Origin of the sequence: Salipiger sp. PrR003, from assembly GCF_010500785.1 — a bacterium.
In the GTDB taxonomy this organism is placed as follows: Bacteria; Pseudomonadota; Alphaproteobacteria; order Rhodobacterales; family Rhodobacteraceae; genus Salipiger; species Salipiger pacificus_A.
In genome coordinates, this window is sequence record NZ_JAAGOV010000087.1 from 106,891 (window position 1) to 218,952 (window position 112,062).

Here is a 112,062-nt window from a genome sequence, read left to right on the forward strand (position 1 = left end):
CCGCGTGAGGCGTCTTTCCCCTCCTGAAAAAGCGCGCTACGTAAGTCGCATGCGCTGGAACCTGCCAAATATCCTCACCGCCCTCCGCCTGATCGCCGCACCCGGCGTGGCGGTGATGTTCCTGTACTTCTCGCGGCCGCTCGCCGACTGGTTCGCGCTGCTGCTCTTCGTCGGGGCCGCCGTCACCGACTGGTTCGACGGCTACCTTGCCCGCCTCTGGGGACAGGAAAGCAAGATCGGCGCCATGCTCGATCCCATCGCAGACAAGGCGATGGTGGTGATCGCGCTGATGGTGATCGTCGGCTATTCGTCGATGTCACCCTGGCTGGTGCTGCCCGCCACGATGATTCTCTTCCGCGAGGTGTTCGTCTCGGGGCTGCGCGAGTATCTCGGCGACACCGCGGGCACGCTCAAGGTGACCAAGCTGGCGAAGTGGAAAACCACCTTCCAGATGATCGCCATCGCCACGCTCTTTTCACAGGGCGTCTTCGAGCATTACCTTGCTCTCAGCGTCGAGGCGCTGGACCGGCAGACCGTGGCCCAGGCGCTCGACAGCGGCGGCGCCGATCCGCACGGGCTGCGCTGGCAAGAGACCGGGATGATCTGGACCGGGCACCTTGGCCTGACGCTGCTGTGGATCGCCGCCGCGCTGACACTGATCACCGGCTGGGACTACTTCGTGAAGGCCCTGCCGTTCCTGAAGGACGAGAAGTGATGGATCTGCTCTATTTCGCCTGGGTGCGCGAGCGCATCGGCCTGCCGAAGGAGCGCTACGAGACCGAAGCCGCCACGGTCAACGATCTTATTGAGGAGTTGCGTGGCCGCGAGGAGCGCTATGCCATGGCCTTCTCCGATCTTTCGGCCCTGCGCGTGGCCTTGGACCAGGAACTCTCCGAGTTCGACGCACCGCTTGCCGGCGTGCGCGAAGTCGCCTTTTTCCCGCCGATGACCGGGGGCTGAGACCATGTCGATCCGGGTGGTCGTGCAGGAAGAACCCTTCGACTTCGGTGCCGAGGCCGACACCTTCGCCGCGGGCCGCACCGACATGGGCGCCGTGGTGACCTTTACCGGCGTGGTGCGCGACGTCTCGGGCACGCTTGAGACGATGGAAATCGAGCACTACCCCGGCATGACCCAGATGGCGCTCGAGGCGATCGCCGCCGAGGCCGAGGCACGCTGGGATCTCGGCGAGGTTCTGGTGATCCACCGCTACGGCCGCATGGGTCCGGGCGAGCGCATCATGATGGTCGCCACAGCCTCAAAGCATCGCGGCCATGCCTTCGAGGCCGCCGAGTACCTGATGGACTACCTCAAGTCCCGAGCGCCCTTCTGGAAGAAGGAAAGCGGCAGCGGCGGCACCTCCTGGGTGGCCGCCAAGGACGAGGACGAGGACGCGCTGTCGCGCTGGTGAGCGCCTCTTGCTATGCACCACTGTCCTCTTGTCGCGCTTGAGCCACGGCACGCGTGGTCATATGATATGACCAATTCCCGCCTGTCAGGACCCATTCATGCCCTTCCGCCCCGTGCAGTCCGAGAAACTATCCAGCGCCGTGGTGCGGCAGATCGAAGAGCTGATCCTGCGCGGCATCCTGCGACCGGGCGAGCGCCTTCCTGCCGAGCGCGAGCTGTCGGAACGGCTGGGCGTGTCGCGCCCAAGCCTGCGCGAGGCGGTGGCAGACCTGCAGGACCGCGGCCTCTTGGAGACCCGGGCCGGGGCCGGTATCTTCGTCACCGAGGTACTCGGATCGGCATTTTCCGACGCATTGATCCAGCTCTTTTCCAAACATGACGAAGCTGTGTTTGACTACCTCAGCTTCCGCCGGGACATGGAGGGTCTGGCGGCGGAGCGCGCGGCGCTGCAGGGGACGCCCTCGGATCTGAAGGTCATCGAGGCGCTCTTCGCAAAGATGGAAGCGGCGCATATGAAGCGCAACCCGGCCGAGGAAGCGCGGCTCGACGCCGACTTCCACCTCGCGATCATCGAGGCCAGCCACAACGTCATCATGCTGCACATGATGCGCTCGATGTATCAGCTGCTGCGCGAGGGAGTCTTCTACAACCGCTCGATCATGTTCAAGCAGCGCACCACCCGCGAGGCCCTGCTCGAGCAACACCGCGCCATCAACGCCGCGCTCCAGGCGCGCGACCCGGCGGGCGCAAAGGCGGCGGTGCAGGCGCACCTCGGCTACGTCGAGGCGGCGCTGATCGCCGACCGCAAGGCCGAGCGCGACGAGGACGTGGCCCGGCAGCGCTTCGACCGGGTGACCGGGCGGGGCTGAGGCACGCAAGGTGGCGCTGCCCCTCTTGGCCTGCGGCCAATTCACCCCCCAGCGTATTTTGACAGAGAAGAAGGCCCGGGGACGGAGACCGCTCAACTGATCGGGGTCGGAGCGCCGGTGGCCATGTTGGTGCCGATGTAGGGCTTGTGGCTGCCCTTCCACGCGCCGAAGCCGCCCTCCATATGCGCGACTCGCGCGAGACCGGCAGCGATGGCAGCGCGGGCGACCCGCTCGGAACGCGCGCCCGAACCGCAGTGGAAGACGATCCGCTTCTCGCCCTGCCCCGGCAGCTTCTCGGGCTTGAAGAAGGCCATGGGCATCAGCAGCGCGCCCTCGATGTGCTCGAACATGTATTCCTGCGGCGTGCGCACGTCGATCAGCACGATCTCGTTGCGATCAAAGGCCTCGGCGACCTCGTCGACGGACCACGTCTCCAGCAGGGCGGCGCCCACTTCCTCGGTCTTCATCGTTCGGCTCCTTTCATATATCGAAATTGCGATCTTTTATCACATGTGGGCTCGCCCGCCGCCTTGGCAAGAGCGGCGCGGCACTGCGCCGCCGGGAATGTGAATAGCCGCCCGATTTCCGGCGGCATGCCACACGCGGATCGGCTAGAGTCGGACCATGCTGTTTGCCCTTCCTGACCCCGACAAGCTCTACCGGGCGCTGCTCGACCGCGACCCGTCCTACGATGGCCGGGCCTTTGTCTGCGTCGCCTCGACCGGCATCTTCTGCCGGCTGACCTGCCCGGCGCGCAAACCGCTGCGCGCGAACTGCACCTTCCACGAGACCGTGGGGGAGTGCATCGCCGCCGGTTTCCGCCCGTGCAAGCGTTGCCATCCGCTGAACCCCATGGCCCAGAGCGACCCGGTGATCGCGCGGTTGCTGGACGCGCTGGAGGCGCGCCCCGCCTTCCGCTGGTCCGAGCCGGATCTCGTCGCGATGGGACTCGATCCCTCGACCGTGCGGCGCGCTTTCAAGCGGCAGTTCGGCATGACTTTCCTCGAAATGGCCCGGCAGCGGCGGCTGCGCGAGGGATTCACCGCGCTGGCCTCGGGCGCGCCGGTGATCGAGGCGCAGCTCGATGCGGGCTTCGAGAGCGCCTCAGCCTTCCGCGCGGGATTTGCCCGGGCGCTCGGCGTGGCGCCGGGGGCCTTGAAAGCCGATGCACTCCTGCGGGCGGACTGGATCGCCACGCCGCTCGGCGACATGGTCTCGGTCTGCTCGAAGAGCCACCTGCACCTGCTGGAGTTCATGGACCGCAAGGCGCTGCCACGCGAGCTCGAAAAGCTGCGCAAGGGCGCGGGCGGCGAGATCGGGGTCGGAAGGTTCGCGCCGTCCGATCAGATCCGCGCGGAGCTGGCGCGCTTCTTTGCCGGGGAGAGCGCGCAGTTCGACACGCCGCTGGCGCTGCATGGCTCGGAGTTCACCACCGCGGTCTGGCGCGCCCTGCGCGAGATCCCGGCGGGCGAGACGCGCAGCTACGGCGCTCTGGCGCAGGCGCTGGGGCGGCCCTCTGCGGTGCGGGCGGTGGCGCAGGCCAATGGTGCCAACCAGATCGCGCTGGTAATCCCCTGCCACCGGGTGATCGGTGCGGACGGGTCGCTCACCGGCTACGGCGGCGGGCTCTGGCGCAAGCAGCGGCTCTTGGAAATCGAGCGGGGCCATCTCGGGGGCTGAAGGCTTGCGCGCTGGCGCGGCGCGGCTTACCCCTCTGGCATGCGCATTCTCGAGAATATCATCAGCGACCGCGGCTCGAAATACGCGGTCTCGGGCGGACCTTGCACTTCGGAGCAAGAGGCCAAGGCCTTTCTCAAGGAGCTCAAGCGCAACAAAAGATTCGCCAAGGCAACGCACAACACCTGGGGCCTTCTGACCGACGAGGCGCCGATCAAGAACGACGATGGCGAGAGCGGCGCGGGAATGGTGATCCTGCGGATGCTGGAGCGCGAGGAGGTGCGCAACCACATCATCGTGGTGACCCGCTGGTACGGCGGCAAGCACCTTGGCGGCGACCGCTTCCGCCACGTTCAGGACGCCGTACGCACCTATCTCAAGAGCATGGAATGACAGCTCTGGATCAGCTGTTCGAGCGGCTGGCCCGCTCCAAGTTTCGCAGCCGATTCCGGCTTGGACCGAAGGAACGGGACTATGCCAACGCCAAGGGCCGCGCGGTGATCCTGTCGCATGCGCGGGATTTCATCTCCGAGCGGCTCGCCCCGGCAGAGCCGAGAAACGACGGCAAGCAGACACCCATGCGGGGCCACCCGGTTTTCGTCGCGCAGCACGCCACGGCGACCTGCTGCCGGGGCTGCCTTGCGAAGTGGCACGGGCTGGCGGCGGGGCGCGCTCTGAGCGACGACGAGCAAGCGCAAGTGGTAGCGGTCATCCTCACCTGGATCGACCGGCAGATGGGATATCGGGCATGAGCAAGGGCACACCGGCCACGCAGGCGCTGACGCGCGCCAAGGTGAGGTTCGAGCTGCTGGAGTATGACTACGTCTCCGGGCAGGCGCAGATCGGGCTGCATGCGGCCGAGCAGATCGGCTGGCCGCCGGAACAGGTGCTGAAGACGCTGATGGTCGAGGTCGATGGCAAGCCCTGCTGCGCCGCCATCCCCTCGGGCGCCACGCTGTCGATGAAGCGCGTCGCCAGCGCCTTCGGCGGCAAGTCGGCGCAGATGATGGACCCGGCCAAGGCCGAGCGGCTCACAGGCATGCACACCGGGGGAATCAGCCCCTTCGGTCAGAAGAAGCGCGTGCCCACGGTCTTCGAGGCGGCGGCGATGGCGGCCGAGCAAGTCGTGCTCAACGGCGGCAGGCGCGGATTGATGGTGGTGGTCACCCCACGGGACGCGCTAGAGGTTTCCGGCGGCAGGGCGGCCCCGCTGGCTGCGGACTGACCGCGCTGCGCTGCTTGGCGCTATCCGTTCCAGAATCGCGAAATCCCTGCTAGGTATGGTGGCATGAACACCCACAGCCCCAATATGCGTCCCGTCATCCGGCAGCTCGACGAGGCGGCCATCAACCGCATCGCCGCCGGCGAGGTGGTCGAGCGCCCGGCCTCGGCGGTCAAGGAACTGGTGGAAAACGCCATCGACGCCGGGGCGACTCGCGTCACGGTGGAAATCGCCGACGGCGGCAAGACGCTGATCCGGGTGAGCGACGACGGCTGCGGCATGGGGCCGGACGAGCTGCCGCTGGCGCTGTCGCGCCATGCCACTTCGAAGATCGACGGCTCGGATCTTCTGAACATCCACAGCTTCGGCTTCCGCGGCGAGGCGCTGCCCTCGCTGGGCGCCGTCGGGCGACTGAGCATCCAGAGCCGCGTCGCCGGGCAGGACGGAGCAGAGATCGCAGTCTCGGGCGGGCAGATGGGCGCGGTGAAGCCGGCAGCGCTGAACCCCGGCACCGTGGTCGCCCTGCGCGATCTCTTCTTCGCCACCCCGGCGCGGCTAAAGTTCCTGCGCACCGACCGCGCCGAGATGATGTCGATCTCGGACGTGATGAAGCGGCTCGCCATGGCCGAGCCTTCGGTGGGCTTCACCCTGCGCGACGTCTCGCAGGGCAAGGACCGGGTGAGCTTCCGCGCCGACGCCGTCTCGGGCGATCTCTTTGACGCGCTCCGGGGCCGGCTGGCGCAGGTGCTGGGCGCCGAGTTCACCGACAATGCGCTGGCCATCGACGCCGAGCGTGACGGCTTCCGCCTGACCGGCTACGCGGCTCTGCCGACCTATTCGCGCGGCTCTTCGGTGGCACAGCATCTCTTCGTCAATGGCCGCCCGGTGCAGGACAAGCTGCTCTTCGGCGCGCTGCGCGGGGCCTATGCCGATTACCTCAGCCGCGACCGGCATCCGGCGGTGGCACTGTTTGTCGACTGCGACCCGCATCTCGTCGACGTGAACGTGCACCCGGCCAAATCCGAGGTGCGGTTCCGCGAGCCGGGCATCGTGCGCGGGCTGATCGTCTCAGCCTTGCGCCACGCGCTTGCCGACGCTGGGCACCGCGCCTCGAGCACCGTGGCCGCCGACACGCTGGCGGCCCTGCGCCCCGAGTTTCCGCGGCAGCTCGACACCGGGCAAGTCCCGCTGCACCAGCAACCCTCGCGCGACAGCACCTTCGGCGCCTACGGCGGCGGCGCGCCGCTCGGCGCGGCCCCGGCGGCAGCGCCCCACGCCCGCGTCTACCAGATGGACCGCCCCTCGGCGGGCGCGCGCAGCGCCGCCTATGCCGCGCAGGCGCCCGACCCCAATTTTGTCCCGGCGCCGCCGCGCGTCCCTCCGGCGCAGACGCAGGGCTTCGCCGAGATGCAGGGCAGCTGGTCGGGCCGGGTGGTCGAGGACGCTCCGGTCGAACCGGAGGCCGCACAGCTGCCGCTTGGCGCGGCGCGGGGCCAGGTGCACGAAAACTACATCATCGCGCAGACCGAGACCGGCATCGTGATCGTCGACCAGCACGCGGCGCACGAGCGGCTGGTCTATGAAAAGCTGAAACGCCAGATGGCCGAGCGCGGAGTCGCGGCGCAGGCGCTTCTGATCCCCGAGATCGTCGAGTTGTCGCAGGACGACCTGTCGCGAATCCTCGACATCTCCGACGACCTTGGCCGTATGGGCCTGTCGGTCGAGCCCTTCGGCGGCTCGGCGCTGGCGGTGCGCGAGACCCCGGCAATCCTCGGCGAGGTCAACGCCGAGGCGCTGATCAAGGACATCCTCGACGAGCTCTCGGACTACGGCAGCTCGCAGCTTGTGCAGGAGAAGCTCGAAGCGATCCTGAGCCGCGTCGCCTGCCACGGCTCGATCCGCTCGGGTCGCCGGATGCGCGCCGAGGAAATGAACGCGCTCCTGCGCGAGATGGAGGCGACGCCCCACTCCGGCCAGTGCAACCATGGCCGCCCCACCTACGTGGAGCTGAAGCTTTCGGATATCGAGAGGCTCTTCGGCCGCACATGATCGAGATCGCCGGGCAGACCATCGGCTTCGACGACCCGCGCCTCTGGGCCGCCGCGGGTGCAGCCGTGCTCGCGCTTCTGATGATCCTCGCGATCCGCGCCTCGAACCGCGCCGCAAGGCTCGGCTACCCGCTCAGCCAGCTCTCGCAGCGGGTGCAGGCGCTCTCCGAGGGGCAGGAACGGCTCGCCGGCGGGCTGCACCACGTCTCCGAGGCCCAGGTGAAAAGCCAGAATGCCATGCTGCAGCTAATGGAAAAGCGGTTGGCGCAGGTGCAGCAGAACATGTCCGAGAACCTGCACGGCACCGCGCGCCGCACCGCCCATTCGCTGGGCCAGTTGCAGGAGCGTCTGAAGACCATCGACGAAGCGCAGGAGAACATCACGAGGCTCTCGGGCGACGTGCTGTCGCTGCAGGACATCCTGTCGAACAAGCAGACCCGCGGCGCCTTTGGGGAAATCCAGCTCAACGACATCGTCTCGAAAGCGCTTCCGCCCGACAGCTATAAGATGCAGGCGACGCTTTCGAACGGGCGCCGCGCCGATTGCCTGATCAAGCTGCCCGAGCCTCCGGGCCATATCGTCATCGACGCCAAGTTCCCGCTTGAGGCCTACGAGATGTTGCGCCGCGCCGAGACGCCCGAGGGCAAGCAGCGCGCCTCCCAGGCCTTCCGCATCTCGGTGCGCAAGCACCTTCGCGACATTTCGGACCGCTACATCCTCGACGGCGAGACCGCCGACAGCGCGCTCATGTTCCTGCCCTCCGAAGCGGTCTACGCCGAGTTGCACGCCAGCTTTCCCGAGGTGGTGCGCGAGGGCTTTTCGCTGCGGGTCTGGATTGTCTCGCCGACCACCTGCATGGCGACGCTGAACACCCTGCGCGCGGTGCTCAAGGATGCCCGCATGCGCGAACAGGCCGGGGCGATTCGCCGCGAACTTGGCCTGCTGCACCAGGACATCGAGCGCCTTGAAGGCCGGGTCGAGAACCTTGACCGTCATTTCGGCATGGCCGCTCGGGACCTTTCGGAAATCCGCATCAGCGCCGAGAAAGCGGGCCGACGTGCTCAAAAACTCGACAATTTTGATTTTGAAGATCTGGCGCCCGAGGGGCGTATCGTGCCATTGCCACGGCAGACCTGACTTTTCGACCGACTCGCCAAGGAAAATCGGATGCTTGCCCGCCTGACCGGCCTCGCGCTTGCGGCCCTTCTTGCAGTTCCCGGCCATGCCGCGGGCGACAAGACCGGTGTCGGGGTCAGCAGCATGATCCGCCCAGAGGCGAACTTTGGCCGCGGCGTGTCGATGACCATCTGGTATCCCGCGCAGACCGGCGGCGGCGCCTCGGAACTGGTCGGCCGCAACGCCGTCTTCGAAGGCACCCCCGCGCAGCGCGAGGCCTCGCCGCTTCCTGGAAAGCTGCCTCTGGTTCTTCTCTCGCACGGCGGGCGGCGCTCGTCCGAGCAGAGCGGCGCCTGGCTGGCCGCGCGGCTGGCCGAGGGTGGCTATATTGTCGCCGAGGTGAGCGGCCAGCGCCCGCGCGATCCGGCCACCGCGCTCGGCGAGATCTGGCGCCGCCCGGCGGAGCTGGGGCAGGCGCTCGACCTGCTGCTCAACGATCCCGACTGGCAGATGCGCATCGACGAGACCCGTGTGGCGGTCGCCGGCGTGGCGCTCGGCGGCACCGCGGCGATGATGCTGGCCGGCGGCATGATCGATGAGGGCGCCTATGCGCGCAATTGCTGGACGGCGCATCCCTCGACGGACTGCGAGTGGTTTGCCTCCGGCGGCATCGATCCCGCGAGTGTCGACCCGCAGGCCCTGACCCTGTCCCGACAGGATCCACGGGTGCGCGCGGTCCTGGCCATCGCGCCCGAGTATCTTGCCGAGTTTCGCGCCGCCAGCCTGGCCGAGCGCGGCGCCCAGATGACGATCTTCGGCCTCGACCAACCCGCCCCGGGCGAGGCACGTCTCGCCGCCCAGGCCGGCATCGAGGTGCTGCCGCTGGAGGGCGCCGATCTTTACGATCTCTTCGCCCTCTGCACCCCCGGCGGTGCCAAGCTGCTGGAAGAGGAAGGCGGCGATCCGGCGCTCTGCGGCAGCACCGCCGAGGAACGCAGCGCCGTGCACGAACAGCTCGCCGAGAGCGCGCTCGACGTGCTTGGCCGCGCGCTGCTGCTTCCCTACTGACCTTCCGTTCCCGTCCACGCGCTTCTTGTCGCAGATCAAGGTCGGGGTGTACGCTTCTCGCCATGGTGTGTGGGACGAAAGGAGACACGCCATGGAAGAAATCAGCGTCCGCACGGTTGCCGCCGTGATCCTGATGGCCCGCGAGATTGATCGGGCCGAGGGCGAGTTGCGCGGCTTCATCGACCGCATGAGCGAAGAGGAACAGGCCGCGCTGGTCGCGGTGATGTGGATCGGCCGCGAGGCCTTCGACGCCGACGAATGGGGTGAGGCTTACCGCACCGCCCTCTCGGAAGCCTCCACCCCGACCGCCGACTACCTGATCGGCACGCCGCATCTGGCCGACAACCTCGAGGCCGGGCTGGAGGCGCTCGGCTATGATCCCGAGGACGAAGAGGACGAGCTGCTGAGCCGCGGCAGCTGAGCTCAGCGCAGCGCCCGGCCTTTGACGATCGCCGTATCGCCGAAGCGGGCGCGGATCGCATCCGTCGCCCGCTCCGCCGCCGCGCGCTTGCCGGCGTCCGGGTCCAGCAGATCGCCCCCACGGTCCGCCTGCTCGGAGCTCACAAGCTCGGATATCCCCGCCCCCAAAAGCCGCCATGGGCCCTGCCGCTCCAGCCCGTCGAGCATACCCCGGGCCACGCGGTAGATACGGTCCGCCATCTGCGTGGCATCGCCGAGTGACTGCCGCCGGGTGATCAGCTTGAAGTCCGACCGCTTGACCTTCAGCGTCACCACCCGCCCCGCCAGCGCCTTGGCCTTGGCCCTGTCCGCGACCTTCTCGCACATCCGCCACAGATGCCCGTCGAGCAGGTCGTGATCGCCGGTGTCCTCGTTGAAGGTGGTCTCGTTCGAAATCGACTTGATCGGCGCGTTGCGCATCACCCTCCGCGTGTCCTCACCCCGGGCGAGGTGGTAGAGCCGCTGCCCCATCGAGCCGAAGCGCGCGATCAGATCGCGCTGCTCCCAGCGCAGCAGGTCCTCGAAGATGCGGATTCCTGCGCGCTCCAGCGCCTCCTGCGAAGCCATGCCGACCCCCCAGATCATGCGTACCGACTTCGGGCGCAAAAACTCCGCCGTCTCCACCTTGCCGATCACCGAAAACCCGTGCGGCTTGTCGAGATCCGAGGCGATCTTGGCGAGGAACTTGTTGTGAGAAAGTCCGACAGATCCTGTCACGCCCAGCTCTTCGCGCATGCGCTTTACAAGCCGCGCCATCATTACCGCCGGCGGGTGACCATGCAGCCGAGCGGTGCCGGTGAGATCGAGAAAGGCCTCGTCCAGCGACAGCGGCTCGATGGAGGGGGTCAGCTCCTCCATCAGCGCGCGTATCTGCCGCGAGACCTCGACGTAAAGCTCCATCCGCGGCTTGATGACCACCGCGTCGGGGCAGAGCTTCAGCGCCTGGAACATCGGCATCGCTGAGCGCACGCCGCGAATGCGCGCGACATAACAGGCGGTCGAGACCACCCCGCGCTTGCCGCCTCCGACGATCACAGGCTTGTCGGCCAGTTCGGGATTTTCGCGTTTCTCCACCGTGGCGTAGAAGGCGTCGCAATCCATATGCGCGATCGAAAGGTCCCAAAGCTCGTCATGGCGCACGATCCGCGGGCGTCCGCAGTTCGGGCAGCGCGTTCCGTGTTCGAATTCGGCGAGGCAATCGCGGCAAAGCGCGGGCATGGGTGGCAATTCCGGCAACAGGTGTTACCTCGGCACTATAAGCCTTCCCCAGTAGCAGTGCCATTGCCCGGAGACATGATGGAATTCAGAGGCGCCAAGCTCATCCTCTTTCTCGGCAGCGATCTGCTGATCCTGCGGCGCGACCATACCGAAGGCATCCCTTGGCCCGGCTATCTCGACTTTCCCGGCGGCACACGCGAGCCCGGCGAGACCGGTCTCGAATGCGCTCTGCGTGAGACGGTCGAGGAGGTCGGGCTCGACCTTCCCCCCGGCGCGGTGAGCTGGGAGCAGCTGCACGACGGCCTGTGGTACTACGCGGCACATTTGCCCGCCGAACTCGCCCGCGACGTGGTTTGGGGCGGCGAGGGCGAAGGCTGGATGATGATGCCCCCCGAGGAGTTCATCTCCCGCGAGGATGCCATCCCGCATTTCCGCGCTGTACTGCGCCGCTACATGGAGAGCCACGCCGCCGAGTGACGGCATCAGCCCGCGCGCGGTGCCAAGATGTCAGGCTGCGCGGAACAGCGACAGCCAGCCCGGCCTCGCCCGCTGCAGCGCCACGTCGCGCGGGCGCCGCACCCTCTCCGACGGCAGGGGCGGCGTACGCGCCATCAGAGCGTCATTGCGATCGAGCAGCGCACGGGCGCGCGAGACGAGCACCTGCTCGGCAACGTCGGGCTGGGTGGTCACCGGTGCCTTGAAGCTGCTGGCCACACGGGTGCGCCCGGCGCTTGAATGAAAGGTCACAAGGGCTTCGAATTGTTCCTCGGCGGCGTTGTAGCGCATCTCGCCGATCTGTGTCTGCATCTCGGTCATGGCATGTCTCCTGTTGGGCAAGAAACGCAAACATCCGCCGCGCAGTTCCCCGCCCGGCCCGGCACGGTCCCGTGCAAACCCCGTGAGCGCTGTCTGCGCGTGCGCTTTCCAAGCCCCTTTCCCAGCGGCAGAGGCCGGGGCATAGTCGGCGCAAGGCGCTCTGTTCTGTGCGGAATTTTCGCGGGGACGAGGCGCAGCGGCGCCGGTCATGCGGCGGCCTAGCATGCAGGAAGGAAAAGGGGACGTGCAGTGAGCCTGGACGAGTTGTTGCTGGATCTCATAGGTGGAAATCTCGTGGTGTTATTGCTCGCGGGCTTCCTGGTTCTCTGCGTGCTGCTCGGCGTGCGCATCGTACCGCAATCCGAGAAACACGTGGTCGAGCGTTTCGGCCGACTGCGCGCGGTGCTCGGGCCGGGGATAAACTTCATCGTGCCCTTCCTCGACCGGGTGGCGCACAAGGTCTCGATCCTCGAGCGGCAACTGCCCAATGCCAGCCAGGATGCGATCACCGCCGATAACGTGCTGGTGCAGGTCGAGACCTCGGTCTTCTACCGCATCCTCGAGCCGGAGAAGACCGTCTACCGGATCCGCGACGTTGACGCCGCCATCGCCACCACTGTCGCCGGTATCGTCCGCGCCGAGATCGGCAAAATGGAGCTCGACGAAGTGCAGTCGAACCGAGCGGCGCTGATCTCCACCATCAAGGGCAATGTCGAGGACGCGGTAGACAACTGGGGGATCGAGGTGACGCGGGCCGAGATCCTCGACGTGAACCTCGACCAGCAGACCCGCGATGCCATGCTGCAGCAGCTCAACGCCGAGCGTGCCCGCCGCGCGCAGGTGACCGAGGCCGAGGGCCGCAAGCGCGCCGTCGAGCTGGCCGCCGACGCCGACCTCTACGCCACCGAGCAGGCGGCCAAAGCGCGCCGCGTCTCAGCCGAGGCCGAGGCCTATGCGACGCAGGTGGTGGCCGAGGCCATCGCCAAGAACGGGCTCGAGGCGGCGCAGTACCAGGTGGCCCTAAAGCAGGTCGAGGCATTGGTGGCGCTTGGTGCTGGGGACGGCAAACAGACCATCGTGCTGCCCGCAAATGCGCTCGACGCCTTCGCCGACGCCTTCACCCTGCTCACGGGACGCAAGCCATGATTCAGCTCTGGTGGGTCTGGATGGCGGCCGCCCTGGTCCTGCTGGTCCTCGAGGTGCTCAGCCCGGCCTATGTCTTTCTCGGCTTCGCCATCGGCGCGGGGGTGGTGGGTGTGCTGCTACTTTTCGGCCTTTCCACCGGCTGGCCAATGCTGCTCTTGATCTGCGCCGTGGTCGCCGCCCTCGCCTGGGCGCTGCTGCGGCGCGTCATGGGGGTGCGCAAGGGCCAGACCAAGGTCTGGACCCGCGACATCAACGAGGACTGAGGGGGGCCTCCCCCGCCCCTCACCCCCCACCTTGCTCAGAGCCGGAACAGCCCCAGCGCGTCCATCACCTCGCGCTTGGTCGCCTCGGTGACCTCGCGCGCGGCCTGTGTGCCCTCTGCAATGATCCGGTGCATCTGCGCAGGATCGGCGGCCGCCTCGGCCCGCCGCGCCCGAATCGGTGCCAGCAGCGCCTGCAGAAGGTCCTCGAGCCGCCGCTTCAGCACCGCATCGCCAAGCCCACCCCGGCGGTATTGGTCCTTCAGCGCCGCCACCTCGGCTTTCTCCGAGTCGAAGGCGTCGAGATACGTGAACACCACATTGCCCTCGACTTTGCCGGGGTCCTCCACCCGCAGGTGGCCCGGATCGGTGAACATGGCGCGCACCGCCCGGCTGATCTCGTCCTCCGAAGCGGACAGGGTGATCGCATTGCCGCCCGACTTGCTCATCTTGGCGCGCCCGTCGATACCCGGCAGGCGGCCTGCCTCGGGGATCAGCGCCTCTGCCTCCGGCACCACCTCACGCCCCGCCGCCGCGTTCACCCGGCGGGCGATCTCGTTGCATTGCTCGATCAGCGGCGCCTGGTCCTCGCCCACCGGCACCACGGTGGCCTTGAAGGCGGTGATGTCCGCGGCCTGCGCGGCGGGATAGCAGAGGAACCCGGCGGGAATGTCGCGGCCGAAGCCGCGGGCGCGGATCTCGTCCTTGATCGTCGGGTTGCGCTCGAGCCGGGCGACGGTGACGAAATTGAGGTAGAGCATCGACAGTTCGGCCAGCGCCGGCAGGTGCGACTGCAGGCAAATCGTTGTCTTGGCGGGGTCTATGCCGACGGCTAGATAATCGCAGGCGACTTCGAGCACGTTGCGCCGCACCTTGCCGATGTCATGGGCGTTGTCGGTCAACGCCTGCGTGTCGGCGAGCAACAGGAACTGTCGGTGCGTGTCCTGCAGCGCCAGCCGGTTCTTCAGCGAACCGGCGTAATGGCCGATGTGCAGCGGGCCGGTGGTGCGGTCGCCGGTGAGGATGACCGGCTTGGCCACAGCAGTCATGTCGGTCTCGGGGCGGGTCAGGGTGGTCTGGTCCATGGGGATCTCCTTGTCTGGACAGGAGGTCGCCGCATGGGGAAGTTGATGGGTATTTTCATCAAATAAGGCCGCCCGATGCGGCGGCCTCATTGGAAAACATGATACGTCGGGCCGCCTATGTCAGGCGGGCCACCAGAGAGTCGCAAGGGGCATCGGACGTATCATGTCGTCTGGTTAGCCCCCCGCGGGCCCCGGATCAAGCCCGGATCACCCCCTGTTCGGGCGCTGCGCCTGCGGCGAGGCCAGCTCTGCATTGATCGCCAGCGCCGCAGCGCGCGGCGAGGGCGCGCGCCAGACCGGCCGACCGACGACGATGTGATCGGCGCCCGCGGCAATGGCGCTGGCCGGAGTCGCGATCCGCTTCTGGTCGTCATCGGCGCTGCCCGCCGGGCGGACGCCGGGAGTGACGATGAGCTTTCCCTCGGCCTCGGGCAGCGCGCGGATACGGGCGGCCTCGTTGGGCGATGCGATGATGCCGTCGGCCCCGGCCTCGAAAGCACGGGCCGCGCGCTCCACCACCAGATCATCGATATCGCCGGGCAGGATCAGGCTGGCATCGAGATCGCCACGGTCGAGCGAGGTGAGGATGGTGACCGCAAGGATTTTCAGATCCTTGCCCGCGGCACCCTCCTTTGCGGCGCGCACCACATGCGGGTCGCCATGCACCGTGAGAAAGTCGAGATCGAACTGCGCGATGCCGCGCACCGCGTTCTCGACCGTCTGGCCGATGTCGAAGAACTTCATGTCGAGGAAGATGCGCTTGCCGTGCTCCTGCTTGAGCTCATTGGCCAGCGCCAGCCCGCCGCCCGTCAGCATGCCAAGACCGATCTTGTAGAAGGAGACGGCGTCACCGATCTCCTCGGCAATTCTCAGCCCCTCGAGGGCATTGGGCACGTCAAGGGCAACGATCAGGCGGTCGTCGGACACGGCTGCGGACATGGGGGCGTCTCCTTTTGCGGGATTTCGCCTCTCATGTCCGCGCCGGGCGCTCAGGTCAAGCCTAGGTGCAAAAGCGGTCGAGGGCTTTTGCGCCTTCGTTCGCAGGAAGGTGTCGCCCCCCGCGCGTCATCCGCCCCCGAGCAAGTCGCGGATGACCTGTTGGATGATGTTGTCGCGGCGCTGCCGCTCGGGCTGGCGTTGCGGCTGGGGCTGGGGCTGCGCCACCTGTCGCGGCGGCTCCGGCGCGATGGCGGGCAGTGGCTTGGCCTCGGTGCCCTCGGTGACGCGCAGCATGGTCTCGCGCCAGATTTCCGCCGGCAGACCGCCGCCGGTCACCCCGGTGAGCGGCGAGTTGTCGTCATTCCCCATCCAAACACCGACCACGTAATCGGCGGTGAAGCCGATGAACCAAGCGTCGCGCGCGTCATTCGAGGTGCCGGTCTTTCCCGCAACCTCGCGGTCAGGCAGTTTTGCCCGCCCGCCGGTGCCACCATTGACCACATCCTCCATCATCCAGATCAACTGGCCGGCCGCCTCGGGCTGGATCACCCGCTCGCGGATGCCGCCGCCGGTGCCCATGAGCACTTCGTCGTCGCCCTTCAGCCGTAGGTCGACCAGCCCGTAGGGGGTCACCGCCGAACCGCCGTTGAGGATGCCCGCATAGGCACCGGTCATCTCGAGCAGCGACGCCTCGGAGGTGCCAAGCGCCATGGCCGGCGAGCTGTTCACCTCGGATTTGATGCCGAAGCCCGTGGCCACCTTGGCAACGAGGTCGCGCCCGACGGATTCCGAGATCTTCACCGCCGGGATGTTCAGCGAATGCGCCAGGGCATCGGTCAGCGTGACCTTACCCTTGTAGTTCCTCGAGTAGTTCTGCGGGCACCATTGTCCCGATCCCGGCACGTTCATGCAGAAGGGCTCGTCCACAACGGTATCATAGGGCGAATGGCCCAGCTCGAGCGCCGTGGCGTAGATGAAAGGCTTGAACGCCGATCCGGTTTGGCGCTTGGCCTGTGTCGCCCGGTTGAACACCCCCGACACGCCGGTCTTGCGCCCGCCGACCATGGCGCGGACAGCACCATCCGCAGACATGACGACGATCGCCGCCTGCGCCTTCGAGCCTTCCTTGACCTTGTTGGCGTAGACCTCGTTCATCGCGTCCTCGGCCGCCTTCTGCAGCTTCGGATCAAGCGTGGTGCGGATCACCACGTCTTCCATCGTGTCGCGGGTGAAATATTCCGGCCCGGTCGACATCACCCAGTCGGCGAAATACCCGCCGGTCTTGCTTTGTGCCTCCTCCGAGAGGGTCGCGGGATGCGCCTGCGCCTGCTGCTCTTCGGCGGCGCTAAGGTAGCCCTGGTCGCGCATCAGCCGCAGCACCGTCGCGGCGCGGTTTTGCGAGCGCTCGAGATCGCTGGTCGGCGCCAGGGTCGAGGGCGCGGTCAACAGCCCGGCCAGCATCGCCGACTCCTGCGGGCTGAGCGTGGCCGAATGCTTGCCGAAATAGCGCTCTGCCGCGGCCTCTGCACCGTAGGCACCGCCGCCCATGTAGGCGCGGTTGAGGTAGATCGAGAGGATCTCGTCCTTGGTGTATTTCAGCTCCATCGCCATGGCGTAGAGCGCTTCCTTGCCCTTGCGCGCCAGCGAGGACTCGCGGCAGTCGGCCACGTAGTCGGCCTCGGACTTCCAGACCTTGGGGTCATACTCGACGCCAATGCAGAGCAGCTTGGCGGTCTGCTGGGTGATCGTCGAGCCGCCATGGCCCGAGAGCGGCCCCCGCCCCTCGGCAAGGTTGATACGGACGGCGCTGGCCACACCGCGCGGCGAGACGCCGAAATGGTGGTAGAAGCGCTTGTCCTCGGTGGCAATCACCGCGTTCTTGAGGTGCTTGGACACGCTGGTCGCGGTGACCGCACCGCCAAACTGGTCGCCACGCCAAGCAAAGATGGCGCCATTGCGGTCGATCAGCGTGACCGAACCGCGCGCGCGCCCGTCCAGCAGTTCGGTAACCGGTGGCAGCTTTGTATAGAAATAGCCCACCCCGAGGGCGAGAAGGAGCGCCACCACCGCGGTCACCCGCCACGTGATGCGCCAGACGATGCTCAGCATGAAAGACACGACGCCCAACACGAAGGCGACGAGAAAGTTCCGCTTCTTCGCCGGTCGGCGCGCAGGTTTGCGCGGCGCGGTGCGGCGGCGTCCCTGTGTGCTTCCATGTTTGCCGCCGTGACCGCTGCCATTTCCTGAGCCGCTTCCGCCTCCGGAGACGGGTTTCCCCTGTCCCTTGCTCGTCGGTTTTCGATTGCCCGTTGGGCCACCATTGGGATAGCGGCGATCGGCCACCAGACGGCCTTTGCCGCGCCCTGAATCACTCATTTTGCCCTGCCCGGCCTATCTGCGTTTTGGGGGAGGATAACGGCTTTGCGGCCTGATGTTGACCGAGAAACGGTCACATATTTGTCTTTTTGGATGGCCTAAATTTTAATCAATTAGCGTTTTTCTGCCTGATTTGTGACCTCCATAGGAGGGCATCCGGAGGGGCACAAGGGGCTTTCCCTTCCCATGTCGCGCGGGCAGCGGCTTTCTGCCCATGCACAAACGAGGAGATGCGGTGCGCAGCTGCGAGCCGCACGAACCGAAAGGGACCAAGGTGAAACTGATCATTGCAACGATCAAGCCGTTCAAGCTCGAGGAGGTGCGCGAGGCGCTCACCGCAATCGGCGTGCGCGGCATGATGGTCACGGAAATCAAGGGCTTCGGCTCGCAGTCCGGTCACACGGAAATCTATCGCGGCGCCGAATACGCGGTGAACTTCGTTCCGAAGATCAAACTCGAGATCGTGGTCGCCGGCTCCATGGCCGACCAAGTGGTCGAGACGATCACCAGCACCGCTCAGACCGGCAAGATCGGTGACGGCAAGATTTTCGTGCTCGACGTGCAGCAGGCCGTTCGCGTGCGGACGGGCGAGACCAACGCGGACGCGCTCTGAGAGCTGCGGAACGACAGATAGGGACAAGAAAGACATGAAACTTCTCAAGACGCTGGCTCCGGTCGCCGCGCTGATTGCGCTGCCGAGCCTCGGCCTCGCCCAGGACGAAGGTCCTGTGGCCGGGGTGAATGCCTCGACCGACTCGGTGTTCATCTTCAACTCGCTGCTGTTCCTCATCGGCGGTTTCCTGGTGTTCTGGATGGCTGCGGGCTTTGCGATGCTCGAGGCCGGCCTTGTGCGCTCCAAGAACGTCACCATGCAGCTGATGAAGAACGTCGCGCTCTTCTCCTTCGCCGCGATCTTCTACTACCTGATCGGCTACAACCTGATGTACCCGCTCGGAACCTGGTCGATTGACGGCGTTCTGTCGGGCGTCTGGGGCACCGCGGTTCTCGAAGCCGTGGGCGTGACCGCCGACGCCGCCGACGACTACGGCTACGCCTCGACCGGCTCTGACTTCTTCTTCCAGCTGATGTTCTGCGCCACCACCGCCTCCATCGTTTCGGGCACCCTGGCGGAGCGCATCAAGCTCTGGCCCTTCATGGTCTTCATCGTTGTGCTGACCGCGATCATCTACCCGCTCCAGGCGTCCTGGAAATGGGGCGGCGGCTTCCTCGACGCGGCAGGTTTCCTCGACTTCGCAGGCTCGACCGTCGTGCACTCCGTGGGTGGCTGGGCCGCTCTGGCTGGCGCGCTGCTGCTCGGGCCGCGGATCGGCAAGTACAAGGATGGCCGCGTGACGCCGTTCCCGGGCTCGAACCTGGCGCTCGCAACCCTCGGCACGTTCATCCTCTGGCTCGGCTGGTTCGGCTTCAACGGCGCATCGCAGCTTGCCATGGGCACTGTGGGTGACGTCGCCGACATCAGCCGCATCTTCGCAAACACCAATGCCGCAGCCGCAGGCGGTGCCGTGGCCGCGATGATCCTGACCCAGCTTCTCTACAAGAAGCCCGACCTCACCATGGTGCTGAACGGCGCGCTGGCTGGCCTCGTGTCGATCACCGCAGAGCCGCTGACCCCGACGCTTGGCGCAGCCACGATCATCGGCGCAATCGGCGGTATCCTCGTGGTCTTCGCGGTTCCGTTCCTCGACAAGATCAAGATCGACGACGTGGTCGGCGCCATCCCGGTGCACCTGATCTGTGGCATCTGGGGGACCATCGCGGTGGCCTTCACCAACCCCGATGCCTCCTTCGGCACCCAGATCTACGGCATCGTCGTGGTCGGCATCTTCACCTTCGTGGTGTCGCTGGTCCTGTGGTTCCTCCTCAAGATGATCTTCGGCATCCGCGTATCGGAAGAAGACGAGATCAACGGGCTCGACATGGCCGAACTGGGCATGGAGGCATACCCGGAGTTCTCCAAGGGCTGATTTCCTCCTTCCTATCAGCTTTTGACCAACTGGCCCGGGCGCTTGCGCCCGGGTTTTTTCGTGTCCCGGGGACTGGCGGCGCTGCCGTGGCGTTCCGCCAGCCAAGACCGTCGCACGGCCCGGCCCGGTTGGACGCGCGGCCACCCCTCGGGTATTTCCGCCTGGAAGAACCGAAAAGGCCGGGAGCATGCGCGCTCCCGGCCTTTCCTACGGCATCAAGTGTCCCGGGGCTCAGCCCGGAGGGCAAGGACGCAGCGCCCCCTCTTCCGTGCTCAGCGGGTGCCGGCCTTCATCAGGCCCTGCGCCTTGAGCTCGGCATGCGCCTCGTCCAGCGCCTTCCAGGCGCGCGAGATCATCACGTCGATCTCTTCCTTCGAGATCACCAGCGGCGGCGAGATGATCATCCGGTCGTAGACGTGGCGCATGATCAGGTTGTTGGCAAAGCAGCGCTCGCGGGTGATGTAGCCGGCGGTGCCCGCCTCGGCGGCGAAGGGCGCGCGCGCCGATTTGTCCGGGGTCAGCGCGATCGAGCCCATCATGCCGGCGATCTTCGCCTCGCCGACCAGCGGGTGGTCGGTGAGGCTCTCGAACTTCGCCTTGAGGTAGGGGCCGGTCTCCTCGCGCACCCGCTCGACGATCTTCTCTTCCTCGAGGATGCGCAGGTTCTCCAGCGCCACGGCGCAGGCCACCGGGTGGCCCGAGTAGGTATAGCCGTGGTTGAACTCGGTCTTGGCGATCACGCTCGCGACCTCGTCCGAGAGGATCGAACCGCCGATCGGCTGGTAGCCGGAGCTGAGGCCCTTGGCGATGGTCATGATGTCGGGCTCGATGCCCATGGTCTGCGAGCCGAACCAGTTGCCGGTGCGCCCAAAGCCGCAGATCACCTCGTCGGCGATCAGCAGGATGCCGTATTTCTTCACGATGCGGGTGATTTCCGGCCAGTAGGTCTCGGGCGGGATGATGACGCCGCCAGCGCCCTGGATGGGTTCCGCGATGAAGGCGCCGACGCGGTGCGGGCCGATCTCCTCGATCGCCGCTTCCAGCTGGCGGGCGCGCTCGAGGCCGAACTCCTCGGGAGACATGTCCCCGCCCTCGGCGTACCAATGTGGCTGGTCGATGTGATGGATGCCGGGAATGGGCAGGCCACCCTGCGCGTGCATGCCCTTCATCCCGCCGAGCGAGCCCGAGCCCACCGAGGAGCCGTGGTAGCCGTTCCAGCGGCTGATGATCACGTCGCGCTCGGGCTGGCCTTTCTCGGCCCAGTAGGTGCGCACGAGGCGGATATTGGTGTCATTCGCCTCGGAGCCCGACGATGCGTAGAACACCGTGTTCAGATCGCCCGGCGCCAGCTCGGCGATCTTGGCCGAGAGCTGGATCACCGGCACGTGGGTCGTCATGAAGAAGGTGTTATAATAGGGCAGCTCTTCCATCTGGCGGGCGGCGGCCTGCGCCAGTTCCGTGCGCCCGTAGCCGGCGTTCACGCACCACAGGCCGGCCATGCCGTCGAGGATGCGTTCGCCTTCGCTGTCGGTCAGCCAGCACCCCTCGGCGCGAGTGATGACCCGTGCGCCGCGGCGCGCGAGATCCGAGCCCGTGGTGAAGGGGTGCATGTGATGCGCCGCATCCAGAGCCTGCAGCTCGGAGGTCGGCGAGTTCACGGAGATGAGCGTCATGGCGGACACCTTTCGATTGTTCGGGTCGACTGTTCGGAAAGCTGCCGCCGATAATATGATCAAATTATTCCGCGTCAATCGCCCTCGCGCGATCCGCCCCTCGAATCAGGCCAGTCCCTCGCGGATCTGGGTCATGCCCTGAACCACGTCACCTTCCATTGCGTCAGCCGCCGCCTCGGCATCGCCATGCTGCAGCGCCGTGAGAAGATCCTTGTGACGGTCCGGTAGGTTGCGCGTGCCGAACATGCCGCAGACCACCCGCAGCGAAGGTCCGAAGCGCAGCCAGAGCCCCTCGACCAGTTCGGTCAGGATCGGCGCATCCGCAATGGCGTTGAGTTCGGCGTGGAAGCGGTGATTCTCTTCGAGATAGCCGCGCACGTCGCCGCGCGCGATGGCGTGGTCGAGCCGCGCATCGGTGTCGCGCAGCCGGGCAATGTCCTCGGGGGAACAGCGCTCGGCGGCGCGGCGGGCGAGCTGCGGTTCAAGCGCGACACGGGCCAGCAGGAGTTGCTCCACCGCCTCCGCGTCAAGCACCGGCACCATGATCCGGCGGTTGCCGCGAAAGGCCAGCGCCCCTTCCGAGATCATCCGGCGCAGCGCTTCGCGCACCGGGGTCATCCCCGCGCCGAGCTGTTCGACGAGCCCCTGGATGGTCACCGCCTGCCCCGGCTCCAGTTCGCCGAAGAGCACCATCTCGCGCAGACGCCGGTAAACCTGTTCATGGACCGGGGGGCCCGCGCCTTCTGCCCGAACATTCATCGGTTGCCTTTCATTTGATCACTTCTGCCGCCACGTTATCTTGCACGCTGTTGCGGCTCGTGGAAACATCCGAGATGTTGCCAAGAGATGCAACATTTGATCAAATTCGGGGAACCGGGGCGTCGAAGACCCCGCAACCAACGGGAGCACATGATGAAGACATCTCTTCTCACTTTCACCGCGGGCCTTGCGCTTGCGGCCGCCTCGGCCCAGGCCGAAGAAGTCCGCGTCTACAACTGGTCCGACTACATCGACGAATCGCTGCTCGAGAAATTCGAGCAGGAGACCGGCATCGACCTGATCTACGACGTTTTCGACAGCAACGAGGTCCTCGAGACCAAGATGCTCGCCGGCGGCTCGGGCTATGACGTGGTCGTCCCCACCGGCACCTTCCTGCAGCGGCAGATTGCGGCGGGCTCGTTCCAGAAGCTCGATAAGTCGAAGCTGCCGAACCTCGAGAACATGTGGGACGTGATCTCCGAGCGGACCTCCAAATACGACCCCGGCAACGACTACGCGATCAACTACATGTGGGGCACCACCGGCCTTGGCGTGAACGTGCCCAAGGTGCAGGAAATCCTCGGCGAAGACGCCCCGATCGACAGCTGGGATCTGGTGTTCAAGCCGGAGAACATGGAAAAGCTGGCAGACTGCGGCGTCTACTTCCTCGACGCGCCCTCCGAGATGATCCCGGCCGCGCTGAAGTACATCGGCGAGGAACCGGACAGCCACGATCCTGACGTGATCGCCAAGGCAGAGCCGGTCTACATGGCCATCCGCCCCTACATCCGCAAGTTCCACTCCTCCGAGTACATCAACGCGCTGGCCAACGGCGAGATCTGTGTGGCCGTGGGCTGGTCGGGTGACATCCTGCAGGCGCGCGACCGTGCTGCCGAGGCCGAGAACGGCGTCGAGGTGGCCTATAACGCGCCCAAGGAAGGCGCGCAGATGTGGTTCGACGAAATGGCCATCCCGGTTGACGCACCGAACCCGGACGGCGCTCACAAGTTCCTGAACTTCATCATGGATCCCGAGAACATGGCGGCGGCGTCGAACTACGTCTACTACGCCAACGGCAACAAGGCCTCGCAGGAGTTCCTGGCCGAGGACGTGATCGGCGACCCGGCGATCTACCCGTCGGAAGAAGCGCTGAACAACCTCTTCACCACCACGCCCTATGAGCCGAAGGTGCAGCGCGTGGTCACCCGCCTCTGGACCAAGATCAAGTCCGGCTCCTGAGCCTGACACATCCGGCCCGCCTCTCCCCGAGGGGCGGGCCATTTTCATGACAGGATCCCTCCGTATGGCTCAGACCGCCTTCGAACCCTGGACCGACCCGGACCAGAAACCGATCATCGAGTTTCGCAACGTCACCAAGAAGTTCGGCGACTTCACCGCGATCCACGATCTATCGCTGAACATCTACGAACGCGAGTTCTTCGCCCTTCTTGGCCCGTCGGGCTGCGGCAAGACCACGATGATGCGGATGCTCGCGGGCTTCGAGACGGCCACCTCCGGACACATCTTCCTGTCAGGCAAGGACATCGGCCACGTGCCGCCGAACCAGCGCCCGGTGAACATGATGTTCCAGAGCTACGCGCTCTTCCCGCATCTGTCGGTCTGGGACAACATCGCCTTCGGCCTGCGCCGCGAGAGCAAGGACAAGGCCTTCATCGGCGACCGCGTCGAGGAGATGCTGCGCCTCACCCGCCTCACCAAGTTCGCCAGGCGCAAGCCGCACCAGATTTCCGGTGGCCAGCGCCAGCGCGTCGCGCTGGCCCGCTCGCTCGCCAAGGCGCCGAAGCTGCTGCTGCTCGATGAGCCGCTCGGCGCACTCGACAGGAAACTGCGCGAGCAGACCCAGTTCGAGCTGATGGACATCCAGGAAAAGACCGGCACTACCTTCGTCATCGTCACCCATGACCAGGAAGAGGCGATGACGGTCGCCTCGCGCATCGCGGTGATGGACGAGGGCAACCTCGTGCAGGTCGCCACCCCGGCCGAGATCTACGAGGCGCCGAACTCGGTCTACGTGGCCGACTTCATCGGCGACGTGAACATCATCGAGGGGCGCGCCACCCAGCCCGGCACCAAGACCGGCATCGCCTGGGCCGAGGGTCAGCCGCCGATCCTCGCCACGCCCGCGAAAAGCGTCGAGGCCGGCCAGAGCGTGCATTTCGCCATCCGCCCCGAGAAGGTCACCATCGACGTCGAGAAGCCCGACCGCCCCAACACCTTCCGCGGCAAGGTCATCGACATCGCCTATCTCGGCAACATCTCGACCTACCACGTCGAACTCGCCGGCGGTAAGATGATCAAGGCGCAGATGGTCAATGCCCGCCGCCTCGCCAACCGCCCGATCACCTGGGAAGACGAGGTCTGGGTCGGCTTCACCGACACCGCCGGTGTTGTGCTCGAGGAGTAAGCCATGCGCCGCCTCACCCTCATCGCGATCCCCTACCTGTGGCTCTTGGCGCTGTTCCTGGTGCCCTTCCTGATCGTCCTGAAGATCTCGCTCTCTGACATCGCGCTGGCCCGACCGCCCTACACGCCGCAGCTCGATTTCGCCGCCGGCTGGGAAGGGCTGAAGACCTTCTTCTCCGAGCTCGACTTCGAGAATTTCACCTTCCTGACCACCGACGATCTCTACTGGAAGGCCTACCTCAGCTCGCTGAAGATCGCCGCGATCTCGACCTTTCTGACGCTGCTGGTCGGCTACCCGGTGGCCTACGCCATGGCCCGCGCCCCCGAGGAATGGCGCCCGACCCTGCTGATGCTGGTAATCCTGCCGTTCTGGACCTCCTTCCTGATCCGCGTCTACTCGTGGATGGGAATCCTGTCGAACGAGGGTGTCCTCAATCAGCTGCTGCTGTGGCTCGGGATCATCGACACGCCGCTGCAGATCATGAACACCACCACCGCCGTCTACATCGGCGTGGTCTACACCTACCTGCCCTTCATGATCCTGCCGATCTACTCGGCGCTGGAAAAGCTCGACGGCTCGCTGCTCGAGGCAGCCGAGGATCTCGGCTGCTCGCGCTTCGCGGCCTTCTGGCTGGTCACCTGGCCGCTGTCGCGCAACGGCATCATCGCCGGCTGTTTCCTGGTGTTCATCCCCACCATCGGCGAATTCGTCATCCCCTCGCTGCTTGGCGGGTCCGACACGCTGATGATCGGCAAGGTGCTTTGGGAAGAGTTCTTCTCGAACCGAGACTGGCCGGTGGCGAGCGCCGTGGCCGTGGTGCTGCTGTTGATCCTGATCATCCCGATCATCCTCTTCCAGCGCAACGAACAGAAGCAGCGGGAGGCCGAAGGATGAGCGCCGCCCCCTTCTTCTCTTTCCAAATACGCACCCGCCGCACCGCCGGCCGCACCAAGGGAGGCCGGGCATGAGACGCTTCAGCTGGTTCAACACGGTCTCGCTGACCCTCGGCTTCGCCTTCCTCTACCTGCCGATGGTGCTGCTGGTCTTCTACAGCTTCAACGAAAGCCGTCTCGTCACCGTCTGGGCGGGTTTCTCGACCAAATGGTACGGCGAGCTCCTGCGCGATCAGGCCTTCCTCGACGCCGCGTGGGTGACGCTGAAGGTGGCGGTCTTTTCCTCGACCCTCGCCACGATCCTCGGCACAATGGCCGCCTACGTTCTGGTCCGTGCCGGGCGCTTCCACGGGCGCACGCTGTTCTCGGGGATGATCTACGCGCCTCTGGTGATGCCCGAGGTGATCACCGGCCTCGCGCTGCTGCTGCTCTTCATCGGCATCAATCTCGACCGCGGCGTCTTCACCATCGTGCTGGCGCATACCACCTTCTCCATGTGTTACGTCTCGGTGGTGGTCTCCTCGCGGCTGACCACCTTCGACCGCTCGCTGGAAGAGGCGGCGCTGGATCTCGGCTGCTCGTCCTTCGAGGCCTTCCGGTTGGTCACCCTGCCGATCATCGCACCTGCGGTGATCTCGGGCTGGCTGCTCGCCTTCACCCTGTCGCTCGACGATCTGGTGATCGCCAGCTTCACCACCGGCCCCTCGGCCACGACCCTGCCGATCAAGATCTTCTCGGCGGTGCGCCTCGGCGTCAGCCCGCAGATCAACGCGCTCTCGACGATCATGATTGCCATCGTGACCATCGGGGTCATCACCGCCTCGATCCTGACCAAGCGGGCGGCGGTGGCGCAAAAGCGTGACGAACAGGCGGCCATCCGCGCCGAGTAACCGAAAGACAGCCATGCAACGCATATACGAAGCTGCGGCCTACGGGCCGCAGGGCGCCTGCTTCTGGGCCGACACCGTGCCGCCGATGGACTGGGCCGCGCCGAGCGCTCCGCGCCACGTCGAAGTGGCGGTGATCGGCGGCGGCTTCACCGGGCTTTCCGCCGCGCTGCATCTCGCGCAGGACGGCGTCGAAGTGGCGGTGCTCGAGGCCGACCACCCCGGTTTCGGCGCTTCCGGGCGCAACGGCGGCTTCTGCTGTCTCGGTGGCGCCAAGGCGCCCCATGCGCTGCTGCGAAAGCGGTTCGGCGAGGAGGGCCTGCGCGCCTGGTGCCAGACCGAGCGCGCCGCCATCGACACCGCGGCTGGCCTCATCTCTGCGTACGGCATCGCGGCCGACACCCATTCCGAAGGCGAGACGCTGCTCGCCCATACGCCCCGCGCATGGGCGTCTTTAAAGACCGACGCCGAGACGATGCCCGCGCTCTACGGCGTCACACCCCGGCTCACCCCGCAGGAGGGCTTGGCCGCCGAGGGGCTCGGCGGGCCCTTCTACGGCGCCATGACCACACCGCTCGGCTTCGCGCTGAACCCGCGCAAGTACCACGCCGGCCTCGCCCGCGCCGCCCAGACAAAGGGCGCCACGCTGCACGGGCACAGCCCGGTCACCGCGCTGCGCCGAGAGGGCGGCAAATGGAACCTCAGCACGCCGCAGGCGACGCTCACGGCGGACCGCGTGATTCTCGCCACCAATGGCTACTCGTCCGAGGACCTTCCCGACTGGCTGCGGGGGCGCTACATGCCGGTGCAGTCGAGTGTCATCGTCACCGAGCCGCTCACCGAGATGCAGCGCGCCGCCGCAGGCTGGACCTCGCGCCAGATGGCCTATGACACCCGCCAGCTGCTGCACTATTTCCGCCTGCTGCCCGACAACCGCTTCCTCTTTGGCATGCGCGGCGGGCTTACCGCCACGCCCCGTGCGCAAAGGGCGATCAGCGCGAGGATCCGCCGCGAGTTCCACGCCATGTTCCCCGCCTGGAGGGACGTGACGATCAGCCACGAATGGGCCGGCCTCGTCTGCCTGATGGCGCGGCTTACCCCTTTCGTCGGTGCGGTCCCCGATCACCCGGGGCTTTTCGCCGGCATGGGCTTTCACGGCAACGGCGTCGCCATGGGCAGCCACGCCGGCCTGATGCTGGCCGATCTCGTGCAGGGCAAATCCCCCCGCACCCCCTATCCCGTGGCGCTGCAGACGCCGCCGAGCCGCTTCCCCCTTGGCCGATTCCGCCGCGCCCTGCTCGCCCCCGCCTATCTCGGCGCCGCGCTCTTCGATCTCTGACTCGCTGCGTTTTCTAGGCGGCGCTATTCGCCGGGGGTGGGCGCCGTGCGCGACGCGGGCAGTGCCCTCGCGGCCCCGTCGCTGACAGACCCGCGGCGCCCAACCGCCCAATATTTCATCGGCTGCCCATTTCATACCACCTTCCGCGCGTGCGCCAGCTTTACAACCCCCGCGCCGGCGTGGCCGATAGGAGCCATGTCCTCCGCCTCACTCTCCATCGCCATCGTGGAAACCGACCGGGAACGCGCCCTGCTGATCCAGCAGAGCCTGCGCGAAGCCGGCGAGTTCGACATCCACGTCGTTTCGGAAATCCCCGGCCTTGCCCGGCGCATCCAGCAGCTCAGCCCCGACGTGGTGCTGATCGATCTGGAAAGCCCCTCGCGCGATATGCTCGAGGAGCTGGCGCTCGCCTCCGGCCCGCTCGAGCGCCCGGTCGCGATGTTCGTCGACCGCTCCGGCGACGGGCTCACCGACGCGGCGATCGAGGCGGGGGTTTCGGCCTATGTGGTCGACGGGCTGACGCCGCAGCGGGTGAAGCCGGTGCTTGACGCCGCCATCGCCCGCTTCCGCATGTTCCAGCGGATGCGCACCGAACTGGCCGAGACCAAGCGCGCGCTCGAAGAGCGCAAGGTGATCGACCGCGCCAAGGGCATGCTGATGAAGGCCAGAGGCGTCGGCGAGGACGAGGCCTATGCGCTCTTGCGCAAGGCCGCGATGGACCAGGGCAAGCGTGTCGCCGACGTGGCGCAAGCGCTGGTGACCGCGGCGGGGCTGCTGGGATGAAGACCACCACGCTGTCTGTCGGGTTCATTCCCCTCACCGATTCCGCGCCGCTGATCATCGCGCAGGAGATGGGCTATGCCGCCGAGGAAGGCATCGCCCTCGACCTCAAGCGCGCCCCCTCGTGGTCGAGCCTGCGCGACATGCTCAGTTTCGGGCGGGTGGATGCCGCCCACATGCTCTCGCCGGTGCCGGTGGCGAGCGCGCTGGGTCTTGGCGGCGCCGGTGTGCCGCTCTCGGCGGTTTCGGTGCTCTCGGTCAATGGCAATGTCATCGGCGTCAGCAACGCACTGGCCGAGAAGCTGCGGGCGCAAGGCCACGACTTCGGCTTCGACGACGCCCGCGCCGCGGGCGAGGCGTTGATCGCCGCCACCGACGAAACCTTGCGCATCGGTGTGCCCTTCCCCTTCTCGATGCATGCCGAGTTGCTCTACTACTGGCTTTCCGCCCTTGGCCTGTCGGTGCCCGAGGCGCTGCAGGTGCGCACCGTTCCGCCGCCGCTCATGGCCGATGCTCTGGAGGCGGGCGAGATCGACGCTTTCTGCGTCGGCGAGCCCTGGGGCAGCATCGCGGTAGAAAACGGTGTCGGCGCGCTCTTGCTGCCGGGCACCGCGATCTGGTCCTTCGCCCCGGAAAAGGTACTGGCGATCCGCAGCGACTGGGCCGAGACCGAGCAGTCCTTGCTGAGCCGGCTGATCCGCGCCACCTGGCGCGCCGGCCGCTGGCTCGCGGAGCCCGCCTCGCGCTCGCTCGCCTCCGAGATCCTCAGCCGCCCCGACTATCTCGGCCTGCCCGCCGAGGTGCTCGACCGGGCGCTCACCGGGCGCATGGTCATCTCGGCGCAGGGCGAGGAGCGGCAGGTCCCGCGGATGCTCGAATTCCACGACGGCGCCGCCACCTTCCCCTGGCGCAGCCAGGCCGAATGGATCGGCCGCCAGCTTGCCGCCCGCGCGCGGCTCGACCCCGAGGCCGCGGCTGGGGCCGCCCGAGCCACCTTCCGCTCGGACCTGCATCGCGCCGCGCTGGCCGGAACCAGCGCCGATCTGCCCGGCGCCTCGTCGAAGCTCGAGGGAAGCCTGACTACAAGGCTCCCCGTCGCCTCGGAATCAGGCCGGCTGTTTCTCGGCCCTGACGAATTCTTCGATGGCCGCATTTTTGAGCCGCGCGGAGGCTGATGCCGCGATTTTGCGCATGCAGCAAGGAGGCTGCGCAAAATACCCTGACTCCAGCGCAGGAATAGGGATTTCCCTTTGATCCACGGTCTCCACTGAGGCACACAGAGTCTCACGGTCAGGCAATGGCGCCCGACCCGAAGATTTCTCCCAATGCCTGGGATCCATGAGCAAAGCCGCTCGACCCCGTGACATCCGTCACGGTGAGTCAGCGGCTTTTTGTCTTGGTCCGGGCGCATCCCATTCCGGACCTTCCAACAAGGGACGGAACGAACATGAAGAAACTTCTCATCGCTCTCGCCACCTCCACCGCGCTGATCTCCCCGGCCATGGCCCAGGAGCTGGAAAAGGACGAGCTGACCTTCGGCTTCATCAAGCTGACCGACATGGCGCCGCTCGCGGTAGCCTACGAGCAGGGTTACTTCCTCGACGAGGGGCTCTTTGTCACGCTCGAGGCGCAGGCCAACTGGAAGGTGCTGCTCGACGGGGTGATCGGCGGCACCCTCGATGGCGCCCACATGCTGGCTGGCCAGCCGCTCGCCGCCACCATCGGCTATGGCACCGAGGCGCATATCATCACGCCCTTCTCGATGGACCTGAACGGCAACGGCATCACCGTGTCGAACGAGGTCTGGGAGATGATGAAGCCGAACATCCCGGAAACCGACGCCGGTCTGCCGCAGCACCCGATCAGCGCCGAGGCGCTGGTGCCGGTGGTCGAGAAGTTCAACTCCGAGGGCAAGCCTTTCAACATGGGCATGGTGTTCCCCGTCTCGACCCACAATTACGAGCTGCGCTACTGGCTCGCCGCCGGCGGCTTGAACCCGGGCTTCTATTCCCCGGAGAACATCTCGGGCCAGATCGGCGCCGACGTCATGCTCTCGGTCACCCCGCCGCCGCAGATGCCCGCCACGCTCGAGGCCGGCACCATTTCGGGCTACTGCGTGGGCGAGCCCTGGAACCAGCAGGCGGTGTTCAAGGGCATCGGCGTGCCGGTGATCACCGACTACGAGCTGTGGAAGAACAACCCTGAGAAGGTCTTCGGCATCACCGCCGAGTTCGCCGAGGAAAACCCCAACACCACCAAGGCCGTGGTCAAGGCGCTGATCCGTGCTGCCATGTGGCTCGACGAGAATGACAACGCCAACCGCATGGAAGCGGTGCAGATGCTGTCGAAGCCGGAATACGTGGGCGCCGACGCCGAGGTGATCGCAAACTCGATGACCGGCACCTTCGAGTATGAGAAGGGCGACGTGCGCGAGGTGCCGGACTTCAACGTCTTTTTCCGGCACAACGCCACCTACCCCTACTACTCGGATGCCGTCTGGTACCTCACGCAGATGCGCCGGTGGGGCCAGATCGCCGAAGCCAAGCCCGACAGCTGGTACGACGAGGTGGCGAAGTCGGTCTACAAGCCGGAGATCTACCTCGAGGCCGCCCGCGCGCTGGTCGACGAGGGGCTGGCCAAAGAGGCCTACTTCGATTGGGCCAGTGACGGCTACAAGGCGCCGACCCCGTCCGAGGACATCATCGACGGCATCGCCTACGACGGCAAGGCGCCCAATGCCTATCTCGAGAGCCTGCCGATCGGCCTGAAGGGCGACCAGAAGGTCATCGGCAACGAAGTCCAGGGCTGACCCCGCCTGCCCCCCTCTGGGCCGGGCGCCACGCGTCCGCCCCCCCCTCCCTCTTCCTCATCCCGATGCGCGCCGCTCCCCCCCGCGCCATCCAGACCAAGGACCGGACAAATGACCACCGTCGACCCCGATTTCGCCCGAGACGCCGAGCGCGAGGCTCGCCGGGCGCGTCTCTTCACCCGCATCAACAAGGCGGATGCCTGGTTCAAGGTGCTCGGCCTCGCCTGGATCACCCCGCTGCTCAAGGCCGCCGCCGGCGACAACCCCCGCGCCCAGATGAAGGATGTCTGGCGCCTGCTGGGTGTGCCGCTTGTCGCCATCGCCGCCTTCCTCCTGCTCTGGGGCACGCTGGCACCGCAGGTACAGACCTCTCTCGGCGCGGTGCCCGGCCCGGCGCAGGTCTGGTCCGAGGCGGTGAACCTGCACCATGATGCGCAGGCCAAGGCCGCCAAGCAGGCCAAGTTCGAAACCATGGTGGCGCAGCGCAACGAAAAGCTGATCGCCGCAGGCAAGCCCGATCAGGTCAAGGACGTTGCCTACACTGGCGCGCCGAGCTACTACCAGCAGATCTGGACCTCGATCAAAACCGTCTTCTTCGGCTTCCTGATCGCCTCCGCCGTCGCCATTCCGCTGGGAATCTGCGCGGGCCTCTCGCCCACCGCCAATGCCGCGATCAACCCGCTGGTGCAGATCTTCAAGCCAGTCTCGCCGCTGGCCTGGCTGCCGATCGTAACCATGGTGGTCTCGGCTGCCTATGCCACCAACGACGGCATGTTCTCCAAATCCTTCCTGATCTCGGCGATCACTGTGACGCTCTGCTCGCTCTGGCCGACGCTGATCAACACCGCACTTGGCGTGGCCTCGATCGACAAGGATCTGGTGAACGTCTCGAAGGTGCTCAAGATGAACACCTACACCAAGATCACCAAGCTGGTGCTGCCCTCGGCCCTGCCGCTGATCTTCACCGGTCTGCGCCTGTCGCTCGGCGTGGGCTGGATGGTGCTGATTGCCGCCGAGATGCTCGCCCAGAACCCAGGCCTCGGCAAGTTCGTCTGGGACGAGTTCCAGAACGGCTCGTCGTCGTCGCTGGCCAAGATCATGGTCGCGGTCTTCACCATCGGCATCATCGGCTTCCTGCTGGACCGCGTGATGTATGCCCTGCAATCCCTCTTCACCTTCTCGAGCAACCGGTGAGCGCAATGGCCATCCTTGAGTTCCAGAACGTCTCGAAAAGCTTCGGCGAGGGCACCCAGGCGACCCACGTGCTGAAGGACATCAACCTGACTGTCGAGGAGGGCGAGTTCCTTGTCATCCTCGGCTTCTCCGGCACCGGCAAGACCACGCTTATCAACCTGATGGCCGGGCTCGAGACGCCGAGCAAAGGCCGCGTCGCCTTCAAGGGCTACGACATCGAGGGCCCCGGCCCAGAGCGCGGCGTGATCTTCCAGAACTACTCGCTGATGCCCTGGCTCACGGTGGAGGGCAACGTGCGCCTCGCGCTCGACGCGGTCTTCCCCGAGATGACCAAGACCGAGAAATCGAAGAAGACCGCCCATTACATCAAGATGGTCGGCCTCAGCCACGCCGCGCACCGCCGTCCTGCCGAGCTCTCGGGCGGGATGCGCCAGCGCGTCAACGTCGCCCGGGCACTGGCCATGTCGCCCGAGATGCTGTTGCTCGACGAGCCGCTCTCGGCGCTCGACGCGCTGACCCGCGCCAACCTCGCCGACGAGATCGAGGCGATCTGGGAGCAGGACAAGAAGACCTGCGTGCTGATCACCAACGACGTCGACGAGGCGATTACCCTCGCCGACCGGATCATCTCGCTGAACCCCGACGGCACGCTGGGCGCCGAATTCCGCGTCGACATTCCCCGCCCGCGCGAACGCAGCGAGATGAACCACCACGAGGGGTTCAAGAAGCTGCGCGCCGAGGTCACCGGCTACCTGATGGACGTCGGCATCAAGGCAAAGGTCGAGGGCTCGCGCATCCTGCCAAACGTCACCCCGATCCACGCCGTGCCCGCTGCGGTGCAGAAGGCGCAGGAAGGAATGATCGACGAGCGTTTCCTCGACTTCAGCCAGCTGCACAAAATCTACCCCACCCCCAAGGGCCCGCTGACGGTGGTCGAGGACTTCAACCTCAAGGTCAACCGCGGCGAGTTCATCTCGCTGATCGGCCACTCGGGCTGCGGCAAGTCCACCGTGCTGACCATGGCCGCCGGGCTCAACGGCATCTCGAAGGGCGCGATCAAGCTCGATGGCCGCCACGTCGAAGGGGCCGATCCCGAGCGCGCCGTGGTGTTCCAGTCGCCGAACCTCTTCCCCTGGCTCACCGCCCGCGAGAACTGCGCCATCGGCGTCGACAAGGTCTATCCCAAGGCCAGCCAGGCCGAACGTCAGGACGTTGTGGAATACTACCTCGAACGGGTCGGGCTGGCCGATGCCATGGACCGCGGCGCCGCCGACATGTCCAACGGCATGAAGCAGCGCGTCGGCATCGCCCGCGCCTTCGCGCTCTCGCCCAAGCTGCTGCTGCTCGACGAGCCCTTCGGTATGCTCGACAGCCTCACCCGCTGGGAGCTGCAGGAAGTGCTGATGGAGGTCTGGAGCCGCACCAAGGTCACCGCGATCTGCGTCACCCATGACGTCGACGAGGCGATCCTGCTGGCTGACCGCGTGGTGATGATGACCAACGGCCCGCAGGCCACCATCGGCAAGATCACCGATGTGAACCTGCCCCGCCCGCGCACCCGCAAGGCGCTGCTCGAGCACGCCGACTACTACGCCTACCGCCAGGAAGTGCTCGATTTCCTCGAAGAATATGAACACGGCGCCAAGCCCAAACCCCAACCGGCCGCCAAGGCCATCGCAGCGGAGTGACCAAGATGGCGAAGAAACTCATCGTGATCGGTGCCGGCATGGCCTCTGGCCGCATGCTGGAACATCTGATCGACGAGGCGCCCGGCGCCTATGACATCACGCTCTTCAACGCCGAGCCGCGCGGCAACTACAACCGGCTGATGCTCTCGCCAGTGCTGTCGGGTGAAAAGACCTACGAGGACATCGTCACCCATGACGCCGCTTGGTACGAAGAGCGGGGCGTGACCTGCCGCTTCGGCGAGAAGGTCGTGGCGATCGACACCGCTGCAAAGGTGGTTACCGGCGAGAAAGGCACCCTGCCCTACGACAAGCTGGTCATCGCCACCGGGTCGAACCCCTTCATCATCCCGCTTCCGGGACATGACCTGGAGGGCGTCATCCCCTACCGCGACCTTGAGGACACCGAGGCGATGATGGCGCTTGGCGCGGCCAAAAGGGCGGTTGTCATCGGCGGCGGCCTTCTGGGGCTGGAAGCCGCCGCCGGCATGGCCGCACGCGGCACCGAGGTCGACGTGGTGCACATCATGGGCCACCTGATGGAGCGCCAGCTCGACGAGGCGGCGGGCTACTTGCTGCGCAAGTCGCTGGTCGACAAGGGCATCCGCATCCACTGCAAGGCCAACTCCAAGCAGATCCTCGCGGACGACCGCGGCCATGTCCGCGCGCTGCAACTGGATGACGGCACCGAGCTGCCCTGCGACCTGCTGGTCATGGCCGTCGGCATCCGCCCGAGCACCGCGCTCGGCAAGGCGGCGGGGCTTGAGGTGAACCGCGGCATTGTCGTCGACGACCAGATGGTCACCTCGGACCCCGATGTTCTGGCGCTTGGCGAATGCGTCGAGCACGCCGGGGCGATCTTCGGCCTTGTCGCGCCGCTTTACGATCAGGCCAAGGTGCTGGCCAAGACCCTGCTCGGGCAGGAGGCGAGCTTCTTGCAGAAGGAAGTTGCCACCAAGCTCAAGGTCACCGGCTGCGATCTCTTCTCGGCGGGCGATTTCGCCGAAGGTGACGGCCGCGAGGACATTGTTTTCCGCGACCCGGCCCGCGGCGTCTACAAGCGGCTGATCCTCAAGGGCAATCGCCTGATCGGCGCGGTCATGTATGGCGACACCGCCGACGGCGCGTGGTTCCACGGCCTTATCAAGGACGCCACCGACGTCGAGGAGATGCGCGAGACGCTGATCTTCGGACCGGCCTACCAGGGGGGGGCCGCTGCGGACCCTATGGCGGCCGTTGCAGCCTTACCGCGTGACGCGGAGATCTGCGGCTGTAACGGCGTCTGCAAGGGACAGATCGAAGATGCCATCCTCACCGGCGCGACCGACCTCGGGGCGATCCGCGCCACCACCAAGGCGAGTGCCTCCTGCGGCACCTGCACCGGGCTGGTCGAGCAACTGCTCGGCGCAACGCTGGGCGATGACTTCGTCATCCCCGCCGCGCGATCCATCTGCGGCTGCACCGATCTCAGCCATGAGGACGTGCGCCGCCTGATTAAGTCGCAGGAGCTTAAATCGCAGGAGGCGGTCTGGCAGGAACTCGGCTGGACCACGCGCAACGGCTGCCATGTCTGCCGCCCGGCGGTGAACTTCTACCTGCTCGCCGACTGGCCGCTCGACTACGTGGACGACCCGCAGAGCCGCTTCGTCAACGAGCGCAACCACGCCAACATCCAGAAGGACGGCACCTATAGCGTGATGCCCCGCATGTGGGGCGGCATGACCACCCCGCAGGAATTGATGGCCATCGCACAGGCGGCCGAGAAATACGGCGCCACGGTCAAGGTCACCGGCGGCCAGCGCATCGACCTTCTGGGGGTGAAAAAGGAAGACCTGCCCGCCATCTGGCATGACCTCAATCAGGCCGGCATGGTCTCGGGCCACGCCTACACCAAGGGTCTGCGCACGGTGAAGACCTGCGTGGGCAGCGACTGGTGCCGCTTCGGCACGCAGGATAGCACCGGGCTCGGCATCGCGCTCGAGCGGAGGCTGTGGGGCTCTTGGACGCCGCATAAGGTCAAGCTCGGCGTCTCGGGCTGCCCGCGCAACTGCGCCGAGGCCACCTGCAAGGACGTCGGCATCGTCTGCGTCGACTCTGGCTTCCAGATCGGCGTCGCCGGGGCCGCGGGCATGGACGTGAAGGAGACCGAGCGTCTGGTGGACGTGCGCACCGAGGAAGAGGCGATGGAATGGACCGTCGCCTTCATCCAGCTCTACCGCGAGCACGCCAAGTATCTCGACAGGCCCTACAAATGGGTCGCCAAGGTGGGGCTCGACTGGGTGAAGGAAACCCTCGCGGATGCCGCTGAGCGGCAAGCGCTGGTCGAGCGTTTCGACCTGTCGCAATCCGTCTACCAAAAGGACCCCTGGGCCGAGCGGGCCAAACCGGAGGTGGCGCGCCGCTTCCACCCGCTCGCCGATCTCACGCTGGAGGCTGCGGAATGAGCTGGATCGACATCGGACATATCGACGACATCCCCCTGCGCGGGGCGCGGCTGGTAAAGACCCCCGTGGGCTGCGTGGCGATCTTCCGCACCGCCGAGGCGGAGGTTTTCGCCGCCTCCAACGCCTGCCCGCACAAGGCGGGGCCGCTCTCGGAGGGCATCGTGCACGGCCAGAAGGTTACCTGCCCGCTGCACAACTGGGTGTTCGACCTCCACACCGGTGAGGCGCAGGGCGCCGACGAGGGTCGCATCGCCACCTACCCGGTGCGGCTCGAGGGGGCGCGTATCCTGCTCGACGGCCATGCCGTCGGAAAGCGGAGCGCCGCGTGATGGACGGCTCGGGCCTGCCTGAAATCCGCTCGACCTGCGCCTATTGCGGCGTCGGCTGCGGCGTGCTGCTGCGCCCCGACGGGGCGGGCGGGCTCGTCGTGCGCGGCGACCCCGCGCACCCGGCCAACAAGGGGCGCCTCTGCTCCAAGGGCTCGCAATTGGGCGAGACGGTGGGGCTTGAGGGCCGGTTGCTGAAGCCGCGGGTCAACGGGCTCGACAGCGAGTGGGATGCCGCGCTCGACCTCGTCGCCCTGCGCTTCCGCGAGACCATCGCCGAGCACGGGCCGAACAGCGTGGCCTTCTACGTCTCGGGTCAGATGCTGACCGAGGATTACTACGTCGCCAACAAGCTGATGAAGGGCTTCATCGGCTCCGCCAACATCGACACCAACTCGCGACTCTGCATGGCCTCGACCGTGGCAGGCCACAAGCGCGCCTTCGGCACCGACACCGTGCCCGGCAGCTACGAGGACCTCGAAGAGGCCGATCTGGTGGTGCTGGTGGGCAGCAACCTTGCGTGGTGCCACCCGGTGCTGTTCCAGCGCGTCGTCGCTGCGAAGAAGGCGCGCCCGGGCATGAAGGTCGTCGTGGTCGATCCGCGCCGCACCGCCACCTGCGACGCCGCCGACCTGCACCTGCCGCTGAAGGCCGGAACGGATGTGGCGCTGTTCAACGGACTGCTGACCGAGATCGCCGCGCAGGGCGCGGTGGACGCAGATTTCATCACCCATGTCGAGGGTTTCGAAGCCGCGTTGGGATCGGCCTCGGACGATGATCCTGCCCGCACCGGGCTCGACACCGCCACGCTGCGGCGGTTCTACGATCTCTTCGTGCGCACCAAGAAAGTCGTCACCGTTTTCTCGCAGGGCGTGAACCAGTCCTCCTCGGGCACCGACAAGGTCAATGCGATCCTCAACTGCCACCTCGCCACCGGGCGCATCGGCAAGCCGGGCATGGGGCCGCTTTCTGTCACCGGCCAGCCCAACGCCATGGGCGGGCGCGAGGTCGGCGGGCTGGCGAACATGCTGGCCTGCCATCTAGATATCGAGAATATTTCCCACCGCTCCGCCGTGCGCGAATTCTGGTCCGCGCCCACCATCCCCGACACGCCCGGGCTGAAGACGGTGGACCTTTTCCAGGCCGTGGGCGAGGGCCGGATAAAGGCGCTCTGGGTGATCCACACCAACCCCGCCGTCACCATGCCCGACGCCGACCGGGTGCGTGACGCGATCAAGGACTGCCCCTTCGTGGTGGTCAGCGACATCACCGCCGCCACCGACACCGCCCGGCTTGCGGATGTGCTGCTGCCCGCCACCGCTTGGGGCGAGAAGGAGGGCACCGTCACCAATTCCGACCGCACCATCTCGCGCCAGCGCGCCGCCCTGCCCGCGCCCGGCGCGGCAAAACCCGACTGGGAAATCCTCTCGGAAGTGGGAAGGCGCATGGGCTGGCATTCGGCTTTCGACTATGCCTCCCCCGCCGAGATCTTCCGCGAGCACGCCGCGCTTTCGGGCATCGCCGGCGGTTTCGGCAAGGATTTCGACATCTCGGGCCATGCCGATCTTTCAGACGCAGCATACCACGCGCTCGCGCCCTTTCGCTGGCCCTACGCCGGAGCGCGCAGGGGCGGGCGGTTCTTTGGCGACGGCGCCTTCTACACCGAGAGTGGCCGCGCCCGCATGGTGCCGGTGAAATGGAAGGACTTCGCTCAGAAGACCGCACGTCGCTTCCCCTTCCGCTTCAACACCGGGCGTATCCGCGACCAGTGGCACACGATGACCCGCACGGCGCGCTCGCCGCGGCTGTCGGCGCATCTCGCCGAGCCCTTCGTCGAGATCCATCCCGAGGACGCGGCGGCGCTGGCGATCGCGCCCGCCAGCCTCGTGCGGGTCACCTCCACTCACGGAACGGCCCTCCTGCGGGCCCTCATCACCGACAAGGTGCAGCGCGGCGAGGTCTTTGCCCCCATACACTGGACCGGCGAGACCGCGCCCGCCGCCCGCATCGACGCGCTCGTGCCCCCCATCACCGACCCGATCTCGGGCCAGCCCGAGAGCAAGGGCGCGGTGGTCGCGCTCGCGCCCTTCAGCGCCAAGTGGTACGGCTTTGCCGTTTCCTGCACCGAGATGGCGCCCGAAAGCGACTATTGGGCGGTCGCCCGCACCGAGAGCGGCTGGCGGCTCGAGATGGCCGGGAGCGAGGCTCCCGAAGACTGGGAGGCCGAGGCGCGCCGCCTCTTCGACCTGCCGCGCGCCGAGGCTCAGGTGGTCAGCGATCCGCGCCGTGGTTCGGTCCGCATCGCCTTTCACGCCGAGGGCCGGCTGCGCGCCGCGCTCTTCGTCTCGCCCGAGCCGGTGGGGGTGATGCGCAGCCATGTCGCCACGCTGCCCGGTGAAGAAGCGCCGCATGTGCTCACCGGACGCGCCCCCGCCGACCAGCCCGATCCTGGTCCGGTGGTCTGCGCCTGCTTCAACGTCGGGGTGAACACCATCCTGGACGGCATCGAGACGCAGGGGCTGATGAGTGTCGACGCCATCGGCGCGGCGCTGCAGGCGGGCAGCAACTGCGGCTCCTGCCGCCCCGAGCTCGCGGCCCTGCTGTCCCGCGCCAAGACCTTGACCCCCGAAGCCGCAGAATGAGGAGCCCGAGATGAGCGTTCTTCCCAGCTTTCACATCGCCACGCCGGACGAGATGCCGGCCAAGGGGACCATCGCCCTCGTCGGGGCTGGCCCCGGCGCGGCGGATCTGCTGACCCTGCGGGCGGCGGCGCGTCTTCAGACAGCCGATGTGATCTTCTATGACCGGCTCGTCGATCCCGAGGTGCTGGCGCTGGCCGGGCCGCGCGCCGAGCTGGTCTTCGTCGGCAAGGAGGTCGGCGCCCACGCCTGGCCGCAGGAGCAGATCAACGCCGTCATCGTTGCCGCCGCCCTGCGGGGGCGCAATGTCGTGCGTCTCAAGTCCGGCGATCCCGGCATCTTCGGACGCGCCGCCGAGGAACTCGAGGCCGCGCGGATGCACGGCATCGAGACCGAGATCGTCCCCGGGGTGACCGCTGCCATGGCCGCCGCCGCCCGCGCCGGCATCCCGTTGACGACGCGCGGCGAGACCGATGCGCTGGTGCTGGCCACTGGCCACGCCCGCGCCGGCGATCCCCTGCCCGACTGCGCCCGCCACGCCCGGCCCGGCGTCGCGCTGGCGCTCTACATGGCGGTGAGCCAGGCCGAGCGGATCACCCGGTCGCTGCTGGAGACGGGGATGCCCGAGGATGCGCCGCTGACCATCGCGGTGGAGGTCTCGAAGCCGGGCGAACGGATCATCATCGGGCGGCTCGTGGACCTTCCGGCGCTGCTCGTCCAGCACAGGGTAAAGGGCTGCGCGGCGATCCTCGCGAGCTGGCCGAAGATGGCGAAGGCCGGGGTGTGCGAGGGAGCGACAGGCAAGGCGCTGGCCTGAGCCATCCTCTTGACGATAGCTCGGCGGATCAGAGCACCGAGATCAGCCGCGCCGCGCTTTCCACGCCGTCGATCACCGGCTTGTCGAACCGTTCCCGCAGGTGTGCCGTCAGCTTCGCCATGCCGGCGCAGCCGAGGATCACGCAATCCACACCGTCGCCCGCCATGGAACGCGCGGTCTCGGCGGCCACCGCCTCGGTCGCCGCCTCGGGATCTTCCTCAAGCGCCAGAACCGGCACGTCGGAGGCGCGCACCTTGCCCAGCAGGTGCTCGAAGCCATAGCGGATGACGTTCTCCTCGAGGATCGGCACCGAAACCGCCAGCGTAGTGACCACTGAGAAGCTCCAGCCGCGCAGGGCGGCGGCGTGATAGGCCGCCTGCCCGATGCCGATCACCGGCACCTTCGAGCGGGCCTGCGCCTCGGCCAGCGCGGTGTCGTCGAAACAGGCGATGATGATGCCCTCGAAGCCCTCGGCATTGGCCTTGTCGATCAGCCCCAGCAGCGGCGGCGCAGCCTTCAGCCCGTCGGCGTGACCCTGGATGGCGGGCGGGCCGTCGGCATTCGTCCAGCCCTCGAGGGTCAGCCCCGGCACCGAGGCGCGGGCGACCTCCAGCATGGCCTCGGTCATCGCGGCGGTGCTGTTGGGGTTGATAATGAGGTAGGCCATCAGATCATGCCCTTGCCGGCATCCGACCCCTGCTTCGCCCGCCGCTTGTTCATCGACCAGACGGTGATCAGGAACACCCCGATAATCACCAGCGAAAACGCCGTGGTCAGCGTGCCGAGCGCAAAGATCACCGGCGTGGTGACATTGGTGGTCATGCCGTAGATCTCGAGCGGCAGCGTGTTGTAGCTGCCCGCGGTCAGCAGGGTGCGGGCGAACTCGTCGTAGCTGAGCGTGAACCCGAAGAGCGCGACGCCGATCAGCGAGGGCGCGATGATCGGCAGCACCACGTGGCGCAACGCCTGCCAGTTGCTCGCGCCCTGATCGCGGGCCGCCTCCTCGTAGGATTTGTCGAAACGGTTGAACACCGCGAACATGATCAGCAAGCCGAAGGGCAGCGTCCATGTCAGCTGCGAGCCGAAGCCGGAGCTGGCCCAGTGGATCTTCAGCCCGGCCTGGCTGAAGATCAGCCCGACCCCGAGCGAGACCAGGATCGAGGGGATCACCAGCGCGGTGATCACCAGGTAGAACAGCACCACGTTGCCGGCGAAGCGCTTGCGGAAGGCCAGCCCGCCCATCACCGAGACGATGACGGTGGTGACCATGACCATGAGCCCCAGCACGAAGCTGCGGCGGAAGCTGCCCCAGATGTCGCCCACCGCCTGCTGCTGGAAGAGGTCGAAGAACCAGTGCAGCGACGCGCCGCGCATCGGGAAGGTGAGGCCGCCCTGTGGCCCTTGGAAGCTGAGGATCGCGATGGTGAAGGTCGGCCCGTAGAGGAACAGCAGGAACAGCACGAAGAAAGCGCCGAGCACGTAGAAGGAGCGGGGGCGGGTTTCCATGGATCAGAGCTCCTTGCGGATGTCGACGAAGCGCAGAAGGATGCCGATGACCATCAGCACGGTGACCAGCAGCACCACCGCCGTGGCCGAGGCCGAGGGGTACTGCAGCAGCGCGATGTCGTTCTGGATGAGCCGGCCGACGTTGGCCGATTGCGAGCCTGACATGAATCGGACCGTAACGAAGTCGCCCATCACCAATGTGACAACGAAGATCGTGCCGATCATGATGCCCGGCTTGCACAGCGGGATGATCACGTTGGTCAGCGTCTGGAACCCGCTGGCGCCGCCGTCATAGGCCGCCTCGATCAGCGATTTGTCGATGCGCATCATGGTGTTGAAGATCGGCACCACCATGAACAGCGTGTAGAGATGCACGAAGGCCAGGATCACCGAGAAGTCCGAGTAAAGCAGCCAGTCCAGCGGCTCGTCGGTGATGCCCGCCGAGATCAGCGCCGAGTTGGCCAGCCCGTTGCGCCCGAGAAAGGGGATCCACGAGATCATCCGGATGATGTTCGAGGTCCAGAACGGGATGGTGCAGAGCAGGAAGAGCGCGATCTGCCACGTTTGAGTGCGCACGTGGAAGGCGAGGAAATAGGCGACGGTGAAGCCGATCCCAAGGGTGAAGGCCCAGACGATCAGCGCATATTTGATGGTGTTGCCGAACACCCGGTAGGTCACCGGCGAGCCGAAGAGGAAATCGTAATTTTCCCAGCTGAAGGCCGGGATGATCGAGAATTCCGTCGCCTGCCAGAAGCTGACGACGACGATCATCGCGATGGGCAGCACGAGGAAGAGGATCAGGACGAGCGTCAGGGGCGAGGCCAGCAGCCAGCCGGTCAGGTGTCGGTTCGTTTCGCCAGCGCGCATGGGGCCTCCGGTCGTTGTGTCCTGCGGCTGCACCGCATCATGGGCCGCGCCCCGGGCACATCCGGGGCGCGGCGGTCTCGGTCAGGACCAAGGTGTGAAGGTCAGACCCGAGGGATCAGGCCGAGAAGATCAGGCCGCGATGAACTCGTTCCACTTGCGGACCATGTACTGGTTCTCGTCCATGACCGCGTTCCAGCAGGCGACGGAGCCCATGCGCTCCTCGAAGGAACCGCCGTCGCGCACCTCGCCGGCCTGTGCCATGGCGTCGCCGAAGGGGTTGGTGATGGTGTCGGTGGCTTCCTTGCCCTCGAACCAGTAACCCCACTCGTTCTCGGTCATGTAATCCTTTGAGGTTTCCGGGACCGCCGAGTAATAGCCCTGGCGCATCAGGAAGCCGCCGACCCAGCCATCGAGGTACCAGTTGATGTACTCGTAGGCCGCGTCGAGCTCGAGCCCCGAGAGGTTCTTCGACAGGCCGATGCCGCCGCCCCACGAGCGGTAGCCCTCCTTCAGCGGCTGGTAGACGCAATCGATGCCACGCGACTTGACGGCCGTGATCGCCGGCGACCACATCGACTGGATCACCACCTCGCCCGAGGCCATCAGGTTGACGCTCTCGTCGAAGGTCTTCCAGAAGGCGCGGAACTGGCCGGCTTTCTTGGCCTCGGTGAAGATCGCCATGGTCTTGTCGATCTCTTCGCGGGTCATGTTGCCCTTGTCGCCATAGGCGATCTCGCCCATCGCTTCGCAGACCATGGCGGCGTCCATGATGCCGATCGAGCTAATGTCGAGGATCGAGGCCTTGCCCTTGAACTCGGGGTTCAGAAGCTCGGCCCAAGTGTCGATCGGGCGACCGATGAGGTCGGGGCGGATGCCCAGTGTGTCGGCGTTGTAGATCGTCGGGATGAGGGTCATCCAGTTGGTCTGTTCCGAGGCGAACGTGGTGCCGTCGGGACCGTCGGTAAAGCCCACGGTATGCGGCGCGGTGCCCTGCGCGATGGTCGACTCGGGCGTCAGCTTGCCGTCCTTGAAGATACCGACGATCTTGTCGTAGTTCTTGATCTTGCTGACATCCATGGCCTGCAGGTTGCCGGTCGGCCAGACCTTCTTGCAGATCCAGTACTCGATGTCGGCGATGTCGAAGCTGCCGGGCTGGGTGGCGGCCCGCTGGGTCACCGCGTCGGAATCCAGCGCGGTCATCTCGAGCGTGAAGCCAAGGTCTTCCTTCACCTTCTGGCCCACCTCGTTGAGGTTCGACACGCCGGTGCCGAATTGGCGCAGAGTGACATCCTTGATGTTCTGCGCCCAGATCATCGGCGCCGGGAAGGCGCTGGCCGCACCTGCGGCGGCGGCGCCCTTCAGAAGCGTCCGCCGGCTGAGGGTCTGTTTGGTCATGGTGGTCTCCCTGTCTGTTGTTTTTCTGGTTTGCGGTCTTTGGAAATGCGTATTTGGAAAGAGAAGAAGGGGCAGCGCCGCGCGCGGCGCGGTCAGGCCGAAAGCGGATGCAGCGCCCGGTCGTCCCAGCTGAGGCCAACCCCGTCGCCGGGGGATTTCGGATCGGAGAAGAACTGCGCTTCCGGCACCCAGGCCGTGACATCCTGATCGCCGGCCGCGAGGACGGTCACCGCCACATGCGCGCCCTGGAACTCCACCGAGGTGACCCGCCCGCCCAGAGGCGCGCCGGTCTCGGGGGCGATGCGCGTCAGGTCATTGCGGATGGCGAAACGGCCCTGCGGCAGCGCCAGCACGTTGTGCCCCCCCATGAACCGGGCGACGAACTCTGTCTTCGGCGCATTGAACACGTCGCGCGCGGGGCCCGCCTGCTCGATCACGGCGTTGTTCATCACGACGATCTCGTCGGCCAGCGCCAGGGCCTCGTCCTGGCCGTGGGTGACATGCACGAAGGTGATGCCAAGCTCGCGCTGCAGGCGCTTCAGCTCGGCGCGCATGCGGATGCGCAGGAACGGGTCCAGCGCCGAGAGCGGCTCATCGAGCAACAGGATCTGTGGCTCGGTGATCAGCGCCCGTGCCAGCGCCACGCGCTGCTGCTGCCCGCCCGAGAGCTGCGAGGGCAGGCGCTCTGCATAGGGCGTCATGTCGACGAGCGAGAGCATCTCCATCGCCGAGTTGCGGCGTGTGGCGGCGTCGACGCCCTTCATCTTCAGGGAGAAGGCGACGTTGTCGGCCACCGACAGGTGCGGAAAGAGCGCGTAGCTCTGGAACATCATCGCCGTGCCGCGCTTCGCAGGCGGCAGGTAGGAGATGTCAGCCCCGCCCAGCACGATCGAGCCGTCGCTGACCGTCTCGTGCCCGGCGATCATCCGCAGAGTCGAGGATTTGCCGCAGCCCGAGGGGCCGAGCAGGCAGGCATAGACGCCCGAGCCGAAATGGTGGTTGATCGCGTCCACCGCGACAGTGTCGCCGTAGCGCTTGGTCAGGCCGACGAGTTCAAGATCGAGTCCTTGGCGCATGTGTCCCCCGTTGTTCCGGCCTCAGCTCCGCCGCAGCGGCTGCCTCCAGATCGTGTCCCCGGGGCGCGCGAAAAACGAAGCGCGGGCGACGATGGGGAAGGCCAGAAACTGGTGTCCGCTTAAATTTTCACCAATGTTCATGACCTCTGTGCGCTTTTTGACTTCATATTGTATACGATCCTCGAAATCATCCCGTGCGATCCCCGCACCACTTGTGCGCACAGAGGCTCTGGGGGAACAGTGAAGCGAAAGGAGACACGCGTGAGCTCAGGAGCGGAAAACCCGGGAAGAACCGCAGAACGCGCCAAGGGCTCCAAGGCCCGGTCTGTCGCAGATGCGCTGACCTTGGCGGTGCACGAGCACCGTCTGGCGCCGGGCCTCAAGCTGAACGAGGACGAAGTCGGTGAGATCTTCGGCGTGGGGCGGACAATCGTTCGCTCGGCGCTACAGATGCTGGCGCATGATCAACTCGTCACGATCGAGCCCAACCGCGGCGCCTTTGTCGCGGAGCCGTCGATCCGCGAGGCCCGCGAGGTCTTCGAGGCCCGCGCGCTGCTCGAGCCGCGCACGGCCCGCTCGGCCGCCGAACGCATCACAGCAGAGGGCGTCGCCCGGCTGCGCGCCCACAACAGGGCCGAGCACGCGGCGCTCGACAGGGGCGACTACGGCACCGCGCTGCGGCTCTCCGGCGAGTTCCACATCAAGATCGCGCGCATTGCCGACCAGTCCACCATCGCCGAATTCATCACCCAGCTCATCGCAAGATCTTCTCTGGTCATCGCTCTTTACTGGCGCAGACCCGAGGCAATGTGCGAAACTCATGCGCATGAGGCGCTGCTGTCCGCCCTTGAACGGGGCGACGGCGCCACGGCGGAGGAGATGATGAAGGGCCACCTGCTCGATCTGCTGTCGTCGCTCGATCTGCGCGAGGCCCCGCCTCCGCCGCAGAGCTTGCGCGACGCCCTGCGGCCATGATGCTGCGAACCATGACCCGGGCCGATCTCGGCCGGGCGCTCGACTGGGCCGCCGAGGAGGGCTGGAACCCGGGGCTCGAGGATCTCGAGGTCTTTCATGCAACCGACCCGAGCGGCTTTTTCTGCGCCGAGCTTGGCGGCAAGATGGCGGCGGCGATCTCGGTGGTGAACCATTCTCCCACGCTTGCCTTCCTGGGGCTCTACCTCTGCGCACCGGCGTACCGCGGCCAGGGCATCGCCCATGCGCTCTGGCTGCACGCGCTGAGACACGCCGGCGACCGCACGGTCGGGCTCGACGGCGTACCGGCGCAGCAGGAGAACTATCGAAAGTCGGGCTTCGTGCTGGCCGGACAGACCAGGCGCTACGCCGGGAGGTTGCACGCTGGGCACGGCAAGGGGGTGACCTCGGCCTCGGCGGCGGACCACCCGCTGCTGATGGAGCTGGAGCGCCGCGCCTGCGGCTATGCCAAGCCCGCCTTCTGCGCCGCCTGGCTTGAACCGGCGCAAAGCCGCTACACGCTGGTACACCGGATCAATGGCGCGCCGGATGGGTTCCTCACCCTGCGGCGGTGCCGCGAAGGCTGGAAGATCGGCCCGCTCTGCGCGCCGGATCTGCAGGTTGCAAGCACGCTGCTAGAGGCTGCGGCCCAGCACACCGAGGACGAGCCGGTGATGATCGACCTGCCGCAGGGGTCGGCGCCGCTGGCCGCGCATTGCCTCGAGATGGGGCTCGAGCAGATGTTCCACACCGCCCGCATGTATCGGGGCCCCGCTCCACTGCCCGGACCCGGCCTGCACGCGGTGGCGACTCTGGAGCTCGGCTGAGGCCGGGCTCGCTGGCTCAGACTTTGGAGAGCTCACTCTCGAGTTTCAGCACCCGGCCGCCGTCTTCCTGCTCAATGAGGAAGGCAGGCGTGTCCGAAGAGCCATTGCGGGTGATCTCCTGGCCCTTGATCTTTCGCGTGACCCTGCGCTCGAAGCGATCTGCGATCTTGCCCTTGGCTCTGCCATCGCCCCAATTCCACTCTACGATTTCGCCGACTTGAAACTTGCTCATCATGTGCCTCCCTGGATTACCTTGGGGAAACACGCATTCAAGCTTGGAGGTTCCTGCGTTACTCGGAGGTCGCGGCGCCCGGCTCCGCCGGAAGCGCCTCGCCCTCGGTCGGATCGGCCCCTTCGTCCGGCGCCTCCGCAGGGGTCTCGCTGTCCTGCACGGGCGTGTCGGTGGTCAGAACGCCGTTCACCCATGTGCCGGTGCTCTGCTCGCCGGTGGCATAGCGCATGGTGCCCTCGCCCTGTCGCTTGCCGTCCTTGAAGTTGCCCTCATAGACATCGCCGTTGGCATAGGTCGCCACGCCCGCACCCTCGATCTCGCCGTTGACCCAGCCACCCTCGTAGCGGAAGCCGTCGGGCATGGTGATCGTGCCCTGCCCGTGGCGCTGCCCGTCGCGGAAGGCGCCTGTATAGACCGTGCCATCAGGATAGGTGGCGGTGCCCTCGCCGTGGCGCTGACCATCCTTCCAGTCGCCCTCGTAACGGTAGCCGTCGGGGTAGGTCATCACCCCCTGCCCATCGTTGCGGGCGTTCTTGAACGTCCCCTCGTAGACCAAGCCGTTGGCGTAGCGAGCCACGCCCTGCCCCTCGATCACGCCGTCGACCCAATCGCCCTCGTAGGTGGAGCCGTCGGGATAGGTGATCTTGCCGGTCCCGTTGGCGAGATCGCCAAGGAAGGCACCCTCGTAGACAGACCCGTCGGGATAGGTAACCTTGCCCTGCCCCTCGATCTGCCCCGAGACCCAGTCACCCTCGTAGCGGTAGCCGTCCTCGCCGATGAAGGCGCCTTTGCCCTGCCGCTGGTCGTTGTCAAACTGGCCCTCGTAGACATCGCCATTGGCGTAGGTGACCTTGCCCTGCCCCTCGCGGCGGCCGTCGACCAGTTCTCCCTCGTAGACATCGCCGTTTGGCTGAGTCAGCTTGCCGATCCCGTCGATCTGACCTTCGCGCCATGTGCCCTCGTAGATCAGACCGTCCGGCATGGTCAGCTTTCCCTGGCCATCGCGCAGCCCGTTGGCAACGCGGCCCTCGAAGACCGATCCGTCGGGATAGGCGATCTCGGCATTGCCCTGCTTGACGCCGTTCACCCAGTCGCCCTCGTAGCGGTAGCCGTTGGGCCCGGTCATCACGCCGCGTCCGTGGTGCAGCGCGTTGCGGAAGGCGCCCTCGTAGCGCATGCCGTTGGCGTATTGCATGACGCCCTTGCCAGTGATCTTGCCGTCGAGCCACGACCCCTCGTAGGTCCCGCCGTCGGCAAAGACGATGCGGCCGATGCCCTCGGGCTTGCCCTTGGCGAACTGGCCCTCGTAGACCGAGCCGTTCGGGAAGCGCGCGACGCCCTCGCCGCGGATCTCGCCCTCGGCCCATTGGCCGGTGTATTCGTAGCCATTCGGCAGCCGGTAGGTGCCGGTGCCATGCTGCAGCCCGTTCTGGAAGGTGCCCTCGTAGACCCCGCCATCGTCGTATTGCTTGGTCTGGACCTCGCCGCCCTCGACCTGCGCCAGCGCGGGATAGGTCAGCGCCGCGATCGCCACTGCCGTAAGGATGGTTCTGCCTGAGAGCTTCATGCGCTTTCCTTGCCGGACCTTGCCGGATGCCTGTTGGTCTGCCCCGAAAATCGACCTGAAAACGGGCCTTCTGCCGCCGCGAAACTAAACAACACCCCCTTGGCTGACAATCTCTTTTGCCCCCAGCTTCTTCCCCTCCGGCGTGGTTCTGCTATGTGGGCACGCGGATGTGACCAAAAGGACGTGGCTCATGGGTGACCGTTTCCGCCTGACCCTCGCGCAGCTCAACCCGACCGTGGGCGATCTTGCCGGCAACGCTGCCAAGGCGAAAGACGCCTGGGAGAAGGGCCGCGAAGCGGGGGCCCAGCTCGTCGCCCTGCCCGAGCTCTTCATCGCCGGCTACAACCCGCAGGACCTGCCGATGAAGCACGCCTTCACGCTGGACTGCATGGAGGTTGCACGCAAGCTGGCCGAGGATTGCGCCGACGGCCCGGCGCTGGCCATCGGCTGCCCCTGGATCGAAGGCACGGAGCTCTACAACGCCTATCTCATCTGCCGGGGCGGGCGGATCGTCACCCAGGTCTTCAAGCACTACCTCCCGAACTACGGCGTCTTCGACGAGGTCCGGGTCTTCGACAGCGGCGCCATCGGCGGACCCTACGCGGTGGGCAATGTGCGCATCGGCTCGCCGATCTGCGAGGATGCCTGGTACGAGGACGTGGCCGAGACCCTCGCCGAGACCGGCGCCGAATTCCTGCTGGTGCCCAACGGCTCGCCCTACCGCCGCAACAAACACGACACCCGGCTCAACAAGATGGTGGCGCGGGTCATCGAAACCGGCCTGCCGCTCATCTACCTCAACATGGTGGGCGGGCAGGACGACCAGATCTTCGACGGCGGCTCCTTCGTGCTGAACCCCGGCGGCCAGGCGGCGCTGCAGCTGCCGGTTTTCGAGGAGGAGATCGCGCAGGTCGATCTGGTGCGCACCCCCGAAGGATGGCGCGCCGAGGCCGGGCGTTTCGTGCAGCACCCGAGCGAGATGGAACAGGACTACCACGCCATGGTGCTGGCCCTGCGCGACTATTGCCGCAAGACCGGCTTCGGAAAGGTGCTGCTGGGCATGTCGGGCGGGATCGACTCGGCGCTGGTTGCCACCATCGCCACCGACGCGCTTGGCGCCGAGAACGTGCGCTGCGTGATGCTGCCGTCGGAATACACCTCCGAGCACTCGCTCGAAGATGCCAAGGCCTGCGCCAAGAACCTCGGCTGCCACTACGACTTCGTGCCCATCGCCGAGGCGCGGGCTGCGATCACCAACACTCTGGCGCCCCTCTTCGAGGGTCGGCCCGCCGACCTGACCGAGGAGAACATCCAGTCGCGCCTGCGCGGGCTGCTGTTGATGGCGCTCAGCAACAAGCGTGGCGAGATGCTGCTGACCACCGGCAACAAGTCCGAGGTCGCGGTGGGATACGCCACGATCTACGGCGACATGGCGGGCGGCTACAACCCGATCAAGGATCTCTACAAGACCCGCGTCTTCGAAATCTGCCGCTGGCGCAACGAGAACGCGCGCCCTTGGATGAAGGGCCCCGAGGGCGAGGTGATCCCCGAGCGGATCATCACCAAGCCCCCCTCCGCCGAGCTGCGCGAGGACCAGAAGGACAGCGACAGCCTGCCCGACTACCCGGTGCTTGACGGCATCCTCGAGATCCTCGTGGACCGGGACGGCTCGATCTCCGATTGCGTTGCCGCCGGCTACGACCGCGCCGACGCCAAGAAGGTCGAGCACTTGCTCTACATCTCCGAATACAAGCGCTTCCAGTCCGCCCCCGGCGCGCGGCTGTCGCAAAAGGCCTTCTGGCTTGACCGGCGCTACCCGATCGCCAACCGCTGGCGCGACAACGGGTGAGCGCGGTGCGGCCCCGGATCCTCTTCGTCGTCGAACGGTTCCACACGAACCTCTGGGAGGCGACGCGCGCGCTGAACGCAGCGGAGATCGACGTGGCGGTCTGGGGCAGTGGCAGCGGCAAGACCGAGGACCACAGCGTCGTCGCGCCGCGGCTCTTTCCCCAAGATGCCGACCCCGGCGCATTCCGTGCCGCCTGGGACGCGCTGCAGCCGGACCTGGTGATCCTGCGCAACGTCGCGCGGCACCGCCGGGCGGTGGCCCGGCTGGCGCGTGCCAGCGGCACGCCGATGTGGTTCTACGACCTCAATCCCTACCACTGGCGCGAGCCGCTGAAGCGCCGGCTGACGCGCCGCTTCCAGGGCCTGCCGCTGCGCCGGGTGACGCCCGTGCTGGGGCTCGACGCGACCATCCCCCCGAACCGCGACGCCCGCTACATCCCCTGGCCCGTCATGGCGGCGCCGGACGCCGCGCCCTGCGACGCCGACACCCGGAACGGCCGAGAGGTCACGGTTCTCTGCGTCGCCAAGCTTCACAACCCGCGCAAGAACCACGGCATGGTGATCGACGCGCTGCGGGCGCAGGGCCGTGCGGGCAAGGTGCGGCTGCTGCTGGCGGGCACCATCGGCGATCCGGTGCAACACGCCGCGCAGGTTGCCGCGCTGCAAGAGGTGGCCTCGGCCGAGCCTTGGCTCGAGCTGCACGCCAATGTGCCCTTCAAGCAGATGCCCGAGCTCTACCGGCGGGCAGACATCTGCATCCTGCCTTCGGTGCGCGAGCCGCTCGGCTTCGCCCCGGTGGAATCCATGGCCTATGGCTGCGTGCCGGTGATCTCGACCGATGCCGGCTCGGCGGGCTACGTGCGGCACGGCGAGAATGGGCTGCACGTCGACGTAACCCGCACCGGCGCAGTGGAAGATGTGCTGGCCTCGCTCCTCGACGACGCCGCGCTCCGGCATCGCCTCGGCGCCGCCGCGCTCGCAACCGCGCAGGGAGACCTCGGCGCCGAGCGCTTCGTCACCCGGATGCGCGCGCTGCTGCAGGAGAGCGGCGTCACCCCCTGAGCTTGCGCCTGCTCACTCCCACCAGCGGTCGATGCGCGCGATGTCGTCGTCGGACCAGCCGAAATGATGCGCGAACTCGTGCACCGTCACGTGGATGACGAGCTCCTCCAGCGTCACGTCATCCCGCTCGCGCCACTCCTGCAGGATCGGCTCGCGGAACAGCCAGACCGTGTCGGGATAGGGTGAGGGCCAGCTCGAGGACTTCTCGGTCATCGGGATGCCCTCGTAGAGACCGGTCAGCTCGAGCGGGTCGTCGATCTCCATCTCGTCGAGAATCTCCTCCGGTGGCCAGTCCTCGACGCGCAGCACGACCTCGGCGGCGGCGGCGCGGAAGGGCGCAGGCAGGGCATCGACCGCGGCACGGGCCATGGTCTCGAAGGCGGCGAGATCCGGAGTGTTCATGCAGCGGATATGGCGTGCCGGAGGGCGCGGGAAAAGAGGGAACCGCGGCGCGCTGCGGCCCGGCGCGGCGGAGTTCTCACAATGACGCAAAGACAGGTCGCTTTTGGGAATCCATGTCGCAAACGGTACAGATTTTCCCCGCCCCCGCTCTTAGCTGCGCGCTCCGTTTGCAGGAGAGTCGCATGATCACCGTCCACAGCATCCCCGAGGCCTTCTCCGAGACCGACTGCGCCCGTCTCATCGAGATCGCGCGCACCGCAGAGGCCTCGGACGCGCGGCTGGTGGGGCAGCAGCGCGCGCACAACCTGCGCCGGGCCGATCTGGTATGGCTCGACGATGTCGCGGGCGCGGAGTGGGTCATGGACCGGATTATCGAACTGGTGCGCGACGCCAATCGCAGCGCCTATGACTTCGCGCTTGACGCCTTTGACGAGAGCGCCCAGATCGCCCGCTACGGTGCCGAGCGCGAAGGGCATTTCGACTGGCATTCGGACATCGGGGAAGGCCGCCTCGCCGCGCGTCGCAAGCTGACCATGGTTGTGCAACTCTCGGACGAGGACGACTACGAGGGCGGCGCGCTGGAAGTCATGCCGTCGAACCACATCGTCACGGCAGGAAAAGAGCGCGGCACCGCCACGCTCTTCCCGTCCTACATGCTGCACCGCGTGACCCCGGTGAGCAGCGGCGAGCGTCACTCGCTGACCATCTGGGCGCACGGGCCGGCCTTCCGCTGAGGCCCGCGCGCCTCGGGCGCGCAAGCCAGACCCTTTCGGGCCCGCTCAGCTCAGCAGCAGCTGGTAGCTGTGCGGCACGTAGCGGAAGCCGTCGTCCTCGGCCTCGACGTAGCCGATCGCCGGGAAGGGCATGTGATAGCCGATGAAGGGCGTCTTGTCCTCGGCCAGGGTGCCGAAGATCTTGCGTCGCGACGAGGCGGCGAGCTCCTTGTCCATGTCGAAGCGCACTTCCCAGTCGGGCTTGCCCACCGACCAGACATAGTGGTTGGCCAGATCGGCGGTCAGCATCAGCTTCTTGCCACCACTTTCGAGCATGAAGCACATATGGCCCGGCGTATGCCCGGGCGCCAGAACGGCAGTGATCCCCGGCGCCACCTCGGCGCCGTTGCCGAGGAAGCTGAAGCTTCCCTCCAGCGGGCGCACCTTGCCGTCGAAGGTCTCGTTGCCGGCGGAGGACCAGTGATCCCATTCCTCCTGCCCGGTGAGCAGCGCGGCATTGGCGAAGGTTGGCGTGCCATTCTCCGAGAGCCCGCCGATGTGGTCGCCATGCATGTGGGTGATCACCACGTGGCTCACGTCCTCCGCGGCATAGCCCGCCGCCTCGACCGCGGCGACGATACCCGCCGGGTCGAGCCCGGTGTCGAAGAGGATCAGTGCGTTGCCGGTATTGACCAGCGTCGGCGTGAAGAAGAACTGCGCCTTGTCCGTCGGGATGTTGGCGGCCTCGGAGACCTCGGCGAATTCCTCGGCGCTGGCGTTCATGCCGAAGGTGCCCTGTGGGTCAGGCACGGTGCGAGTGCCGGTCATCATCGCGGTGACTTCGAAATCGCCCAGCGGCACGCGGTAGGTCCGCGGCACCTGCGGACCCTGCGAGTCCTGCGCCCGGGCTCTCGTGGCACCGCCAAGAGTGGCGCCAAGCGGCAACGCGGCAGCGCAGGTCAGCGCCGTGCGGCGGGTGATCTTGTCCTTGTCCATTGTCGTCTTCCTCTCTTGTTGCCCTGCAGGCGGTCTTCCTGTGCGAAAGGATAGCGCCCCCGCGTCATTCGGCCACAGGGCACGGGCTGGCGCATCATCACATCCTTGTATTTGCGCGGGATTGACCGAACTCTTCGTAGGCTGCGCCGCTGCCCGGCCGCAGTGCTGTCAGGCTCGGATTTCGCGCGCGCCGCATTGCGCGAGCAGCCCGCGCACCATGGCCCGCGTGCAGAGCGTCGTGCCCGGCGTCGTCACCGTCGCGCTGGCCGCGGCCGCGCCGAGCGCCAGAGACTCCGGTGCGCTCAGGCCAGAGGAAATCCCGAAGGCATAGGCTCCGACGAAACTGTCCCCCGCCCCCACCGCCGAGAGCACCGTGACCTTGGCCGCGCTCACCTGCCAGAGCCCGTCCGGCCCCGCCATGACCGAACCATCCGCGCCGCGCGCAAGGATCACCCGCTCGGCCGCGCCCCGCGCCACAAGCTCGGCAGCGAAGCGGGCGGAGTCGGCCCGGGTCATCAGCGGCCGACCCGCCAGGTCCTCGGCCTCGAGACTGTCCATCCGCAGCACCGCCGGCGCCGGATCGGTGCCCTTGGCCAGAAGCTCGAGCACCGGCCCCGAGGTGTCGACGATCAGATAGGCGCCGCGCTCACGCAGCGCGCGGGCAAGCTCGATCGGGAAATCACTCGGCACCCCCGGCGGCTGGCTGCCGCTGAGCACCACGATGCCGCCCTCGTGCACGGTGCTGGCAACCGACGAAAGCGCGTCGTGCACGTCCCCCTCGCTCCAGACCGGCCCGGGCATGACGAAGCGGTATTGTTCGCCGTTGTGGCGGTCGTGCACGGCGAGGCTCTCGCGCGTTTCGCCCGGGGCGCGCATCCGCACCAGCGGCAATCCGAGTTCTTCCAGCGCCGCCTCGAGCCGCATCCCCGTCGGCCCGCCGAGTGCCAGAAACGCCCGTGCGGGGCCACCAAGCTCGGCGGCCACCCGCGCGACGTTGATGCCGCCGCCGCCGGGATCGGCGCTTGGCGTGTCACAGCGCAGCTTCGGCCCGGCCACCACGCGATCCGTGGTGGTCGACAGATCGAGCGCGGGATTGAGCGTGACCGTCAGAATGTCTCTCATATGGCGGAGAATACACGGCTTGGACACCGCGCCAAGGGCCGCGAACTGGACAAACCGCCGCGCTTGTGAAATTGCCAGCCGCGTATGCAGGAGGCTAGCATGACCACCACCCGTTTCGCACCGTCGCCCACCGGTCACATCCATGTGGGCAACCTCCGCACCGCGCTGTTCAACTACCTGATCGCGCGCAAGGCCGGCGGCACCTTCATCCTGCGCATCGATGACACCGATGCCGAGCGCAGCAAGGAAGAATACGTCGACGGCATCAAGCGCGACCTCGAATGGCTCGGTCTGCACTGGGACAAGACGGAGCGACAGAGCGCGCGGCTGGACCGCTACCATGCCGCCGCCGACGAGCTGCGCGCCCTGGGCCGTTTCTACGAGGCCTTCGAGACGCCGACCGAGCTGGACCTGAAGCGCAAGAAACAGCTCAACATGGGCAAGCCGCCGGTCTACGACCGCGCCGCGCTGGAGCTGTCCGAGGCCGAGAAGGACGCCCTGCGTGCCGAGCGCGGCAACGGCGTCTGGCGGTTCAAGCTGGACCAGCAGCGCATCGACTGGACCGACGGCATCCTCGGCGACATCTCGATCGACGCCGCCTCGGTGTCGGACCCGGTGCTGATCCGCGGCGACGGGCAGATCCTCTACACGCTGGCCTCGGTGGTCGACGACATGGACATGGGCGTCACCAACATCGTGCGCGGCTCGGACCACGTCACCAACACCGCGACGCAGATCCAGATCATCGAGGCGCTCGGCGGCACGCCCCCCGGCTTCGCGCACCATTCGCTGCTCACCGGCCCGCAGGGCGAGTCGCTGTCCAAGCGCCTCGGCGTGCTGTCGATCCGCGACCTGCGTGAGGCGGGTGTCGAGCCCGAGGCGCTGCTGTCGCTGATGGCGCGTCTGGGCTCGAGCCAGCCGGTCGAACTGCGCCTGTCGCTGGACGAGATCGCCGAAGGCTTCGAGCTGAGCCAGTTCGGCGCCGCCCCGACCAAGTTCGACGAGCAGGATCTCTACCCGCTGACCGCCCGCAAGCTGCACCAGCTGCCACTCGAGGCGGTTGCACCCCAGCTCACCGAGATCGGCGTGCCCGAGGGCAAGCAGGCGGCCTTCTGGAACGTGGCGCGCGAGAACATCGTGACCCGCAAGGAGATCGCCGGCTGGTGGGAGCTGTTCCGCGACGGCGCCGAGCCGCTGATCGCCGACGAGGATCGCGACTTCATTGCCGAGGCGATGGCGCTGCTGCCCGAAGGCCCCCACACCACCGAGACCTGGGGCGAATGGACCAAGGCGGTGAAGGAAGCCACGGGCCGCAAGGGCAAGGGCCTGTTCATGCCGCTGCGCAAGGCCCTGACCGGGCTCGAGCGCGGGCCGGAGATGGCGGACGTGCTGCCGCTGCTCGAGAAGATACCGGCAAGAGACCTGGCGAAGTAAGCGCCGGGCTATCGAGATGCGAAAGGCGGACCCCCGGGCCCGCCTTTTTCATGTTTGCTTCGTCGCGCAAGCCCGCCCCTCTCGCGCTGCACGCTTAGAAGCCGCCTCAGACTTCCTGCCGCTTCGCCTCCAGCCAGCGCCGGTCCGCCTCGACTGTCAGCGCCGCCTCGGCATGGGCAAAGGTGTAGTCGCGGGTGATCTCGGCCGCCACGGCCAGCGCGGGCCACTCCGCGCGGCCCAGCACCTTCATCGCCGCGAGTACGCTGGCGATCACCTCGGGCCGCGCCGCGCCGTCGCGGATCAGCGGGTAGAAGCCGTCCTCCAGCAGGTGCGCGGGATTGAGCGGCGCCATCTGCACGTGCGGAAAGTCCGGCGTCGCGTGCTCCGGGCGGCCAAGCTTCATCAGCATTCGCTCCAGCCGCTGGACCACGTCGATCGCCGTGCCCGGATCGTTCACCGCGGGCGAGAGGGCGCGGATGGCGATCTCGTTCATCACCATCACCCCGTAGCGCGCGTCCTGCTCCATGGTACGCGCCGCGCCGACAGTGAAACACTCGGCGATCTCCTCGGGGGCCACATGGCCGCCCGCGACCAGTCCCAGCGGCATGCCTGGCACCAGATGGGCTCCCGGATGGGCGATCACCCGGAACATTGCTTCGGAGGCCGCCAGCTTCTCCTCCAGCGCCTCGAGGTTGATGTATTGCACGTAGCCGGCGGCTTTCGCCGGCACCTCGATTGCGTCCGACGGCAGCGCATGCTCGGGACGGGCGGCGCCCAGCGAAGGGCGCGCCATCGCCCGCTCCAGCGGGGGCAGCGCGCTTTCCACGACCCGCTCGAGCGTGTGGTCCATGCTGCCCATGACGCTCAGGTGGCCGATCCAGCGCAGCATGGCGAGGATCACGGCGACGATGCAGGCAATGGTCAGGAAGAAGATCACCACCGCCGATTCTTCCGAATAGAGCCCGGCGTTGAACAGCACGAGCGCGGTCAGAGAGAAAAGAAAGGTGCCGGTGAAGGCGGCCAGCGCGGTCTGCGCGGTGGTGTCCTGCAGATGCAGCCGGTAGGCGCGCGGTGTCGCCTGGCTCGCCGCCGACTGGAAGGCCTGCACCATGACCGAGAGCGAGAAGGTGGTGACAGTCAGCATTGTCGTGGCAAGGATCGACAGGATCGGCGTCACCGCGTCCGCGCCGAAACGGTCCTTCATCCAGTCCGGTATCAGCGACTGGAAAAGCGGCGCCACCGCCACTGCCAGCAAAGCCAAAACAGCTCCGAGCAGCACCCTCACCCCGAGCCGCTTCGAAATACGGTAAAGCAGCAGCAGCCAGCGTGGGGTCATCTGGCGAGCACCCGCGCGCCGAGCCCCGAGAGCGCCGCATCGACAAAGGCGCGCTCATCGTCCGTCAGGCTTTGCGCCCGCGGGTATTGCGGCGCGGCGCGGTCATTGAGGATAGGCGCTTCCCAATTGGCGGTGGTGGCAAGGAAGCGCTCGGCGCCCGCCGCACCGAACTCACCGAGATAGCCCTGCAGCACCACGTCGAGGTAGCTCAGCAGGACCGGGTGCGCGGCATCGGGGGGCAGGCGGTCGCGCTCGGGAACGACGTAAATCGCCAGTTCCTCCACCCGTTCGGCGGGGTGGCGCACATCCTGCAATGCATCGGTCCGGTCGTAACAGGCCTCGCGCAGGTCAAGCGCGGCCCAGCCCGCGTCATCGACGGGGGCGATCAGACCCTCGATCTCGCAGGAGGGATCGCGCACCACAGTCAACAGCGACACTGGCCGTCCCGGCACCTGCGCCCAGACCCTGCGCCAGCCCGAGGCCGTGGCCCGGTGCGCCGGGTCGAACCCATGCGTGCGGCGATTGACGAGAGACCCATACCCGAAGAAATAAGATGTGCTCATTCCGCGCTTTTTCTCAGACCCAATTGATATGTGTCAATTCAACCTTTGCCCGAACCCTGTACTTAACCCGCCAATCATTCAAAGCGAGGATATTTCCCGTGCGTGTGACGAAGAGAACGAATATCGCGATCCGTGTCCTGATGCACTGCGCGGCAAACAGCGGGCGTCTGGTCACCAAATCCGAGATCGCCAGATGCTGCAATGCCTCTGAAAACCATCTGGCACAGGTCATCAACCAATTGGCACAGCTCGGGTATCTCAGCACACACCGCGGCCGGAACGGCGGGCTGGAGCTTGCGCGCCCAGCCAGCCAGATTCAGATTGGCGAAGTGTTCCGGACGCTCGAATCCCCGGTGCCGCTGGCCGAATGCTTCGCCGATGCCGACAACACCTGCCCGCTTACCGAGGCCTGTCGGCTGCGTCTCGCGCTGTCCGAGGCGGCGAATGCCTTCTACGCCACGCTCGATCCGATCACGCTTGACGCGCTTGTCTGCGACAACGCCCCGTTGATCGACATCCTCGTGCCGGGCAGGGCCTGCTCGATCCCGCGCGGCACGGCCACGCTTGCGGCGGCTGCGCAAGTATAATAGTTTCCGGCCCAGCGCGATGGGAGAACCGGCTTGCCGGTGCCGAAGGAGCAACCGCCCCGGAAACTCTCAGGCCACAGGACCTTCGCGGCAGTTGAAAACTCTGGAGAGAGGCGCGCGAAGCGCCCGCCGAAGGGATAACGATCTCAGGCGAAAGGACAGAGGGGGCATTTCGGGCACGGGCGGGATCCGTGCGGGGAATGTCCGGGGGCTCTGCGCCATTCCGGGCCGAGAGGATCGGGGAGCGCATGGACGAGCTGAAACGCACGCCTTTACACGATTTGCACGTCGAGCTGGGCGCCAAGATGGTGCCCTTTGCCGGTTACGAGATGCCGGTGCAGTACAAGCTCGGGGTGCTCAAGGAACATCTTCACACGCGCGAGAAGGCCGGGCTGTTCGACGTCAGCCACATGGGGCAGGTCATCCTGTCCGGCGAGAGCGTGGAGAGCATCGCGCTGGCGCTGGAATCGCTGGTGCCGGTGAACATCGCCGGGCTGGCCGAGAACCGTCAGCGCTATGGCTTCTTCACCAATGACGCGGGCGGCATCGCGGACGACCTGATGATCGCCAACCGTGGCGATCACCTCTTCGTCGTGGTCAACGCCGCCTGCAAGACCCAGGACATGGCCCATATGCGCGCCGGGCTCGAGCCCAAGGGCGTGACGCCCCGGCTGCTCGGCGACCGCGCGCTGCTGGCGCTGCAGGGTCCGGCGGCCGAGGAGGCTCTGGCCACGCTCAACCCCGCGGTGCGCGAGATGCGCTTCATGGATGTGGCGACGGTCGTGCTTGTCGGTGCCGACTGCTGGATCTCGCGCTCGGGCTACACCGGCGAGGACGGCTTCGAGATCTCGGTGCCCGAGGACAAGGCGGTCGAGCTTGCCCGCGCCCTGCTGGCGCATGAGGATGTGGAGCCCATCGGCCTTGGCGCGCGCGACTCGCTGCGGCTGGAAGCCGGCCTCTGCCTCTATGGCCACGACATCGACAGCACCACCACCCCCGTCGAGGCGGCGCTGACATGGGCAATCCAGAAGATCCGTCGCAGCGGCGGAGCCCGCGAGGGCGGCTTCCCCGGTGCCGAGAAGATCCTCGCCGAGTTCGACGGCGGCGCCCGCCGCGCCCGCGTTGGTCTGCGCCCCGAGGGGCGGGCCCCGATGCGCGAAGGCGTGGAGATCTTTGCACAAGAAGAGGGCGGCGCCCCGATCGGCCGCGTCACCTCGGGCGGATTCGGGCCGACCACCGGCGCTCCGATCGCCATGGGCTATGTCGATATTGACCACGCCGCCCAAGGCACCCAGCTTTTCGGCGAGGTCCGCGGCAAGCGCCTCGCCGTCGAAGTGGCTGAGATGCCCTTCGTCACCCAGACCTACAAACGCTGACACAGACAGGGACAGCACGATGAAATTTACCGAAGAGCACGAATGGCTCCGCGTCGAGGGCGATCTGGTCGTCGTCGGCATCACCACCCACGCCGCCGAGCAACTCGGGGACGTCGTCTTCGTGGAACTGCCGGAAGAGGGCACCACGGTCAGCAAGGACGACGAGGTGGTGGTGATCGAGTCGGTCAAGGCCGCCTCCGACATTCTCGCCCCGCTCGACGGCGAGATCGTCGAGGTGAACAGCCCGCTCGCTGACGAGCCGTCGAAGGTCAACGACGACCCCGAGGGCGAGGCCTGGTTCTTCAAGATGAAGATCGAGGACCTCTCGGCGCTCGACGACTACATGGACGAAGCCGCCTACAAGAAGTTCATCGGCTGATGTCCCCGTGCCCTGCCCCGCCGCGCCGCGCGGCGGTGCCGCAGGGGCGGAGCACATTTGAAGAAAGATGAAAGGGGCAGGGCCTTACCTTGCCCCCAAGCCCTGCTGAATCTGCTGTTTTGGGACAGAACCTCATGGCCTTCACGCCCACAGACTACCTGCCGTATGATTTCGCCAACCGTCGCCACATCGGGCCGTCGCCCAAGGAGATGGCGCAGATGTTCGAGGTGCTTGGGGTCAAGGACCTCGACGCGCTGATCAAGCAGACCGTCCCCGCCGGCATCCGCCAGGCCGAGGCGCTGGAGCTTGGCAAGCCCATGTCCGAGCGCGAGATGCTCTGGCACATGCGCGAGGTCGCATCGAAGAACAAGGTTCTGACCTCGCTGATCGGCCAAGGCTACCACGGCACCGTCACCCCGCCGGCGATCCAGCGCAACATCTTCGAGAACCCCGCCTGGTACACCGCCTACACACCCTACCAGCCCGAGATCAGCCAAGGCCGCCTCGAGGCGCTGCTGAACTACCAGACCATGGTCTCGGATCTGACCGGGCTCGAGATCGCCAACGCATCCTTGCTCGACGAGGCCACCGCCTGCGCCGAAGCGATGACCATGGCGCAGCGCGTGGCGAAGTCGAAGGCCACCGCCTTCTTCGTCGACGAGAACTGCCACCCGCAGAACATCGCGGTAATGAAGACCCGCGCCGCGCCGCTCGGCATCGAGATCATCGTCGCCAGCCCGGACGCTCTCGAGGCCGAAAAGGTTTTCGGCGCGATCTTCCAGTACCCCGGCACCCACGGCCACGTCCGTGACCTCTCCGCCGAGATGGAGGCGCTGCACGCAGCCAAGGCGATCGGCATCGTTGCCGCCGATCCTATGGCGCTCTGCCTGCTGAAAGAGCCCGGCGCGATGGGCGCCGATATTGCCGTGGGCTCCACGCAGCGCTTCGGCGTGCCGCTCGGCTACGGCGGCCCGCACGCCGCCTACATGGCCACCCGCGATGCCTACAAACGCTCCATGCCCGGGCGCATCGTCGGCGTCTCGATCGACAGCCACGGCAACCGCGCCTACCGGCTTGCCCTGCAGACCCGCGAGCAGCACATCCGCCGTGAGAAGGCCACCTCGAACGTCTGCACCGCGCAGGCGCTGCTGGCGGTGATGGCGGGCTTCTATGCGGTGTTCCACGGCCCCGAGGGTCTGAAGGCCATCGCGCAGCGCATCCACCGCAAGACCGAGCGGCTGGCGCGCGGTCTGGAAGAGGCCGGCTTCAAGGTCGAGCCCGAAACCTTCTTTGACACGATCACCGTGGATGTCGGCCTGCTGCAGCAGGGCGTGCTGCGCGCCGCCGTCAAGGAGGGCGTCAACCTGCGCAAGGTCGGCGAGACCCGCGTCGGCATCACGCTTGACGAGACCACCCGCCCGGCCACCATCGAGGCGGTCTGGCGCGCCTTCGGCCTGCTGCGCAAGGACGAGGATTTCGCCCCGCGCTACCGTCTGCCCGAGGCGTCGATCCGCACGAGCAGCTACCTCACCCACGAGGTCTTCCACATGAACCGGGCCGAGACCGAGATGATGCGCTACATGCGCCGCCTCGCGGACCGCGACCTGGCGCTCGACCGGGCGATGATCCCGCTCGGATCGTGCACCATGAAGCTCAATGCCGCCGCCGAGATGATGCCGGTGAGCTGGCCCGAGTTCGCCGGTCTGCACCCCTATGTGCCGCAGGATCAGGCGCTCGGCTACAAGCAGATGATCGACGATCTGTCGGACAAGCTCTGCAAGGTCACCGGCTATGACGCCTTCACGATGCAGCCGAACTCCGGCGCGCAGGGCGAATATGCCGGGCTGCTCACCATCGCCTCGTGGCAGCGCGAGCGCGGCGAGGGCCAGCGCAATGTCTGCCTGATCCCGGTCAACGCCCATGGGACCAACCCCGCCTCGGCGCAGATGGTCGGCTGGAAGGTGGTGCCGGTCAAATGCGACGAGAAGGGCTCGATCGACCTCGCGGACTTCCGCGCCAAGGCCGAGCAGTACTCTGATACGCTGGCGGCCTGCATGATCACCTATCCCTCGACCCACGGTGTCTTCGAGGAGACGGTGCGCGACGTCTGCGCGATCACCCATGAGCATGGCGGGCAGGTCTACATCGACGGCGCCAACATGAACGCCATGGTGGGCCTGTCGCGCCCCGGCGATCTGGGCGGCGACGTCAGCCATCTGAACCTGCACAAGACCTTCTGCATCCCGCATGGCGGCGGCGGACCCGGCATGGGGCCGATCGGCGTCAAGGAGCACCTGGTGCCGCACCTTCCTGCGCACCCGCTCGAGGATGGCATCGCCGGGCCGGTCTCGGCCGCGCCCTACGGCTCGCCCTCGCTGCTGCCGATCTCCTGGGGCTATATCCAGATGATGGGCGGCGAGGGGCTGACGCAGGCGACGCGCGTGGCGATCCTCAATGCCAACTACATCGCGACCCGCCTCGCGGGGGCGTACGAGGTGCTCTACACCGGCCACGAGGGCCGCGTGGCGCATGAGTGCATCATCGACATCCGCCCCTTCGCCGACAGCTGCGGCATCACCGTGGACGATGTGGCCAAGCGGCTCATCGACTGCGGCTTCCACGCACCGACCATGAGCTTCCCGGTCGCGGGCACACTTATGATCGAGCCGACGGAGTCGGAGACCAAGGCCGAGCTCGACCGTTTCTGCGACGCCATGCTGGCGATCCGCGAGGAGATCCGTGCGGTGGAAGAGGGTAAGGCCGATCCCGAGAACAACCCGCTGAAACACGCGCCGCACACCATGGAAGACCTCGTGCGCGACTGGGACCGGCCCTACAGCCGCGAACAGGGCTGTTTCCCGCCGGGCGCCTTCCGGGTGGACAAGTACTGGCCGCCGGTCAACCGGGTCGACAACGCCTGGGGCGACCGCAACCTGACCTGCACTTGCCCGCCGATGAGCGACTACGCCGAGGCAGCAGAGTAAGCCGGAAAAAGCGAGGGGCGCGGTCCATCGGGCCCGGACCGATTGCGGCGCACGTCACGACCCCCGCGCGCAGCGGGGGGTTTTCGCACCGGAGCCAAGCCGAAGGCTGCAACGCAAAAGGGCGGGACCTCGGTCCCGCCCTTTCTTGTGTCGCCGCGCGGCCTCAGCTTGCGGAGGGCGCCTCGAGCAGGAAGGCGAAGGCGTCGCGGATGCGCTCCCAGGTCTCCTTGTTGGAGGCACAGAGCAGGACCCCGTCGCGCAGCTTGGCGTTGTACTCGGAGCCGTCCAGCATCGCCACATGACCGCCCGCGCACCGCGCGATCAGCGCGCCCGCGGCGTGGTCCCAAGGGGTGAGCCGGGCCGAAAAGTGGAAATCCACCGAACCTTGCGCGAAAAGGCGGAACTCATGCGCCGAGCAGCGCAGCGTATGGCTGCGCTCGAAGAGCGGCAGCACGGCGCCGACCTCGGGCCGCTTGTCCTCGGGCATCAGGTAGAAGGGAATGAAGCCCTGAAGGTCCGACAGCTGCCCGCCCGGCGAAACGCCAAGGCGGCGCGTCAGGCGGCGCTTGGGCAGGAACATCTCCGCCGGGCCTCCGGTCTCGGCGATCACCACGTCGTCCATGATCGGATCGTAGATCATCCCGAAAACCGGCACGCCGAAGCGTGTCGCCGAGAGGATGATCCCGAAGGTCGCCAACCCATGCGCGTAGTTCCAGGTGCCATCCACCGGGTCGATGGTGAAGGCCAGCTCCGCATCGCCGATGCGGTCGCGGATCTCGGGGTGCTCGGCCACGGCCTCCTCGCCGACGATGAGCGCGTGCGGATACATGCGCTGCAGGCCTCGCGCGATCATCGCCTCGGCACCCTTGTCGGCGGCGGTCACCAGATCCTGCCGACCGGTCTTTTCCGAGATTTCCGACGGGTCGAGCGCCCGGAAGCGCGGCAGGATCTCGGCCCGCGCTGCGCGGCGCAGCAGGTTGAGGATGCTGGTCCTTTGCGCCGGGGTGATCGGGGCCGAGATCGGCATAGGCAGGGAATCGGTCATGGGGCAAGTCCGTTCGTTTCAGCCAGGGGTCGGCACTGACCTGCCAGCCCCTGCCCCGAGGTTCAAGCCGCTTACTCGCGCGCGCGCAGAACCCGCGCAGGTCTTGCCGACAGCGGCCGCCAGGCGAAGGCGAGGCCGGCCAGCAATGTCGCCAGCGCGCCACCGAGGATGATCGCGATGGCCGAGCCCCACATGATGCTGAACTCGGTCTCCATCAGGAAATGACTCACCGCCCAGCCTCCGAGAATACCGGCGACCAATGCGACACCGCCCGCCGCCGCCCCGAGCAGCGCCGAGCGCAAGGCGAAGCTCTGCAGAATGCGCGCGCGTGAGGCGCCGAGCGTCTTCAGCACGGCCGCCTCGTAGCTGCGCGCCGCCTCGCCGGCCGAGGCCGCGCCGATGAGCACCAGGAAGCCGGTCAGCAGCGTCGCCGCCGCGCCCCAGCGGATCGCCCCCGCCACGCCTTCGAGCAGCTCCGAGACCCGGTCGATGGCGTCGCGCACCCGGATCGCGGTGATATTGGGATAGGCATCTGCCAGGTCGCGCAGAATTGCCGCCTCTGCCTGCGGCTCGGCGTAGACCGTCGAGATCCAGGTGTGCGGCGCGCCGGCCACCGCCGAGGGGTTGAGTGACATCACAAAGCCGATCCCGGCGGTCGAGAAATCCACCTCGCGGAAGCTGGTGATCGTGGCGGTGATGTCGCGGCCGAGGATGTTGAGGGTGATCTGGTCGCCGAGCTTGAGGCCAATCTCCTCGGCCTCCTCGGCGGCGAAGCTCACCTGCGGCGGGCCGGCGTAATCCTCGGGCCACCATGCGCCCGCCGTCACCTTGGTGCGCTCGTCCGGCTGTGCGGCGTAGGTAAGGCCCCGGTCTCCACGCACGACCCAGTGGCCACCCGCCACCTCGCGCGCGTCCCGCCCGTTGATCTGGGTGAGCACCCCGCGCAGCATCGGCGCCGTGTCAACGCGGCTGACGGCGGGGTCGTCCGCGAGCCGCTCCGTGAAGCCGTCGATCTGATCGGGCTGGATGTCGACGAAGAAGTACGAAGGTGCGACCGCGGGCAGGTCGCGCGATATCGAGGCGCGCAGGTTGCCGTCGATCTGGCCAATGGCGGCCAGCACCGTCAGCCCGAGCCCCAGCGAAAGCACCACCGAGGCAGCTGTCTCGCGCGGGCCGCCGATGGCCGAGAGCGCCCACCGCAGCGCCGGGCGGCCGCGGGACAGCGGTGCGGCGCGATGCGCCAACCAGCGGATGCTACCGGCGGCAAGCGCCAGGATGACCAGTGCCGCCATCAGGCCGGCCGCCGTCCAGAGGGTGATCTTGCGGTCCCCCGAGAAGAGCGTCGCGGCGCCGACCAGCAGAGCCAGCAGTACCAGCGTGGCGATCACGTAGCGCGGTGCGGGCAGCCCCCGGGCGCTGTCGAGCGCGTCGCGAAAGAGCGTTGCGGCGCGCACCTCCTCGGTCCGGGCCAGCGGCCAGAGGGTGAAGAGCAGCGCTGTCAGCACGCCGTAGAGCGCGGCCTCGGCCAGCGGGCCCGGGTAGATGGTGAAGAGCACCGGCACCGGCAGCGCGCTGGCGATGAGCGGGCCGAAGAGCAGCGGGATCCCGGCCCCGAGGACCAGCCCCAGCGCGATGCCCACCAGCGACAGCGCCCCGATCTGCAGGAAGTAAGTGAGGAATATGGTGTTGCGCGAGGCCCCCAACGTGCGCAGCGTCGCGATCACCGAGGTCTTGCGCGCGAGATAGGCGCGCACCGCCGCCGATACGCCGATACCGCCGACCGCCAGCCCCGACAGGCCGACCAGCACGAGGAAGCGCCCGAGCCGCTCGACAAAGCGCGCGATGCCCGGCGCCCCGTTGCGCGAGTCGCGCCAGCGGATGCCACCTTCGCGGTAGCGCTCCGCCGCCTCGGTCTTCAGCGCCTCGAGATCGCTGCCGGGCGGCAGCCGCAGCCGGTATTGGCTTTCGTAGAGCGAGCCAGGGGCGAGGAGTCCGCTTCCCTCCAGATCGCCCGTGCGCACCAGCGTGCGCGGGCCGAGCCCGAAGCCGTCCCCCGCGTCATCGGGCTCTCGCAGGATCACCGCCGAGAGGGTGAAGGCCTGCGTGCCCAGCTTGAAACTGTCGCCCGGCGCAAGCCCCAGCCGGTCCGCCAGCACCGGCGCCATGACGGCCCCCGGCAGCGCGCCTCCGTCCAGCGCCTGCGAGAGCGGCATCGGCGGGTCGAGCACCATCTCGCCCAGAAGCGGGTAGGCGTCGTCCACGGATTTGACCTGCGTCAGGCCCCTCTCGGTCTCGCCATCCCGTGTGACCGTGGCCATGGACCGGAAATCGGTGACGACCGAGATGTCGGTCGAGATGCCCTCGAGCCAGCTCAGCTCCTCGTCGCTGGCGAAGCGATAGGTGAACTCGGCCTGCGCATCGCCGCCAAGCAGCACCGCGCCCTGATCGGCGAGCCCCGCCTCGATGGCGGTGCGCACCGAGCCGACCCCGGCGATGGCGGCGACACCGAGTGCGAGGCAGGCGATGAAGATGCGGAAGCCATGCACGCCGCCGCGCAGCTCGCGGCGGGCGAAACGGGCAGCGGTGGCCAGACTCATCGCGCCGCCCTCATTCGGCGGCCCGGGCGCGCGCGGCCGCGGGGTCGATCCGGCCGTCGGTGAGCCGCACCACGCGGTCGCAGCGCTCGGCCAGCCGGTTGGAGTGGGTGACCAGCACCAGCGTCGCACCGTGATCGTCGCGCAGCCCGAAGAGCAGGTCCATGATCGCCTGCCCGGTGCTGCCGTCGAGATTGCCGGTCGGCTCATCCGCCAGGAGGATCTGCGGCCTTGGCGCCGAGGCGCGGGCCAGCGCCACGCGCTGCTGCTCGCCCCCCGACATCTGCGAGGGGTAATGCCCGGCGCGATGCCCAAGGTTGACCCGCTCCAGCTCGGCCTCGGCCCGGGCAAAGGCATCCTTGTGTCCGGCCAGCTCGAGCGGGGTCGCGACATTCTCCAGCGCGGTCATCGTCGGGATGAGGTTGAACGATTGGAACACCACGCCCATGTGGTCGCGCCGAAACCGCGCCATGCGGTCTTCGTCCATGCCGGTGAATTCCTGTCCCAACACCGACACCCGCCCCGTCGTCGCGCTTTCCAGACCTCCCATGATCATCAGCAGCGAGCTTTTCCCCGAGCCGGACGGCCCGATCAGCCCCAATGTCTCGCCCCGTGCGACCTCCATCGAGATTCCGTGAAGGATTTCGACCGGTCCGGCATTGCCCCTGAGGCTGAGGGTGACATCATGCAGGGCAATCACGGGATCGGGCATCGAAAGGGCCTTTCGGGAAAATGGCACGTTCACTGACATATGGGGGCTTTGCCCCGCTCAGCAAGGCTGCGGCCTGCCTTGCCTTTCTGCTCGCCCCCCTGCCCGCCTCGGCGATGGAGATCCTGGCCTTGGGCGACAGCCTGACTCAGGGTTACGGGCTGCCGGCGTCCGACGGGCTGGTGCCGCAGCTTCAGAGCTGGCTGCAGGCGCGGGGCCACGAGGTGACGGTGGTCAACGGCGGCGTGTCCGGCGACACCACGGCGGGTGGGCTATCGCGGGTCGCCTGGTCGCTCACCCCCGAAATCGACGCGATGATCGTGACGCTGGGCGGCAACGACATGATGCGCGGGATCGTTCCGGCCACCTCGCGCAGCAACCTCGATGGCATCCTCAAGGAGGCGCAGGCCCGCGATCTGCCGGTGCTGCTGGTGGGGATGACGGCGCCCGGCAACTTCGGACCAGAGTACAAGGCGCAGTTCGATTCGATCTACCCCGAGCTGGCCGAAACCTATGACGCGCTGTTCTACGCGGATTTCTTTTCCGGGTTGCGCGAAGGCGGCGCGGCGCCGGCGAACCTTGGCGCGGTGATGCAGCCAGATGGCATTCATCCAAATGCCGAAGGGGTGAAACGGGTGGTTGCGGCGCTTGGCCCGAGCGTCGAGGCGCTGATCGCCGAAGCCGAGGACAGATAGCCCGGCAGCCGGACACCCGTGTCTTTCGGTAGTTGTCTTGCGGCCGTCGCAGGCCCTACCGGTGAAGGTAGCGCGTGCGGGTCACGCGCAACGGCGTCATGCAAGCGCGCGGCTCAAGAGCGGACGATCACCGCCTCGTCAGACCCGGCGTCTCCGCCGCGCAGAGACGCACAGAGGATCGGAAGCAGCCCCGAAACGAGGCTGACAGAGAAGTAGAGACCCAATGCGCTCAGCGCAGAGGTATCAAGGAACAACCATGCAAAAAGGCCGCAGAAGGCACCCAGGGTGCTGCCGGCCAAGAGAGCCACAATCGCCATAGACTTACCCTTCGAATTCTTTTGATTGCAGGGGTCCCGGACGTCCGGGCCGCTGATTATGGTCTGATCTTGCTGGCGGATTCGGGCCTGAATATGGCATCCCGCGCGTCAAACCGCGAAAATTTCCGTTCAAATCAATATGCTAAAAGTGCATCTGACTATTCTTTGGGTGACGGTCCCTGCCGGGACCGCCTCCTGTTTCGGGCCACGCGCTGCCGCGTGGCGAGCGCTCAAATCACCGTCACCTTCGTGCCGACGGGAACCCGCTGGTAGAGATCGATGACGTGCTCGTTGATCATCCGGATGCAGCCGTTCGACACCGAGCGGCCGATGGTGCCGGGCTGCGTCGTGCCATGGATGCGGAAGAACGTATCGCGCCCGTTCTGGAACAGGTAGAGCGCGCGCGCGCCCAGCGGGTTGCCGGGGCCGCCGGGCTCTACATAATCGTTGTCCTTGAACTTGGCGTAAGTCTGTGGCTCGCGCTCGATCATCTCGTTGGTCGGGCGCCATGTCGGCCATTCCTTCTTGACCTGGATGACCGCCTCGCCGGTGAACTCCAGCCCCGCCTTGCCCACGCCGACGCCGTAGCGCAGCGCCTCGCCTGGCGCGGTGATGAAATAAAGGAAATGGGCGCGCGGCATGATCAGAATCTGCCCCGGCTGCATGTCGCTGCGCATGCGGACGGGCTGCGGCGCGAATTTCGGATCGAGCGTGAAGGCGGACGTCGGACCTGCGGCGGCCAGAAGCGCCCCTGCGCTGGCCGTGGCGACGAATTTGCGACGGGTGATCATGGGCACCTCTCCAGTTTGGTCGTAAGGCATAAGGATTCTGTTTCCGCTGCGCATAAAATCAATGGGAAACGGTCAGGGGGATTGTCACAATTGCGCGGAGAACACATATCAGTTGAAATGAATGTATGGAGATCGAGAAATGGTCAAGCTTGTCTGCCTTGAGTGTGGTCAGACCAACCGGGTTCCGCAAGAGCGTCTCGACGCCGGCCCCAAATGCGGCACCTGCGGCGCCGCGCTGATGGACGGAAAGGCGCACGAGATCGACGCCGATACGCTGGCCAAGGCGATCCGCACCGACGAAGCGCCGCTGGTGGTGGACTTCTGGGCGCCCTGGTGCGGCCCCTGCCGGATGATGGCGCCGGAATTCTCCAAGGCCGCCACCGCGCTGAAGGGCAAGGCCCGGTTGGTCAAGTTGAACACCGAGCAGCACCAGAAGGCCGCGGCGCAATTCGGCATCCGCGGCATCCCCACGCTCATCGCTTTCGGCAAGGGGCGCGAGGCCGCGCGGCAATCCGGTGCGCTGCCCGCCGCGAAGATCGAGGCCTTTACACTGCGCTCTCCGGAAGGGCGCTGAGCGCCAAGACCCCGCGCGCCGCGGCTAGTTCTTCGGCGCGTTGGCGTTTCGTCCTGCCAGCATGACACTGATCGTATAGGCAGCCTGCGGGTCCATTCCGGAAAGAATCGCGGCCGCGGCATCCGGGCGCATCCGCCCGAGGAACCCGGCGGCGAAGTCAGGCTCCATCTGCGAAAAAACCGCCGCCGCTTCGCGCGGCTTCATGTTGGCATAGACCTGCGTGAGCTGGGCGACGTCATCCTCGGCAGCGGTCTCTGCCATGGCCAGGGTGGCGCGCAGGCGCTGCTCGGTTTCTTCCATCGCGGCCAGCTTCTGATCGATGGTGCTTTCGGCCAGCTGCAGCGCCTGCTGCCGGCTGCGCAGGTCGGTCTCGCGCTGTGCAACATCGGCTTCGCGCGCCCGAAGCGCCGCAAGCGCCGGGGCGAGGTCTTCCTCGCCCATACAGGTCCCAATTGGGTCGGACCCGGCTGCCGGCCCTGACATGTCCCCCCTGCCAGCCATGACGTCCTGCTCCGCCGCCCCGTCCTGCGGCAGGTTGTCCAGCGCCTGCGCCGCACCGGCACCAAGCCGCAAGATGGCCGACACGATCATCAAGGCGCTGATGATCCCCAGGGCACCGCGCCCGCGACCAGGGATCAACTTGCGAAAGACGGCGGCCATCGTCACGCGGCGCCGCTGCGCGAGTGGCGCAGGAACACCGGCTCTGCGAAGCCCGAGTCAGCCTCCGGCTCAGGGGATTTGACCCTGCCCGAGGCAGCGTCACCCGCAGCCCCGCCCGAACTTCCGGCCACCTCCGGGAGGTCATGCATCGAGGCGATCAGCAGCTCCAGCCGATGCGCCACCTGCTCACCCCGTTCGGTCAGGTCACTCAGGGTCTCGCCGGATTTTCCCGCCGCCTGCTGCGCCGCCTCCAGCGTCCGGGTGAGATCATCGACCTGCGCCGAAAGCACCGCCACCGCCCCGCCGACGCCCTTCTCCAGGTCGGTGAAACGGGTGAGCCGCCGCGACAGGACAAAACAGTAGAATCCGGCGCCAAACGCCCCGGCCGCCAGCAGGATATCGGCAATCATCTCCATGAGGCCCTCTCAATTCAGCACAAATTCTGTCACCAGCAGATCGCGGACCCTCTCGTCTCCGGCGACCATCTGGATGCGGCGCAGCATCTGGGCACGCAGACGGATGAGCGCGCCCTGCGCCTCAACGTCGCCCGACTCGAGCGCGCGCAGATAGGTGTTCAGCACGTCGAGGATCCGCGGCATGAGCGCTTCGACCGCGGCGCGCTGATCCGGTGCCACCTCGAGCTGCGCGGTGAAGCGCAGGTGGTGCAAGGAGGTCACCGGCCCAAGCGAGGCGACGATCTGCGGCAACGCGATAAATGCGGTGGCCCCGGCGGCCTCGCCCCGTCCGTCGCCCTTCGCCTCCGTCCCCCCATGCCCCGTTTCCGCCTCCTCCCCATGGCGCTCGGCCCCGCCGATCGCAGCAGCGCCACCAAACGGAAGCATCCCCGAGAAAGCCGCGTAGAAGCCGCCACCAGCCCCGAGCAGAGCAAGCAGAAGCCCGATCAGAAGCGGAAGTTTCGTTGCTTTCTTCGGCGGCGGGTCATCCTCGCCGGCCGCGTCGGCGGTGGCGTCGGTCATGGGGCACCTCGTGTCTGGCAGGCCGCTTATAGGCGCACAGAGGCTAACCGATTATTAAGTCGGATCGGCCAAACATGCATTCATCTGACGTTCCCCGGGGCTGGCCTCCGGGGCATCCCGGCCCTCCGGCCGGAGCCGAGACGGAGGACCACTTGCAGCAGCTCGCGACAGTCTGGAACACGCTCACCCCGCGCCGCCGCGCCGTGGCCCTCGGGGCCGCGCTGGCGATGATACTGGCGGTTTTCGGGCTTGCCCGCGTTGCCAGTGCGCCGCCCATGTCGCTGCTCTACGCCGGGCTCGAGAACGGCGCCGCTGGCGAGGTGGTCGAAGCGCTGGAATCGCGCGGCATTCCCTTCGAGGTGCGCGGCGGCGCGATCTTCGTACCCGACGCGCAGCGCGATGCGCTGCGTATGACCCTCGCCAGCGAGGGGCTGCCGGCGAACAGCACCCAAGGCTACGAGCTGCTTGATACCCTGTCCGGGTTCGGCACCACCTCGCAGATGTTCGATGCCGCCTACTGGCGCGCCAAGGAGGGGGAACTGGCGCGCACCATCGTCGCCAGCCCGCTCATCGCCGCAGCCCGTGTACACATCGCGAATTCCAGCGCGAATCCCTTCCAGCGGGAGGTCACGCCCTCCGCCTCGATCTCGGTCACCGTCGCTGGGCCGGCGATCACCCCGGCACAGGCGCGCGCGCTGAAATATCTCGTCGCCTCGGCCGTTCCCGGGCTCGTGCCCGAGGAGGTGGCGGTGATCGACAGCCTCGCCGGTCTCATCGGCAGCGAAGACGAGCCCGGCAGCGGCCGCAGCGCCGAAGACCGTGCGCTGGCGCTGCGCGACCGGGTGCAGCGCCTGATGGAGGCGCGGGTCGGCACCGGGAACGCCGTGGTCGAGGTCAGCGTCGACACGGTGACCGAGAGCGAGTCGATCCGAGAACGGCGCTTCGACCCCGAAGGCCGCGTCGCGATCTCGACCGACACCGAAGAAGAGAGCAACAGCGACCAGAACAGCGGCAGCCCGAATGTAACCGTCGCCTCGAACCTTCCGGACGGGGAGGCCGGAGGCAACCAGTCCTCCTCGAGCCAGAGCAGCGAGACGCGCGAACGGGTGAACTACGAGGTATCTGAAACTCTCCGCGAGATCACCCGCGTGCCCGGCGCGGTGCGCCGCTTGACCGTCGCGGTGCTGGTCAATGGCCGGTTCGAGACCGCGGCCGACGGCGCGCAGACCTTCGTGCCCCTGCCCGACGCGGAGCTCGCGGCGCTGCGCGATCTGGTCGCCTCCGCCGTCGGCTTCGACGAGGCGCGTGGCGACGAGATCACCCTGCGGTCCTTGCCTTTCGAGCGACCCGAGGGCCTGGGGACCGGCCCCATAGAGCCGAGCTGGGTCTCCATGCCGCTCGACCCGATGACGTTGATCCAGCTCGGCGTGCTCGCCAGCGTCGCGCTCATCCTCGGGCTCTTCGTGGTGCGCCCGATTCTCGCCGGGAAGGGCACTGCCGCGCCGCTTGCGCTTCCCGGCGCGGGCTCCGCACCTGAAGCGCTGAGCGGCGAAATCGAGGAGGACGACGGCTTCGCCCCGCTCACCTCGCTGGGCAGCGGACCCGATTTCGGCGGGCTCGGCATGGTCGATTTCGATTCTCCCGCCGAGGAGGATCCTGTGGACCGCCTGCGCGCCCTCATCGAAGAGCGCAAGACCGAAACGGTAGAGATCCTGCGCAGCTGGCTCGATGAGAAGGAAGAGGCGAAGTGAGCGACCTGCGCAATTTTCTCGAAGATTTCTCGCGCCGCCCCCCGAGGCCCGAGGTGACGGCGGCCGAATCGGGCACGGAGCAGGTCGACGCGCTGAAACTGGAGGCCTTCGATTCCGGCTACCGCGCAGGCTGGGACGACGCGATCAAGGCGCAATCCGAGGAATCCGGCCGGATCGCCAGCGATTTTTCGCAGAATCTCCAGGATCTCTCCTTCACCTACAACGAGGCCTACCGGCAGATGCTCGACGCGGTGACACCGCTGCTCGAGGAAATGCTACGGGCGTTGCTGCCCCGGCTGCTTCACGAGACCCTCGGGCTGCACCTGCGCGAACAGCTGAGCACCATGGCGCAGGAGATCGCGCGGCGCGAGGTGCTGATCGCCGTGGCCCCGGGCACCTCGGCACGGGTCGCCCCGCTACTTGACCAGGATTTCGGCTTTCCGCTGCGGCTCGAGGAGGACGAGACCTTGGCCGAAGGGCAGGCCGACCTGCGCTTCGGCGAGACCGAGCGACAGATCGACATGACCGGCCTTCTCGAGGAAGTGACCCGTGCGGTCGAGGGATTCGCCCATGACACCCGGAGGAGTGCAGCACATGGATGAGAGAGCCGAAGATGGCAGCCCCGCCGGGGGTGGCGCGCGCAGCACCGCCTTCACCTCTGTGCCGATCGAGATCACCGTTTCGGTCGGGCGTGCCCGCCCGCTTGTACGCGAGCTTCTGAAGCTTGGCGAAGGCTCGGTGCTGACCCTCGATCGCCGGCTCGAGGACCCGGTCGAGCTCTACGTTGGCGACAAGCTGATTGGCACCGGCGCGCTGGAGGTCACCGGGGAGGGCGAAACCGCGCAGCTCGCAGTGCGTCTGCTCGAGGTGATGGACATCCAGAGCCCGGGCTGACCATGTCCAGCCGCCGCCACGTCTGCCGTCTCGCCGCGCACCGCCTTGGGAGAGCGGGTCTAGGCGCGGGTCTGGCGTTGCTCAACCTGCTGCCGGGCGCCGCGGCGGCGCAGCAGGTCTCGGTCGATTTCGGCGCGGGTGGCTCTGTCGCCGCGGTCAGCCTGCAACTGATCGCGCTGGTCACCCTGCTCAGCCTGGCGCCCGGAATCGCGGTGATGGTGACCTGTTTTCCCTTCATCGTCACCGTACTGGCGATCCTGCGTCAGGCCCTGGGGCTGCAGCAGTCGCCGCCGAACATGCTGATCGTCAGCCTCGCGCTGTTTCTCACATTTTTCGTCATGGAGCCCACCTTCACCACCGCATGGGAGCAGGGAATCGAGCCGTTGCTCGACGAGCGCATCGAACTGGCCGAGGCGACCGAGCGCACGCTCATTCCGTTCCGCGGCTTCATGGCGGCGCGCTGCGATCCGGCGACCTTCGAGACCATGGCCGAGCTGCGACCGGAAACGTCGGGCACGTCGCTCGCACCCGACGCCCCGCTGTCGCTGCTGGTGCCGAGCTTCATGCTTTCGGAGATCGCCCGCGCCTTCCAGGTGGGCTTCCTGATCTTCCTGCCCTTCCTGATCATCGACCTTGTGGTGGCGGCGGTGCTGATGTCGATGGGCATGATGATGGTCCCCCCGGCCATCGTCTCACTCCCCTTCAAGCTCGCCTTCTTCGTCATCGCCGACGGCTGGTCGCTGCTCTCGGGCGCCTTGGTGCGAAGCTATTTCTGAAGACACCCGGCGCGCGGTCCGCGCGATCTGGCTACCGAGAGAATGACGCACACCCCGCGCCACCCCGGCGGCCCCAAAAGAAAATCCCGCGGACAGGCACCGCGGGACTAATTGGGAGGCCGGCAAGGCGGAGCAGATTACAGCCCTTCGCCCGGCGTATCTGCGTGCAGGTGGCGCTCACCGCGCGCCTTGGCTAGGGCGATCTGCTTCTGCCGCTCGCGGAAGCGCGCCTTGTCCTCGTCCGAGGTCTCGGCAACGCACTGGTGGCACGAGACGCCCTCTTCGTACTCGGGACGGGCCCGGTCCTCGGGCAGGATCGGCCGGCGGCAGGCATGGCAGAGCTCGTGCGGGCCTTCACGCAGCCCGTGCTCGACCGAGACGCGGCCGTCGAAGACGAAGCAGCTGCCCTGCCAGCTGCTGTCCTCCTCGGGCACCTCCTCGAGGTATTTCAGGATACCGCCCTTGAGGTGGTAGACCTCCTCAACGCCCTGGCTCAGCAGGTAATTCGTCGACTTCTCGCAGCGGATCCCGCCGGTACAGAACATAGCGATGCGCTTGTTGTGGAAGCGGTCTTTGTTCTGCGCCCACCACTCGGGGAACTCGCGGAACGTGGCGGTCTGCGGATCGACCGCCCCCTCGAAAGTGCCGATGGCGATCTCGTAGTCGTTGCGCGTATCGATCACCGCCACGTCGGGCGAGCGGATCAGATCGTTCCAGTCGGCCGGCGCCACGTAATGGCCGACGTTGGCGCGCGGATCGACACCGGGCTGACCCATGGTGACGATTTCCTTCTTCAGCCGCACCTTCATGCGGGCGAAGGGGCGCTCGGCGGCCTCGGAGACCTTCCATTCCAGATCGGCGCAGCCGGGCAGCGCGCGGATATGCGCGAGCACCGCATCGACCCCGGCGCGCGGGCCGGCGATGGTGCCGTTGATCCCCTCGCCGGCCAGCAACAGCGTGCCGGTGACCGAATTGGCGAGGCACAGGTCCAGAAGCGGTCCGCGCAGGACAGCGGGATCGTCGAAGCGGGTGAAGTGGTAGAGGGCGCAGACTGTGAACATGCGGGCGCATTTACGCTCAAGGGTCGAGTCGGGCAAGCGACCGGATTGCCGCAGCATTGACGCGCGCGCGGCGCGGCGCGTAAGCCTTTGGAAAATGCCCGGAGGCCCAGAGACATGCACGCGCTCATCGTCATCGACGTCCAGACCGATTTTTGCCCCGGCGGGGCGCTAGCCGTGCCCGGCGGCGACGAGATCGTCGCCCCGATCAACGCGCTGATGGACGAGGCCGACGCGGTGGTGCTGACCCAGGACTGGCACCCGGCCGGGCATTCGTCCTTTGCCAGCGCCCACCCGGGCAAGGCGCCCTATGACCTGACCGAGATGCCTTATGGCGCGCAGGTGCTCTGGCCCGACCATTGCGTCATCGGCAGCCCTGGCGCGGCGTTTCACCCGGCGCTGAACACCGACCGCGCCGATCTTATCATCCGCAAGGGCTACAACCCGGCGATCGACAGCTACTCGGCCTTTTTCGAGAACGACCGCCGCACGCCCACCGGGCTCGAGGGCTACCTGCGGACGCGGGGAGTCGAGCGGCTGACGCTCGTCGGCCTCGCCACGGATTTCTGCGTGACCTACTCGGCTCTGGATGCGGCGAAACTCGATTTCGCTGTAACCGTGCGCGAGGATCTCTGCCGTGCCATCGACCTCGACGGCTCGCTTTCGGCCGCCCGAGCGGGCATGAACGGCGCCGGCGTGAAGCTCTCGCGCGCCGCCTGAGCCAGCGGACGGGAACAATCGGTCCCGCAAGCCGTTGCCGGAAAGGCAGAAAGCGCTTGGCCCTCCCTGTCACATTCGCGTAACAGGGGCCCCGACTGCCCGTGAGGAGTGTGCGCCGTGGAAATCGCGACCCGAGTCTGGAACCACCGCTGGAAGATCGACCCGATTGTCCGGTCGCTGATCGATACCGATTTCTACAAGCTGCTGATGTGCCAGTCGGTCTTTCACAACCGGCGTGACACCCAAGTCACCTTCAGCCTGATCAACCGCTCCAGCAACGTGCCGCTGGCCAAGCTGATCGACGAGGGCGAGCTGCGCGAACAGCTCGACCACATCCGCTCGCTCAGCCTGTCACGCGGGGAAAGCACCTGGCTGCGCGGCAACACCTTCTACGGCAAGCGGCAGATGTTCCGTTCCGACTTCATGGAGTGGTTCGAGAGCCTGCGCCTGCCGCCCTATTTCCTCGAACGCGTCGGCGACCAGTACGAGCTGACCTTCGAGGGCAGCTGGCCCGAGGTCATGTTGTGGGAGATCCCGGCGCTCGCCGTGCTGATGGAGTTGCGCGGCCGCGCCGTGCTCAACCACATGGGCAAGTTCGAGCTGCAGGTGCTCTATGCCCGCGCCGCCACCAAGCTCTGGGAGAAGATCGAGCGGCTGCGGCAGCAGCCCGGCCTCAAGATCGCCGATTTCGGCACCCGCCGCCGCCACAGCTTCCTGTGGCAGGACTGGTGCGTGCAGGCGATGGTCGAGGGTCTGGGCGACGGGTTCACCGGCACCTCCAACTGCCTGATCGCCAAGAACCGCGATCTCGAGGCCATCGGCACCAATGCCCACGAGCTGCCCATGGTCTACGCCGCGCTGGCCGAGGATGACGCGGCGCTGGCCCGCGCGCCCTATGATGTTTTGGCCGACTGGCACCGCGAGCACGACGGCAACCTCCGGATGATCCTGCCCGACACCTATGGCACCGAAGGCTTCCTGAGGAATGCCCCGGACTGGCTGGCTGGCTGGACCGGCATCCGGATCGACAGCGGCGATCCCGAGACCGGCGCCGAGATCGCCATCCGCTGGTGGCAGGAGCGCGGCGAAGACCCGCGCGAAAAGCTGGTGATCTTCTCGGACGGACTCGACGAAGAAAAGATCCTCGAACTCTACCACAAGTTCGCGGGCCGGGTGCGGGTCTCCTTCGGCTGGGGCACGCTGCTGACCAACGATTTCCGCGGCCTCACGCCCGACGACCGGCTGGCGCCCTTCAGCCTCGTCTGCAAGGCAATCAGCGCCAACGGCAGGCCAACGGTGAAGCTCTCGGACAACCCCAACAAGGCGATGGGTCCGGCGGATGAGATCGCCCGCTACAAACGGGTCTTCGAGGTCGGTGAGCAGGAGCGCCACGAGGTCGTCGTCTAGGGCCACCTGCCCATTCCCGAGACTGGCATGTGCCGCGGCGTCGCGCTATGCAGGCGCGGCACTCTTAGTCTCAGGGAAGACCGCATATGGCTGGCATCGAACCGCAACCCGGCATCATGGACATCGAGCTCTACGTGGGTGGTGCGTCGCATGTGGCGGGCGTCTCGAACGTCATCAAGCTCAGCTCCAACGAGAACCCTTTCGGCCCCTCCCCGGCGGCGCAGGAGGCGGTCCGGCGCGTGGTGCACGAAATGCATCGCTATCCTTCCTCGGACCACACCGCCCTGCGCGAGGCCATCGGCGAGACCTGGGGGCTCGACCCGCAGCGGATCATCTGCGGCGCCGGCTCGGACGAGATCATCGCCTTCCTCTGCCAGGCCTATGCCGGGCCGGGGACCGAGGTGATCCACACCGAGCACGGCTTTGCCATGCACAAGATCTCGGCCATGGCCGCCGGCGCGACCCCCGTCGAGGTGGCCGAGCAGGATCGCGTGGTCAGCGTCGACAACATCCTCGCCGCCTGCACCGAGCGCACCCGGCTGGTGTTCGTCGCCAACCCCGCCAACCCCACCGGCACGATGATCGGCCTCGCCGAGCTCGAACGGCTGGCGAACGGCATCCCCGAGACCGCGCTTCTGGTGATCGACAGCGCCTATGCGGAATACGTCGAGGGCTACGATGGCGGCGCCAAGCTCGCCACTGACCGGCCCAACGTCTTCATGACCCGCACCTTCTCGAAACTGTACGGGCTGGGCGGCATGCGCATCGGCTGGGGTTACGGCCCGCAGGCGGTCATCGACGTTCTGAACCGTATCCGCGGCCCGTTCAACGTCGCCGCCCTGACGCTGACCGCTGCCGAGGCCTCGATCCGCGACACCGCCTACGTCGAGAAGTGCCGCGCGGAAAACGCCCGCATGCGCGCTTGGCTGAGCGAGGCGCTGGCCGAACACGGCGTGTCGTCGGATGCGTCCACCGCGAACTTCATCCTCGCCCGCTTCGGCTCGCAGGCCGAGGCCGAGGCCTGCGACGCCTACCTGCAGTCGCAGGGCGTTCTGGTGCGCCGCACCACCGGCTACGGGCTGCCGCAGGCGCTGCGTATCACCGTGGGCGACGAGGCGTCGTGCCGACGCGTGGCGCATCTGGTGGGGCAGTTCAAGGCCGGCGCCCGATGAGCGAGACGCAGACCTACGGAAAGGTGGCGCTGATCGGCCTCGGCCTCATCGCCTCGTCGATCTTCTGGGCGATGAAGCGGGCCGGCATGGAGAGCCATGTCACCGGCTACGCGCGCTCGGCAGAAACGCGCGAGACCGCAAAGCGCCTTGGCCTCTGCCACGAGGTCGTGGACAGCGCCGAAGCTGCGGTGAAAGACGCCGATCTGGTGATCCTTGCGGTGCCGGTCGGCGCCATGGGCCCGATCGCCGAGGAAATCGCGCCGCATCTCAAGCCCGGCTGCACCGTCAGCGACGTGGGCTCGGTGAAGAAGGAGATCATCGAGGCGGTGCGCCCGCACCTGCCCGAGGGGGTGAACTTCGTGCCGACCCACCCGATGGCGGGCACCGAGCATTCCGGCCCGGGCGCCGGCTTCGCCTCGCTCTATGACAATCGCTGGTGCCTGATCGTGCCGGACGGTGCCTCCGAGGAGGCCACGGCGAAGGTCGAGGCCTTCTGGCAGGCGCTCGGCGCCAAGACCGAGCAGATGGAGGTCGAACACCACGACCTCGTCTGCGCGGTGGTGAGCCACGTGCCGCACCTCATCGCCTACACGATGGTGGGCGTCGCCGACGACCTGCGGCGGGTCTCGGACCAGGAGGTGATCAAGTTCTCGGCCGCGGGTTTCCGCGATTTCACCCGCATCGCGGCCTCGGACCCGACCATGTGGCGCGACGTCTTCATGACCAACAAGCAGGCCACGCTGGAGATCCTCGGGCGCTTCACCGAAGAGCTCTTTGCGCTGCAACGCGCCATCCGCACCGGCGACGGGCAATTGCTCTTTGACTACTTCACCCGGACGCGGGAAATTCGTCGTGGCATCCTTCAGGCCGGTCAGGACACGGATGCGCCGGATTTCGGACGGGTGAAGGTGGAAAAATGATCTCTCGGGCAGCGGCACTGGCGGCAATGATGTTCTTCGCATCTCCGCTTTCTGCCGCGCCCGAAACCGCCCCCGATGCCTCGCTGCGTCCGGTCGCGCGCGCGCTCCTCGAGGCGCCGCAACCTGCCTCCGTCACCGTCACCGCCTCCGGCACGCTCGAACGGCCGAAAGCCAGGCCCGCACCGCTCGGCACAACGCTCGGCGATCCCGACCCTCCCGTAGGTGCCCCGGCCCTCGGTCACGGGCCCGACCCCCGCGACATCGCCCTGCGCACGGCGTTCGCCGCGCGCTCGCCGCAGGCGATCCCCAGATCGCTCCGCCCCAGCCCGCGCAGCCCCGCCATCGTCGAACAGGCGCTGGCGGTCCGCCGAGAGCGCGCCCGCGGCGCCGTCTGCGGCGATCCCGACCTGCAGGGCAGCATCATCGGGGCCGTTCCCGGGCGCATCTCGGGGTGTGGCATCGACGAGGCGATCAAGCTGCGCACGGTCTCGGGCGTCGCGCTCAGCACCCGCGCCACCATCGACTGCCCCACCGCCCGCGCCCTGAAGACCTGGGTCGAGCGCGCGCTGAAACCCGCGGTGGGTTCGACCGGGGGCGGCGTCTCAGGGCTGCGCATTGCTGGCAGCTACGCCTGCCGCTCGCGCAACAACCAGCCCGGTGCCAAGATCAGCGAGCACGCCCGGGGCCGCGCCATCGACATCGCTGCGATCCGCCTGAACGATGGCAGCGAGATCTCCGTGCTGAAGGACTGGGGCCGGAGCACCAAGGGTCGCATCCTGCGCAAGCTGCACAGCGGCGCCTGCGGTCCGTTCGGCACAGTGCTTGGCCCCGAGTCAGATCCGTTCCACAAGGACCACCTGCATTTCGACACCGCCCGCTACCGCTCCGGCAGCTACTGCCGCTGACAGGGAAATCCGGCGAAATCAGGGCAAGCATCCTCACTCCGGCGGGAGCGATTCGGAGGCAGCCGCACGAATCCGGAAACACTCCTCCGTCTTCCGCGCACATTGTCACCGGATCACCCCGAAATAAGGCCCACTTTGCGGCGAAAATTTGATAAATCGCCGTATCTTCCGCACCCTTGATGGGTGTTCCCTGCTGCTCGGGGAACCGCCTAGGAGGAGCGCACTGCCATGCGTCTTTTTTTCTATGCCGTTCTGGCGTCGCTGGCGGCCGCGCCAGTGCACGCCGACATCGCGATGGAGACCGCGCGGCTCGCACCGGGCTCGCTGCTGGTGATGCAGGACGATCAGGGCCATGTGGTCAGCCATCTCGCCCGGGGTGAGGTGGAGGGGCTGTACCGTTTCGATCTCTACGACGGGGCCACGGGGGATGCGCTCTACGCCGGGCGCTATTACACCGACACGCGCGGCGAAGTGCTGCTGAGCGTCACTGCGCAGGGCAATGTGACGCGCTTTGAACCCTATAGCTGCGCCCGCACGCTCGGCGCCTGCGAATACGACATCGTCCACGCGGACGGCCGGCGCGAAACCCGCCAGCGCGAGACCCGCGAAACCGAGGACGGGCTGGCGTGGACGGAATGGGACCGCAAGGGGCCTGTCGCCATCGGCGGCACCACGCTCGACGACCTCGGCGCGCCGCGCGAAAGCTGGCGCCGCGACCTGCGCAGCGGCGATCGCTCACGGGCCATCAGAATATCGTTGGCATTGAAATAGAAACTTAACGAATTTTCGAGAGTTTTGCAGGACGCGCTGGTCTCGCGGAGCTCAATGGCCGGAGGCGCCTTTGTTGTAACGGGTTTGGCGCGAGATCGGTCTGGCGGCGCGCACCTGCTGTCAGCCCGGAGAATGTGTAACCAGTGACGCAGGGCGGGGGAGACCCCGCCCTGTTTTTCTTGCAGGCTCAGCCTTCCTCGCCGCCGATCGCCGCGGCAAGCACCGCCCTTGCATTCTCGGAAGACCAATCGACGTCGCCGGTGATGCGTGCGACTTCCTGCCCCTCGGGGTTGATCAGCACCGTGACCGGCAGGCCCAGCACCGCCATCTGGCGCGCCAGCGCCGATTTCGGGTCGCGGTGGAGCGGAAGGTTGTCGACGCCGATCTCCTCGAAGAAGGTCTGCATCGCCGGCGGCGGGTTGCGGCCGGTGGCGATGGTCACCACCTCGAAGTCGGCGCCGCCCATATCCGCCTGCAACGCCGAGAGCGCCGGCATCTCCTCGCGGCAGGGGGCGCACCATGTGGCCCAGAAGTTCACCAGCGCCCATTTGCCCTGCAGGTCCGCCAGAGCCATGGGCGCGCCGTCGAAGTCGGTGAAGCCCGCGTTCCCCACCGGCTTTGGCGCCGCATGGAAGACCAGCTTCTTCATTTCGCCTTCCCTAAGGGCGCTTGCGGCCTCGGTATCGGCCAGCGCCGGATTTGCAAGCGCAACACCGGCGGTATAGAGGATCGCCAAGGCCAGTTTTTTCATCTTCCCTCCGGAAAGGCAGAGCATGTCGGACAAGACCTCGAACCAGATGTGGGGCGGCCGTTTCGCCGCTGGACCCGATGCCATCATGGAGGCGATCAACGCCTCGATCGGCTTCGACAAGCGGTTGGCGGCGCAGGATATTGCCGGCTCGAGGGCCCATGCGGCCATGCTCGCCGCCACAGGCATCGTGAAGACTAGCGACGCCGAGGCCATCCGGGAAGGTCTGCTCACGGTCTTGTCAGAGATCGAAGGAGGTGACTTCGCGTATTCCACTGCGCTCGAAGACATCCACATGAACGTCGAGGCCCGGCTGAAAGAGATCATCGGCGAGCCCGCCGGCCGCCTGCACACCGCGCGCTCGCGCAACGATCAGGTGGCGACCGACTTCCGTCTGTGGGTGCGCGACCAGTGCGACGCTGCCGAGGGCGGCATCCTCGCGCTGATGAAGGCGCTGCTGGGTCAGGCCGAGGCGGGCGCCGACTGGGTCATGCCGGGCTTTACGCACCTGCAGACCGCGCAGCCGGTGACTTGGGGCCACCACATGATGGCCTATGTCGAGATGTTCGCCCGCGATCTGTCGCGCATGCGCGATGCCCGCAAGCGGATGAACGAATCCCCGCTCGGCGCGGCTGCGCTGGCCGGCACCGGCTTCCCGATCGACCGCCAGATGACCGCCGAGGCGCTCGGCTTCGACCGGCCGATGGCCAACTCACTCGACGCCGTCTCTGACCGCGATTTCGCGCTGGAATTCCTGAGCGTCGGCTCGATTTGCGCCATGCACCTGTCGCGCTTCGCCGAAGAGTTGGTGATCTGGTCCTCGGCCCAGTTTCGCTTCGTGACCCTGTCGGACCGCTTCTCGACCGGCTCGTCGATCATGCCGCAGAAGAAGAACCCCGACGCCGCCGAGCTGATCCGCGCCAAGATCGGCCGCATCTTCGGCGCCAACGTTGCGCTGCTGATGGTGATGAAGGGTCTGCCGCTGGCCTATTCCAAGGACATGCAGGAAGACAAGGAACAGGTCTTCGACGCCGCCGACAACCTGATGCTGGCGCTGGCCGCGATGGAAGGCATGGTCCGCGACATGACCGCCAACGTCGCCAATCTCGAGACAGCGGCCGCTTCGGGCTTCTCCACCGCGACCGATCTGGCCGACTGGCTGGTGCGCGAGACCGGCCTGCCGTTCCGCGATGCCCACCATGTCACCGGCGCGCTTGTGGCCATGGCCGAAAAGAAGGGCTGCGATCTGAGCGATCTTTCGCTCGAAGAGATGCAATCGGTCAACGGGACCATCACCGAGGGTATCTTCGACGTCCTCGGCGTGCATAATTCGGTGGCAAGTCGAATGAGCTATGGTGGAACCGCCCCGGCCCGCGTGCGCGAGCAGGTGGCCCGTTGGAAGGAAATCCTCGGATGAGACGACTCGCCGGACTGTCCCTGATCGCCGTGACCATGCTTCTCGCTGCCTGCGAGGATCCGAACCGCGGCCCGAGGGTTCATACCGGCGTGTCCATCGGCCCCGGCGGCGTCCACCCTTCGGTGGGCGTCTCGGCGGGGCGCGGTCCTGTCCGCGTCGGCGTCGGCACCTGAGGCGCCGCGCCTTCTCTTCTCGCCTGACTTGTCGCGCCCAGCATCCTGGGCGATGGTGAACGCGCCCGCTGCTCAGGGGCGCGCAACGACCTAGAGGACGACCATGATCACCCGCAGCGTTTTGGCTCTCGGCCTCGTCGCACTGCTCGCCGCCTGCGGTGCCGACGGCCCGCCGACCCGCCCCGAACCCAAAGAGCGCCCCGCCGCATCGGGCGTCAGCGTCCATGGCACCGTGAAAATGGGCGTCGCCTATCCATGAGGCTGCGCCACCTCTGGCTTGGGCTCGCGCTCTGGGGCGCGGTTCGTCCGATGGTCTACCTGCTCGGCTGGCTCTCGCAGAACGGCTGGTCGCTGAACGGCCTCTTCGCCGCTTGGCAGGCAAATGCGGCGGTGACCGGGCTTAGCTGGGATCTGGTGATCGCCGCCGTCACGCTCACGCTCTGGATCCTCGCCGAGGTCGCCGTGCGCCGCAACTGGTCCGCGCTGCTGGCGATCCCCGCCACTTTCCTCATTGGCGTGAGCTGCGGGCTGCCGCTCTATCTATGGTTCCGCTCGCGCCCGATCTGAGCCCGGACGGCCCCTGTTCCCTTCCCACGGGTTATCCTTTATCCCGGCGCTGAAGCCCTAGGGCGGCAACAGTTATCCGGGGACCGAAATGGACCATTTCCTCTATCGCAACGGCATTCTCCACGCCGAGGACGTGCCCCTTCCAGAGATCGTTTCGCAAGTGGGCAGCCCGGTCTATGTCTACTCCACCGCGACCCTGTTGCGGCACTTCCTGCTGTTCGACGAGGCGCTGAACTGGGGGCCCCACCTCGTGTGCTACGCGATGAAGGCCGCCTCCAACCAGGCGATCCTCAAGACCCTCGCCAAGGCCGGCGCGGGCATGGATGTGGTCTCGGGCGGTGAATACGCCCGCGCCAAGGCCGCCGGCGTGCCGGGCGAGCGCATCGTCTTCTCCGGCGTTGGCAAGACCCGCGCCGAAATCCGCACCGCGCTGACAGGCGGCATCCGCCAGTTCAACATCGAAAGCGAGCCCGAGATGGAGGTGATCTCGGAGGTCGCCGTCACCCTTGGGCTGACCGCCCCGGTGACCATCCGGGTGAACCCCGACGTCGACGCCAAGACCCACGCCAAGATCGCCACCGGCAAATCCGAGAACAAGTTCGGCATCCCGATCGCCCGCGCCCGCGAGGTCTATGCCCGCGCCGCCGATCTGCCGGGGCTGAAGGTGGTCGGCATCGACGTGCACATCGGCTCGCAGCTGACCGATCTCGAGCCTTTCCGCCTCGCCTATCGCAAGGTGGCCGATCTGACCCACGCCCTGCGCGAAGATGGCCATGACATCCAGCGGCTCGACCTCGGCGGCGGCCTCGGCATCCCCTACACCCGCAGCAACGAGGCCCCGCCGCTGCCCACCGACTACGGCCAGATGATCCGCGAGGAACTCGGCGATCTGGGCTGCGAGATCGAGATCGAGCCGGGCCGCCTCATCGCCGGCAACGCCGGCATCCTCGTGTCGGAGGTGATCTACCTCAAGCAGGGCGAAGGGCGCGATTTCCTGATCCTCGACGCGGCGATGAACGACCTGATCCGCCCGGCGATGTACGACGCGCATCACGACATCGTCCCGGTGATCGAGCCCGCCCCCGCCACCGAGCAAAGCACCTATGACATCGTCGGCCCGGTCTGCGAAAGCGGCGACACGTTCGCCAAGGGCCGCACCATGCCCCCGGTCGCCCCCGGCGAGCTGGTGGCCTTCCGCTCGGCGGGTGCCTACGGCGCGGTCATGTCTTCGGAGTACAATACGCGGGCACTGGTCCCCGAGGTGCTGGTGAATGGCGATCAATTCGCTGTCATTCGCCGGAGACCGAGCTTTGAGGAAATCATAAACCGCGATACGCTCCCCGAGTGGTTGTAAGCTCTCGTTCCTGACGGGCCCCCTGCGACCACCGGACCGCAGGAGAGACCTCAGGAGACACCGATGGCCTCAAGGGACCGCGCGCCCGAAGACGTCCTGAAGCCTGTAAGATGGCAAATCCGCCTGACCCTCTGGGGCATGGCGGCGGAACGGGTCGTGCGCGCCTTCTGGCCGCTGTGGTCAGTGGTCTTCGTCGTTCTGGCCGCCCTGATGCTCGGCCTGCAGGATCTGGTGGACGTGGAATGGGTCTGGGCGGCCGGCGTGCTGGCACTGGGCGGCACCGGCTGGGCGCTCTGGCGCGGGATTCGGCGGATGCGCTGGCCGCGCCGCGAAGAGGCGATGCTGCGGCTTGACGGCACCCTGCGCGGCAGCCCGATCCTCGCCGCCCTCGACACCCCCGCCATCGGCGCCACGGACCCCGGCTCGCAGGCTCTGTGGAAGGCGCACCAAGAGCGCATGCGCACCCGCATGCTCGAGGCCCACGCGGTGCAGCCCGACCTGCGCGTCGCCCGCGCCGACCCTTTCGCCCTGCGCTACGTGGCGCTGCTGGCGCTCTTCGTCGCGCTGATCTTCGGGTCGCTGCTGCAGATGCGCTCGGTCACCGCCATGGGCCCCTCGGGCAACGGCCTCGCGTCCGGCCCGACCTGGGAAGGCTGGATGGAACCGCCGGCCTACACTCGCCTGCCGTCGGTCTACCTCAATGACATCACCGCGGCCTCGCTGGACGTGCCCGAGGGCGCACGCATCACCCTTCGGCTCTACGGCGAAGTCGGTGCACTCGATGTGACCGAGACCGTTTCGGGACGCGCGCCCGATCCGGCAGCCGAATCCGAGGCCCCTGCCGAAACGGCGCAGGATTTCGAGGTCATCCAATCAGGCGAGCTTGCCATCGACGGCCCCGGCGGCCGGTCGTGGCAGATTGCGGTCATTCCCGACACCCAGCCAACCGTTGCGCAGCAGGGCGAGATCGAGTCGAGCTACGAGGGCGACGCGCAAATTCCCTTCGCCGCCAGTGACGATTACGGTGTGGTCTCCGGCACCGCCCGCGTCGAGCTGGCGCTGGACGAGGTCGACCGCCGCTACGGGCTCGCGATCGAGCCCGAGCAACGCGCACAGATCGAGCTGCCCCTGCCGATGCCCATCGCCGGCAGCCGCACCGAGTTCACCGAGACGCTGATCGAGAACTTTTCGACACACCCCTGGGCCAACCTTCCGGTGCGCATCTCCTTCGAGGTCGCCGACGAGGCGGGCCAGACCGGCAGTGCCGCACCGCAGATCATCACCCTGCCGGGGCGCCGCTTCTTCGATCCGCTTGCCGCGGCGCTGATCGAGCAGCGCCGCGCGCTGCTCTGGTCGCGCGACAATGCCCGCGACGTGGGCCAGATCCTCCGCGCCGTCAGCTACAAGCCAGACGACATCTTCCGCTCGGCGGTGCCCTACCTGCGGCTGCGCACCATCCAGCGCCGCCTCGACGCCTTTGCCACCGACGGCATGAGCCCCGAGCAGCAGGACGAGATCGCGGGCGCGCTGTGGGACCTCGCGCTGCTGCTCGAGGAAGGTGACTTGTCCGACGCGCTGGAACGGCTGCAGCGCGCGCAGGACCGGCTGAACGAGGCGATGAAGAACGGCGCGAGCGATCAGGAGATCGCCGAGCTGATGCAGGAGCTGCGCGACGCGACCGACGACTATCTTCGCCAGCTCTCGCGGCAGGCGCAGCAGAACTCCGACCAGAACCAGCAGCAGATGGCCCAGGATCAGAACATGGTCGAGATGAGCCAGAACGACCTGCAACGCATGATGGACCGCATCCAGGAGCTGATGGAGCAGGGCCGCATGGCCGAGGCGCAGGAAGCCTTGCGCCAGCTTCAGCAGATGATGGAGAACATGCAGGTCACCCAAGGCCAGCCCGGCCAGGGACAGACCCCCGGCGAGCAGGCTATGGAGGGGTTGGGCGAGACGCTGCGCGACCAGCAGGGGCTCTCGGACGAGGCCTTCCGCCAACTTCAGGACCAGTTCAACCCCGGCCAGCAGGGGCAACAGGGCCAGCAGGGCCAGCAGCCGGGCCAGCCCGGACAGGGTCAACCCGGCGAGCAGCCCGGGCAGGGCGATGGACAGGCGCAGGGCCAGGGTCAGGGCGGGGACCAGCAGGGCGATGGCGGCACGCTCGAGGAAAACCTCGCCGATCGTCAGCAGGCGCTGCGCGACGAGTTGAACCGCCAGCGCCAGAACCTGCCCGGCGCGGGCACCGAGGCCGGAGAGGCCGCCCGCGATGCGCTGCGCCGCGCCGACGACGCCATGGACGGCGCCGAGGACGCGCTGCGGCAGGATGATTTTGCCGAGGCGCTGGACCAGCAGTCGCAGGCCATGGAGGCGCTACGCGAAGGCATGCGCAACCTTGGCGAGGCGCTGGCTCAGCAGCAACAGCAGGGTCAGGGCCAGCAAGGCATGGCGCAGGGCGGTGATCCCGGCCAGCAGCGCGATCCGCTCGGCCGCAACGCCGGCAGCAACGGCCAGCTCGGCACCGACGAGACCATGCTGCAGGGCGAGGACGTCTACCGCCGCGCCCGCGAACTGCTCGACGAGATTCGCCGCCGCACCGGCGAGGGCGAACGTCCGCAGGAAGAACTCGACTACCTGGAAAGGCTGCTGGAGCGGTTCTGACACGCTCCAGCGGCGCGCCGCCTCAGCCCTGCCCCAGCTTCGGCGAGGGCCGTGCCGACGCCAGCGGGGTCTCCGACAGGCGGATGGGGGTGCGGATGCCCGGCACGCCGTCGGCCTCGACCCGCATCCCCCGCGCGATCACCTGCGGGTTCTCGAAGACCTGATCGACCGAGTTGATCGGCCCAGCGGGCACCGTCGCCTTCTCCAGCGCGGCCAGCAGCTCACCCCGGTCCCAGCGTGCCAGCGCCGCGACCAGCGCGGGGCGCAGCAGGTCGCGATGCGCCACCCGCGCCTCGTTGGTGGCAAAGCGTCCGTCCTCGGCCAGCGTCAGGCCCAGCACGTCGCAGAGCCGGGCAAACTGCCCGTCGTTGCCCACGGCGAGGATCAGATCGCCCGAGCCGGTCGGCAGCACCTCGTAGGGCGCGATATTGGGATGCGCGTTGCCAAGCCGCCGCGGCGCCTTGCCGGTGGCAAGGTAGTTCATCCCCTGATTGGCCAGCACGCCGACGGCACAATCGAGCAGCGCCATATCGACAAGCTGCCCCTGCCCCGTGCGTTCCCGCGCCGCCAGCGCCGCCTGAATGCCGATCACCGAGTAGAGCCCGGTGAAAATGTCGGCAAAGGCCACGCCCACCTTCTGCGGCTCGCCCTCGGGGCTGCCGGTCAGGTCCATCCAGCCCGCCATGCCCTGGATGAGGAAGTCATAGCCCGCCCGCTCGGCATAGGGCCCGTCCTGCCCGAAACCGGTGATCGAGCAGTAGACCAGCCGGGGGTTCACCTCGCGCAGGCTCTCGTAGTCGAGCCCATACTTCCGTAGCCCGCCGAGCTTGAAGTTCTCGATCACCACGTCGGCATCCGCAACCAGCTCGCGCACCAGTGCCTGCCCCTCGGCGGTGCGGAAATCCGCGACCACCGAGCGTTTGCCGCGGTTCGTGGCGTGGAAATAGGCGGCTGACCGATCTCCGTCACGCTCGATGAACGGCGGGCCCCAGCGCCGGGTGTCGTCGCCCTCGGGCGCCTCGACTTTGATCACCTCGGCCCCGAGGTCGGCCAGCACCTGCCCGGCCCAGGGCCCGGCGAGGATGCGCGCCAGTTCGATGACGCGCACCCCGTGCATCGGCGGCAGCGGGGGAACCTGCATCAGAAGAACGCCTGGATGCCGGTCTGCGCCCGCCCGAGGATCAGCGCGTGCACGTCATGGGTACCCTCGTAGGTGTTCACCGTCTCGAGGTTGGCGGCATGGCGCATCACGCCGTATTCGATCTGGATGCCGTTGCCGCCGTGCATGTCGCGGGCCATGCGGGCGATATCCAGCGCCTTGCCGCAGTTGTTGCGCTTGATCAGCGAGACCATTTCGGGCGCGGCGCGGCCCTCGTCCATCAGCCGCCCGGTGCGCAGGCAAACCTGCAACCCCAGCGCGATCTCGGTCTGCATGTCTGCGAGCTTCTTCTGGAAGAGCTGCGTGCCCGCCAGCGGCTTGCCGAACTGCTTGCGGTCGAGGCCGTATTGGCGCGCCTGGTGCCAGCAGAACTCGGCGGCGCCCATGACGCCCCAGGCGATGCCGTAGCGCGCGCGGTTGAGACAGCCGAACGGCCCCTTCAGACCCTCGACATTGGGCAGCAGAGCGTCCTCGCCGACCTCGACGTCCTCCATGACGATCTCGCCGGTGATGCTGGCCCGCAGGCTGAGCTTGCCGCCGATCTTCGGCGCGCTCAGACCCTTCATGCCCTTCTCGAGCACGAAGCCGCGGATCTTGCCGCCATGCGCCTCGGACTTGGCCCAGACCACGAAGACATCGGCGATCGGCGCGTTCGAGATCCACATCTTCGAGCCCTTGAGCACGTAGCCGCCCTCGGTCTTCACCGCGCGCGTTTTCATGCCCGCCGGGTCAGAGCCCGCGTCCGGCTCGGTCAGGCCGAAGCAGCCGATCCACTCGCCGCTGGCGAGCTTCGGCAAGTACTTGTTGCGCTGCTCTTCCGAGCCATAGGCATAGATCGGGTACATGACGAGCGAGGATTGCACCGACATCATCGACCGATAGCCGCTGTCGACCCGCTCCACCTCGCGCGCGACGAGGCCATAGGCCACATAGCCCGCGCCGATGCCCCCATAGGCCTCGGGGATGGTCGAGCCGAGAAGGCCAAGCTCACCCATCTCGCGGAAGATCTCGGGGTCGGTGTGCTCGTCGAGATAGGCATGCTCGACGCGCGGCAGCAGCTTGTCCTGCGCGAAGGCATGGGCGGTGTCGCTGATCATCCGCTCTTCCTCGGTCAGCTGCTCACTGAACAGGAACGGGTCCTCCCAGTTGAACGAGGCAAGGGCGGGCTGTTCCTTGGGCTTGAGGTGGGACAGGTCGGTCATCGGGAGGCTCCTTCGGAAGGATCATGCGTTTGGCGCGCAGACTAGCGCCGCCGCGTCCCTCTGGAAAACGATTTGATTTGCTCAAGTCATGAACAAAACTCATAAGCTGCGCATGCAAGGAGGTCTCGATGCGCAAACCCTACATGCCCAGCGTCGGCGAGCTGGAAGCCTTTGTCGCCTGTGCCCGGCGCGGCACCACGACCATGGCCGCCGAGAGCCTGAACCTCACCCAGAGCGCCATCTCCCGCTCGCTCGCCGCCCTGGAAGATCGTCTCGGCGTCGCGCTTTTCCTGCGGGTGCGGCAAAGGCTGGTGCTTTCCCCGGCGGGTCAGGCCTTTTTGCTACAGGCCGAGAAGGTGCTGGGCGAGCTCGACGGCGCCGCCATGGGGGTCATGGCCTTTGGCGGGCAATCCACCGTGCTGCGTCTTGCCGTACTGCCGAGCTTTGCCCGCACCTGGCTGATCCCGCGCCTTTCCAGCTTTGCCCGCGAAGCCCCCGGCATCACGCTCGACCTCAGCGCGCGACTGCAGCCAGTGGAGTTCGCCCGCGACCCCTTCGACCTCGCGCTTATGCGCAGCCAGCATGAAACCCCCGGCACGAGTGCCGAAACCGTCGCCCGCGAGGAAATGGTGGTGGTCGCAGCCCCCGCGCTTCTCGCAGGCCGCACGGAACTCTCGGACGCCGAACTGCTCGAACTGCCGCTCTTGCAGCAATCCACCCGCCCGACGCTCTGGCTCGACTGGTTCCGCGGCAGCGACACCGACGCCCGGCGCATCCTGCGCGGCGCGCGCTTTGACCATTTCGACATGATCCTCGACGCGGCGACTGCCGGTCTCGGCGTCGGCATCGTGCCCGAGATCATCGCCCGCCCGGCACTCTCCAGCGGGCATCTGACACTTGCCGCCCCACGCCGCTTCGACACTGGCGAGAGCTACGCGCTGATCCTGCCCGAGCGCACCGCAGGCAGCGCCGAAGTCCGGGTTTTCAGGAGCTGGTTGCTGCGCGAAATCTCGGCGTGAGGCGCGGCGAGGCGCGGCAAAGAGCAACAGCCGCTTGAGCTGCGGTGCCATTCGGCACAGGCTCGCCGGGCGGCTCCGGACGTTCCCGTGGGCCATCCCCTTTCTTCAGCACGGCAGACCACCAGAAAGACAGCATGGCCCAGGAACTCACCCGCAACGCAGACACCGACGAGGCCTTCACGCTTGTCCTCAACGCGCAGGCCGTCCCCGGCTCGTTGTGGACCGAAGGCCAGAACGCCATTCTCAGCGACGCTGGCTTCGCACAAGCCGCGAACACCATCCGCGCCTGGCCCGGCTATGCCGAGACGCCCCTCGTCACGCTGCCGGCACTGGCGGCGGAGATCGGCGTCGCGGCTCTTCACTACAAGGACGAGAGCCCCCGCTTCTGCCTCGGCAGCTTCAAGGCGCTCGGCGGCGCCTACGCAGTGGCGCGGCTGCTTCAGAAGGAGCTCTCGACCCTGCTCGGCCGCGCGGTGACCATGGAGGAGATCACCGCCCGCGCGATCCCCGAGGCCGCGCGGATCACCGTCTGCTGCGCCACCGACGGCAACCATGGCCGCTCGGTCGCCTGGGGCGCGCAGAGCTTCGGCTGCGGCTGCGTGATCTTCATCCATGCAACCGTCTCCGAGGGCCGCAAGGCCGCCATCGAATCCTTCGGCGCCGAGGTCCGCCGCACCCCGGGCAACTACGACGACTCCGTGCGCGAGGCGCAGGAGGTGGCCAGCCAGGAAGGATGGTTCGTGGTCTCCGACACCTCTTATCCAGGCTACATGGACGTGCCGCGCGACGTCATGCAAGGCTACGAGCTCATGGCCGCCGAGGCGTTCGACGCCCTGCCCGCGCCGCCCAGCCACATCTTCGTGCAGACAGGGGTCGGCGGCATGGCCGCGGCGGTCACCGCCCAGGCGGTGCGCCGCTACGGCGCGGACCGCCCGAAGGTCGTGCTCTGCGATCCCGACCGGGCCGCCTGTTTCCTCGCGTCCTACCGGAGCGGCGCGCGCACCGCGGTGCACGGCGATCTGGACACGCTCATGGCCGGGCTTGCCTGCGGCGAGGTCTCGGCCCTCGCTTGGGAGATCCTGCAGGATCACGGCGATGCGGTGATCGTGCTCACCGATGCCGCCGCCATCGACGCCATGCGCCGCCTCGCCTTCCCCGAGGGGGGTGATCCGGCACTGGTCGCGGGCGAGTCGGCCGTCGCCGGCGTCGCCGGGCTGCGCCTCGCCATGACCGACCCCGAGGCCCGCGCCCTGCTGGGTCTCGACGAAGCCTCCCGCATTCTCACCTTCGGCACCGAGGGGGACACCGATCCCGAGCTCTACGCCGAGCTCGTCGGCGCCCCGGCCGCACAGATCCGCGCCCAGCAAAGGACCACGCCATGAGCCGCAAGTTCACCGTCGCCGCCGCCCAGCTCGGCCCCATCGCCCGGGACGAGCCGCGCAGCTCGGCCGTCGCCCGGCTCTGCGCGATGATGCGCGCGGCCAAGGCGCGGGGCGCCAGCCTCGTGGTCTTTCCCGAGCTTGCGCTCACCACCTTCTTTCCGCGCTGGTACATCGAGTCCGGAGCCGAACTAGACCAGTGGTTCGAGACCGAGATGCCGAGTGCCGCCACCGCACCACTCTTTGCGCTGGCCCGCGACTTGCGGATCGCCTTCCATCTCGGCTACGCCGAGCTGACCCCGGAAGGACGCCGCTTCAACACGGCCATCCTCGTTTCGCCCAGGGGTGAAATCCTGGGCAAGTATCGCAAGATCCACCTCCCCGGCCACCGGGAGAACGAGCCCTGGCGCCCCTTCCAGCACCTTGAAAAGCGGTACTTCGAAAAGGGCGACCTCGGCTGGCCGACCTTCGACATGCTTGGTGGCAAGCTTGGGATGTGCATCTGCAACGACCGCCGCTGGCCAGAGACCTGGCGCGTTCTGGGTCTCGGCGGCGCCGAGCTGGTCTGCCTGGGCTACAACACCCCGATCCATTTCGCTCCGGCACCCGAGCATGACCACCTGCAGTATTTCCACAACGAGCTGTCGGTCCAGGCGGGCTGCTACCAGAACGGCACCTGGGGCGTTGCCGTGGCCAAGGCGGGGCTCGAGGAATGCTCGGTGCTGATCGGCGGCAGCCTCATCGTTGCCCCCACCGGCGAAATAGTCGCCAGGGCTACGACCTCGGGCGATGAGGTGATCACGGCAGAGGTGGACCTCGATCGCTGCGCCGAGATTCGCGCCAATGTCTTCAACTTCGAAGAGCACCGCGAACCGCAGGACTACCTGCCGATCACCGCGCCCAAGCCAGACCGCCGCGCGGCGGAATAGCGCGGCTCCGAAGGGGCGTTCTAGAAATGAGAAGACGCGGAAGGCGCGCGCGCCCCCGCGTCTTCTAGGTCGAAGTATGCCGGGGGAGAAGCGCCCAGCGCCTCGGCGGCGAAACCCCCGTGGTCGTCGTCTGCGCGAGCGAGGCTCAGTAGCCGTAGAAGAACCCGGCGTTGTTCGCGAGGATGATGCGGATCGCGTAGATCCCGATAAGCGTCACCAGCGGCGCGAGGTCGAGCCCGCCCATCGGCGGCAGCACCCGGCGGATGGTGGAGTAGATCGGCTCGAGCAGCCGGTTCAGCCCGTCCCAGATCTGCGCGACCAGCGGCTGGCGCAGGTTCAGCACCTGGAAGTTGATGAGCCAGCTCATGATCACGTGCGCGATGATGATGAACCAGATCACGTCGAGGATCAGCATCAGGATCTGGAACAGCGATTGCATACGGGTGCGCCCTTTGTGAGTAAAACCGACCCCAGACCTAGGCAGCCTGGGCGCAAAGCTCAAGAGTGCCGCGAGGTCGTGGTTGACGCTGGCGTCACCCTGCGACCCCTTTGCCCCGAAAGGAGCGCCCATGTACCCGTTTCTGCGCCTCGCCAAGCAACAGTTCCTTGTTCGGAACGCCCCGCCGCTCGCCACCGGAGAGACCAGCGTGACCCGCCATATCTGCTGGCCCTGGGATCTCGACATGTTCGCCGAGCTCAACAATGGCCGGGTCCTGACGCTCTATGACCTCGGCCGGATGCCCATCGCGAAGCGCAGCGGCCTTCTGGCGCTGCTGAAGCGCGAGCGCTGGGGGTTTGCCGTCGCCGGCGCGACGGTGCGCTATCGCCGGCGGGTCAAGCTCTTCGACCGCATCGAAATGCGCAGCCGGGTGATCGGCTGGGACCGGCGGTTCATCTACATCGAGCAGGGCATGTGGAAGCGCAACGGCGAGTGCGCCAGCCACGCGGTGTTTCGCACCGCGGTGACTTCGGGCGCCGGGATGATCGCGCCCGAGCGCGTGATGGAGCTCCTGGGCCTCGAGACCGCCTCGCCGCCGCTGCCACTCTGGGTCGCCTCGTGGATCGAGGCAGAGGACCAGCGCCCCTGGCCGCCGATGCAGGAGTTGGTGCCCGCGCCGCTGCCGCTGGCCGCCACCGGGGAAGACGCCGCCTGAGCCCGGCCGCGCCGGGAGTGCCTTGCCTTGTGCGCCCGCCGCCTGTTCTATCGCCGCGAGGGCAATGACAGGGCAGATCGGGGCGAAACGGGCATGACGACGGACGGGACAGCGCAAAAGGCGGTCCGCAGGCGTATCTGGGGATGGTTCTTCTTCGACTGGGCCAGCCAGCCCTACAACACGCTACTGATCACCTTCATCTTTGCCCCCTACGTGAAGGAAATAATGGGCGACGGCAGCGCGGCCCAGGCAGCCTGGGGTTTCGGCATCGGCGCGGCGGGCCTCGTCATCGCCCTGCTCGCGCCGCTGCTCGGAGCAGTGGCCGACAGCGGCGGCCACCGGCTGCGCTGGATTTGGCTGTTCTCGGCGCTCTACATGGTCGGGTCCGGGATGCTCTGGTTCGCCGCACCAAGCGATTTCAACCTCAGCGTCACGCTGTTTTTCTTCGCGCTCGGCCTGGTGGGCATGGAGTTCGCCACGATCTTCACCAACGCCATGCTGCCGGACCTCGGCCCGCGCGAAGAGATCGGCCGGATCTCGGGCAACGGCTGGGCCTTCGGCTACCTCGGTGGGCTGATTGCACTGGCGTTGATGCTGGCGCTCTTCGCCGAGAGCGCCGCCACCGGAAGAACCTTGCTCGGGATCGACCCGATCTTCGGCCTCGACGCCGCCCAGCGCGAGGGCACCCGCGCTGTCGGCCCGCTCACCGCGCTGTGGTACGCGGTCTTCATGATCCCCTTCTTCCTCTGGGTGAAGGAGCCCAAAACCACCCCCCGGAAAGGGGCCGTGCGTCGGGGTTTGGCGCAACTCAAGGACACGCTGTCACGGCTGCCTCGCCGCCCCTCGCTTTTCGCCTATCTCGCCTCGTCGATGTTCTACCGCGACGCGCTCAACGGCATGTACGCCTTTGGCGGCATCTATGCCGCGGGGGTGCTGGGCTGGTCGGTGGTCGACACCGGGGTCTTCGGCATCCTTGCGATCATTTCCGGCGCGCTCTTCGCCTGGCTCGGCGGCAAGGCCGACGCCAAGCTTGGACCAAAACCGGTGATCACCGGGATGATCGTCCTGCTGACGCTGGTGGCCATCGCCATCGTGCTGGTCGATCGGGACCGCATCTTCGGCCTGGCCGTCGCCGACGGCTCGAAGCTGCCCGACCTCGCCTTCTACCTTTTCGGCGTGCTGATCGGCGCCGGTGGCGGCGTGCTGCAATCGGCCTCGCGCAGCATGATGGTGCGGCAGGCGGATCCGGCGCGCATGACCGAGGCCTTCGGGCTCTACGCGCTCTCGGGCAAGGCCACCTCCTTCCTCGCGCCTCTGCTCATCGGAACGGTCACCGCGTTGAGCGGATCGCAGAGGATCGGCGTCACGCCGCTGATCGTCCTTTTCGTTCTGGGTCTGTGTCTGTTACGCTGGGTTAAACCAGACGGAGATCGAGCAGAATGATCCGCACCCTGACCCGCCTCACCCTGGCCTCCACGCTTGCCCTGGCCTTGGCCTCGTGCAGCGATGACAGGCCCGCCCCGCGTGCAACCAGCACCGACCAATTGCCCAAGGTCACCGGCGTCATCTCATCAAAGAGCGCCAAGCAGCTCTTTGGCGCGCAGGACGTGTCCGCACGGCTTGCCCCGGCTGCCTACGGCTCCTATTCCAAGGGCTGCGTCGCCGGTGCCCAGCAGCTGCCCGAGACCGGGCCCACCTGGCAGGCCATGCGCCTGTCGCGCAACCGCAACTGGGGACACCCCGAGCTGATCGGTTTCGTCAAGGACCTGTCGCGCAAGGCCGCGCAGCTCCCCGGCTGGAACGGGCTCTATGTCGGCGACATGAGCCAGCCGCGCGGCGGGCCGATGACCTCGGGCCACGCCAGCCACCAGATGGGCCTCGACGCCGATATCTGGATGCGCCCCACCGACAGCCTGCAACTGACCCGCCAGCAGCGCGAGGATCTGTCGTCGATCTCCATGCAGCGCGCCTCGGGCGCCTATGTGAACGACAAGTGGACGCCGCAGCACCACGCGCTGTTGAAAGCCGCGGCGCAGGATCCGCGGGTCGCGCGGATCTTCGTCTTCCCCGGCGCCAAGGTGCAGATGTGCAAGGACGAGACGGGCGACCGCGCTTGGCTGCGCAAGATCCGCCCCTGGTACGGGCATCACTATCATTTCCACGTGCGCCTGAACTGCCCGCGCGGCGACGCCAGCTGCGTCGAGCAGACCCCGCCCCCCGCGGGCGACGGCTGCGCTGACGCACAGGCCTGGGTGAACAACATTCTCAACCCCCCGAAACCCGATCCCAACGCGCCGAAGGTGACCCCCAAGCCCAAGCGCGACCTAGTGATGGGAGACCTGCCGGCCCAATGCGCCTCTGTCCTCGCCGCGCGCTGAGCGCTGCGCACATCGCGGCGCTCACAAGCGTCCTGGCAGTCTCGGCCTGCGCCGAAACGCCAGAGACCGCGCCCGGGGCGCGCTATGTCGGCGCCCACACCTGGCACAATTCCCATGACCGCTTCGGCGGTTTCTCGGGGCTCGAGGTCAGCGAGGACGGCCGGCAGTTCACCGCGATCAGCGACCGCGGCAGCATCGTCATGGGACGCTTCGAGCGCGCCGGAGGCCTGGCAGACGGCGCGATCACCGGGCTTGCGGCGACACCGGTGGAGAAGCTGCTCGACGAGACCGGCACGCGCATGCACCCCGATATAGACGATGCCGAGGGGCTGGCCATCGGGACGGACGGGCGCCTCTACGTCTCCTTCGAAGGCCCGCCGAGGGTCCACGCCTCCGAGCGCTACGACCGCCCGGCGACCGTGCTGCCGAAGGGGCCGTTCTACCGGCAGCTGCAGATGAACTCGGGCATGGAGGCGCTGGCCATCGACGCACGGGGCCGGCTGCTGACCCTGCCCGAGCGCTCCGGCCAGCTCACCCGCCCCTTCCCGGTCTGGCGGCTCGAGGAGGGCGCCTGGAGCCATGTCTTCGACCTGCCACGCCGCGGCGGCTTTCTCGCCGTGGGGGCCGACATCGGGCCGGACGGGCGCTTCTACCTGCTCGAGCGCGAGTTCACCGGCTATGCCTTCCGCAGCCGGGTGCGCCGCTTCGACATTGCGGGCGACGAGGTACGCAACGAGCAAACCCTCTTCGAGAGCGCCCCGCTGCAGTTCGACAACCTCGAGGGGATCGCGGTCTGGAGCCCGGCGCCGGGGCGGATCCGACTGACGATGATCTCGGACGACAACTTCAAGTTCTTCCAGAAGACGCAGTTCGTCGAATACGACCTGCCGGAATCTCTTGATCGCGCGGACCTGAGCCAGTAAAGACCCGTCCGTCCGCCGGGCTGGCGGGCCGAGTTCCCCGCCACCTTGTAAAACGGGTCACCCTCATGACACGCTCCTACCTTCCCGGCATCCTTGCCATGGCCGCCACCGTGCTGGCCTCGAACATCCTCGTGCAGATCCTCTTCGGCCAATGGCTGACCTGGGGCGCCTTCACCTATCCCGTCGCCTTTCTTGTCACCGACCTGATGAATCGCCTCTACGGTGTAAGGGCCGCGCGCAAGGTGGTGCTGGCGGGCTTTGTCACCGGGGTGATCTGTTCGCTGATCGGCACGCAGGTGATGCTGCAGGGCGACGGCTACAGCTATCCTGCCGTGACACTGCGCGTTGCCATCGGATCGGGCGCCGCCTTCCTCGCGGCGCAGCTGGTGGACGTGAGCATATTCGACAAGCTGCGCGGCGGCGCCTGGTGGCGCGCGCCGCTGGCGTCGACCCTGGTCGGCAGCTCGCTCGACACGGCCATCTTCTTCTCGGTGGCCTTCGCCGGCTCGCTGAGCTTCCTCGAGCCGGGCAACGACGTGTCCTGGGCCAACGAGGCGCTGCCGCTGCTCGGCGCTGGCCCCGTCGTCCCGCTCTGGGTCTCGCTGGGGCTCGCCGACTGGATGGTGAAGCTGTCGCTGGCGATCCTCGCCCTAGTGCCCTTCCGGATGATCGTTTCGAAGGCACTTTCTTCCAGGGCAATTGCCTGAGTCTGTAAAAACGCTTTGCGGATGCGCGTTTCCGTGGCACGCTGAACTTGCGTTTTTCAAACAGCTGAAAGGAGGTGATCCAGTGTCTAGAGTCACATTGGAGAAAGGTGTCGGAACAGTTCGGAGGGCAGTGCGCTAGGGCAATCCCTGGCGTGAAGGAACCCGAATTGGCGCGACCTAACCGGCCCGCCTCCTTGACGTCTCGAATGGGTCACGCGACAGGCCGCGTGGCCCATTTCCATCCAGAAACGACCTTTCACAAACGGCCCGCGCCCCTCCGGCGCGGGCCGTTTGTGTCTCAGGCGACGAAGCTACCGGCTTGCGCGGCCCCGGCGCCGCGCTAATGTCCGCCGCATGTTGCGCATCACCGACACCATACACATCGAGGACTGGGAACTGACCGAGCAGTTCATCCGGTCCTCCGGCCCCGGCGGGCAAAACGTCAACAAGGTCTCCACTGCCGTCGAGCTGCGCTTCGAGGCCGAGCGCTCGCCGAACCTGCCCGCCCCGGTGAAAGCCCGGCTGAAACGTCTCTCCGGGCGGCGCTGGACGAAAGAGGGCGCGCTGGTGCTGCAGGTCGAGGACACGCGAAGCCAGGCCCGCAACCGCGAGATCGCCCGCGAACGCCTCGCCGAGCTGATCCGCAAGGCGCTGGAAAAGCCGCGCCGCCGCATTGCCACCAAACCAACGCTCGGGTCCAAGAACCGCAGGATCAAGGCCAAGAAGGAACGCGGCGCGGTCAAGGCCATGCGCGGCAAGGTCGATCCGGACTGAGACCCGGCAAGGGGTCGCTGCCGCTGGAACGTGGGCAAGACGGCGCCCAGTGTATTCTCTTTCCAAATACGCAAACCCGCCGCCCATCACAGCGAACCACGCTGCGGATGGGGCGCAGGGCCTTGTTCACCGAATCTTAGTGTGAGAGTCTGCGTTGTAGAGCAGTCACACATAATCAGGCCCCAGCCCATGCCACGCGACACCGCGCCCGCCGAGGCGCTGCTGAAGGATATTTTCGGCTATGACGCCTTCCGCCCGGGACAGGGCGAGATCGTCGGGGCCGTGGCGGCGGGGCACAACGTTTTGGCCATCATGCCCACCGGGGGCGGCAAATCGCTCTGCTACCAGTTGCCGGCGCTGCTGCGCGGCGGGCTGACGGTGGTGATCTCGCCGCTGATCGCTCTGATGCGCGACCAGGTGCGCGGGCTGCGCGAGGCCGGGGTGGCCGCCGGGGCACTGACCTCCGGCAACACCCAGGACGAGACCGACGCCGTCTGGCAGGGGCTCGAGGACGGCTCGCTGCGGCTGCTGTACCTCGCGCCGGAACGGCTCGCCTCCACCGGCACGCAGCGTATGCTGGCGCAGGCGGGCGTCGGGCTCATCGCGGTCGATGAGGCGCATTGTGTCAGCCAATGGGGGCATGACTTCCGCCCCGACTATCTGCGTATCGGCGAGCTGCGCCGGGCACTGAACGTGCCCATCGCCGCCTTCACCGCCACCGCCGACCAGGAGACCCAGGCCGAGATCGTCACGCGCCTGTTCGATGGCCAGCAGCCCGAGACCTTTCTGCGCGGCTTCGACCGGCCCAACATCCACCTCGCCTTTGCCCCCAAGGACAGCCCGCGCGCGCAGATCCTGCGCTTTGCCGCCGCCCGCCGGGGCCGCTCGGGCATCGTCTACTGTGGCACCCGCGCCAAGACCGAAGCGCTGTCGAAAGCGCTTGGTGACGAGGGGCACCCGACCTGCTTCTACCATGGCGGCATGGAGGCCGAGGCCCGCCGCGCCGTCGAGGAGCGCTTCGCCACCGAGGACGGGCTGATCGTCTGCGCCACGGTCGCCTTCGGCATGGGGGTCGACAAGCCTGACATCCGCTGGGTTGCCCACGCCGACCTGCCGAAAAGCATCGAGGCCTATTACCAGGAGATCGGCCGCGCCGGGCGCGACGGCGCGCCTGCCGAGACGCTCACCCTTTACGGCGCCGACGATATCCGCCTGCGCCGCGCCCAGATCGACGAGGGCATGGCGCCGCCCGAGCGCCGGACGGCCGACCACGGAAGGCTCAACGCGCTGCTGGGGCTGGCCGAGGCGCTGGGATGCCGCCGCCAGGCCCTTCTGCGCTACTTCGGAGAAGAGTCCGCGCCCTGCGGCAACTGCGATCTCTGCGACAGCCCACCCGAGGTCTTCGACGGAACCGAGGCGGTGCGCAAGGCGCTTTCCGCCGCGCTGCGCACCGGCGAGAATTTCGGCGCGGGCCACCTGATCGACATCCTTCTGGGCAATGAGACCGACAAGGTGCGCCAGCGCGGCCACGATGGCTTGCCGACTTTCGGAGTGGGCAAGGACCTCAAGAAGGGGCAATGGCAGGCCGTCTTTCGGCAGATGATGGGGCGCGATCTGGTGCGCCCCGACCCCGAGCGCCACGGCGCACTGGTGATGACCGAGGCCGCCCGCCCGATCCTGCGCGGCGAAGAGAGTATCGAGCTGCGCCGCGACGTGATCGACAAGGCCGCCGAGCGCCGCCCGCAGGTCAAGACGCTGGTGTCGGAGGAAGACGCGCCGCTGATGTCGGCGCTGAAAGCCAAGCGCCGCGCGCTGGCCGAGGCGGCCTCGCTGCCGGCCTACATGATCTTCCCCGACCGCACGCTGATCGAGATGGCCGAGCGGCGCCCCGAAACGCTCGACCAGATGGGCGCGATCAGCGGTGTCGGCGCCAAGAAGCTGGAGCGCTACGGCGCCGAGTTCCTCTCGGTGATCACCGGCGGCGCGCCGGAGGAAACCCACCCGCTGCGCATGCGCGCCGCGGCGCGCGGCGCCGGCGATCTCTACGACCGGCTGATGAGCGCCCAGGCCGAGCTGGTGCGCGGGATAGACGGCACCGAAAAACCTCTCTCCTGCTCCGCCTCGCTGCTCGCCAAGATCGCCGGGCTGCGTGATCCCGCGCCCGAGGATCTGGAGCGGATCCTCGGCGACCGGCGGTTCGAGCGTTTCGGTCCGGCCTTTATGGACCTTCTCGCCGAAGCTGGTTAGACCCATTCCAAGTTCTGGATCTGTTCAAGGAGTGACCGCGCAATGCTCGTGGTGATTTCGCCCGCGAAGAAGCTGGATTGGGCCCCCCGTGAGACCGAGATGACGGAGCCCGATTTCGGAGAGGACGCGCTGCGCCTGGTGGAGACCGCCCGGGGCCTGACGCATGGTGAGCTGAAGAAACTGATGCACCTGTCCGACAAGCTCGCCGAGCTCAACCATGAGCGCTTCCGCGACTATGCCGAAGAGCCCGAGATCGAGGCGCTGCGCCCCGCCGCGCTGGCCTTTGCCGGCGACACCTACCAAGGGCTCGACGCCAGCTCGCTCGATCCCGAAGAGATGGATTACGCGCAGGACCACTTGCGGATCCTGTCGGGCCTCTACGGCGTGCTGCGTCCGCGCGACGCGATCCAGCCTTACCGGCTGGAGATGGGCTCGCGGCTGAAAACCAGCCGCGGCAAATCGCTCTACGATTACTGGGGAGACCAGCTGTCGAAAGCGCTGAACGCGCAGGGCGAGAGCACCGGCGCCGAGGTTCTGGTGAACTGCGCCAGCCAGGAGTATTTCGGCGCGGTCGATCCCAAGGCGCTGAAACTGCGGGTCATCACGCCGCAGTTCCTCGAGGACAAGGACGGCGCCCCCAAGGTGGTGAGCTTCTACGCCAAGCGCGCCCGCGGCGCGATGGCGCGCTACATCGTCACCCGCCGGATCACCGACCCCGAGGGGCTGCGCGATTTCGACCTCGGCGGCTATGCCTATGACGAGGACCGCTCGACCGAGGACCAACCGGTGTTCATCCGCCCCTATTCCAACGCCGCCTGATCCGCCGGCAGCTCTGGATCTGCGTCCGGTGCGGCCCGCGAGGTCGCACTCGACGCCCCCCAACGCGCGATCAGCCGGGCCAGCTCGGCCTTGCGCAACGGCTTGGTGAGATAGTCGTCGAGCCCCGCCGCGAGCAGCGCCTCGCGATCGCCGCTCATCGCATGGGCGGTGACCGCGATGATCGGCACCCGGGGCCCGTCTCCCTCCAGCGCGCGGATGCGCTGCGTCGCCTCCTTGCCGTCCATCCCGGGCATCGAGATGTCCATGAACACCAGGTCCGGTCGCCGCCACTCAAAGGCGCTCACGGCCTCGGCGCCATCGCAAGCGAAGCGCAGCGCGAGATCACACCCCAGCGCCTCGGCCATCTTGCGAAAGACAAGCTGGTTGGTGCGGTTGTCCTCGGCCAAGAGCACGTCGAGCCCCGGCGGGGCGGTCGGAGACACCGCGGTCTCCGGCACCTCGGGCTCTGCCGCGCCCCCGGCGACCGGCAGTGGCAGATTCAGCCCGAAGACCGCCCCGGTGCCCGGTTCCGAGGAGACCTGCAGCGCACCGCCCATCATCCCCACAAGCCGCCGGGTGATGGCGAGCCCGAGCCCGGTGCCTTCGAAACTGCGGTTGCGCGCATCCTCAACCTGGTTGAACTCGCCGAAGATGTGCTCGAGCTTGTCCGGGGCGATGCCGATGCCTGTGTCCTCGACACGAATGTCGAGCTGCGCAACGCCCCCCTCGAGCGTCCCCGAGACTAAGATCGCCACATGCCCCTCGGCGGTGAACTTCACAGCATTGCCGACGAGATTGGTAAGGATCTGCCGGATCCGCCCGGCATCGCCGATGAAACTCCGCGGCAGCTCCCGCGGATAGTCCACCCGCAGAGCGACGCCCTTCTCCTGCGCGGCGGGCATCAGCAACCGCGCCACTTCGTCGATGGCGTGGCCAAGGTCGAAGGGCTCGGCGGCAATCACCATGCGCTCGGCCTCGATCTTGGAATAGTCGAGGATGTCGTTGATGATCAGCAAGAGCGCCTCCCCCGAGCTGCGGATGGTCTCGGCATAGAGCCGCTGCTCGGCGTCGAGCGTGCCTTCCATCAGCAGCTCGGCCATGCCGACGACGCCGTTCATCGGCGTGCGGATCTCGTGGCTCATGTTGGCGAGGAAGGTGGATTTCGCGTGACTGGCGATCTCGGCCCGGCGCCGCGCCTCCTCGAGTTCCTGCTGGATGCGCTTGGCCTCGGTGATATCGATGCGCAGTCCGACCCGCCCGCCGTCCGACAGCGGCCGCTCATAGACCCGCAGCCAGCGGCCGTCCCCGAGCTGCTGCTCGAGCTCGCGCCCGGTGCTGCGATGCGCCGCGATCCGTTCGGCCAGCCACTCCTCCTCGCGGCCCGCCGCCTCGCGGTACTGGCCGTGCTCGAGCCCGTAGCGCAGGATGTCCTCGAAGCTTGCGCCGGGGTGGATTGCCGGGGCGCTCAGCCGGTAGATGGCGCGGTAGGTCTCGTTGCACATCAGCAGACGGTCGTCGGCGTCGTAGATGACGAAGCCGTCCGGCAGCTCCTCGAGCGCCGACCACATGCGCATCAGCTCGGTGATGTCGAAGCTGAGCGTCACCACCCCGCCGTCGGGCAGGTGCCGGTCCTGCAGCTGCAGGAACTGACCGGTATAGATGCGGATGGTTTCGGTGGGGATCGGGTCCGCGTCCCAGCGGGCGGCCATGCGGGCGCGCCAGTCGTCGCCATGCTCGCCCTGCAGATCGACGATCCCCTCCTCGACCATCATGTCGAGCACATGCGCATAGCCCGCGCCGGGGCGGATCGTGTCGAGCCCGTCGAAGAGCGCCAGCCAGGCGGGGTTCGCAATCTCCATCCGCCGCTCGGCGTTGAAGCTGGCCAGCCCGTCGCGCATGCAGGCCAGCGCGGTCCAAAGCTGGCCCTCGACCATCTCGATCTTCTGGTGCGCCGCGCCGAGCTGGGTCTTCACCCGCAGGTTCTCATCGCGCACGGTGGCGACCTCGGCCCGGGTCTCGGTGATCTCGTGGCTGAGCTGGCGCGCGTGGGAGTTCAGCTTGCGGTTGGCGGCAAAAAGTTCCGCCTGCTTCAGCTCCAGCAGCCGTTCCGCCGCCAGCCGCGCGCGCCGTTCCTCGGCCAGCCGTGCCGCGACATCCATGCTCCAGGCCCCATGCTCCAAGCCCTCTGCGCCCCGGACAGAATGGCCGCGGCAAGGTGAAGATCGTCTTAAGAAAAACGATGCAAAACGCCCGCTTGCCTTTACGTATGGGCAGGGGCACCATGGTAAAGCCGACTTTGAGAGGAGTTGGACATGCCCCATTTCATCCAGGGTGCCCTCGGTCGCCCCAACGCCCGTCGCGCAACCAGCCCCGCCACCTGCCTCGGTGCAGCCGCATGAGCGAGACGCTGGCCACCATCCACTGGCGCGCCCTCGATCGCGACGGCGAGGACAAATGCCGCCTCGCCCGGCACGAAGATGGCTACATGCTGGTCGGCCACGCACGCTTCCGCGATGGCACCGGCTGGGCCGCGCTCGACTATGTGGTGCGCTGCGGGCCAGACTGGCTGACGCGCAGCGCCGATGTCACCGGGAGCGTCGGCGGCCAGGAGGTGCGCACGCAGCTCACCCGGCAGAACGGCGCCTGGCTGCTAAATGGCGACGTGCAGCCGGAGCTCGCCAAGTGCACGGACGTGGATTTCGCTTTCACACCGGCGACCAACCTGATGCCGCTGCGCCGGCTGCCCGAAGTCGGACGGCTGAGCGTGTGCGCCGCCTGGATGCGCCTGCCCGGCCCGAGGCTCGACCCCCTCGACCAGAGCTACATTCGCGAACGCGGCGGGCTGGTCGGCTACGAGTCCCGGCAGACCGGACACAGCACGCAGATCACCGTCGATCCGCAGGGCTTTCCGACGCTCTATCCGGGCCTGTGGCAACGCGTCGATCTTTGAGCGCCACCCCTCTTTCTTCCAGATCCTATATCATCCAGGTCCAAATATCCCGGGGGTCCGCGTAGCGGACGGGGGTCAGCGCCCCCTTTGCCCCCCGGTGTCTCAGACCCGCTCGATCGCCAGCGCGATGCCCTGCCCGCCGCCGATGCACATGGTGACAAGCGCCTTGCGGCCGCCGATGCGCTCGAGCTCGTAAAGCGCCTTGACCGTGAGGATCGCGCCGGTGGCGCCGATCGGATGGCCGAGCGCGATGGCGCCGCCATTGGGGTTCACCTTCGCCGGGTCGAGCCCCAGCCCCTTGTTCACCGCCAGCGCCTGCGCGGCAAAGGCCTCGTTGCTCTCGATCACGTCGAAGTCCGAGAGCGAAAGACCGGTGCGCGCCAGCAGGTTTTCCACCGCCGGGACCGGGCCGATCCCCATGACCTCGGGGCGCACCCCGGCGTGGGCATAGCCCAGCACCCGCGCCTTGGGCGTCAGCCCTGCCGTCGCGGCGGCCCCGCCGCGCGCCAGCACCAGCGCCGCCGCGCCATCGTTCAGCCCCGAGGCATTGCCCGCGGTGACCGAGCCCTCGCGGTCGAAGGCCGGGCGCAGGCCCGAGAGCTTCTCCAACGAGGTCGCCTTGGGGTGCTCATCGGTGTCGAAGATCACGGTCTCGCGGCGCGAGGCGATCTCCACAGGCACGATCTGTTCCTTGAAGTGGCCCGCCTCGATGGCCTTGGCCGCCCGCTGCTGGCTCTCCAGCGCAAAGGCGTCCTGCGCCTCGCGCGAGATGTCGTTCTCCTTGGCCACGTTCTCGGCGGTGATACCCATATGGCCGGTGCCGAAGGGGCAGTTGAGCGCGCCGAGCATCATGTCGACTGTGCGGATGTCGCCCATCTTCTGGCCCCAGCGCTGGTCGGGGATGATATAGGGTGCGCGGCTCATGCTCTCGGCGCCGCCGACCAGCGCGAACTCCGCGTCACCCAGCATCAGCGCCTGCACGCCCGAGACAACGGCCTGCGCGCCCGAGCCGCAGAGCCGGTTGACGTTCATCGCCGGCGTGGTGTCGGGAATGCCCGCCTGCATCGCCGCGACCCGCGACAGGTACATGTCGCGTGGTTCGGTGTTGAGCACATGGCCGAAGACCACATGGCCGATCTGGCCGCCCTCGACGCCAGCCCGCTCCAGCGCCGCCTTGGCCGCCGTGGTGCCAAGCTCGATCGGCGGCACGGATTTCAGCGCTCCGCCGAAAGTGCCGATGGCGGTGCGCGCCGCGCCGAGGATGACAATGTCGTCAGAAAATTCGAAGGACATGACGGCTCTCCCTTTCCGCTGCGTCTGCAAGTCGCGCGGACCATGCCGCAGCGCGGCAGGGCTGTCAGCCGGGACGTTCCGTCACCTCGTCATCGGGTGCCTCCGCACGCGCGGGCGCCGGGTCCGCGCCCAGCATCCGCACCTCGCGCTGCGGGAAGGGAATCGAGATGCCGTTCTGCTTGAACGCATCCCAGAGTGCCAGGAACACGTTGCCCCGGATGTTGGTCAGCCCCTGCGACGGATCGATGATCCAAAACCGCAGGATGTAATCGACCGAACTGTCACCGAAGCCGATGATGTGGCACACCGGCGGTCGGCTGGTCAGCACCCGGTCCACGCTTTCCGTCGCCTCGATCGCGACCTTGCGCACCAGGTGCGGATCGTCGCCGTAGGCGGTGCCGAAATGGATGTCCACGCGCACCAACTCGTTTGAATGCGACCAGTTGACCACCTGCCCGGTGATCATGTCCTCGTTGGGGATGAGGTATTCCTTACCGTCGCGCGTTGTGATCGACACGTAGCGCGCGCCCAGCGCATTGATCCAGCCAAAGGTCTCGCCGATCGAGATCACGTCGCCCGGCTTGATCGACTTGTCGAGCAGGATGATGATCCCCGACACGAGGTTCGAGACCACCTTCTGCAAGCCGAACCCAAGGCCGACACCGATGGCCCCCGAGAGCACCGCCAGCCCGGTCAAGTCGACCCCGGCCAGCTTCAGCGCAAAGAAGAAGGCCGCCCCGTAAAGCGCCACCTGCAGGAATTTCACCGCCAGCACCTGCATCGAGGGGCTGATCCCCTCGTTGCGCCGGATGCTCGCCGCCCCCGCCGTGGTCAGGAAGCGCGCCAGCGAAACCAGCGCGACGAGGATCACCACCGCCTGCAGGATCAGCCAAAGCGAGAGCTTGGAGTCCCCGAAGCTGATCGCCGCGCTCTCCAGCAGCGCCTGCGCCTCGTCGGTCAACCCGAGGATCCAGATCGTCACGTAGCCCCAGGCGCCGTAGCGGATCAGCGAGCGCAGCGCCGGGTTGCCGATGAGGCGCGTGATCAGCGCGATCACGAGCCAGGCGCTGGACAGCTGGGCAATGATTTCCAGAAGATAGGTGCGCGAGGGCCAGGTGATCTGCTGCATCACGCTGATCACGAGCCAAAGGAGCGCGACGAAGATGATCATCCGCAGCCGCCGGTGCAGAACGACCAGCAGCCGGATGCGCCATTTCGGCCAGCCCTCGCGGGCCCGCATCCACTCGTAGATCCTGGGTCCAATCAGCGCCCGCAACAGATGCGCCAGCAGGAAAAGCCCCAGCGCAATCCCGACCTGGTAGAACATCCAGGGCCGCAGCACGATTGCGAGGAAGGTGTCGATCTGCCCCAGCAGCGTCAGCCCGGTCTGCTGAAGCGCCTCGAAGGGCGTCAGATCGGTTTGCGGCAGGTCTGTTTCCGGGTTCATGCGCTCGCGGGTCTCCTCACCCGGGCAGGGTGGCACCACGATCGTTTAGGCTCAAGGGCCTGACGGCCCTTGGCCAAGAGCACCTGCGCTGCACCCGCTGCCCGTCTCAGCGCTTCGGCAGATGCAGGGTGATCTCCTGCGACTCCGCCTGCGGCAGGCTCCAAAGCAGCCCCCACAGAAGCGTGGCAATCAGGATCAGGTGCATGGCATTCATCAAGGACATCGTCTCTCCTCCAATGCGGTAACAAAACTACGCGCCGCCGCCGCGAAAGTTCCAATCGTTGCAGCCACGCGCGCGACGGGTTGATCGGCGCGCGGCAAAGGAGTATTCCGGCCGCATGACTCGGCTTCTTGACCTCGGCGACCGCGTGCGACTGCGCGAACGGTTCCACGGCGCAACCTTCACGGTTCTGGCGCGCCTATAAGGCTGTCTTAAGCCCGCCCCGGCGCGGGGGCTTCCGACCTGCGCCAAGCCCAAGCCAAATTCCAAGACATATACCCCGAGAGGACCCCCATGTCCGGCAAGACGCTCTACGACAAGATCTGGGATGCCCACGTCGTCCAGCAGGACGCAGATGGCACCTGCCTGCTCTACATCGACCGCCACCTCGTGCACGAGGTCACCTCGCCCCAGGCCTTCGAGGGCCTGCGCATGTCCGGCCGCAAGGTTCGCGCCCCCGAGCGCACCATCGCCGTGCCCGACCACAACGTGCCGACGACGCTCGATCGTGAAAGCGGCATCGAGAACGAGGAGAGCCGCATCCAGGTCGAGGCGCTCGACAAGAATGCCCGCGACTTCGGCGTGAACTACTACCCGGTCAGCGACGTCCGCCAAGGCATCGTGCACATCGTCGGCCCCGAGCAGGGCTGGACGCTTCCGGGCATGACCGTGGTCTGCGGCGATTCGCACACCGCCACCCACGGTGCCTTCGGCGCGCTGGCGCATGGTATCGGCACCTCCGAGGTCGAGCACGTGCTCGCCACCCAGACGCTGATCCAGTCCAAATCGAAGAACATGAAGGTCGAGATCACCGGCCAGCTCCGCCCGGGCGTCACCGCCAAGGACATCACGCTTTCGGTCATCGGCCACACCGGCACCGGCGGCGGCACCGGCTACGTCATCGAGTATTGCGGCGAGGCGATCCGGTCGCTCTCGATGGAAGGCCGGATGACCGTGTGCAACATGGCCATCGAGGGCGGCGCCCGCGCCGGTCTGATCGCGCCCGACGAGACCACCTTCGAATATGTGAAGGGCCGCCCGCACGCGCCGAAGGGCGCGCAGTTCGAGGCCGCGCTGACCTGGTGGAAGACGCTCTACTCCGATGACGACGCGCATTGGGACAAGGTGGTGACCATCAAGGGCGAAGACATCGCCCCCGTCGTCACCTGGGGCACCTCGCCCGAGGACGTGCTGGCGATCACCGACGTGGTGCCCGCCCCCGAGAGCTTCAGCGGCGGCAAGGTCGAGGCGGCCAAGCGTGCGCTCAGCTACATGGGTCTCGAGGCCGGGCAGAAGCTGACCGACATCAAGATCGACACGGTCTTCATCGGCTCCTGCACCAATGGCCGGATCGAGGACCTGCGCGCCGCGGCCGAGATCCTCAAGGGCAAGAAGGTCAAGGACGGCATGCGCGCCATGGTTGTGCCGGGGTCGGGCCTCGTCCGCGCCCAGGCCGAGGAAGAGGGCCTTGCGCAGATCTTCATCGACGCGGGCTTCGAGTGGCGGCTTGCCGGCTGCTCCATGTGCCTTGCGATGAACCCCGACCAGCTCGCCCCGGGCGAGCGCTGCGCGGCCACCTCGAACCGCAACTTCGAGGGCCGTCAGGGCAAGGGCGGGCGCACCCACCTGATGTCCCCGGCCATGGCGGCGGCGGCGGCAATCACCGGCCACCTCACCGATGTGCGCGACCTCATGGCCGCACCGGCCGAGGCGTAAGCGATCCCGGGGTCCCCTCGGGGACCCCTTCCCCAATTCCGGCGGATCCGGCCGGGCCAGATGCACAAGCGCACGGACCGTGCATCAGCTGTGCATCCCATGTGCCCCGGACCCCGCCCCATCCCCAAGGAGGGACAGATGGAAAAATTCGAGAAGCTGACCGGGATCGCGGCGCCCATGCCGCTGGTGAACATCGACACCGACATGATCATCCCCAAGCAGTTCCTGAAGACGATCAAGCGCTCCGGCCTCGGCGTGCACGCCTTCGACGAGATGCGCTACCTCGACGATGGCTCGGAGAACCCCGAGTTCGTGCTGAACAAGCCGCAGTATCGCGACGCGCAGGTGATTGTCGCCGGTGACAACTTCGGCTGCGGCTCCTCGCGCGAACACGCGCCTTGGGCGCTGGCCGACTTCGGCATCAAGGTGGTGATCTCCACCTCCTTCGCCGACATCTTCTACAACAACTGCTTCAAGAACGG

At 67.2% G+C, this 112,062-nt stretch carries 109 protein-coding genes and 1 riboswitch (1 of these 110 only partly in view); of the genes, 73 read left to right on the plus strand and 36 right to left on the minus strand.

Annotation, left to right across the window (positions count from 1 at the left end):
- The first annotated feature begins 49 nt into the window (after nt 1–49).
- From pgsA to G0D83_RS27120, 4 genes are all read left to right on the plus strand, one after another.
- A complete protein-coding gene (gene pgsA, locus G0D83_RS27105; protein ID WP_164197631.1) occupies nt 50–715 on the plus strand; it encodes a CDP-diacylglycerol--glycerol-3-phosphate 3-phosphatidyltransferase in 666 nt (221 codons plus the stop codon).
- Nucleotides 715–960, plus strand: coding sequence for a molybdopterin converting factor subunit 1 (gene moaD / locus G0D83_RS27110; RefSeq protein WP_095884164.1), 246 nt, complete (start codon nt 715–717; stop codon nt 958–960). The genes pgsA and moaD overlap by 1 nt, the downstream gene beginning before the upstream one ends.
- A gap of 4 nt (nt 961–964) precedes the next feature.
- Nucleotides 965–1,411, plus strand: coding sequence for a molybdenum cofactor biosynthesis protein MoaE (locus tag G0D83_RS27115; protein WP_164197632.1), 447 nt, complete (start codon nt 965–967; stop codon nt 1,409–1,411).
- Between the two features lie 97 nt (nt 1,412–1,508).
- Complete coding sequence (locus tag G0D83_RS27120; protein ID WP_164197633.1) at nt 1,509–2,279, plus strand: FadR/GntR family transcriptional regulator; 771 nt, start codon at nt 1,509–1,511, stop codon at nt 2,277–2,279.
- Between the two features lie 92 nt (nt 2,280–2,371).
- Here G0D83_RS27120 and G0D83_RS27125 read toward each other — a convergent pair whose 3' ends face one another.
- The gene (locus G0D83_RS27125; RefSeq protein WP_164197634.1) at nt 2,372–2,746 is read right to left on the minus strand and encodes a rhodanese-like domain-containing protein; all 375 of its coding nucleotides are present in this window, start codon (nt 2,744–2,746) and stop codon (nt 2,372–2,374) included.
- 157 nt (nt 2,747–2,903) lie between these two features.
- Here G0D83_RS27125 and G0D83_RS27130 point away from each other — a divergent pair, with 157 nt between their 5' ends.
- The 8 genes from G0D83_RS27130 (at nt 2,904) to G0D83_RS27165 (ending at nt 9,831) form a co-directional block, all read left to right on the plus strand.
- On the plus strand, nt 2,904–3,959 hold the full coding sequence (locus G0D83_RS27130; RefSeq protein ID WP_164197635.1) for a bifunctional transcriptional activator/DNA repair enzyme AdaA: 1,056 nt from the start codon (nt 2,904–2,906) through the stop codon (nt 3,957–3,959).
- Nucleotides 3,960–3,998: 39 nt separating this feature from the next.
- Nucleotides 3,999–4,349, plus strand: coding sequence for a YigZ family protein (locus G0D83_RS27135; protein WP_164197636.1), 351 nt, complete (start codon nt 3,999–4,001; stop codon nt 4,347–4,349).
- Entirely contained in the window at nt 4,346–4,708 is a 363-nt protein-coding gene (locus G0D83_RS27140; protein ID WP_164197637.1) for a DUF4186 domain-containing protein, read from the plus strand. Before G0D83_RS27135 ends, G0D83_RS27140 begins: the two co-directional genes overlap by 4 nt.
- Nucleotides 4,705–5,181 (plus strand): aminoacyl-tRNA deacylase, encoded by a 477-nt coding sequence (locus G0D83_RS27145; RefSeq protein WP_164197638.1) that lies wholly within the window; start codon nt 4,705–4,707, stop codon nt 5,179–5,181. Before G0D83_RS27140 ends, G0D83_RS27145 begins: the two co-directional genes overlap by 4 nt.
- A gap of 63 nt (nt 5,182–5,244) precedes the next feature.
- Nucleotides 5,245–7,227 carry a DNA mismatch repair endonuclease MutL gene (gene mutL, locus G0D83_RS27150; protein ID WP_164197639.1) on the plus strand — a complete coding sequence of 661 codons (1,983 nt, stop codon included), beginning with the start codon at nt 5,245–5,247 and terminating at the stop codon, nt 7,225–7,227.
- Entirely contained in the window at nt 7,224–8,363 is a 1,140-nt protein-coding gene (locus tag G0D83_RS27155; protein ID WP_164197640.1) for a DNA recombination protein RmuC, read from the plus strand. Before mutL ends, G0D83_RS27155 begins: the two co-directional genes overlap by 4 nt.
- 30 nt (nt 8,364–8,393) lie before the next feature.
- On the plus strand, nt 8,394–9,410 hold the full coding sequence (locus G0D83_RS27160; protein WP_164197641.1) for a hypothetical protein: 1,017 nt from the start codon (nt 8,394–8,396) through the stop codon (nt 9,408–9,410).
- A gap of 91 nt (nt 9,411–9,501) precedes the next feature.
- Complete coding sequence (locus tag G0D83_RS27165) at nt 9,502–9,831, plus strand: DUF3775 domain-containing protein (protein WP_108964367.1); 330 nt, start codon at nt 9,502–9,504, stop codon at nt 9,829–9,831.
- Nucleotides 9,832–9,833: 2 nt separating this feature from the next.
- On the opposite strand, the gene G0D83_RS27170 is transcribed toward G0D83_RS27165, so the two are convergent.
- Complete coding sequence (locus G0D83_RS27170; protein ID WP_164197642.1) at nt 9,834–11,087, minus strand: DNA polymerase IV; 1,254 nt, start codon at nt 11,085–11,087, stop codon at nt 9,834–9,836.
- Nucleotides 11,088–11,162: 75 nt separating this feature from the next.
- Between G0D83_RS27170 and G0D83_RS27175 the strand changes: the two genes are divergently transcribed.
- The gene (locus tag G0D83_RS27175) at nt 11,163–11,564 is read left to right on the plus strand and encodes an NUDIX domain-containing protein (RefSeq protein WP_235940312.1); all 402 of its coding nucleotides are present in this window, start codon (nt 11,163–11,165) and stop codon (nt 11,562–11,564) included.
- A gap of 30 nt (nt 11,565–11,594) precedes the next feature.
- Here G0D83_RS27175 and G0D83_RS27180 read toward each other — a convergent pair whose 3' ends face one another.
- Entirely contained in the window at nt 11,595–11,903 is a 309-nt protein-coding gene (locus tag G0D83_RS27180; protein WP_164197643.1) for a hypothetical protein, read from the minus strand.
- 249 nt (nt 11,904–12,152) lie between these two features.
- On the opposite strand from G0D83_RS27180, the gene G0D83_RS27185 reads away from it, so the two are divergent.
- Complete coding sequence (locus G0D83_RS27185; RefSeq protein ID WP_164197644.1) at nt 12,153–13,049, plus strand: SPFH domain-containing protein; 897 nt, start codon at nt 12,153–12,155, stop codon at nt 13,047–13,049.
- Nucleotides 13,046–13,312, plus strand: coding sequence for a hypothetical protein (locus tag G0D83_RS27190; protein WP_108964362.1), 267 nt, complete (start codon nt 13,046–13,048; stop codon nt 13,310–13,312). Before G0D83_RS27185 ends, G0D83_RS27190 begins: the two co-directional genes overlap by 4 nt.
- 35 nt (nt 13,313–13,347) lie before the next feature.
- On the opposite strand, the gene trpS is transcribed toward G0D83_RS27190, so the two are convergent.
- The 3 genes from trpS to G0D83_RS27205 form a co-directional block, all read right to left on the minus strand.
- Nucleotides 13,348–14,349, minus strand: a complete 1,002-nt coding sequence (trpS, locus tag G0D83_RS27195) for a tryptophan--tRNA ligase (protein ID WP_370457331.1) — start codon at nt 14,347–14,349, stop codon at nt 13,348–13,350.
- 252 nt (nt 14,350–14,601) lie between these two features.
- Complete coding sequence (gene pyrF / locus G0D83_RS27200; protein ID WP_108964361.1) at nt 14,602–15,333, minus strand: orotidine-5'-phosphate decarboxylase; 732 nt, start codon at nt 15,331–15,333, stop codon at nt 14,602–14,604.
- 126 nt (nt 15,334–15,459) lie between these two features.
- Nucleotides 15,460–17,709, minus strand: a complete 2,250-nt coding sequence (locus G0D83_RS27205) for a transglycosylase domain-containing protein (protein WP_164197645.1) — start codon at nt 17,707–17,709, stop codon at nt 15,460–15,462.
- A 274-nt stretch (nt 17,710–17,983) separates the two neighbouring features.
- Here G0D83_RS27205 and G0D83_RS27210 point away from each other — a divergent pair, with 274 nt between their 5' ends.
- Entirely contained in the window at nt 17,984–18,322 is a 339-nt protein-coding gene (locus tag G0D83_RS27210) for a P-II family nitrogen regulator (protein ID WP_066103691.1), read from the plus strand.
- Between the two features lie 34 nt (nt 18,323–18,356).
- Nucleotides 18,357–19,694, plus strand: coding sequence for an ammonium transporter (gene amt, locus G0D83_RS27215; protein WP_164197646.1), 1,338 nt, complete (start codon nt 18,357–18,359; stop codon nt 19,692–19,694).
- Between the two features lie 272 nt (nt 19,695–19,966).
- Here the strand turns inward: amt and G0D83_RS27220 are convergent, their stop codons facing one another.
- Both G0D83_RS27220 and G0D83_RS27225 read right to left on the minus strand, forming a co-directional pair.
- A complete protein-coding gene (locus G0D83_RS27220) occupies nt 19,967–21,367 on the minus strand; it encodes an aspartate aminotransferase family protein (protein ID WP_164197647.1) in 1,401 nt (466 codons plus the stop codon).
- A gap of 105 nt (nt 21,368–21,472) precedes the next feature.
- On the minus strand, nt 21,473–22,126 hold the full coding sequence (locus G0D83_RS27225; RefSeq protein WP_164197648.1) for a GntR family transcriptional regulator: 654 nt from the start codon (nt 22,124–22,126) through the stop codon (nt 21,473–21,475).
- A 153-nt stretch (nt 22,127–22,279) separates the two neighbouring features.
- Here G0D83_RS27225 and G0D83_RS27230 point away from each other — a divergent pair, with 153 nt between their 5' ends.
- From G0D83_RS27230 to cobA, 14 genes are all read left to right on the plus strand, one after another.
- Nucleotides 22,280–23,365 (plus strand): polyamine ABC transporter substrate-binding protein, encoded by a 1,086-nt coding sequence (locus G0D83_RS27230; RefSeq protein WP_108967473.1) that lies wholly within the window; start codon nt 22,280–22,282, stop codon nt 23,363–23,365.
- A gap of 64 nt (nt 23,366–23,429) precedes the next feature.
- A complete protein-coding gene (locus G0D83_RS27235; protein WP_164197649.1) occupies nt 23,430–24,551 on the plus strand; it encodes an ABC transporter ATP-binding protein in 1,122 nt (373 codons plus the stop codon).
- Between the two features lie 3 nt (nt 24,552–24,554).
- Nucleotides 24,555–25,445 carry an ABC transporter permease subunit gene (locus G0D83_RS27240; protein ID WP_108964355.1) on the plus strand — a complete coding sequence of 297 codons (891 nt, stop codon included), beginning with the start codon at nt 24,555–24,557 and terminating at the stop codon, nt 25,443–25,445.
- A 70-nt stretch (nt 25,446–25,515) separates the two neighbouring features.
- Nucleotides 25,516–26,334 carry an ABC transporter permease gene (locus G0D83_RS27245; protein WP_108964354.1) on the plus strand — a complete coding sequence of 273 codons (819 nt, stop codon included), beginning with the start codon at nt 25,516–25,518 and terminating at the stop codon, nt 26,332–26,334.
- 13 nt (nt 26,335–26,347) lie between these two features.
- Entirely contained in the window at nt 26,348–27,670 is a 1,323-nt protein-coding gene (locus G0D83_RS27250; RefSeq protein WP_164197650.1) for an FAD-binding oxidoreductase, read from the plus strand.
- A gap of 195 nt (nt 27,671–27,865) precedes the next feature.
- Entirely contained in the window at nt 27,866–28,453 is a 588-nt protein-coding gene (locus G0D83_RS27255; RefSeq protein WP_108964352.1) for an ANTAR domain-containing response regulator, read from the plus strand.
- Nucleotides 28,450–29,625 (plus strand): CmpA/NrtA family ABC transporter substrate-binding protein, encoded by a 1,176-nt coding sequence (locus tag G0D83_RS27260; RefSeq protein ID WP_164197651.1) that lies wholly within the window; start codon nt 28,450–28,452, stop codon nt 29,623–29,625. Before G0D83_RS27255 ends, G0D83_RS27260 begins: the two co-directional genes overlap by 4 nt.
- Before the next feature lie 272 nt (nt 29,626–29,897).
- Entirely contained in the window at nt 29,898–31,259 is a 1,362-nt protein-coding gene (locus tag G0D83_RS27265) for a CmpA/NrtA family ABC transporter substrate-binding protein (RefSeq protein WP_164197652.1), read from the plus strand.
- 111 nt (nt 31,260–31,370) lie between these two features.
- The gene (locus G0D83_RS27270) at nt 31,371–32,453 is read left to right on the plus strand and encodes an ABC transporter permease (RefSeq protein ID WP_164197653.1); all 1,083 of its coding nucleotides are present in this window, start codon (nt 31,371–31,373) and stop codon (nt 32,451–32,453) included.
- A gap of 5 nt (nt 32,454–32,458) precedes the next feature.
- Nucleotides 32,459–34,141 carry an ABC transporter ATP-binding protein gene (locus G0D83_RS27275; protein ID WP_164197654.1) on the plus strand — a complete coding sequence of 561 codons (1,683 nt, stop codon included), beginning with the start codon at nt 32,459–32,461 and terminating at the stop codon, nt 34,139–34,141.
- A 5-nt stretch (nt 34,142–34,146) separates the two neighbouring features.
- Nucleotides 34,147–36,582, plus strand: coding sequence for a nitrite reductase large subunit NirB (gene nirB, locus G0D83_RS27280; RefSeq protein WP_164197655.1), 2,436 nt, complete (start codon nt 34,147–34,149; stop codon nt 36,580–36,582).
- A complete protein-coding gene (nirD, locus tag G0D83_RS27285) occupies nt 36,579–36,911 on the plus strand; it encodes a nitrite reductase small subunit NirD (RefSeq protein ID WP_164197656.1) in 333 nt (110 codons plus the stop codon). The genes nirB and nirD overlap by 4 nt, the downstream gene beginning before the upstream one ends.
- Nucleotides 36,911–39,550 (plus strand): nitrate reductase, encoded by a 2,640-nt coding sequence (locus tag G0D83_RS27290; protein WP_164197732.1) that lies wholly within the window; start codon nt 36,911–36,913, stop codon nt 39,548–39,550. The genes nirD and G0D83_RS27290 overlap by 1 nt, the downstream gene beginning before the upstream one ends.
- A 10-nt stretch (nt 39,551–39,560) precedes the next feature.
- Nucleotides 39,561–40,364 carry a uroporphyrinogen-III C-methyltransferase gene (gene cobA / locus G0D83_RS27295; protein WP_164197657.1) on the plus strand — a complete coding sequence of 268 codons (804 nt, stop codon included), beginning with the start codon at nt 39,561–39,563 and terminating at the stop codon, nt 40,362–40,364.
- A 28-nt stretch (nt 40,365–40,392) separates the two neighbouring features.
- Here the strand turns inward: cobA and G0D83_RS27300 are convergent, their stop codons facing one another.
- From G0D83_RS27300 to G0D83_RS27320, 5 genes are all read right to left on the minus strand, one after another.
- Nucleotides 40,393–41,031 (minus strand): aspartate/glutamate racemase family protein, encoded by a 639-nt coding sequence (locus G0D83_RS27300; protein ID WP_164197658.1) that lies wholly within the window; start codon nt 41,029–41,031, stop codon nt 40,393–40,395.
- Nucleotides 41,031–41,870: an ABC transporter permease gene (locus tag G0D83_RS27305; protein WP_164197659.1), complete on the minus strand. Its 840-nt coding sequence runs from the start codon at nt 41,868–41,870 to the stop codon at nt 41,031–41,033. The genes G0D83_RS27300 and G0D83_RS27305 overlap by 1 nt, the downstream gene beginning before the upstream one ends.
- A 3-nt stretch (nt 41,871–41,873) precedes the next feature.
- Nucleotides 41,874–42,737: an ABC transporter permease gene (locus G0D83_RS27310; protein WP_164197660.1), complete on the minus strand. Its 864-nt coding sequence runs from the start codon at nt 42,735–42,737 to the stop codon at nt 41,874–41,876.
- Between the two features lie 129 nt (nt 42,738–42,866).
- Nucleotides 42,867–44,132 (minus strand): PotD/PotF family extracellular solute-binding protein, encoded by a 1,266-nt coding sequence (locus G0D83_RS27315; protein WP_164197661.1) that lies wholly within the window; start codon nt 44,130–44,132, stop codon nt 42,867–42,869.
- 92 nt (nt 44,133–44,224) lie between these two features.
- Nucleotides 44,225–45,208: an ABC transporter ATP-binding protein gene (locus G0D83_RS27320; RefSeq protein WP_164197662.1), complete on the minus strand. Its 984-nt coding sequence runs from the start codon at nt 45,206–45,208 to the stop codon at nt 44,225–44,227.
- A 261-nt stretch (nt 45,209–45,469) separates the two neighbouring features.
- Between G0D83_RS27320 and G0D83_RS27325 the strand changes: the two genes are divergently transcribed.
- Both G0D83_RS27325 and G0D83_RS27330 read left to right on the plus strand, forming a co-directional pair.
- Nucleotides 45,470–46,183, plus strand: a complete 714-nt coding sequence (locus tag G0D83_RS27325) for a GntR family transcriptional regulator (RefSeq protein WP_164197663.1) — start codon at nt 45,470–45,472, stop codon at nt 46,181–46,183.
- Nucleotides 46,180–47,007 carry a GNAT family N-acetyltransferase gene (locus G0D83_RS27330; RefSeq protein ID WP_235958205.1) on the plus strand — a complete coding sequence of 276 codons (828 nt, stop codon included), beginning with the start codon at nt 46,180–46,182 and terminating at the stop codon, nt 47,005–47,007. Before G0D83_RS27325 ends, G0D83_RS27330 begins: the two co-directional genes overlap by 4 nt.
- A 16-nt stretch (nt 47,008–47,023) precedes the next feature.
- On the opposite strand, the gene G0D83_RS27335 is transcribed toward G0D83_RS27330, so the two are convergent.
- Nucleotides 47,024–47,239: a DUF2945 domain-containing protein gene (locus G0D83_RS27335; protein ID WP_203595120.1), complete on the minus strand. Its 216-nt coding sequence runs from the start codon at nt 47,237–47,239 to the stop codon at nt 47,024–47,026.
- 58 nt (nt 47,240–47,297) lie between these two features.
- Complete coding sequence (locus tag G0D83_RS27340; RefSeq protein WP_164197665.1) at nt 47,298–48,806, minus strand: MORN repeat-containing protein; 1,509 nt, start codon at nt 48,804–48,806, stop codon at nt 47,298–47,300.
- A 190-nt stretch (nt 48,807–48,996) separates the two neighbouring features.
- Between G0D83_RS27340 and G0D83_RS27345 the strand changes: the two genes are divergently transcribed.
- Both G0D83_RS27345 and G0D83_RS32885 read left to right on the plus strand, forming a co-directional pair.
- A complete protein-coding gene (locus G0D83_RS27345) occupies nt 48,997–50,655 on the plus strand; it encodes an NAD+ synthase (RefSeq protein WP_164197666.1) in 1,659 nt (552 codons plus the stop codon).
- A gap of 5 nt (nt 50,656–50,660) precedes the next feature.
- Nucleotides 50,661–51,716: a glycosyltransferase family 4 protein gene (locus G0D83_RS32885; protein ID WP_164197667.1), complete on the plus strand. Its 1,056-nt coding sequence runs from the start codon at nt 50,661–50,663 to the stop codon at nt 51,714–51,716.
- Nucleotides 51,717–51,728: 12 nt separating this feature from the next.
- Here the strand turns inward: G0D83_RS32885 and G0D83_RS27355 are convergent, their stop codons facing one another.
- Nucleotides 51,729–52,118: a metallopeptidase family protein gene (locus tag G0D83_RS27355; RefSeq protein WP_164197668.1), complete on the minus strand. Its 390-nt coding sequence runs from the start codon at nt 52,116–52,118 to the stop codon at nt 51,729–51,731.
- A gap of 182 nt (nt 52,119–52,300) precedes the next feature.
- Between G0D83_RS27355 and G0D83_RS27360 the strand changes: the two genes are divergently transcribed.
- The gene (locus tag G0D83_RS27360; RefSeq protein ID WP_108964333.1) at nt 52,301–52,852 is read left to right on the plus strand and encodes a 2OG-Fe(II) oxygenase; all 552 of its coding nucleotides are present in this window, start codon (nt 52,301–52,303) and stop codon (nt 52,850–52,852) included.
- A gap of 45 nt (nt 52,853–52,897) precedes the next feature.
- On the opposite strand, the gene G0D83_RS27365 is transcribed toward G0D83_RS27360, so the two are convergent.
- Nucleotides 52,898–53,827, minus strand: a complete 930-nt coding sequence (locus G0D83_RS27365) for an MBL fold metallo-hydrolase (RefSeq protein ID WP_164197669.1) — start codon at nt 53,825–53,827, stop codon at nt 52,898–52,900.
- Nucleotides 53,828–53,995: 168 nt separating this feature from the next.
- A complete protein-coding gene (locus tag G0D83_RS27370; RefSeq protein ID WP_164197670.1) occupies nt 53,996–54,949 on the minus strand; it encodes a 1-phosphofructokinase family hexose kinase in 954 nt (317 codons plus the stop codon).
- Between the two features lie 99 nt (nt 54,950–55,048).
- Here G0D83_RS27370 and gltX point away from each other — a divergent pair, with 99 nt between their 5' ends.
- On the plus strand, nt 55,049–56,383 hold the full coding sequence (gene gltX, locus G0D83_RS27375) for a glutamate--tRNA ligase (protein ID WP_164197671.1): 1,335 nt from the start codon (nt 55,049–55,051) through the stop codon (nt 56,381–56,383).
- A 106-nt stretch (nt 56,384–56,489) separates the two neighbouring features.
- On the opposite strand, the gene G0D83_RS27380 is transcribed toward gltX, so the two are convergent.
- Together G0D83_RS27380 and G0D83_RS27385 are read right to left on the minus strand one after the other, a co-directional pair.
- Complete coding sequence (locus tag G0D83_RS27380) at nt 56,490–57,719, minus strand: DUF2254 domain-containing protein (RefSeq protein ID WP_164197672.1); 1,230 nt, start codon at nt 57,717–57,719, stop codon at nt 56,490–56,492.
- Nucleotides 57,716–58,282 carry a gamma-glutamylcyclotransferase family protein gene (locus G0D83_RS27385; RefSeq protein WP_164197673.1) on the minus strand — a complete coding sequence of 189 codons (567 nt, stop codon included), beginning with the start codon at nt 58,280–58,282 and terminating at the stop codon, nt 57,716–57,718. Before G0D83_RS27385 ends, G0D83_RS27380 begins: the two co-directional genes overlap by 4 nt.
- A 98-nt stretch (nt 58,283–58,380) precedes the next feature.
- On the opposite strand from G0D83_RS27385, the gene G0D83_RS27390 reads away from it, so the two are divergent.
- From G0D83_RS27390 to gcvP, 4 genes are all read left to right on the plus strand, one after another.
- Nucleotides 58,381–58,869, plus strand: coding sequence for an Rrf2 family transcriptional regulator (locus tag G0D83_RS27390; protein ID WP_370457330.1), 489 nt, complete (start codon nt 58,381–58,383; stop codon nt 58,867–58,869).
- A 10-nt stretch (nt 58,870–58,879) separates the two neighbouring features.
- Nucleotides 58,880–58,964, plus strand: a riboswitch (glycine riboswitch).
- A 153-nt stretch (nt 58,965–59,117) separates the two neighbouring features.
- Nucleotides 59,118–60,245, plus strand: a complete 1,128-nt coding sequence (gene gcvT / locus G0D83_RS27395; protein ID WP_164197675.1) for a glycine cleavage system aminomethyltransferase GcvT — start codon at nt 59,118–59,120, stop codon at nt 60,243–60,245.
- 19 nt (nt 60,246–60,264) lie between these two features.
- Nucleotides 60,265–60,624 carry a glycine cleavage system protein GcvH gene (gene gcvH, locus G0D83_RS27400; RefSeq protein WP_108964326.1) on the plus strand — a complete coding sequence of 120 codons (360 nt, stop codon included), beginning with the start codon at nt 60,265–60,267 and terminating at the stop codon, nt 60,622–60,624.
- A gap of 134 nt (nt 60,625–60,758) precedes the next feature.
- Nucleotides 60,759–63,608 (plus strand): aminomethyl-transferring glycine dehydrogenase, encoded by a 2,850-nt coding sequence (gene gcvP, locus G0D83_RS27405; RefSeq protein WP_164197676.1) that lies wholly within the window; start codon nt 60,759–60,761, stop codon nt 63,606–63,608.
- A gap of 163 nt (nt 63,609–63,771) precedes the next feature.
- Here gcvP and G0D83_RS27410 read toward each other — a convergent pair whose 3' ends face one another.
- The 3 genes from G0D83_RS27410 to G0D83_RS27420 all read right to left on the minus strand — a co-directional run bounded on the left by G0D83_RS27410 (nt 63,772) and on the right by G0D83_RS27420 (nt 67,959).
- The gene (locus G0D83_RS27410) at nt 63,772–64,653 is read right to left on the minus strand and encodes an inositol monophosphatase (RefSeq protein WP_164197677.1); all 882 of its coding nucleotides are present in this window, start codon (nt 64,651–64,653) and stop codon (nt 63,772–63,774) included.
- A 71-nt stretch (nt 64,654–64,724) separates the two neighbouring features.
- On the minus strand, nt 64,725–67,250 hold the full coding sequence (locus G0D83_RS27415; RefSeq protein WP_164197678.1) for an ABC transporter permease: 2,526 nt from the start codon (nt 67,248–67,250) through the stop codon (nt 64,725–64,727).
- A gap of 10 nt (nt 67,251–67,260) precedes the next feature.
- Nucleotides 67,261–67,959: an ABC transporter ATP-binding protein gene (locus G0D83_RS27420; RefSeq protein ID WP_108964323.1), complete on the minus strand. Its 699-nt coding sequence runs from the start codon at nt 67,957–67,959 to the stop codon at nt 67,261–67,263.
- 20 nt (nt 67,960–67,979) lie between these two features.
- On the opposite strand from G0D83_RS27420, the gene G0D83_RS27425 reads away from it, so the two are divergent.
- A complete protein-coding gene (locus G0D83_RS27425; RefSeq protein ID WP_164197679.1) occupies nt 67,980–68,651 on the plus strand; it encodes an arylesterase in 672 nt (223 codons plus the stop codon).
- A 113-nt stretch (nt 68,652–68,764) separates the two neighbouring features.
- On the opposite strand, the gene G0D83_RS27430 is transcribed toward G0D83_RS27425, so the two are convergent.
- Nucleotides 68,765–68,968, minus strand: coding sequence for a hypothetical protein (locus G0D83_RS27430; RefSeq protein WP_108964321.1), 204 nt, complete (start codon nt 68,966–68,968; stop codon nt 68,765–68,767).
- 230 nt (nt 68,969–69,198) lie between these two features.
- Entirely contained in the window at nt 69,199–69,759 is a 561-nt protein-coding gene (locus G0D83_RS27435; protein WP_108967464.1) for a L,D-transpeptidase, read from the minus strand.
- A 139-nt stretch (nt 69,760–69,898) separates the two neighbouring features.
- Between G0D83_RS27435 and trxC the strand changes: the two genes are divergently transcribed.
- Nucleotides 69,899–70,333, plus strand: a complete 435-nt coding sequence (trxC, locus tag G0D83_RS27440; RefSeq protein ID WP_164197680.1) for a thioredoxin TrxC — start codon at nt 69,899–69,901, stop codon at nt 70,331–70,333.
- 24 nt (nt 70,334–70,357) lie between these two features.
- Here trxC and G0D83_RS27445 read toward each other — a convergent pair whose 3' ends face one another.
- The 3 genes from G0D83_RS27445 to fliL are packed head-to-tail and all read right to left on the minus strand — an operon-like array spanning nt 70,358 to nt 71,970.
- On the minus strand, nt 70,358–70,993 hold the full coding sequence (locus G0D83_RS27445) for a MotE family protein (protein WP_164197681.1): 636 nt from the start codon (nt 70,991–70,993) through the stop codon (nt 70,358–70,360).
- A gap of 2 nt (nt 70,994–70,995) precedes the next feature.
- Nucleotides 70,996–71,409, minus strand: coding sequence for a hypothetical protein (locus G0D83_RS27450; protein WP_164197682.1), 414 nt, complete (start codon nt 71,407–71,409; stop codon nt 70,996–70,998).
- Nucleotides 71,410–71,418: 9 nt separating this feature from the next.
- A complete protein-coding gene (gene fliL / locus G0D83_RS27455) occupies nt 71,419–71,970 on the minus strand; it encodes a flagellar basal body-associated protein FliL (RefSeq protein ID WP_164197683.1) in 552 nt (183 codons plus the stop codon).
- Nucleotides 71,971–72,122: 152 nt separating this feature from the next.
- On the opposite strand from fliL, the gene fliF reads away from it, so the two are divergent.
- From fliF to fliP, 4 genes are read left to right on the plus strand one after another with little or no spacing between them, the layout of a single operon-like run.
- Nucleotides 72,123–73,721 carry a flagellar basal-body MS-ring/collar protein FliF gene (gene fliF, locus G0D83_RS27460; protein WP_164197684.1) on the plus strand — a complete coding sequence of 533 codons (1,599 nt, stop codon included), beginning with the start codon at nt 72,123–72,125 and terminating at the stop codon, nt 73,719–73,721.
- Nucleotides 73,718–74,323 (plus strand): ABC transporter ATP-binding protein, encoded by a 606-nt coding sequence (locus tag G0D83_RS27465; RefSeq protein ID WP_164197685.1) that lies wholly within the window; start codon nt 73,718–73,720, stop codon nt 74,321–74,323. The genes fliF and G0D83_RS27465 overlap by 4 nt, the downstream gene beginning before the upstream one ends.
- Nucleotides 74,316–74,615 (plus strand): FliM/FliN family flagellar motor switch protein, encoded by a 300-nt coding sequence (locus tag G0D83_RS27470; RefSeq protein WP_108964314.1) that lies wholly within the window; start codon nt 74,316–74,318, stop codon nt 74,613–74,615. The genes G0D83_RS27465 and G0D83_RS27470 overlap by 8 nt, the downstream gene beginning before the upstream one ends.
- A gap of 2 nt (nt 74,616–74,617) precedes the next feature.
- A complete protein-coding gene (gene fliP / locus G0D83_RS27475) occupies nt 74,618–75,391 on the plus strand; it encodes a flagellar type III secretion system pore protein FliP (RefSeq protein WP_164197686.1) in 774 nt (257 codons plus the stop codon).
- A gap of 137 nt (nt 75,392–75,528) precedes the next feature.
- On the opposite strand, the gene G0D83_RS27480 is transcribed toward fliP, so the two are convergent.
- Complete coding sequence (locus G0D83_RS27480; protein WP_164197687.1) at nt 75,529–76,452, minus strand: rhodanese-related sulfurtransferase; 924 nt, start codon at nt 76,450–76,452, stop codon at nt 75,529–75,531.
- A gap of 114 nt (nt 76,453–76,566) precedes the next feature.
- Here G0D83_RS27480 and pncA point away from each other — a divergent pair, with 114 nt between their 5' ends.
- The 6 genes from pncA to G0D83_RS27510 all read left to right on the plus strand — a co-directional run bounded on the left by pncA (nt 76,567) and on the right by G0D83_RS27510 (nt 82,344).
- Complete coding sequence (gene pncA / locus G0D83_RS27485; protein WP_164197688.1) at nt 76,567–77,169, plus strand: bifunctional nicotinamidase/pyrazinamidase; 603 nt, start codon at nt 76,567–76,569, stop codon at nt 77,167–77,169.
- A 117-nt stretch (nt 77,170–77,286) separates the two neighbouring features.
- Nucleotides 77,287–78,576, plus strand: coding sequence for a nicotinate phosphoribosyltransferase (gene pncB / locus G0D83_RS27490; protein WP_164197689.1), 1,290 nt, complete (start codon nt 77,287–77,289; stop codon nt 78,574–78,576).
- An 86-nt stretch (nt 78,577–78,662) separates the two neighbouring features.
- The gene (gene hisC, locus G0D83_RS27495; RefSeq protein WP_164197690.1) at nt 78,663–79,748 is read left to right on the plus strand and encodes a histidinol-phosphate transaminase; all 1,086 of its coding nucleotides are present in this window, start codon (nt 78,663–78,665) and stop codon (nt 79,746–79,748) included.
- The gene (locus tag G0D83_RS27500) at nt 79,745–80,668 is read left to right on the plus strand and encodes a prephenate/arogenate dehydrogenase family protein (RefSeq protein WP_164197691.1); all 924 of its coding nucleotides are present in this window, start codon (nt 79,745–79,747) and stop codon (nt 80,666–80,668) included. The genes hisC and G0D83_RS27500 overlap by 4 nt, the downstream gene beginning before the upstream one ends.
- On the plus strand, nt 80,665–81,573 hold the full coding sequence (locus G0D83_RS27505; RefSeq protein WP_164197692.1) for an extensin family protein: 909 nt from the start codon (nt 80,665–80,667) through the stop codon (nt 81,571–81,573). Before G0D83_RS27500 ends, G0D83_RS27505 begins: the two co-directional genes overlap by 4 nt.
- 228 nt (nt 81,574–81,801) lie before the next feature.
- Nucleotides 81,802–82,344: a hypothetical protein gene (locus G0D83_RS27510; protein ID WP_164197693.1), complete on the plus strand. Its 543-nt coding sequence runs from the start codon at nt 81,802–81,804 to the stop codon at nt 82,342–82,344.
- A gap of 187 nt (nt 82,345–82,531) precedes the next feature.
- Here G0D83_RS27510 and G0D83_RS27515 read toward each other — a convergent pair whose 3' ends face one another.
- Entirely contained in the window at nt 82,532–83,095 is a 564-nt protein-coding gene (locus tag G0D83_RS27515) for a TlpA disulfide reductase family protein (protein ID WP_164197694.1), read from the minus strand.
- A 22-nt stretch (nt 83,096–83,117) separates the two neighbouring features.
- On the opposite strand from G0D83_RS27515, the gene argH reads away from it, so the two are divergent.
- From argH to G0D83_RS27545, 6 genes are all read left to right on the plus strand, one after another.
- Entirely contained in the window at nt 83,118–84,509 is a 1,392-nt protein-coding gene (argH, locus tag G0D83_RS27520; RefSeq protein WP_164197695.1) for an argininosuccinate lyase, read from the plus strand.
- A complete protein-coding gene (locus tag G0D83_RS27525; RefSeq protein ID WP_159099527.1) occupies nt 84,506–84,682 on the plus strand; it encodes a hypothetical protein in 177 nt (58 codons plus the stop codon). Before argH ends, G0D83_RS27525 begins: the two co-directional genes overlap by 4 nt.
- A gap of 103 nt (nt 84,683–84,785) precedes the next feature.
- A complete protein-coding gene (locus G0D83_RS27530) occupies nt 84,786–84,941 on the plus strand; it encodes an argininosuccinate lyase (RefSeq protein ID WP_193989045.1) in 156 nt (51 codons plus the stop codon).
- Nucleotides 84,938–85,249, plus strand: a complete 312-nt coding sequence (locus G0D83_RS27535) for a DUF2834 domain-containing protein (RefSeq protein ID WP_164197696.1) — start codon at nt 84,938–84,940, stop codon at nt 85,247–85,249. The genes G0D83_RS27530 and G0D83_RS27535 overlap by 4 nt, the downstream gene beginning before the upstream one ends.
- Before the next feature lie 88 nt (nt 85,250–85,337).
- The gene (gene lysA, locus G0D83_RS27540) at nt 85,338–86,603 is read left to right on the plus strand and encodes a diaminopimelate decarboxylase (RefSeq protein WP_164197697.1); all 1,266 of its coding nucleotides are present in this window, start codon (nt 85,338–85,340) and stop codon (nt 86,601–86,603) included.
- 63 nt (nt 86,604–86,666) lie between these two features.
- Nucleotides 86,667–89,264 carry a TIGR02302 family protein gene (locus G0D83_RS27545; RefSeq protein ID WP_164197698.1) on the plus strand — a complete coding sequence of 866 codons (2,598 nt, stop codon included), beginning with the start codon at nt 86,667–86,669 and terminating at the stop codon, nt 89,262–89,264.
- A gap of 22 nt (nt 89,265–89,286) precedes the next feature.
- Here G0D83_RS27545 and G0D83_RS27550 read toward each other — a convergent pair whose 3' ends face one another.
- Entirely contained in the window at nt 89,287–90,405 is a 1,119-nt protein-coding gene (locus G0D83_RS27550) for a CaiB/BaiF CoA-transferase family protein (protein WP_164197699.1), read from the minus strand.
- Complete coding sequence (locus tag G0D83_RS27555; protein WP_108964299.1) at nt 90,405–91,625, minus strand: acyl-CoA dehydrogenase; 1,221 nt, start codon at nt 91,623–91,625, stop codon at nt 90,405–90,407. Before G0D83_RS27555 ends, G0D83_RS27550 begins: the two co-directional genes overlap by 1 nt.
- Before the next feature lie 128 nt (nt 91,626–91,753).
- Between G0D83_RS27555 and G0D83_RS27560 the strand changes: the two genes are divergently transcribed.
- From G0D83_RS27560 to G0D83_RS27570, 3 genes are all read left to right on the plus strand, one after another.
- Entirely contained in the window at nt 91,754–92,644 is an 891-nt protein-coding gene (locus G0D83_RS27560) for a LysR substrate-binding domain-containing protein (protein WP_164197700.1), read from the plus strand.
- A gap of 134 nt (nt 92,645–92,778) precedes the next feature.
- On the plus strand, nt 92,779–94,026 hold the full coding sequence (locus G0D83_RS27565; RefSeq protein WP_164197701.1) for a diaminopropionate ammonia-lyase: 1,248 nt from the start codon (nt 92,779–92,781) through the stop codon (nt 94,024–94,026).
- Nucleotides 94,023–94,952 (plus strand): N-carbamoyl-D-amino-acid hydrolase, encoded by a 930-nt coding sequence (locus G0D83_RS27570; protein WP_164197702.1) that lies wholly within the window; start codon nt 94,023–94,025, stop codon nt 94,950–94,952. Before G0D83_RS27565 ends, G0D83_RS27570 begins: the two co-directional genes overlap by 4 nt.
- Nucleotides 94,953–95,097: 145 nt before the next feature.
- On the opposite strand, the gene G0D83_RS27575 is transcribed toward G0D83_RS27570, so the two are convergent.
- A complete protein-coding gene (locus tag G0D83_RS27575) occupies nt 95,098–95,391 on the minus strand; it encodes a YggT family protein (protein ID WP_095883109.1) in 294 nt (97 codons plus the stop codon).
- A gap of 130 nt (nt 95,392–95,521) precedes the next feature.
- Between G0D83_RS27575 and G0D83_RS27580 the strand changes: the two genes are divergently transcribed.
- From G0D83_RS27580 to yaaA, 8 genes are all read left to right on the plus strand, one after another.
- A complete protein-coding gene (locus G0D83_RS27580; protein WP_164197703.1) occupies nt 95,522–96,106 on the plus strand; it encodes an acyl-CoA thioesterase in 585 nt (194 codons plus the stop codon).
- Nucleotides 96,107–96,148: 42 nt separating this feature from the next.
- Complete coding sequence (locus tag G0D83_RS27585; protein ID WP_164197734.1) at nt 96,149–97,549, plus strand: MFS transporter; 1,401 nt, start codon at nt 96,149–96,151, stop codon at nt 97,547–97,549.
- Entirely contained in the window at nt 97,546–98,484 is a 939-nt protein-coding gene (gene mepA / locus G0D83_RS27590) for a penicillin-insensitive murein endopeptidase (protein ID WP_164197704.1), read from the plus strand. The genes G0D83_RS27585 and mepA overlap by 4 nt, the downstream gene beginning before the upstream one ends.
- Nucleotides 98,457–99,407: an esterase-like activity of phytase family protein gene (locus G0D83_RS27595; protein ID WP_164197705.1), complete on the plus strand. Its 951-nt coding sequence runs from the start codon at nt 98,457–98,459 to the stop codon at nt 99,405–99,407. Before mepA ends, G0D83_RS27595 begins: the two co-directional genes overlap by 28 nt.
- Before the next feature lie 65 nt (nt 99,408–99,472).
- On the plus strand, nt 99,473–100,114 hold the full coding sequence (locus tag G0D83_RS27600) for a queuosine precursor transporter (protein WP_164197706.1): 642 nt from the start codon (nt 99,473–99,475) through the stop codon (nt 100,112–100,114).
- Between the two features lie 354 nt (nt 100,115–100,468).
- Complete coding sequence (gene arfB / locus G0D83_RS27605; protein ID WP_164197707.1) at nt 100,469–100,888, plus strand: alternative ribosome rescue aminoacyl-tRNA hydrolase ArfB; 420 nt, start codon at nt 100,469–100,471, stop codon at nt 100,886–100,888.
- A gap of 189 nt (nt 100,889–101,077) precedes the next feature.
- Nucleotides 101,078–103,135 carry a DNA helicase RecQ gene (gene recQ / locus G0D83_RS27610; RefSeq protein WP_164197708.1) on the plus strand — a complete coding sequence of 686 codons (2,058 nt, stop codon included), beginning with the start codon at nt 101,078–101,080 and terminating at the stop codon, nt 103,133–103,135.
- A 42-nt stretch (nt 103,136–103,177) separates the two neighbouring features.
- Nucleotides 103,178–103,954: a peroxide stress protein YaaA gene (yaaA, locus tag G0D83_RS27615; protein ID WP_164197709.1), complete on the plus strand. Its 777-nt coding sequence runs from the start codon at nt 103,178–103,180 to the stop codon at nt 103,952–103,954.
- Here yaaA and G0D83_RS27620 read toward each other — a convergent pair.
- Nucleotides 103,936–106,113, minus strand: a complete 2,178-nt coding sequence (locus G0D83_RS27620) for a PAS-domain containing protein (protein WP_164197710.1) — start codon at nt 106,111–106,113, stop codon at nt 103,936–103,938. The two genes, yaaA and G0D83_RS27620, sit on opposite strands and share 19 nt — an antisense overlap.
- A 236-nt stretch (nt 106,114–106,349) precedes the next feature.
- Here G0D83_RS27620 and G0D83_RS27625 point away from each other — a divergent pair, with 236 nt between their 5' ends.
- Nucleotides 106,350–106,904: a putative glycolipid-binding domain-containing protein gene (locus G0D83_RS27625; RefSeq protein WP_164197711.1), complete on the plus strand. Its 555-nt coding sequence runs from the start codon at nt 106,350–106,352 to the stop codon at nt 106,902–106,904.
- A gap of 102 nt (nt 106,905–107,006) precedes the next feature.
- Here the strand turns inward: G0D83_RS27625 and G0D83_RS27630 are convergent, their stop codons facing one another.
- Nucleotides 107,007–108,197 (minus strand): acetyl-CoA C-acyltransferase family protein, encoded by a 1,191-nt coding sequence (locus tag G0D83_RS27630; protein ID WP_164197712.1) that lies wholly within the window; start codon nt 108,195–108,197, stop codon nt 107,007–107,009.
- 64 nt (nt 108,198–108,261) lie between these two features.
- Nucleotides 108,262–109,644: a mechanosensitive ion channel family protein gene (locus G0D83_RS27635; protein WP_164197713.1), complete on the minus strand. Its 1,383-nt coding sequence runs from the start codon at nt 109,642–109,644 to the stop codon at nt 108,262–108,264.
- A 514-nt stretch (nt 109,645–110,158) separates the two neighbouring features.
- Between G0D83_RS27635 and leuC the strand changes: the two genes are divergently transcribed.
- Entirely contained in the window at nt 110,159–111,580 is a 1,422-nt protein-coding gene (gene leuC / locus G0D83_RS27640) for a 3-isopropylmalate dehydratase large subunit (RefSeq protein ID WP_164197714.1), read from the plus strand.
- Between the two features lie 138 nt (nt 111,581–111,718).
- On the plus strand, nt 111,719–112,062 hold the 5' portion of the coding sequence (gene leuD / locus G0D83_RS27645; protein ID WP_108964282.1) for a 3-isopropylmalate dehydratase small subunit. The gene runs 262 nt beyond the window's last position; the window shows 344 of its 606 coding nt (coding positions 1–344); the start codon lies at nt 111,719–111,721; the stop codon falls past the right edge of the window.

Coding starts and splice junctions, on each gene's coding strand:
- pgsA (WP_164197631.1), top strand. CDS start 50: ATGCGCTGGAACCTGCCAAATATCCTCACCGCCCTCCGCCTGATCGCC.
- moaD (WP_095884164.1), top strand. CDS start 715: ATGGATCTGCTCTATTTCGCCTGGGTGCGCGAGCGCATCGGCCTGCCG.
- G0D83_RS27115 (WP_164197632.1), top strand. CDS start 965: ATGTCGATCCGGGTGGTCGTGCAGGAAGAACCCTTCGACTTCGGTGCC.
- G0D83_RS27120 (WP_164197633.1), top strand. CDS start 1,509: ATGCCCTTCCGCCCCGTGCAGTCCGAGAAACTATCCAGCGCCGTGGTG.
- G0D83_RS27125 (WP_164197634.1), bottom strand. CDS start 2,746: ATGAAGACCGAGGAAGTGGGCGCCGCCCTGCTGGAGACGTGGTCCGTC.
- G0D83_RS27130 (WP_164197635.1), top strand. CDS start 2,904: ATGCTGTTTGCCCTTCCTGACCCCGACAAGCTCTACCGGGCGCTGCTC.
- G0D83_RS27135 (WP_164197636.1), top strand. CDS start 3,999: ATGCGCATTCTCGAGAATATCATCAGCGACCGCGGCTCGAAATACGCG.
- G0D83_RS27140 (WP_164197637.1), top strand. CDS start 4,346: ATGACAGCTCTGGATCAGCTGTTCGAGCGGCTGGCCCGCTCCAAGTTT.
- G0D83_RS27145 (WP_164197638.1), top strand. CDS start 4,705: ATGAGCAAGGGCACACCGGCCACGCAGGCGCTGACGCGCGCCAAGGTG.
- mutL (WP_164197639.1), top strand. CDS start 5,245: ATGAACACCCACAGCCCCAATATGCGTCCCGTCATCCGGCAGCTCGAC.
- G0D83_RS27155 (WP_164197640.1), top strand. CDS start 7,224: ATGATCGAGATCGCCGGGCAGACCATCGGCTTCGACGACCCGCGCCTC.
- G0D83_RS27160 (WP_164197641.1), top strand. CDS start 8,394: ATGCTTGCCCGCCTGACCGGCCTCGCGCTTGCGGCCCTTCTTGCAGTT.
- G0D83_RS27165 (WP_108964367.1), top strand. CDS start 9,502: ATGGAAGAAATCAGCGTCCGCACGGTTGCCGCCGTGATCCTGATGGCC.
- G0D83_RS27170 (WP_164197642.1), bottom strand. CDS start 11,087: ATGCCCGCGCTTTGCCGCGATTGCCTCGCCGAATTCGAACACGGAACG.
- G0D83_RS27175 (WP_235940312.1), top strand. CDS start 11,163: ATGATGGAATTCAGAGGCGCCAAGCTCATCCTCTTTCTCGGCAGCGAT.
- G0D83_RS27180 (WP_164197643.1), bottom strand. CDS start 11,903: ATGACCGAGATGCAGACACAGATCGGCGAGATGCGCTACAACGCCGCC.
- G0D83_RS27190 (WP_108964362.1), top strand. CDS start 13,046: ATGATTCAGCTCTGGTGGGTCTGGATGGCGGCCGCCCTGGTCCTGCTG.
- pyrF (WP_108964361.1), bottom strand. CDS start 15,333: ATGTCCGCAGCCGTGTCCGACGACCGCCTGATCGTTGCCCTTGACGTG.
- G0D83_RS27205 (WP_164197645.1), bottom strand. CDS start 17,709: ATGAGTGATTCAGGGCGCGGCAAAGGCCGTCTGGTGGCCGATCGCCGC.
- amt (WP_164197646.1), top strand. CDS start 18,357: ATGAAACTTCTCAAGACGCTGGCTCCGGTCGCCGCGCTGATTGCGCTG.
- G0D83_RS27220 (WP_164197647.1), bottom strand. CDS start 21,367: ATGACGCTCATCTCCGTGAACTCGCCGACCTCCGAGCTGCAGGCTCTG.
- G0D83_RS27225 (WP_164197648.1), bottom strand. CDS start 22,126: ATGAATGTTCGGGCAGAAGGCGCGGGCCCCCCGGTCCATGAACAGGTT.
- G0D83_RS27230 (WP_108967473.1), top strand. CDS start 22,280: ATGAAGACATCTCTTCTCACTTTCACCGCGGGCCTTGCGCTTGCGGCC.
- G0D83_RS27235 (WP_164197649.1), top strand. CDS start 23,430: ATGGCTCAGACCGCCTTCGAACCCTGGACCGACCCGGACCAGAAACCG.
- G0D83_RS27240 (WP_108964355.1), top strand. CDS start 24,555: ATGCGCCGCCTCACCCTCATCGCGATCCCCTACCTGTGGCTCTTGGCG.
- G0D83_RS27245 (WP_108964354.1), top strand. CDS start 25,516: ATGAGACGCTTCAGCTGGTTCAACACGGTCTCGCTGACCCTCGGCTTC.
- G0D83_RS27250 (WP_164197650.1), top strand. CDS start 26,348: ATGCAACGCATATACGAAGCTGCGGCCTACGGGCCGCAGGGCGCCTGC.
- G0D83_RS27255 (WP_108964352.1), top strand. CDS start 27,866: ATGTCCTCCGCCTCACTCTCCATCGCCATCGTGGAAACCGACCGGGAA.
- G0D83_RS27260 (WP_164197651.1), top strand. CDS start 28,450: ATGAAGACCACCACGCTGTCTGTCGGGTTCATTCCCCTCACCGATTCC.
- G0D83_RS27265 (WP_164197652.1), top strand. CDS start 29,898: ATGAAGAAACTTCTCATCGCTCTCGCCACCTCCACCGCGCTGATCTCC.
- G0D83_RS27270 (WP_164197653.1), top strand. CDS start 31,371: ATGACCACCGTCGACCCCGATTTCGCCCGAGACGCCGAGCGCGAGGCT.
- G0D83_RS27275 (WP_164197654.1), top strand. CDS start 32,459: ATGGCCATCCTTGAGTTCCAGAACGTCTCGAAAAGCTTCGGCGAGGGC.
- nirB (WP_164197655.1), top strand. CDS start 34,147: ATGGCGAAGAAACTCATCGTGATCGGTGCCGGCATGGCCTCTGGCCGC.
- nirD (WP_164197656.1), top strand. CDS start 36,579: ATGAGCTGGATCGACATCGGACATATCGACGACATCCCCCTGCGCGGG.
- G0D83_RS27290 (WP_164197732.1), top strand. CDS start 36,911: ATGGACGGCTCGGGCCTGCCTGAAATCCGCTCGACCTGCGCCTATTGC.
- cobA (WP_164197657.1), top strand. CDS start 39,561: ATGAGCGTTCTTCCCAGCTTTCACATCGCCACGCCGGACGAGATGCCG.
- G0D83_RS27300 (WP_164197658.1), bottom strand. CDS start 41,031: ATGGCCTACCTCATTATCAACCCCAACAGCACCGCCGCGATGACCGAG.
- G0D83_RS27305 (WP_164197659.1), bottom strand. CDS start 41,870: ATGGAAACCCGCCCCCGCTCCTTCTACGTGCTCGGCGCTTTCTTCGTG.
- G0D83_RS27310 (WP_164197660.1), bottom strand. CDS start 42,737: ATGCGCGCTGGCGAAACGAACCGACACCTGACCGGCTGGCTGCTGGCC.
- G0D83_RS27315 (WP_164197661.1), bottom strand. CDS start 44,132: ATGACCAAACAGACCCTCAGCCGGCGGACGCTTCTGAAGGGCGCCGCC.
- G0D83_RS27320 (WP_164197662.1), bottom strand. CDS start 45,208: ATGCGCCAAGGACTCGATCTTGAACTCGTCGGCCTGACCAAGCGCTAC.
- G0D83_RS27330 (WP_235958205.1), top strand. CDS start 46,180: ATGATGCTGCGAACCATGACCCGGGCCGATCTCGGCCGGGCGCTCGAC.
- G0D83_RS27335 (WP_203595120.1), bottom strand. CDS start 47,239: ATGAGCAAGTTTCAAGTCGGCGAAATCGTAGAGTGGAATTGGGGCGAT.
- G0D83_RS27340 (WP_164197665.1), bottom strand. CDS start 48,806: ATGAAGCTCTCAGGCAGAACCATCCTTACGGCAGTGGCGATCGCGGCG.
- G0D83_RS27345 (WP_164197666.1), top strand. CDS start 48,997: ATGGGTGACCGTTTCCGCCTGACCCTCGCGCAGCTCAACCCGACCGTG.
- G0D83_RS27355 (WP_164197668.1), bottom strand. CDS start 52,118: ATGAACACTCCGGATCTCGCCGCCTTCGAGACCATGGCCCGTGCCGCG.
- G0D83_RS27360 (WP_108964333.1), top strand. CDS start 52,301: ATGATCACCGTCCACAGCATCCCCGAGGCCTTCTCCGAGACCGACTGC.
- G0D83_RS27365 (WP_164197669.1), bottom strand. CDS start 53,827: ATGGACAAGGACAAGATCACCCGCCGCACGGCGCTGACCTGCGCTGCC.
- G0D83_RS27370 (WP_164197670.1), bottom strand. CDS start 54,949: ATGAGAGACATTCTGACGGTCACGCTCAATCCCGCGCTCGATCTGTCG.
- gltX (WP_164197671.1), top strand. CDS start 55,049: ATGACCACCACCCGTTTCGCACCGTCGCCCACCGGTCACATCCATGTG.
- G0D83_RS27380 (WP_164197672.1), bottom strand. CDS start 57,719: ATGACCCCACGCTGGCTGCTGCTGCTTTACCGTATTTCGAAGCGGCTC.
- G0D83_RS27385 (WP_164197673.1), bottom strand. CDS start 58,282: ATGAGCACATCTTATTTCTTCGGGTATGGGTCTCTCGTCAATCGCCGC.
- gcvT (WP_164197675.1), top strand. CDS start 59,118: ATGGACGAGCTGAAACGCACGCCTTTACACGATTTGCACGTCGAGCTG.
- gcvH (WP_108964326.1), top strand. CDS start 60,265: ATGAAATTTACCGAAGAGCACGAATGGCTCCGCGTCGAGGGCGATCTG.
- gcvP (WP_164197676.1), top strand. CDS start 60,759: ATGGCCTTCACGCCCACAGACTACCTGCCGTATGATTTCGCCAACCGT.
- G0D83_RS27410 (WP_164197677.1), bottom strand. CDS start 64,653: ATGACCGATTCCCTGCCTATGCCGATCTCGGCCCCGATCACCCCGGCG.
- G0D83_RS27415 (WP_164197678.1), bottom strand. CDS start 67,250: ATGAGTCTGGCCACCGCTGCCCGTTTCGCCCGCCGCGAGCTGCGCGGC.
- G0D83_RS27420 (WP_108964323.1), bottom strand. CDS start 67,959: ATGCCCGATCCCGTGATTGCCCTGCATGATGTCACCCTCAGCCTCAGG.
- G0D83_RS27425 (WP_164197679.1), top strand. CDS start 67,980: ATGGCACGTTCACTGACATATGGGGGCTTTGCCCCGCTCAGCAAGGCT.
- G0D83_RS27430 (WP_108964321.1), bottom strand. CDS start 68,968: ATGGCGATTGTGGCTCTCTTGGCCGGCAGCACCCTGGGTGCCTTCTGC.
- G0D83_RS27435 (WP_108967464.1), bottom strand. CDS start 69,759: ATGATCACCCGTCGCAAATTCGTCGCCACGGCCAGCGCAGGGGCGCTT.
- trxC (WP_164197680.1), top strand. CDS start 69,899: ATGGTCAAGCTTGTCTGCCTTGAGTGTGGTCAGACCAACCGGGTTCCG.
- G0D83_RS27445 (WP_164197681.1), bottom strand. CDS start 70,993: ATGGCCGCCGTCTTTCGCAAGTTGATCCCTGGTCGCGGGCGCGGTGCC.
- G0D83_RS27450 (WP_164197682.1), bottom strand. CDS start 71,409: ATGGAGATGATTGCCGATATCCTGCTGGCGGCCGGGGCGTTTGGCGCC.
- fliL (WP_164197683.1), bottom strand. CDS start 71,970: ATGACCGACGCCACCGCCGACGCGGCCGGCGAGGATGACCCGCCGCCG.
- G0D83_RS27470 (WP_108964314.1), top strand. CDS start 74,316: ATGGATGAGAGAGCCGAAGATGGCAGCCCCGCCGGGGGTGGCGCGCGC.
- fliP (WP_164197686.1), top strand. CDS start 74,618: ATGTCCAGCCGCCGCCACGTCTGCCGTCTCGCCGCGCACCGCCTTGGG.
- G0D83_RS27480 (WP_164197687.1), bottom strand. CDS start 76,452: ATGTTCACAGTCTGCGCCCTCTACCACTTCACCCGCTTCGACGATCCC.
- pncA (WP_164197688.1), top strand. CDS start 76,567: ATGCACGCGCTCATCGTCATCGACGTCCAGACCGATTTTTGCCCCGGC.
- hisC (WP_164197690.1), top strand. CDS start 78,663: ATGGCTGGCATCGAACCGCAACCCGGCATCATGGACATCGAGCTCTAC.
- G0D83_RS27500 (WP_164197691.1), top strand. CDS start 79,745: ATGAGCGAGACGCAGACCTACGGAAAGGTGGCGCTGATCGGCCTCGGC.
- G0D83_RS27505 (WP_164197692.1), top strand. CDS start 80,665: ATGATCTCTCGGGCAGCGGCACTGGCGGCAATGATGTTCTTCGCATCT.
- G0D83_RS27510 (WP_164197693.1), top strand. CDS start 81,802: ATGCGTCTTTTTTTCTATGCCGTTCTGGCGTCGCTGGCGGCCGCGCCA.
- G0D83_RS27515 (WP_164197694.1), bottom strand. CDS start 83,095: ATGAAAAAACTGGCCTTGGCGATCCTCTATACCGCCGGTGTTGCGCTT.
- argH (WP_164197695.1), top strand. CDS start 83,118: ATGTCGGACAAGACCTCGAACCAGATGTGGGGCGGCCGTTTCGCCGCT.
- G0D83_RS27525 (WP_159099527.1), top strand. CDS start 84,506: ATGAGACGACTCGCCGGACTGTCCCTGATCGCCGTGACCATGCTTCTC.
- G0D83_RS27530 (WP_193989045.1), top strand. CDS start 84,786: ATGATCACCCGCAGCGTTTTGGCTCTCGGCCTCGTCGCACTGCTCGCC.
- G0D83_RS27535 (WP_164197696.1), top strand. CDS start 84,938: ATGAGGCTGCGCCACCTCTGGCTTGGGCTCGCGCTCTGGGGCGCGGTT.
- lysA (WP_164197697.1), top strand. CDS start 85,338: ATGGACCATTTCCTCTATCGCAACGGCATTCTCCACGCCGAGGACGTG.
- G0D83_RS27545 (WP_164197698.1), top strand. CDS start 86,667: ATGGCCTCAAGGGACCGCGCGCCCGAAGACGTCCTGAAGCCTGTAAGA.
- G0D83_RS27550 (WP_164197699.1), bottom strand. CDS start 90,405: ATGCAGGTTCCCCCGCTGCCGCCGATGCACGGGGTGCGCGTCATCGAA.
- G0D83_RS27555 (WP_108964299.1), bottom strand. CDS start 91,625: ATGACCGACCTGTCCCACCTCAAGCCCAAGGAACAGCCCGCCCTTGCC.
- G0D83_RS27560 (WP_164197700.1), top strand. CDS start 91,754: ATGCGCAAACCCTACATGCCCAGCGTCGGCGAGCTGGAAGCCTTTGTC.
- G0D83_RS27565 (WP_164197701.1), top strand. CDS start 92,779: ATGGCCCAGGAACTCACCCGCAACGCAGACACCGACGAGGCCTTCACG.
- G0D83_RS27570 (WP_164197702.1), top strand. CDS start 94,023: ATGAGCCGCAAGTTCACCGTCGCCGCCGCCCAGCTCGGCCCCATCGCC.
- G0D83_RS27575 (WP_095883109.1), bottom strand. CDS start 95,391: ATGCAATCGCTGTTCCAGATCCTGATGCTGATCCTCGACGTGATCTGG.
- G0D83_RS27580 (WP_164197703.1), top strand. CDS start 95,522: ATGTACCCGTTTCTGCGCCTCGCCAAGCAACAGTTCCTTGTTCGGAAC.
- mepA (WP_164197704.1), top strand. CDS start 97,546: ATGATCCGCACCCTGACCCGCCTCACCCTGGCCTCCACGCTTGCCCTG.
- G0D83_RS27595 (WP_164197705.1), top strand. CDS start 98,457: ATGCGCCTCTGTCCTCGCCGCGCGCTGAGCGCTGCGCACATCGCGGCG.
- G0D83_RS27600 (WP_164197706.1), top strand. CDS start 99,473: ATGACACGCTCCTACCTTCCCGGCATCCTTGCCATGGCCGCCACCGTG.
- arfB (WP_164197707.1), top strand. CDS start 100,469: ATGTTGCGCATCACCGACACCATACACATCGAGGACTGGGAACTGACC.
- recQ (WP_164197708.1), top strand. CDS start 101,078: ATGCCACGCGACACCGCGCCCGCCGAGGCGCTGCTGAAGGATATTTTC.
- yaaA (WP_164197709.1), top strand. CDS start 103,178: ATGCTCGTGGTGATTTCGCCCGCGAAGAAGCTGGATTGGGCCCCCCGT.
- G0D83_RS27620 (WP_164197710.1), bottom strand. CDS start 106,113: ATGGATGTCGCGGCACGGCTGGCCGAGGAACGGCGCGCGCGGCTGGCG.
- G0D83_RS27625 (WP_164197711.1), top strand. CDS start 106,350: ATGAGCGAGACGCTGGCCACCATCCACTGGCGCGCCCTCGATCGCGAC.
- G0D83_RS27630 (WP_164197712.1), bottom strand. CDS start 108,197: ATGTCCTTCGAATTTTCTGACGACATTGTCATCCTCGGCGCGGCGCGC.
- G0D83_RS27635 (WP_164197713.1), bottom strand. CDS start 109,644: ATGAACCCGGAAACAGACCTGCCGCAAACCGATCTGACGCCCTTCGAG.
- leuC (WP_164197714.1), top strand. CDS start 110,159: ATGTCCGGCAAGACGCTCTACGACAAGATCTGGGATGCCCACGTCGTC.